The organism is Desulfosediminicola ganghwensis (genome assembly GCF_005116675.2).
Taxonomy (GTDB): domain Bacteria; phylum Desulfobacterota; class Desulfobulbia; order Desulfobulbales; family Desulfocapsaceae; genus Desulfopila; species Desulfopila ganghwensis.
Window position 1 is genome coordinate 4,854,045 of record NZ_CP050699.1, and the last position, 115,343, is coordinate 4,969,387.

Here is a 115,343-nt window from a genome sequence, read left to right on the forward strand (position 1 = left end):
TTCTGGACCGTAGTGTGGCACAATTTGTATTGCCTGAGGTCCACCAACACTCAGGCTATTGATTTTGGCTAGGAATGTTATGGAAAATACAGATTTTCTCCAGATCCGGAAGCGCTTAGGCAAAACCCAGAAAGAGCTTGCAGCTTTGCTGGGTACTTCACTCAAAGCCGTCAGCAGTTACGAGCAAGGTTGGCGCGGTATACCTGCCCATGTGGAAAGGCAGTTATTCTTTTTACTGTCGCAGAAAAGTGGCAAGCGCCACAACATGAAAAACTGCTGGGAAACAAAGCGTTGCCCCGAGAAAAAGCGTCGCCAGTGTCCCGCATGGGAGTTCGATGCAGGTCAGATTTGCTGGTTTATCAACGGCACTATCTGCAACTCAACGAACAGATCCAGTTGGGAAGAAAAGATTGAAGTCTGCAAGGAATGTCAGATAATGAAACGAGCCTGCTGCTAGACAGGTTCGTTTTCGGACTCATCAGAGAGCTTGAAGGTTTGCGTTCAGAGGGTGAACTTGAGGCCTGACACCTAACCGACAAAAGGACTCCACCAGGTCTCCATTCGACATAACAGGAATTGCGATCAGATATCCACAGACTGCAATTCCTGTGGCGTGTTTATATTGCTCCAGGCAAACTGCAGTTCCTCAGGCACAGGCAACAATTTCGTCTTTGCAAAATCAGCCACTCTGCCTATGCGCCTCTCCCCCATTGCACAAAGCTTCTCAAAATAGTGTTTGCTCTGAGGTTCATACCTGGCAAAAAGCGGTTCAGCCGTTCTGCCATCGGTAAGAGTGGGCAAGCCCGCCCAGCCTCCCAAAACCGGGCTATCCAGAACCCAGCGAACAGCCTCCTCCGAGATATGCGGCATATCACAAGCAAGAAGCAGCCAGGATACATCGGGTTGCCATCGCATGGCAGATAATATACCTGTCAATGGCCCCTGCACATCCGGAATATCAGGAATCCTCGGCAAAAAGGCAAGAGATTGCGGGACACTGCCTTTGCCAGAAAGTACGACCCCATCCACATGGGGCTCAAGAAGTCGCACCACCCGCTCTAACCAGGTAGTTCCATTCTTATCTTTCAGCAGATGTTTCGGTTGGCCCATTCGTGAGCTTTTACCACCGATCAGGATACAAGCCCAGACAGGTCTCTTTTTCTGTAATCTGCCGGCGTGTGTCCAGATAGTTTCAAAACCGTCTTGCAGGGTGCCATCGCCCAATATGAGCTCACGGTTATTTTCCGCCTTTTCCTGTAAGCCCCCATGGGCAAATGTTAACTGCCAGAAATCTTTAATATCTTCTTCGCCTTCAACAAACACCAGATCGTGAGAACGGAGCAGCTCCCTGGCCTGCACCAGTAGTTGATGCTCGTCACCCACGAACGAGTAACCTGCAACAATGTCTGACAGGGATCCTTCCAGGTTCAACGACGTACATGCGCCCGACAGGGCTCCAGCAACCAGTGAGTCATAGCGGATGAGTGATATTTCAAGTCCGGCTTCGACAAAAAGCGGCAATAACGAATACACAGTTTCACGCAACTCATTGCCTTGGCCAGCTGGGATACAGTAAACAGGCAAATTCAAACAAGACGCTCCCATTACCACCCTCCGACACAGAGTCTCACGTTCATATCCTTAAACCTGAATTGCTTGGCGGCAGGGCTCCTGCCTCACGCCCACGGGCAAGAAAAAGCTCGATTGCCGCAAAACCCTCTGCGCCGAGGTCACGTGAATAATCATTGACATAAAGACCGATATGGCTCTGCACCACCTTTTCGTCCATCTCCTGGCTATACTGACGAATATAGTCCAGGCAGGCTTCCGGCTTTTTGAAAGCAAACTCCACACTCGCGCCAATCGTCCTTTCGATTTGCAGCACCTTATCCCTCCCCAAACTTCTCCTGGCCACAATCGCCCCCAGCGGGATAGGCATGCCCGACTGATCTTCCCACCATTGCCCCAGATCCTGCAGGCAGAAGAGTCCATACTGCTGGTAGGTAAAACGGCTCTCATGAATAATCACCCCGGCATCCACTTCGCCATTCTTCACCGCATCCATGATCATGTCAAAACGCATCTCCACCAGATTGCTACAGCCGGGAAGCAGCATTTGCAATAACAGCGCCGCCGTTGTGTATTTGCCCGGGATAGCTATCCGTTTATCCTTGAGATGGTCAATATCCACCTCTTTGCCTGTAACCAACAGTGGGCCACAGCCACGACCGAGAGCACTGCCTGTTGCCAGTACGCAATATTCGTCGAGGACATGACCGAGCGCATGGAAGCTCAGCTTGGTTACATCCAGTCTGGACTGGAGTGCCCAGCTATTCAGGGTTTCAACATCTTCCAGATACGGCGCACCATAGCTGAGCCCGCCGAGATCGACTTTACCATGCATCATTGCATAAAAAATAAAGGTATCGTTGGGACACGGAGAGTAGCCCAGCGATAGCTGAGAGCGCGATTCACTCATAAAAACTCCTTTAACAACAGGGCGGCGGTCTCGCCTGCCTTTTCACAGGCCCGGCTGAGTTGCCAGTTCTGCAGATTTCTATCTTCCACCATGTTTGAGATCACCCGGATCTCCAGCATGGGAATATCATACAATGCGCAAACCCTGGCCGCGGCAGCGCCCTCCATATTCTCACAGAGGCCATTGGAGTACCTGCGTAGCGACTCCCCCCGACGCCTGGTGCCACTGGCGCAATTGACCGTTACAAAATTGCCAACGACATGTTCAAGCCCTGCTGCGGAGAGTGCAGCTGTCGCCCTGTTGAGCAAGGATCGGCTGAGCGGGTAGTTACTGCATGGGACCAGATCGCTGGAAAAATATTCCAGCTCATCTCCGACCTCGACGCCGAGATCGCCGAGAAATTCCTGTTCAGCCAGACACAGGGAGAGCAGCCCGGCCCGCTGCTCGTGCTCAGCCGGATGGATATACGCGCCGCCAACACCAAACTGCAGCACACCTTTAACCTGCCGGTGATGCTGGGCCAGATACTGTCCGAGCCGGGCAGCAGTCTCCAATATACCGACCCCGGAAATCATGAGCGCCCAGCGTTCACTTTCCGCCCCCATTCGGGAACGAAGAGAAGCAGCTTCCATTTCAGTTGCAGCAACCGCAAGTATCATGGTATTGAGATCAACTCCATAGTTTGCCAGACACCTCTTTTAAAACGCACGCTAGCGGACTAGAAGAGTTGTTGGCCGTTTTCACTACTGATCATTATAGTACACAATATGCTACAAAGCAGGACTCCTGCTAAGCACCAGATGACCAGACGAATTTCAAAGCAGGGACAGTATACCCCAATGGACAAGGATTTCACCCTCGAGGCATATAATTACCACCTTCCCCAGGAAAACATTGCCCAGCGTCCCGCTGACAAGCGTGACAACTCACGGCTGCTGGTTCTGGACGCCGGTGAAGGTCACCGCAGCCATAAGCGATTTGCTGATATTGTAAACTATATTGACGACAGGGACATGTTGGTAGTCAATGACACCAGGGTTTTCCCGGCACGGCTTCATGGCAAAAAGGAATCAGGCGGAAAAGTTGAGGTTTTCCTGCTGAGCTTTCCAAGTACCAGCGACCGCCGCTCCGGTGAGGGTGAAGTTGAGGCGCTGATTAAAAGCTCCAAACGCCCCCGCCCCGGCTCTAAAATCATAATCAACGACAGCCTGTACTTTCAGGTAATTGAACTGCTGGATGGTGGCAAAGCGGCGCTCAAAATCTATTACGACCAAAACAGGGAACTCACTGAAATTCTCTCAGCTTGCGGCCAGGTTCCCCTGCCTCCTTATATAACCCGGGAAAATGGTACCACAGGTGAGGACGTCAACCGCTACCAGACAGTATACGCGAATCAACCTGGTGCTGTTGCCGCACCCACTGCTGGGCTTCATTTCACAGACGACCTCATAGACACCCTGAAACAGCGGGGTGTACTTTTCGGTTCTATCACTCTGCACGTCGGTTACGGGACTTTTGCTCCCGTAAGGGCAGAAAAAATCAAAGACCACTCAATCCACCAGGAATATGTCATTGTCCCGGAAGAGACCGTAGCAAAAATCGAAGCAACCAGAAAACGCGGAGGCCGTATCTGGGCTGTTGGAACCACCACGGTACGAACCCTTGAGTTTGCGGCACGCGATGGTGAGCTGAAAGCGATGGAAGGTTTTTGCGATCTTTATATCTATCCCGGTTACGAATTCAGGGTTATCGACAACATGATCACCAATTTTCACCTGCCCGAATCATCGTTGATGTTTCTGGTTTCCGCTCTTTGCGGAAGGGAATCCCTGCTGGAGTGTTACAATGAGGCGATAGAACTCGGATACCGGTTCTATTCATATGGCGACGCCATGGCGGTGATAACCACAGCCGGGGCAGTGGGCAATGATAAACACTGAAAACCGCAAAGCGGCTAACACCTGTTGATAAACAAGCGTTAGCCGCGCAAACAGTGATACAGAGATCCGGGCAACTATACGTCTACGATTTGGTATGAATGTGCCCGAAGATGCTGCAAATTATTAATTCGCGTATCAGGATGCAGAAGATGCCGGACAGCCGGAACAACCACCGCCGGTCGAGCAGGCGGGAGCACTGCTTGAGGAACTGGTTTCCGATTTTGCTGAGGTAGATGTATAACCGTCGGCATACCAGCCACCGCCCTTGAGCTGAAAGGAACTTCTGGACATGAGTTTTTTCAACCCACCCTCACATTCCGGACAGGTGGTCAATGGATCATCTGCCATTTTCTGCTGAACTTCAAACACTTTATGACACGCATCACATTCGTACTCGTAAACTGGCATCTCTGCTCCAATCTCTAATTACTGAAATTTTTTCTATGATAGTTCCTTGAAAAAGCCTTGCGACCTGATCAAACACTGACATTGTGTCTAAAACAGGCGTTAGAATAATTCTCCTGCATCATCATGTCAACAGTACGACCACTACTATCATATTTTTTCCATATCACACAACCCCTCCAGCTAACGTCGGAATCCTTGCGCCGCTTGTTGTTCCTATCTGTTTCTGGTATAGAAGATCAAACACCAGTCAATTGCGGAACTTCCAGCTCCGCCAATTATTTAGCGATTACGACTTTTCTCTTTATCACTTTTTTTTGACAAAACTTTATGATAGGTATTTTTGATTCAGGAGTCGGCGGCATGACCGTCATGCGGGAAATCACCAATCTGCTGCCCGATCTGCCAACCTGCTATCTTGGTGATCTTGCCAGGATGCCCTATGGTTCTAAAAGCGACTCGGCCATAATCGACTACTCCGTCGAAAACACCAATTTCCTGATAGATCAGGGGGCAAAGCTGATTATTGTTGCCTGTAACTCTGCTTCAGCGGTTGCCACAGGGAAACTGCGAGAGCAATTCAAGGTGCCCATCCTTGAGGTTATCACCCCGGCGGTGCATGAGGCACTGGCCAGAAGTGAAAAAGGCAGAATTGGTGTCATTGGAACCAGGGCGACTATCCGTAGCGGCAGTTATGAGCAGCAGATTACAGCTCTTAAACCCGGGTTCAAGACCTATTCCGCTGCCTGCCCCCTGCTGGTGCCGCTGGTGGAGGAGGGATTTACCAATGCCAGAGAGACGAAAATGATATTACGCAGGTATCTCTCAACGCTCAGGCACAAGCAGATAGATGCACTGATACTCGGATGCACCCACTATCCACTGTTGAAAAAACTCATCCAACCACGGATAGGTAAGCGCGTTCACCTTGTCGACCCGGCGGAAGCAATGGCCCGATACCTGCAGACCTTTCTTCACGATCATCCGAATTTGTGGGATTCAATTGAAAAAACAGCTGAGCACAGGTATTGTGTAACTGATCTTACAGATTCTACTCAAAGAATAGCTGATACCATCTTCCAGAGACCAATCGAGTTTACCCGCTTATGATATATATTACCGTTCAAGAGTTACCCTGCATTGTCCGCAAGCTCTCTTTCATCCTGATCACCCTGTTATTTTTACTCACTGTTTCTCCGGCTTATGCTGTGTCAACCACTGAATATCCGGAACAGATCGCCGAAAGACTGCAAAAACGTTTCGATGCCATGTCCAGCCTTTCGTTTACCTTCAATCAACGCAGCCAGGGGCAGATGGGCGGCAGAGCCAAAACAGGCAGCGGTACCGCCTACTTTTCCAAATTGGACAAGACTCCCAAGATGCGCTGGAACTATAGTGCGCCTGAGCAACAGGTACTGATCAGCGATGGTACTACTTTTTCCATGTATTTTGCCGAGCTCAAACAGCTGATTGTTACCCCGGCCGAAGCTCTGGATAACGATGTCACCTACGCATTTTTCAGTGGTAAATCGAGGATCGCCGAAAGTTTCCACATACTGCCGCCTGACGAACATTATATGAGCGACCAGGCTTCCGGACAGAAGGATGTACCCAAAATCATCAAACTTGTTCCCAAGGAGCAGCAGTCCCAGCTCCAATCTGTCCATCTCTGGGTGGATGACGAATCACTGATACGTAGGATTGAACTGCTCGACCTTTTCGATACCGTAACCGTTATAAATATCAGCAAGATTGACGTTGATTTTCTGGATAACAAACGCCAGGAAGCTCGCAAACTGTTCTCATTTACTCCCCCTGCCGGCACCGAGATAATCCGTCAGTAATACCTCGACTATATGACTTTTTCTTCGGATAACGGGCGAACTTCACCAACACCAGACAAGCAGTCACATCTGGCAATGATTTCAATGCCCTGGGCTATTTACAATCGTCCTTCGATTCAGCTCGGCTCTCTCAAGGCATATGTTGAGACAAACAGCGAATTCAGCGCACACTGTTTTCATCCCTATCTCGACATCGCGGCTGCGCTCGGCACTGACCTGTACACCACCATTTCAGACAGCAGCTGGGCCGGGGAGGCAGTGTTCTCCGCCCTGCTGTTTGAGGAAAAATACCCTGAGGCTGAAAAGCTCTTCAATAAGAGCCTGAAGAAATCTGCCGCATCTGCCAGTGATCGGCCCGTCTTTGAAAAGACAGTCAAGGCCGTCGAAGAAGTATGCAATAGCTGGCTGGCAGAAACCGACTGGAGCAGTTTTCAGCTTGTCGGTGTATCCGTCTGTTTTAACCAGCTACTAGCATCTCTGTATATCTCTCGCAAAATTTCCAATCTCGCAGGATCACCGCCAATCGTCTTCGGTGGCTCATCCTGTGCCGGTGAACTGGGAAAATCCCTGCTCGCCACTTTTCCCTGGATAGATTTCGTGGTCGACGGTGAAGGCGAGGCTTCACTCGTTGATCTGCTCGAATACCTCACGAACCAAACGGGAAAACTGCCGGATTGCATTTATAGCAAGGCCCCGGTGGCCACATCCCCCCTCAGCCAGGAAATAACGGATTTAAACGCACTGCCCACACCCGACTTCGATCACTACTTCAAGCAGCTCAGGATAACCTTTCCGGATTCTCCTTTCTCCCCGATATTACCCGTCGAGTTTTCCAGGGGATGTTGGTGGAACAAGTGCACCTTCTGTAATCTGAATCTGCAATGGCATAACTACAGGGCAAAAAACGCTGAAAAGATGCTCAGCGAGTTAAGCACCCTCTGCAAACGCTTTCAGTGCCTTGATTTCACTTTCTGTGACAATGCCTTGCCAGTCGGGGAAAGCAAACGTTTCTTTGACACCATGGCCCAGGTTGAGCCTGATATACGTTTTTTTGCCGAAATCCGTGGTACAACCTCTTATGAGTCTCTGCTGGCATTTAGAAAAGGAGGGCTCGATACCATCCAGGTTGGTATAGAATCTCTCTCAACATCTCTTCTTACCAGGATGAAAAAAGGGGTTACGACCATAGAAAACCTGGCAATTATGAAACATGCCATGGCCGCAGGTATTCGTCTCGAGGGCAATCTGATAGTAGAATTTCCCGGCTCCACAGAGCAAGAAGTTGCCGAGACCGCCGAAAACATTGCGTATGTTCTGCCATTTCATCCTCTTTCAGCTGCTGCCTTTTTTCTCGGCCACGGTTCTCCAGTTGCCTGCAACCCACAGGAATTTGGAATCAGTGCTCAGCTCACCCACAGTAAGAACAAGAGTCTCTTCCCTGATAGTGTGCTTCACACAATGACTCTGCTCTCTTCGGAATACAGAGGGGATCGCAGTAAACAGAAAATCCTGTGGCAACCGGTCAGGAAGAAAATCGAAAAATGGCAGGAATTCCACAAGTTGCGTGAGGACGGGCAGCCACCTGCTCTCAGATACCGTGATGGAGGCAACTTCATAATTATCCGGCAGGAGCTTGCCGACGCCCCACCCCTTCGCCACAAACTCACGGGCCTATCACGCCAGATCTATATTTTTTGCAGCGAAATTCGCACCCTGGATGAGATCAAAAAACAATTTAATTCAAGTAAAGATTCCGCAATACTTGCATTTATCGATCAACTCTGTCAAAAACGACTGATGTTCCGTGAACACAGTCGCGTCCTCTCCCTGGCAATCAGACAGCGAAAATGATGCAGAATCAGTTGAGAAAAGACTGGTTCGGTACAGCAGCCAAGCAAAGGATAGCAGCCAGGCTCAATCAAAATAACATAATTTATTGGGTTTCAATACATTGAAAGGCCTTGCACGCCGGTACGTTTAGACCCACATTATAATAGAATCGTAGAAACCAACCGTTTTTTTTGAGGTCGTAAAGAGCAACCTCATCAACCCATAACCATTACTTAAGTACATCGGATTTACGGAAAACCACATGGACTCAAACAACGACAGCTTTGAAGCCCTGTTCAACCAGGAAGCCACGAAGAAGCTTCGCCATTTCAAGCCAGGCCAGAAAGTATCAGCCACCATCATCGATATCAGTGGTGAATCCATCTTCCTGGATGTCGGCGGCAAAAGTGAAGGAATCGTAAACAGCGCCGAATTACGAAACGAAGAGGGAGAACTTCAGGTCGCCGTTGGCGATGTCATTGAAGTCTACTTTTTGAAATCCAGCGGTTCAGAGTTGGTCTTTGCTGCCAGGCTCGGCGGCGGCTCAGGCGCTGAACAGCTCGAAGATGCCTTTCATAGCGGTATCCCTATTGAAGGATTGGTTAAAGCTGAAATAAAAGGTGGTTTTGAGATCACCCTCGGCGGCAACATCCGCGCCTTCTGCCCGTATTCACAGATGGGCCTCAGACGCGTTGAAGATGCCGCCGCCACCTATCTCGACACCCGTATGACCTTTCGCATAACAAAGTTTGAACCAGGCGGCAGGAACATCGTGGTGTCTGCCCGTGCCATTCTGGAAGAAGAGCAAGAGGCCAGGCGCGAAGAACTCCGCCAGACCTTATCTGAAGGTGACACGGTTGAAGGTGAAATCACCTCACTCAGGGACTTTGGCGCTTTTGCCGATATCGGCGGCATTGATGGCCTGATCCCTATTTCCGAGGTTGGCTGGAGTCGGGTGGAAAATATTGCCGACGTCTTCACCGTTGGTCAAAAGGTCAATGTTATCATCAAGAAACTTGATTGGGACAACAACCGAATCTCACTGAGTTTCAAAGAGACACTCACCGACCCTTGGGAGGAAGCTGTCACCAATTTCCCTGAAGGCTCAACTGTAACTGGCAAAGTCGTTCGCCTCGCCCAATTCGGCGCCTTTGTCAATCTGGCTCCCGGTGTCGATGGCCTGGTGCATATTTCCAAACTTGGCAGCGGCAGAAGAATCAACCACCCCCGTGAGGTGGTCGAAGAAGGTCAGGAGCTTGAGGTAATCGTTGAATCCATTGACCTGGACGAACGACGCATCAGCCTTGCACCTACCGATTACGTCTCCGAGGAATCCAAGGAGAATATTGAAAAAGCCGACTACACCAGCTATGTGAAGAAATCTCAGAAGAAAGAAAAAGCCGACAGCAATACAGGCAGCTTCGGAGCCTTGCTGAGAGCCAAGATGGACCAGAAGAAGAAGTAGGTTTCAGCTCGTCATCAGACATCATTTACAGCTAAAAAGCCTGCAGATACTGACAGTATCTGCAGGCTTTTTTATTTTTGGGCGGGCTAAACGCCCTGCCTAAAAATTCTTAGAGCGTGCCTGTATATAGCGATTGAGCTTTATTCCCCTTTTTTGACACAGGCCGCCTGCCGCATTGCCTCGAACATGATCACTGCCGCGGCGACGGAACTGTTTAACGAGTCAAGGGTCCCCTCCATCGGGATGGAAATGAGCATATCACATTCCTTGCGCACCAGCGGCCTGATACCTTTCCCCTCGCTCCCCACTACAATACAGGCAGGCAGATTGAGGTCGGTCTCATAGAGTGATACGGCAGTCTCATCCTTGATGGCACCGAAAACCCAGGCTCCGGCCTCTTTGAGCTTTTTGAGCGCGGTGGCAAGATTGGTCACCTGACAGATATCAATGTGTGACATTGCACCAGCTGACGATTTTGCGGCAGTTCCGCCAAGAGGAGCCGAACGCTCACGGGTCAACACAACTCCTGTTACCCCTGAAGCAAGAGCAGAGCGAATAATTGCGCCGAGATTATGTGGATCCTGCAAACTGTCGCAAACTATCAGGCGTGGCTTTTCACCGGCCTCGATTCTTTGCCTGAAGCGCTCGACAATCGTATCAAAATCAATCAGCGAAGAGGCGCTGGTTTTTGCCAGAACGCCCTGATGACGGACCTGTGAAGCCCCCTCACCAATCAGCCTGAATGATTGCAGAAAGCTCACTTTGACCTTTGCCTTTCTGGCCAGTTCAACGATCTCATCCTGCTTTTTCCCTCTGCGCTCTTTCAGCAGAATGACCTCTGTAACCCGCTCAGGCTCCCTGGTGAGTGCCTCGACCACCGGATGAGTACCAAACAATAAATCGTCACTCAGTTTGATCCGTTTTTCTGCGGCAGGCCTCGTATCTTTATAATCTTTTCTCATGAATCCACTTCTACTCTTACCAACTCACCCGTTGGTCGTCTGCGAACCTTTGCCCTCTCGGCAATTATTATCGAGGAAAGAACTTCACATGCTTCTTCAAGGTTATCGTTAACCACCAGATAGGCATAATTGTCGACAGCCCTCATTTCGGTTCTGGCATTTTGCAGGCGGAGCTGCAATACATCCTCGTCTTCCGTGTTTCTCTTTCTTAGTCTGGTTTCCAGCACCGCAATGCTCGGTGGTGCAATGAAAATCTGCACGCTCTCAAATGCAACAGAGTTTCTTATTATTTCAGCTCCCTGTACATCAATATCGAGAATGACATCCTCACCACTGTCGAGCTGATCACGTACAGCTGATACGCTGGTACCATAGAGATTGTCGTGGACCCTCGCCCACTCAATAAACTGCTGCTTCGAGATCATTTCCTCGAAAGAATCCTTGTCCACAAAATAGTAATCCTTGCCGTCATGCTCACCTTTTCGTGGTGGCCGTGTGGTGTGTGATACCGAAAAGTTCAGACCCGGAATGCGTGCCATCACTTTTTTCAACAAGGTGGTCTTTCCCGTCCCGGACGGGGCCGAAATAACAAACAGTAAACCTTTATTCATTGGTTCCAGTGCAATTTAAACTTTTTCTTTAGGTTGTCTCTGCTCCAACTCAGCCAGGTGGTACTCGGGATATAATGCCTGCATTCTCTGGGTAATGGTATCTGATTGTACTGATGAGAGAACTACATGGCTTGAATCCATGACGAGAATCGACCTGGTACGGCGCCCCTCGGTAACGTCAATGAGTTTGCCATCTTTCTTGGCAATATCTTTCAATTTCCTGGCCGGAGAAGAACCTGTATTCACCACGGCAATGACCCTCTCAACCATTACCGTATTTCCAAACCCTACATTCAGAAGTTTCATTGTTTTTCCGCTGGACGCCGGAAAGAGTACACACATCAGCATCAATGCCGAAACATTGCGCCGCAGCTCTCTAGCCAGCATCATGAAAGTAAAGTTCCACAGGGTAACAAAAAGTTGGAAGATAAAATCTTTTCCCCTGTATCGATTATTCTATATTCTGAACCTGTTCACGCATCTTCTCAAGCTCACTCTTCAAATCGACGGTATGATGCGCAACAGCCGCGTCGTTGATTTTTGAAGCGATGGTGTTCACCTCGCGCAGAAACTCCTGGATAAGAAAGTCAAGCTTTCTGCCAACAGCCCCACCGTCTCCGATAAAGGCTGAAAATTGCTGAATATGACTTCTCAAACGAACAATTTCCTCTGTCACATCTGTCTTATCAGCAAGCATGGCAACCTCCTGAGCGAGCCGCATCGGTTCCATCTCAGTATTGTCCAGAAGCTTTTCAAGTCGCTCTTTCAGGTTATTCTCACGCTGCTGAACCAGTTGCGGCACAGACTGATCAATGGTGCTGATCGTGACGCCAAAGTTGGTGAGCCGTCCCTGCAGATCAGCTGCGAGCGCCTGACCCTCCTGGCTTCTCATCAAGGTACAATTCTCAAGCCCATCGACTAATGCCTGTTCGATATATGGCCAGATCGTCTCGAGATCTTCTTCCTTTTGTTCGCGAACGATAACATCCGGATACGAAGAAAGCTGAACGAGTGTAATGTCGCTATCAAGTCCGAACTCGTCGGCAAGCTGAACCAGTACCTGATGGTAATTTCGAGCAATCTCAAGGTTGGCTGACACGTGCTGCAGATCAGAAAAATCACCACTGACGGACAGTACCAGATCAACCCGACCACGCTGGTGATATTCAGAGACTTTTTTCCTGATGCGCTCTTCAATGCCTGCATAACCCCGGGGGAGTTTGGTCTTCAGATCGAGAAATCTATTATTTACGCAACGAATCTCAACAGTCCAGATCCTGCCCCCGTGCTCACTCTCGCCCCGGCCAAAACCGGTCATGCTCCGAACAGCCATACTTTACCTTTTTTGAAATTTACCTGATTTTATTCAGGGAGCGCCAAAAGTGGCACTGTTATAATTGTACCCTATCGGCACCCTGGACCTTGTTACCTATGAACACTAAGCACTGAATAAAAAAGTAGTTCCCTGCTAACCACATACATCAAAGCTGACTTAGGTGGTTTTCACAAAATGTTCAACAAACATCAGCCTATGCATGTGCAATTTTCCTCAGAGTATTGCCTGCAGGCTCAAGTCATTATTTCTTACGGACTACTAAATCATCTGGATCGTCCCGCCTGAACAGATGATAGGATTAGACTCATTTTCCTGAACCTTATCAGGGTTATTGTTTATACAATAAAATAAAAAACGATGCATGGGGGTACCCCGTGCATCGTTTTTCATAATTGGCGGCAACCCTTGTGCCATGAAATAACTGATAGTGTTACTTCGCCATGGCCTTATTCAATTCTTTAACAAGTGCGCCAGTTACATCTGCACTTTCGGCAAAGTAAATAGCACCCATTTTGGTGTCAAGAATTATAGTGTAACCATTTTTCTTGCCAAAATCATTCACAACACCTTCGAGCGCCTTAAGAATTGGCTCAAACTCTCTTTCCTGCAGTTGTTTCAGCTCGAAGTTGGCGTCGTCGTTCTTTTCCTGCAACTCGCGCTGCATTTTCTGGAAATCACGAGATTTTGAAGCCTTTTTTTCTTCGCTCCAGGCAGAACCTTTTTTAGCTATTTCCTGACGAAGAGCGACGAGTTCCTGCTGTTCAACATCGAACTTGGATTTCAGATCGCCCATTTTGGCTTCGAACTTCTTCTTGGCTGCTTTACCGGCATCAGAGAGAGCAATAATCTTCTGAATGTTCATTACTCCTACTTTTACCTCGGCAAACGCCTGGCCGGTTCCTGCAAAGGCAAAAGCACAGAGAAGAGAGACGGTTACGACAAACTTTTTAAGATTCATTACCTTCCCCGGGTAGACCGGGAAGCCCTGGCACTGGCTTCCCGATTAATTTATCAATAGTTACTCTACAATAACAAAGTCATCACGACGATTCTGGGCCCAAGAGAGCTCATCCTGACCCTGAAGGAGAATACGCTCCTCACCATAACTGATGGTGGACATACGCTGCTCTTCAATACCGAGGTTCATGAGGTATTTCTTTGCACCCAGAGCACGACGCTCACCAAGAGCCATGTTATATTCTTTGGTGCCGCGTGGATCGGTGTTACCCTCGATACGAATGGTGGTATCGGCACTTTCTTTCAAGAAATCAGCGTTTACCTGAATACGCGAAACCTGATCCCCACGGATATCAGAAGAATCGAACTCAAAATACACAGGCAGCATTGGTGCGCTGGTGCGCCCCTCACTGATTGTGATTGCTGGCTTTTCGGTTACCAGAGGCTCCTCGACGCCCATCGCATCGCCGGCATCTGCCTTCATTTCAGTATCTGTGGCTGATTTGGAACCACAACCTGCAAGCGTAAGTACAGATACACACAATAATGCAGGCAATACCGCCCGAACATTTCCTATCATAACCAGAACCTCCTAGAATTTCTGTATGGTTTGTTTACATGCTGGCAGACACCTGGGATAATGTCCTAACAATGAGTTACACTTATAACCCACGGTCAACTATCAACCAAGAGAATATATAAAGGAAAGGCTACTAAATTCAAGGAATATTTTTCATCTCAAGGCTTTTAGCACCTTTTTCAAGATCTGAATTTCCCGCAATATTTGACAGCCGCTGCTTCACTGCATCATTATTAAAAAAACGTTACATTCCATGTCAATAACTGTCTCCAGGAGATTTTTTACTGAATAGCTCCATTTCAACTCATTTTTTTCACACCAAGACGATGTCAAACATTAGAGATTCTTTAAATACTTTTTTGGTCCATCACAAATTCGGTAACTTTGTGGGGATGAGCCAGAGACATTTTGAGAAAGTGTGGAATAGGCTCACCGATAAAAAAAATGATGTCATCGTATATATAACCATGGAGATTGGTGCAGATCCGGACGTTTATGACCCGGTTAGAGCATTGCTCGAATCGAGACAACTCCTGCCGCATACACCTGACACTGATCCCCTGAAAGATCCACTATTCCAACGCTACGCCAGAGATACCAGCAAAATACCAACCTATAGCGGTGGTCTTGGTGTACTCGCAGGCGATACTTTAAAAAGTTTTGCTGATTGCCACCTTCCCGCTGTTGCCATCAGCCTGTTGTACAAACAAGGATATTTCAACCAGGTCGTCGACTCCCAACTCGGCCAGATTTCCTGCGGTGTTAAATGGTCGCCCGAAACCACTCCCGGTCTTTACCTACTTCATGACCCAATGGAAAAGGATCAACCTCTTACCATTGAGTTACCTTTTTTTTCGAGAGATCTTAATGATCACAACAAGGAACATCTGATCTTTGCCCAGATCTGGGTCAAACTCGAATTCAGTCAGAATTGTGATTATTTTGTGCCGGAATTCCTGCTCGATTTTGCAGTCGATGCCAATCCGCCAATCATCCGGAATGCTGCTGCACAGCTCTACAACGCAGAGTCATCTCTCACCAAAGCTATTCAACGGAGAATCCTCGGAATGGGCATCCTGCCGACCCTCAGGAAAATTGGAATCAGCCCAGCAACGTTTCATCTGAACGAACAGCATGGAGTAGTAGTGGCCATGCAGCTGATTGCTGAGGAGCTACACAATACCCAGTTACGAAACGGAAAATCAGCTGTAACCAGAAAAGAAATCATGATGGCTGCAGAAAAAGTGGCCAGCAGGCTTGTTTACACTATCCACACTCCTGTGGTTGCCGGACATGACCGATTCGATAAAATGCTCTACAAGGGTATATGCAGTACTACCTGCAGCGAAATCCTCGATGTCCTTGCTCACGACAAAGATCACCCTGGTCAATATAACTTTACCGCCATGGCCATGCGTGTTAACCGCTCTGCGAACAGTGTCAGCAGGCTACACCGCGATGTAACGCACAAACAGTTCCCTGATTTCACACAAAAAATATCTGCTATTACCAATGGTGTCCACCACCTCACCTGGATCAGCGCAGCCAGGGCTGACGTCTTTGACAAGTTCGAAGTATTAAAAGGATGGCGCGAAAACCCTGGCGTCTTTACTGAAGTAGCTCAACTTGACCAGGATGTATCTTTTCAGCAATCGCTGCTTGAGGCCTGGCGTCAGGATAACCGGTCTCTGATAAAGCACGTTAATGAGATGCTCCAATTGCATCGCAGACAAACAGTGGAAACCTGGATCGATCCGCCTAACTATTTATCAACCATACTTCACAGAGAGGTTCTTCTTGAGCCGGATATGTTAACATTCGGTTTTGCGCGCCGATTTTCAACATATAAGCGGGCAGATCTGATTTTTTATGACATAGATCGTCTCTGCAACATTATCGCCAAATACGGTAAACCTGTTTACTTTCTCTTTGCAGGAAAGGCCCACCCTGCAGACGAACCAGGCAAGCACGTGCTTATCGACCTGCTCAAGCGCCAGCAGGAGTTGCTGGAAAAAAGCGGCAACCTCGCCAAGCTGATTTTTATTCCGGGCTATGACATGTCCATTGCCAAAATCCTTGTTTCCGGTGTGCATTGTTGGCTCAACTGCCCTAAACGCCCACTGGAAGCTTCCGGCACCAGCGGCATGAAAGCAGCCATGAATGGTGTGCCAAACGTTTCAATCATGGACGGATGGTGGGTTGAAGGTTACCATAATGGTCTGACAGGTTGGAAATTCGGACGTGAAGGTGAGATTAATCTGGATAGTCTGAGCGAAAAGAGGGAAACTCTTTTGTATCAGGAAGACTCCAACTCCTTTTACAAATTGCTTCCTTCTCTGATCAACGATTTTTACAAATCAGAAAATTCTGAGGTCTTTTTACGGAAAGGGATCGAAAACCTAAAGAGAAATATACCAATTTTCAATACCCATCGGATGGCTGCAGAGTATCTGCAGCGGTACCATCTCAATCTGCCTGATGAACAAATTGCGAAAATGGATGGGTATGCCAAACTTTACAGTAGTGATATTTAAAATTTCGGTTTATATAGCGGGTTGTAGTGAACAGACAATCCAAAATCTACGATAAAACCCGCCTGGCGGGCCGACATCCTCCGGGAGGTATAGATGGCTAAAGTAAGTGTTAGTGCTAACAGATCTACAGACAAAACTATTCGTGCAATTGACCGCAAACGCGAGCGTGAGCGGAGAAAGATGTTCCGGACTGCGAAAGAGCATGCCGAACCCTTAACTGTCAGGCTGGTTCAACGCCTCATTGATCGCGAGGTTATCGAGTGCAGTGCCGTCGCCAATATTCAGAAATCGATAGAAGACCAGTTGCAGAAGCTGCCTCACCTCGATGATTTTGACCTGCAGATGAAAATTGCACCTTTGCGCACCCTGGTTCAGGACCCCAATATCGTCAGCCTCTATTTGACCCAGTATGTTGTTGAAGACCTCATCAATCATCCTGATATTTTAGATGTATTTGGAGATGATCTTGATATTTATCGCGCTATAGATTCAGTCATGCGAGTACTCAGACCACAGTGATTCATCCAACTGAAATACCTTCTCTGGTCATCGCGGATGATCAGGGAACTATCACAGATTTTCCGGACCTGCAGATGTGCGGCAGCGCCGCTGGAGAATTTGTGCGTCCAGAACTGGATGACCTCATTCCCCTGCCTGAAGGCAGCGAACTTTTCGCTCTGCCAATGAGGCTTCCGGTTGGCTGCGACCCTGACAGTGGTGAACCGCTGCTCCTTGAGGAAGACCCCTTCGAACCCGGCCGTGATATTCAGGCTGTTGCCGCATTCATGTCACCGGCTCACACCAGTGCGCTGAGCAGCGCTTTTCAGACGAAGAAAGGTGCTCCCACTCTCCCGCTCTTTGCCTACACTGCCGTTGGTTGGTTTAACAACCAGTTCTGGGTGCCTGCTTTTCGCAGCGACTCCGATATCCGGCAGGACTGCGATCAGTACAAGCAGGAAACAGTCAACCGCAAAACCAAAGCAGTTCTTAAAGCGAATGCAAATAACAGATTGATCCAGCATCTGGGCAAATGCTGTCTCACCTATGGTTGCCCTGCAGCAAGAAATTATTTTCTCGGGCGCTGGGAAGCACCTCTACCTACATCGCCTGAATGTAATGCCCGTTGTGTAGGTTGTATATCGTTGCAGGAATCGGGTTGCTGCCCTTCAACCCAGGATCGAATAGCTTTTGTTCCGACTCCGCATGAAATTTGCCAGATGGCAGTCGCTCATCTTAATACAGCAGAAAGGGCTATTGTCAGTTTCGGCCAGGGATGTGAGGGAGAGCCACTGCTGCAGGCCAGTACCATCGAAAAGGCAATAGGCCTTATCCGCCAAAAAACATCCAAGGGTACAGTCAACCTAAACTCCAATGCCAGCTTGCCCGATAAAGTAGAAAACCTCGCTCGAGCGGGTCTTGACTCGCTCCGGGTCAGCTTGAATTCAGTTCAGGAAGACCGTTATCTCAGATACTATCGCCCCAAAGGATATTGCTTCGATGACGTGAAAAAATCGATAGCAGTAATGAAATCTCACGGTAAATTCGTCTCACTGAATTACTTCATCCTGCCGGGATTTACCGACTCTCCTCAGGAGTTTGATAGTTTATGTAGCTTTGTTGAAGAGTTGTCCCCTGACTTTATTCAACTGAGAAACCTCAACATGGATCCCGAGTGGTACCTGAAAACAATTGATTTTCAGCCGACCGAAAAAGCACTGGGTGTTCGCAATTGGCTCAGCTTGCTTAAAGAGGAATGTCCCACATTGAAATTTGGCTATTTTAACCCTCCTTTAGCCAACGGCTTCACAATTAAACCCTGAATTTCATTCCCCACGCCGGCCAAAAGTACCACAACGTGTAACTTATTATCCCTGTGGACTTTTTCATTGATATTTTTTCATTTTGATATACAATGTCAGCTAATAACATTTATTAATACTTAGAATTTAGCGGGATAATGATATGGAATCTCTACCGAATATGCGACTGACCACTCAGCGCCAGGTTATTCTCGAAGAACTCGGCAAGGTTACTTCCCACCCGACTGCCAACGAAGTTTATGATATGGTTCGCAAGAGGTTGCCGAGGATTGGCCTTGGCACCGTTTACAGAAACCTTGAATTGCTTGCTGACAGCGGAGTAATCCTCAAATTAGAGGTCGGTGGTACCCAGAAGCGTTTCGACGCAACTGTAGATCCTCATTACCACATACGCTGCGCCAGCTGTGGCAAAGTTGACGATATAGACATCCCCGTCCAGGAACACATCAATGTAGCTGCCATGGAAGCCAGCCAATATGAGGTGATTGGTCACCACATCGAATTTTCCGGAGTTTGTGGTACCTGCCGTAAAAATGGCATGTAACACAGGTTGATAAGCTAAAATCGATTGATGTTACCCTTGTAAGTTCCTGAAAGGTTCTTCATTTTTCTGAATACGGCAAGTCAGACGCACAAAATAAAAAAGGCCGGTTCGCGACAGAGCGAACCGGCCTTTTTTTATTTCACTTTACAGTCGGGATTAGACGAACTTCACCATACTGAATCTACGCTTGCCAACCTTCAGCAACACCTCGCCACTTGGTTCAATTGTGCCCTTCATATCGGTGACCTTCTCGCCATCGATTGATACGGCGTTCTGCTTTATCATCCTGCGGCCGTCTGAAGTTGAGGCAACCAGTTCGGCATCAAGCAGTAACTGAGGGATCCACACCGGCTCACTGGCTGAAACTTCAACAACTGGAATGTCATCCGGCAGACCACCCTGCTTGAATACCTGCTCAAAGTTCTCTTCCGCAGCAACGGCAGCCTCTTCACCGTGGTAACGGGCAGTCAGTTCACGGGCAAGCTTCTTCTTCACCTCTTTAGGGTGCAGCTCGCCTTTCTCTATGCCCGCTTGCAAATCTGCAATCTCAGCTTTTGAAAGATCACTGAGCAACTCATAATAACGGAACATCAACTCGTCGGATATGGAAAGCACCTTGCCGTAGATATCGTTGGCGGGCTCAGTAATGCCAATGTAATTGCCGAGCGATTTGCTCATCTTGTTTACACCGTCCAGACCTTCCAGCAACGGCATGGTCAATACCACCTGAGGCGCCTGACCACGTGACCGCTGGAGATCCCGCCCCATAAGTACATTGAACAACTGGTCGGTGCCGCCAAGCTCAACATCCGCTTCCATGGCCACAGAATCATACCCCTGAATCAGGGGGTACATGAACTCATGAATGGAAATTGGTTTGCCACTATCAAAGCGGGTTCGAAAATCCTCCCGCTCCAACATTCTGGCCACAGTCAACTCAGAAGCGAGCTTTATCATGTCGTAAGAGCTCAGGCCGCCGAGCCAGGTAGAATTGAATACGACCTCGGTCTTTTCAGGATCAAGAATTTTAAATACCTGCTCCTTGTAAGACTCTGCATTATTGGCAACATCTTCAGGGGTAAGCGCCTTACGGGTTTCGGACTTACCTGTCGGGTCACCGATCATACCGGTAAAGTCACCGATCAAAAAGTATACCTGATGGCCAAGGTCCTGAAAGTGCTTCAGCTTCTGCAACAGCACGGTATGGCCAAGATGCAGATCCGGTGCGGTGGGGTCAAAGCCCGCTTTCACTTTCAGCGGCACACCTGTTTCAGCTGATTTCGTGAGCTTTTTTTTCAGCTCCTCCCGGGAGATGAAATCAACGACACCTCGCTCGATAAGTTCTAACTGTTCCTCAATAGATTGCATTACTGTATTGCCCTATCCTTTCTTATTTACTGACCATTTATTAACTTTACTTAGCGTACTCAACGGCACGAGTTTCCCTGATTACTGTCACCCGTATCTGGCCTGGGTAGGTCAATTTCTCTTCAACGGACCGGGCAATGTCCTGGCTCATCAAGATAGCCGCATCATCGTTGATCTTGCTGGCATCAACTATTATCCGCAAATCACGTCCGGCTTGAATGGCATAGGACTTTTCAACGCCCTGACAGGCGTTGGCAATATTTTCGAGATCTTCGAGTCGCTTTACGTAACTCTGGAGCATTTCTTTTCTCGCCCCCGGCCTTGCACCGGAGAGCGCATCGGCAGACTGAACCAGCACATCAAGTACTGATTGTGGAGGCTGATCTTCGTGATGAGCGCCTATAGCGTAAACAACGTCTTCGGTCTCACCGTATTTTTTGGCAAGGTCACGACCAATAATGGCATGGGACCCTTCCACCTCATGATCAACAGCTTTACCAATATCATGCAGGAGGCCCGCCCGTTTGGCGACTTTAACATCCAACCCAAGCTCAGCAGCCATAATACCGCAGAGAAAAGCAACTTCAAGCGAGTGCTGCAATACATTCTGACCGTAACTGGTACGATACTTGAGTCTACCCAGCAGTTTAATAAGCTCTACGTGAACTCCGTGCGCCCCCACATCAAATGTTGCCTGCTCACCAGCTTCCAGGATGGTGACCTCCAGCTCCTTGGTAACCTTGGTAACCACCTCTTCAATGCGACCAGGATGAATCCTGCCATCATTTATGAGCTGCAGAAGGGCAAGACGGGCAACCTCACGACGTACCGGGTTGAACCCGGACAGGATAACAGCCTCGGGGGTGTCATCTATAATGATATCAATGCCGGTGGCAGCCTCAATTGCCCTGATATTCCGTCCCTCACGCCCGATAATCCGCCCTTTCATCTCATCGTTGGGCAGTGGCACCATGGAGACTGTCTTGTCTGCGACATAATCGCCAGCGTAACGGGAGATCGCCAATGCCAGAATATTCTTGGCCTTGCGATCCGCCTCCATTTTCATTTCGTTTTCAATTCGGGCAAGCCTTTTCGCTGCTTCCATACGGGCTTCGCTTTCCAGCGAGTCCATGAGCATCTTCTTGGCCTCTTCCTGACTGATGCCGGCGATACGGGCCATTTCATAGCGTTGTTTACCGATGAGATTATCAACCTCTTTATATTTCTCGGCAATACCCGTCTCTTTGCTGCGCAAGGTGTCCTCAAAGGACTTAAGTTCTCTCCCCTTACGGTCCAGATTGTCCCATTCTTTCTTCAGGGTCTCTCGCTTACGATTCAGCTGACGCTCTTCAGACTTGATCTCGTCTTTTTCTGCTTTCAGTTCTCTTTCGTGAGCCTGCTTGATCTGATACGCTTCTTCCTTACTCTGGAGAAGTGCTTCTTTCTTGAGTTGTTCAGCCTCGATTATGGCAGTTTCTATTATCTGCTTGCTCTGGGCCTGAATATTTCGCTGGTGGCCTTCAATAAACTGCTTGCGCAAGAGATATCCAACAACTGCGCCAAGCGTCAAGCCTAGTATGATGAAAAGCGATGGGTGGTTCAATACGCTCATGACGTTATTCCTGTGTATGCTGTAACTGATCGCGCAGAAAGGAATAACAGGCGTATGAAAAGTGGGATTACAAGACGGGGATAATAAACGGGAAGATTCTTTAAGTCGGGGAAAAACCCCAACTTTTTCAGATAACGAGCGATCATACAACTGTCAGAAGTTGGTAAACCGGTTGATTACACCCACCAACTCTCAAACATAATGTATTTCACCCCAAATAGCGGGGAACTTGCCCGGTAAGCTACACCAAAACTGTCAATTGCTCTTAAGCTTGAAGTAAGCGGATGAAAGGGCTGGCCAATGCCACAGAAACATCGTACATCCTACCGTCGTACCAGCCTATATGGTCTTGTGTTCATTCATAAAAACCATCCTTCTCTATTCATCGTACCGATACACAATGCATATTATTGTCATGTATCAAACCGATGCCCCTCCCTCGAACTCTATATACCACTTCGGGCAATTGTCTCTTTGCTCCGTGCAAATCTGACACTCAAAACAGATATCTGAAAAGCTACCCTGCTTCTTTAATGTCCGTAATCTCTTTCAAACAGCATCCCTGCTGCACTCAGTCGTGTTAAATTAAAATTCGGCCGTAATACCGATATCCTGCCAGCCAGCCGCATATATAAACAGAACGAATTTCAGCGAATTCGCTCTGAGCTAGTAACTTCCCCGCACTGCCGTGTCGACAGGTCAGTTAAACCTAATGAATTAGGTGGGCAGCCTCATAACTACTTCAGGAAATTCCGTATGGATTTTCCTTAATCAGTAAGGGGAGGTACCCTTTTTTTGAGAGTTGGCTCAACACACACAGCAGATCACCAACAGCGCAGGGAAATCTCTAAAATTCTACTTCCTGAAAGGTAGAATCACTCTATTTTCTACCAGATCAAACAATCTTCAAATCAGACTTCAGTATAGCAAACTTTCAACTAAACGAAAACAAAATATAGTTGCAGCATCAGCCTTGAGGAAGACTGTTTCGTATCTTTTCGCTCAAGTCGTAAAAACGGCTTTCATTGTCCGTTTTATAACTCTCAAAATCCTGTTTTAACTGAACATATTTAGATGCAATATTCAAACATGCCATCACTGCTATTTTACTTGCCGGTAATGTTCCAGTTCGCGTGCTGAGATTTCCTTCAACCTGCTCGCGAACCAGTTCCAGAATCGCATCCATCTCTGCCTCGGTGGCAGCAGTATAAAATTTAAATTCCTGCCCGAACAGCTCAAACCGGACCAAACGTTCAGTTTCAGACATTATGACTGTATTTCACCCCAATACGATTCTGCCTGCTTCGTTTAATATCAGCTGGTACGGCCACTCTCTTGCTGATCTGCCTGGGCACCATCAACAGCAGTTTCTGTCTCACTTGAATTAAACAGATTACGCTGTTCAGTGTGATCGTCAAGAGTCAAAGTATCAAATACTTCTTCTCCCAGGTTGATTTCCCACTCTTCGATCTGTTCAATCAAGCCATTTACCCGGGTGCTGATCTCGCTGCGTTCGTTCTCATGAACCGCAAGCCTGTCTTTCATCTGGGCAACACTCTCATACTGCTCCTGCAGTTCCAGGGTCAGCTTGTCGTTCTCCAACTTCAGTTCCTGGTAACTCACCAGCAATTTGCTGACGAAGCTCTCAAGACGTCGTAATTCGCTCTCCTGAGACATATCTCTACTCCTTCTCTTGGGATAAGGATTGATTAAATCTGTTTCAGCCAGACTATACCATGCAAACGATCTTCCGCAAGCTGAAAGAGCTGTCCCCAGGCCGCATATTTTCTACATTCTCGTATACTCCCAACTTAACGGCCTATCGTTTTCATAGGGCATGTAACCGTGAAATATCCGCGGATCATCGTCAAAAACCAGAGGCAGAAAATGACGATCCCCCTCCCACATTGGCAGTTCCATAATTCTCTCAACCTCAACCCATTCCAGATCGCCCTCTTCATTTGTTTTTCCAGGCTCTCCTTCAAAGCTTTCCACTCGAAAGATGAATCCGAACCAATTTTCCCCATTGGGGCCAAAACCGGTCCAGTTAATTGTGCCCCGAAGGGTTGTTTCCACGATTTTTATACCTGCCTCTTCACGTATTTCCCTCGCCAGACAACCAAAAACGTCCTCATTGGGCTCCATCTTGCCGCCAAGACCATTATATTTTCCCAGGTGTTGATCGTCGTGTCGCTTGTTTCGATGTACCATGAGTGTTTTCTTCTTATCGGGTGACAAAATGTAACCGAGTGTTCCTATTATTGGTGTATACACTTATAACTCCTTATTTCACTCCAGCTGGAGTAATTACCTCAACGTACCAGTTCCAGAAAACTATTCCGATGGTATGTCATGTGTGCTATAGGTTTGGAAATTGCTTAACTCATATTCAATACTATTTAATATTTTCATATGATAGATTTTCGTCATCACCCGCCGGGCCGCTCATCTTCTGTTCTCTTCCACCCCATGCTATGCTGGCAACTCCCTCTGTTTGTTCTGTTACTGACTATCAGCATCTGTCTACCCAGAACCAGTGGGGCTGCATCCAATAAGATCTTTCCTGAATACCCTGAAATCAAAGCGGCTGTAAAATTCTGGGAAGACATTTATTCAACCCATTCAATACATTCCTCGGTCATTCATGACCATGAGGATCTGTCCAGGATTTATGAGGTCATTCAGCTCCTGGACAGAAATCTGCCGGCCGCCGAAAAAATCAACAGGACAGCAATCCAACAGGCCGTTGAGAAATATAAGAACATACTCGAAGGACTTGGCAAAGGAAACCCACCTGTAACCGTGGAAGAAATACGGATTGCAGCCATGTTTTCAGGACCAGAACGTCTCAAACAGATGACGGAAGCTGCCGGCCGGATTCGCAGTCAGACCGGACTGAAAGAACGTTTCATAGAAGGCGTGACCCGCTCAGGAGCCTATATAGGTGCCATCAAAGCGATCCTGACCGACTACGGCCTACCGGTCGAACTTGCCTACCTGCCGCACGTCGAATCATCCTTCAACCCAAAGGCATACAGTAAATTCGGCGCTGCTGGAGTCTGGCAGTTCACCAAAGCCACCGGTGAACAATATATGCAGATTAACGATACTGTCGACGAACGTAGGGACCCTCTAATCGCCGCCGAGGCCGCAGCCAAGTACCTGAAAAACAGTTATATGCTTCTTGGCGAATGGCCCGAGGCAATCACTGCCTACAATTATGGTACCGCCGGCATGTTACGCGCCCAGAATTCCCATGGCAGCTACCCTGCCATCTATACCAGCTATAGTGAAGGTCATTTTGGCTTTGCGTCAAGAAACTTTTATTCGGAGTTCCTGGCAGCGCTCAAGGTTGCAACCCACCTTGAACAAGATTCCTCAATCCCTAAAGACCAGGCTCTGATATTTGCCACCTACCCCCTGCCCGGCTTTATACATCTCTATGATGTGAAGAAACATTTTGCCCTGAGTGAGAAGGAACTAAAAATCCTTAACCCGGCCTTGCGGGATCCCGTTTTCCAGGGAAAGCGTCTTATCCCCCGCAGGTATCAACTCCGACTGCCAGCCGGAGCCAGGACTGAGAAGCTGATAACAACAATCCCTCTCAGAATGCTCTCAAATTCCCAGATGACGGAATCGCTCTACCGGGTCAAGCGTGGCGATACAGCCGGAGCGATAGCCTCAAACAACGATATCCCGCTCAAGGTGCTGCTGCGTGCCAATGCCCTCGATTCCGACGCACGAATATACGTGGGCCAGAAACTCCGCATCCCTTCTCATCCGAGACTCAGTTCTGCTGAACCACTACTGCCCCATCTCGCTTCAGAACGAGAAAGTTTCAAGCGCTTTTCTTCACCAGATGAAAAAAAAACTGCTCAGGTCCCTGTAATAAGAGCACGGAAAAAACTGTATCCCGAGCAGACCCCTGTTGCCCGCGAAGCTCTCAAGAGAGATACGATCTCTGTTCACCCGGATGAAACCCTGCCGCTTTTTGCCCATTGGTTAAAAATGGATGAAGCTGAATTACGAAAAGCCAACAAGCTTGCAATCACTGATACTATCCAGCCGGGCCAAAAACTGATCGTGCTCTACGATGAGATTTCTGCCGCTGAATTTGCAGATCTCCGTGCTGATTTTGCCAGAGAAAATCAAGAAGATTTCTTTGCAGCGTTTCAGGTTGCGGACCAGATAACCTACACGGTTCAGCCGGGAGATACCATTTGGAATCTGTGCAACCGCAAATTTCATATCCCCCTCTGGCTGTTAAAAAAGTATAATGATAGCATAGATTACAGTACCATCCAGCAATCCCAGACTCTGGTAATACCAATAGTCGTGGAGCGCTGACAACAACGACAAGCCAGTCTACAGCCCTTGAAACATCAATATCACCCGAAAGGAAGTACGCATGGATATCACTGAAGCAATTGCCCAACTCAAGCAAAAACCAGGATTTAAGGATAACGTCGGTATGATTTTGATCCATAACGGTGTGGTCCGAAACTGGTCCCGCAAGGACAGATCAGATGTTTCCGCCCTGGAAGTACGTCCGGACTTTGACAAAATCGAACAACTTCGCCAGGAGTATCTGAAAAAAGAGGGCATTTTCGATATAGTCATCAAAGCGTACGAAGGTACCTTTTCACCCGGTGACGATCTGCTCTTTATCATCGTAGCCGGAGATATACGGGAAAACATCAAACCGGTCCTGGCCGATCTGCTCGACCGCGTTAAAGCAGAGGCTGTGACCAAACGGGAAATAGCCTGAAGTACCACGGCCTCTTCACCATCAATACCAGGATACCATGCCCCCATCACTCTCCTTCTTCAGCCAATTCAGTGATGCTCAGACCCTGCCGTTCACCGTGACGCGCCTTTCAAGCCTTATGGCAGACGAGAGCACTACCATGAAGCAGTTCGACGAGGTGATTACCATGAATCCTGTGTTGATGGTTCGCCTCCTCAAACTCGTCAACAGTCCATATTGCGGACTGCTGTATAAAGTTGACTCAGTGAGTCGCGCCATAACGTTGCTTGGCAAAAAGAATCTGCACAACATTGCCCTGACTGAGGCCTTGAAGATGTTTTTCATCGACTTGACCAACACCTCAGTTTTGACCGGCAAAGGAACGGCCTTCAATTTCACCACAAGGGTGGCGAAGTCGGGAAAAGTTCCGCGAAGACCAGCACCATCTGCAGACTTGAGAGGAAATTCTGGTGGTCGACGACAATGGTGCCAATAATGATGTCCTCAGTACCCTGCTTGGTCGGGCAGGCATCGAGGTCGAAATCGAAACTGATTCCGCCAGGGCTCTCCCCCTTCTGATGCAGAACCAGGAAGCCGGCATAAGGTATGAAAGGTGATCACGAGCAATGCCTGGAAGCCGGAATGACAGATTATATATCCAAACCAATCAAGCGTGAGGTGGTCTTTCAGATTCTTGATAAGTGGCTCCACACCTATTGACCCTCAAGATATTCACCATGACCAAAAACGGCAAAAACTCAGACGAAACATGCGGTAAAAATCATTTTTTCAAAAATGGTGCAGCCGATTCGATCAGTGCTCTCAACCGATGGGTACATTCGCCTTCCGACTCTTCGGGAACTCTGACCGGCCTGTTGCGTAACGTTGTGCGAGTGCTGATGATAATGTTCTCTGAACTCAAGAGAAACGATATCGCTCTACGCTCAGGCGCCCTGACATATACGGTGCTCCTGTCCCTGGTGCCTCTTCTGGCGATGTCCACCGCTGTCGTTAAAGGCCTCGGTGGCGGCGATCAATTGCGCGATGTCGCCTACGGCTATATCGATAGCATCACGCCCAGCCCTACAAGTGCAAAAGATCTTACCCTTGAGCAGGTTACTTTTCAGCAGCAATCCCCCACAGGGGACCGGAGTTCGGTGCCATCCACGCCGCCCGCCACCCCTGCAGGGGAAGAGAGTGCAGCAGTAGCCAAAGCTGATGACAGCGGTACCGCAGGCATGGCTACCCATATGCGATCGGCCGTGGATAAGCTGTTCAATTATGTGGACAAGACCAATTTCGCCACCCTGGGAACCTTTGGTGTGGTCGGTATCCTGCTCAGCGTTATTCTGGTACTCGGTAATATTGAAATGGCTATGAATGCCATCTGGCATGTTGAAAGCAGCAGGTCGATAATCAGGAAAGTTTCCGATTATCTGACACTTTTAATTTTGATGCCCATTTCCATCAATGTTGCCTTCGCGGCCAGTGCGTTTCTGAAAAACCCCACCCTGGCCTCCAAATTTGAAATGCTGTTTCCTTTTCAGTGGCTGGAGACCCTGATATTGAAACTGATACCTGTTTTCTTCATCTCTTTAACTCTTTACATAATCTACATTTTCTTTCCAAATACCAAAGTGCGCTCCCTGCCTGCGGCCATCGGGGCAGTGCTAGCCGCCATTGCCTGGTTTGTTGTCCAGAATGCGTATATTACGCTGCAGGTCGGTGTCTCGAAATACAATGCGATCTATGGTTCTTTTGCCACCCTGCCCCTCTTTCTGGTCTGGATGTATCTCGGCTGGCTTTTCATCCTCGGTGGAGCCCAGATAGCCTATGCCTGTCAGCATATCAACAGTTACTCATTACGCAGCAGCTCTTCATCTCCTGCAAGAAAACTTGGCGCTGCACTGGATATAATGAGCGAAGTTACAGCAGGGTATCAAACACACCAGAGCGTGACGGTGAACAGCCTGGCTGACAAACTCTCGGCGTATAGCGCACGCCTTATAGAGGAAGCCGTCGCCGATTTACAAAAAGCGGAGCTCCTTTACCTTACTGCTATTCAGGAACAGTTATTGCCGGCTGGAAACTACAGTAAACAGATGATAGTGGATGCGATCCTCGGCACAGATGCCGCAGATACTCCCGGCGGCCAATCAAGCCTCAGGATGGTGAGTGGAGTTGGAGCCCTTACCGGGCAGGATGTCGTAAATCAGCTATCGGGGTCATCCTCCTCAGGTAAACGGCAGGAAGGGGAAAGCTCCACATAAAAGCTGGCTCCGGCGCCCTCGATAGATTTCAGGCAGATGCTGCCGCCGTGAGCTTTCATTATCTGCTGACAGAATATCAATCCCAGCCCAGAACCACTTTCTCCTGAAGTCCCTACCTGGGTAGTATTCACATCCGGTCGGAAAATATCGTTTATCAACTTATCTGCAATGCCCTTTCCCTCATCTTTCACCACCAGCACTACACGGTCATCGTTGTCGTCAACAAAGACGTCCACCCTACCACCCTCAAAACTGAATTTTACCGCATTGGAAATCAGGTTGTTGAGTACCACTGAATAGAGATTTTTATCCGCAAAAATCTCTATATCTTTTGGTACCCTATTCACCATAACCAGCTTCTTCTGCATGGAAGGATGCGTATAATTATCAAATACTTCCGTTATCGCATCGTGCAGATTAAAAAAGGTCTGGTCAAGTCGTATCTCTCCTTTATCCATTCGGTGAATATCGAGCAGACTGTCGATCATCCTCAGCATACGTTCACCGTTTTTGATGATATTTTCCAGAAACTGCTGGTGAATCTTATGGTCAAATTTTTCCTTTTTGAGTATGCGCTGGAGCATGCTGATGATTGAATGAAAAGGTGACTTCAAGTCATGGGCAACCAACGCCACATACTTGCTATTGGCTGAAATACTGCTATTGGCCTGCTTGCGGGCTTCGCTCAAAAAACTCTCTAACTGCTTTTGCTCTGTTATATCGTAGGCGATAACGAGCCTGAACAACTGCCCCTCATTCAATTCCAGTTCCTCTACCTTTTCCCGGTACCACTTTTTGGTTAATGGATATTGATATTCGCGAAATTGATCTCCCGGCAGCATTTTTCCGGAAACACTGCGCGTTTCGCAGCCGGTATCGTCTGCTTCATCTGCCGAATATTTTTTCATCAGATCATCACTTTTCCGGCCTATGAGATCATGACCAAAGACCTTTTTAAAGGCCTTGTTGACAAACATAATTCGATCCGATTTCGGCTCGACAATATAAATCAGGCTGTCAAGGCTATCAAAAATCCTGCCAAGCAGATCGCCGGGAAAAGTTACAGAAGATGACAAAAATCCCTTGCCACCATGCAGATTTTGTTTCCTTTTACTCATAAAAAGTCCGCTGTTATCTGCCAGAGTCCAAACCATAAGAACACAGCTGAAAAACAAATAGTAATCAGCTGGAGGCTGCGGTTCTACAGTGCAAATCAATACTATTTCACGATAGCATAATTTTTTTTTCCCTGTCCAACTGCAGGGGAAGGAAGTTGGTCGACTCTCCTGTGAATCCGTCATAAAAATAAATAGGGGCTTTCTACCATTGGAAGAAAGCCCCTTTTTACAGACATGTACCAGCTATAATGCTATGCCATTCGACCATCCAGAGTCAGGATAAATTCCGAACCTTTGCCAAGTTCGCTTTTCACCTCGACACTTCCTCCGTGAGCCTGAATGATATGTTTAACTATGGCAAGGCCAAGACCTGTTCCACCGAGATCCCTGCTGCGAGCTTTATCACTTCGATAAAAGCGCTCAAAAAGCCTTGGCAAATGCTCTGGTGAAATACCACAGCCGGTGTCTTTCACAGAAATACAAACCTTACTACTATCGCCCATTTTCAACAAATTGCTGCGCACAGTTATGGTATCGCCGGTTTTGCTATACTTAATGGCGTTGACCAGCAGATTCACAACCGCCTGCTCAATCAATGTACCATTCATGTTGGCCAGGATACCCTCCACACACTGCAAATCGACCTGAACCCCACGCTGCTGAGCGTTTACCTGGCAGGTCTGAACTGCCGATTCCACAACACAGCATAGTGGGCTTTCTTCCATGTGGACTTCACCATCGCTCGATTCCTGTTCAATTCTGGACAGCGAGAGCAAGTCGTCAATAATTGCATTCAGGCGCTGGGATTGACGGAGTACAACCTCGAGAAACCGAACCGAGTCCTCACGGTCATCGAGGGCCCCATCAAGCAATGTTTCGACATAACCGCGAATCGAGGTAATAGGTGTTCTCAACTCATGGCTGACATTGGCCACAAAATCACGCCGTATATGTTCGAGCTTGCGCAGCCTGGTCACATCATTCATGACAATAAGCACACCGACACTATCGCCTCTGCCGTCATTCAGAGTAACTACACTGGTCTGGAGAAATTTTTCTTCAGAACCGTCACGAAGAACTATCTCATCCTCCATCGACTCCTTGGTACTTATAATCTGATGGATCTGCTCCTGGAGTTGAGTGTGACGGATAACTTCCTGAACAATTTTACCATGCGCTGCCACCCGGCTGATACCGAGAAGGTCGGCTGCCGCCTTGTTAATGCTGATTACCCGTTCGTCTCTGTCGATGGCAATAACCGACTCAACCATGCTGGAAAACACGGTCTCCAACTGGTTCCTGTGGGTGACGATAGCCTTGATTTTTTCATCGAGCATCTCAGCCATCTTGTCCATGGACAGCGCCAGTGCGGCAACTTCCTGGGAGGAGGCCCTGTTGAGACGGGGACTCATGCGCTGCGTAAAATCACCACGTGCGAATTTTTCAGCGGTTTTGGTCATCTCTTCCAGCGGGCGGCTTATGTTGCGGGAAATGAATAGACTGACCACTGCACCACCGATACTGATCAGGATACATCCGAAAACAACTTTGAAAATGAGACTCTTCAGGGTTTCAAAAAGTGAAGTAACGGGAACCGACATCCTGATTACGGCAATCACTTCGGCCGGTGTGCTCACATAACTCGCCGGCCGGTTGTCGCTGAAGAGTGGCACGGCAATGTAGAGCATCGACTGTCCCAGAGTATTGCTTAATCGCAGGGACCTGCCTAGGATACCGGAATAAGCGGTTGCTATTTCCGGGCGTTCATGATGGTTGTCCATGTACTCAGGATCGGAGTCCGAATCTGCAAGAACCCGGCCCTGAAGGTCGATTATCGTTATGCGTGTACGGGATTCACGTCCGGCTATTTTACTGAAATCCCGCAGTTCATTTAACTCGCCGGTGGTAAGATAGTCATGAACACGTGACTTTATAAGACTGGCCCGTGCCTCAAGATCCTTCTCCGCCTCAGCGAGATGAAACTCCTGGAAAACTATTGAACTATACCATGTTACGGCGGCAATCGTAGCAATAACGGCTATTAAGGTTGCAGGGAATATCTGCCAGACAAGCTTTTGAGGTTTCATATTTCCAGGGCTTCTTCCTGCTGATTTACATTCTTAAACCTGTAGCCGATTCCACGTACAGTCTCAATCATCTTACCAGATTCACCAAGCTTCTTTCTCAAACCAAAAATCTGCACATCAATAGCTCGCGGCGTAATAAGAAAATCATAACCTCGCACCGCATCTATAATTTGCTGACGAGTGAATACCCACCCCGCTTTACCGGCAAGAAGAGCGAGAATGCCGAACTCTGTAGCCGTAAGCTGAATTTCAATATCATTTAAACGAACTTCATGCTTACCCTGATTTATAACGAGGTTTCCGCAAACTATTGTTGAAGGCACACCATCGCTTTTATTATCAAGCCTGGCCGCACTTCGCCTGAGTACAGTCTTGATCCTGGCGATCAGTACTTTTGGAGAAAATGGCTTGGTAATATAGTCGTCTGCGCCGCAATCCAGACCGGCAACCACATCCTCCTCTTCACCCTTGGCGGTAAGCATGATAATCGGCACGTCAGCGTACTCTTTTGCCCTGCCTTTCTTTACTTCTGAGCAAACTTCAATACCGGACAGTCCGGGAAGCATTAAATCAAGCAACATGCAGTCAATATTCTCCTCGCGTAAACACTCCAAAGCCTCTTCGCCGGAGTCGGCACAAGTGACATTGAACCCTGCTCTGATCAGGTTATAACTCACGAGTTGTTGAATATCAGCTTCATCCTCAACAATCAGTATATGTACTTTTCCCATGGTAATTTTTCCCTTGTGAGTTCAGAATTCGGTGGATTTCCCACACCATTCATAGGGTCGTAGTTGACCTGAGACGCTCACATCATCTTCTGGAATGACCTGTTTCGGACAGGATGCAGCACCTTCACTCTCCCTTTTCGAGGATTGTAAAGACCTGTTCCCCCGGTGCCCACCTTAAACAGGCATATGGATTAGCTCTTCTTTGACCCAATTACAAACAGTTATCAGTCTCCAATAGTGATACGCACCTTTGGAATAATCAATACCATTCAGTATTTTCAGCACCGCCGCAACCCATTTCCCTAACTTTAATGCGATTCTAACATTCTCCTAATTGATGAAAAACATACCTCGCGTACTGTGTTGCAAACAATTGATAGATTCCAACATATGTTGGTTTTTTCGCATAATTTAACAGGAACACTCATGGAACCTTATTACACATTTCACCACGAACTGCTCAGCCTGAAAAAAAAGCTTATGCAGGTCAGCACGATGGTGGAAGAACGAGTCCGCACCGCAGCAGCCTGCCTCTCTGAGCGAAATGACGAAGCACTGCAGAAACTGATCCTCACCGACTATGAAGTCGATGAAATGGAAGTGGAGATAGAAGAAGACTGCCTCAAGATTCTCGCCCTTCACCAGCCTGTGGCCAGCGACCTGCGATTTATTATTGCCGTCATTAAGATCAATAACGAAATTGAGCGAATCGCCGATATGGCTGTCAGCATTGCCATGCGTATTCAGTCTATTTACAAGAAATACGACGAGAGCGGCAATGGTCAAAACCCCTGGATTTATGATTATTCCCAGATGTCAGATAAAGTCATCGTGATGCTGAAGATGAGCCTTGACGCCCTTGTCAACAGAGACCCGGCCATGGCCCGTCAGGTATTCATCTTAGACGACGATGTCGATCAGATGATGATAGACGCCTACGACCAGGTTCGCGAAGAGATCAAGCGTAAACCGGACCAGCCCGGACAACTGATTAATATCTATCTGGTTGCCAGGCATCTTGAAAGGATTGCCGACCGCTCCACCAACATTTCAGAGGAAGTCATTCACCTTGTCGAGGGAACCATCGTCCGCTCCCAATAGCCAGGAAGAAGCAACCGATATCTCACTAAAATCATGAGTCAATATTAGCCAGAGCATACCAAATCTGATGCCATATACATACACCTTACCATACATTCTCCTGCTCTCTGTGGGTGCTTTTCTGCTCGGCAGACACAGGGCTTTCTCGGTATCCCGTGATGTTGGGGGAGTACGTGCACTGCATTCATTGCCAAACCACTACGGGGTTTTGATGGCATTGGCCTGCGGCATACCTGCACTGCTGGTGTTTTGCTTCTGGCAAATGGCAGAGACTACAGTGATCACCCAGATGATCGTTAAAACCCTGCCGGCAGAGGTCCAGAAGCTGAGTTCCAATGAACTGACCCTGGTTCTCAATGACATCCGCAATATCGTCACGGGCAATATTGTATCAGACGCTTCCAATCCTGCCATTTTATCCGCTGCGGAACAATATCTCCAGATCCAGACATCCGCCAGGAATCTCATCTTCACGACGGTCACCTCTTCAATGGTGCTCGCCACCGGAGTCGTCTACTACTGGATAAAAGCGGAACTGCGCGCCAGGAACCTCGTTGAGGGCCTGACCATGGTATTTCTTTTTGCCTGTTCCGCCGTTGCGATTCTTACCACTGTCGGTATCGTGCTCTCTGTTCTTTTCGAGGCAATCAGATTCTTTAAGGCTATACCCATCAACGAGTTCCTGTTCGGCCTCAACTGGAGCCCACAGATCGCCATCCGCGCCGACCAGGCAGGTTCGTCCGGTGCCTTCGGCGCTGTGCCGATCTTTGCCGGCACCCTGCTCATTGCCTCCATAGCCATGTGCGTGGCTATTCCGATCGGCCTGTTCTCAGCTATCTACCTCTCAGAATATGCCAGCAACACAGTTCGAACCATAGCCAAGCCGCTGCTGGAGATCCTGGCCGGCATACCAACTGTGGTCTACGGCTTTTTCGCCGCGCTGACTGTCGCCCCGCTCATTCGGGATACAGGTGGGCTTTTTGGTCTTTCAGTTGCCTCTGAGAGTGCTCTCGCCGCCGGCCTGGTTATGGGTATCATGATTATCCCGTTCATCTCTTCACTCTCCGATGATGTTATTCATGCCGTTCCCCAGACTTTGCGAGATGGCTCTCTGGGCCTTGGCGCCACCCAGTTTGAAACTATCCGCTATGTTGTTGTCCCTGCGGCCCTACCCGGTATTGTCGGCGGAGTCCTGCTTGCTGTTTCCCGTGCAATTGGAGAGACCATGATTGTTGTTATGGCTGCCGGTCTCGCGGCCAACCTCACAGCCAACCCGTTACAGGCGGTTACCACAGTAACTGTACAGATTGTCACGTTACTGGTGGGAGACCAGGAGTTTGACAGCCCGAAAACTCTTGCAGCATTTGCACTTGGTCTCTTCCTGTTCATCTTTACCCTGATCCTGAACTTCATTGCCTTGAGAGTTGTCCGCAAATTCAGGGAACAGTACGAGTAGCAGGCAGGGCAGGACACATTACATCACGCGCCAGGCCTTACGGCAAAACACATTACGGGTAGCGTTATACGCTCCCACTGAAATAGTGAAAAGAATGCAGACTACAGAGCAGCAAGCAAAAATGAATCTCAAATTCAATGAAGGGCTTAATCGCCGCTACCGTGCTGAGAGAAACTTTCAACGCATGGGTATCGCTGCTATCCTCATTGCCCTGACATTTCTGGCATTTCTTTTCATTTCTATCGTTTCTAAAGGCTATACCGCCTTTCAGCAGACCTATATCCAACTGGACGTGGAGTTTGACCCAGGTTATTTCCAAAATGAAAACCTTGCTGCCGCCGACTACCCCGGGCTTGTAAAGGCTTCCCTCCGAAATATGTTCCCGGAAGTGAATGACCGCAAGGAGAAAAGACGACTTTATGGTCTTGCCAGCAACTCAGCCGCCTTCACCCTCTTTGACATGGTAAAAGAGAATCCGAACATCATAGGCACCAGACAACAGGTATGGGTATTGGCCGATGATGATGTGGATATGCTGGTCAAAGGCCATTACGATCGCGATCTGCCTGAATCTGATCGCCGGGTAAAAGATAACCAGGTCGGCTGGATCGATAGTCTTGAAGAAAACGGCAGGTTGAAGAAAAAATTCAACACCACCTTCTTCACTTCAGGTGATTCACGTGAACCTGAACAAGCCGGCATCTGGGGAGCGGCACGTGGTTCCTTTTACACCCTCCTGCTGACACTCGCCCTCTCTTTCCCCATTGGCGTTGCCGCAGCTATTTATCTCGAGGAGTTTGCGCCCAATAATGTCTGGACGGACCTTATTGAAATCAACATCAATAACCTCGCCGCAGTACCATCCATTATCTTCGGTCTACTCGGCCTTGCTATTTTTATAAATTTCTGGGGTATGCCCCGTTCGACCCCAATCGTCGGTGGTCTGGTTCTCACCCTGATGACCCTGCCCACCATCATCATCGCTGCCAGAGCTTCACTTAAATCAGTACCTCCTTCAATTCGTGAGGCAGCTCTCGGCATCGGGGCGTCAAAAATCCAGATGGTCACACATCACGTTCTCCCTCTGGCTCTACCAGGAATGTTGACCGGAACCATCATCGGCATGGCGCAGGCACTAGGCGAAACCGCCCCGCTGCTGATGATAGGAATGGTCGCGTTCATCGTAGATGTACCTGGTAGCTTCACCGATCCTTCAACCGTCCTCCCAGTTCAGATTTTTCTCTGGGCGGATAGTCCTGAGCGTGCCTTCACCGAAAAAACCTCGGCAGCGATCATGATCCTGCTTGGCTTTTTGATTCTCATGAATGGTGCAGCGGTTTATCTCAGGAAAAAATTCGAAATCAAGTGGTAGTTATTTTACAACTGGCTGAATCAACAGCTGAATTCCAGAAGTACAAAGACCTTTTCAAGGAGAAAAGAACGATGAAAACCAAAGGCTTCCTGCTTGCAAGCGCACTTACCATGACCGTGATCAGCACTGCACCTGCAATGGCTGCCCGCGACTACATTTCCATAGTGGGTTCTTCTACCGTTTACCCGTTCGCTACCGTAGTAGCTGAGCAGTTCGGTAAAACCTCAGGCTTCAAAACCCCTAAAATCGAATCTACCGGTTCAGGCGGCGGATTTAAACTGTTCTGCGGTGGCGTTGGCGTTGAGTACCCGGATATCACCAACGCTTCCCGCGCTATCAAGTCTTCTGAGATTGAAAAGTGTGCTGCCAACGGCGTTAAAGATATCGTTGAAGTTAAGATCGGATACGATGGCATCGTACTTGCCAACTCCAAGAAATCAGCCCCTTTAAAGCTCACCAGAAAAGATATCTTCCTGGCGCTTGCTAAAGATGTACCTGATCCCAAAAATCCAGGGAAACTCATTCCGAACCCTTACAAGACCTGGAAGGAAGTTAATCCAGAACTGCCAGATACCAAAATTGAAGTTCTCGGACCTCCTCCGACCTCCGGTACCCGCGATGCATTTGTTGAGCTTGCCATGGAAGGTGGTGCCAAGAAATTCGATTTCATCGCGGCGATGAAGAAGGCAGACAAAAAAGCGTACAAGAAAGTATGCCACACCGTACGTGAAGATGGTGCGTACGTAGAAGCTGGTGAGAACGACAACCTGATCGTACAGAAGCTTCAGGCCAACCCTGTTTCTGTCGGTATCTTTGGTTACTCTTTCCTCGATCAGAATTCAGACGTAATTCAGGGCTCTTTCGTAGAGTCTGAGGCTCCTACCTTCGAGAATATCGCAGAGGGTAAATACCCGGTTTCCCGTCCGCTTTTCTTCTACGTAAAGAAAGCCCATGTAGACGTTATACCGGGCATAAAAGGATACCTGGCTGAGTTCACCGCGGAGAAAGCCTGGGGCAACGAGGGATACCTTGCAGACAAAGGTATGATCCCAATGCCTGATGCAGAGCGTAAAGAGTATGCAGCAAACGTGAAGAACCTCAAAGCCATTGGAATGTAATTATTCCTTGCTCTGACTGAAAACTGTGCCATAGCAGCCTATTGAGGGTTGCTATGGCTGTTGCCGCCTTTATGTTTTTAACCTTTATGATCTTATTCTTGACCAGATATGGAACTCACAGCAGACATGCACAACCCAGCTTTTCCCACGCTCGTAAATGAAAAGGTAGTCATTGATGAGGCGGCTGTAGATACGTCTTCATCCAATTCGACAATCGGCGAACCCTTTGTTGAGAATCCCCGGATGACCTGTAGAGATGTAGACGTATATTATGGGGAAAAGTGTGCCATCAACAAGGTGAGTATCGATGTCGGACGCAACGAAGTACTTGCCATGATCGGCCCTTCCGGCTGCGGTAAATCCACCTTCCTTCGCTGTCTCAATCGTATGAACGATACCGTTTCCTCATGTCGGGTTGAAGGCGATATTCGCCTTGACGATATTGATATATACGATCCCGGCGTCGATGTGGTGCCACTCAGGGCCCGGGTTGGTATGGTTTTCCAGAAACCAAACCCATTCCCAAAATCAATCTTTGACAACGTAGCCTATGGCCCTAAGATCCATGGCCTTGCAACAGACAAAAATGAACTGGCCGATATTGTTGAAACATCATTAACCAAGGCTGGTTTGTGGAACGAGGTCAAAGACAGACTCCATGAACCCGGAACCGGTCTTTCCGGTGGCCAGCAGCAACGTCTCTGCATCGCCCGGGCGATCGCCGTAAGTCCTGAGGTCATCCTGATGGATGAGCCATGTTCCGCACTCGACCCGATTGCCACAGCAAAAGTTGAAGAGTTGATCGCGGAGCTGCGGGAGCAGTTCTCCATTGTAATCGTCACCCACGCTATGCAACAGGCCTCTCGCGTTTCACAACGCACCGCCTATTTTCATCTCGGTGATCTGGTAGAAGTTGGCCCTACAGAGAGAATATTTACCAATCCCCGCCATCGGCTCACCGAAGATTACATTACCGGCCGTTTTGGTTGATATCATCCTGGTCTGGTTTTCCCTGGGCCTGCAGCCTTTCGAAATTCAGGAAACGCAAAGCCCCTCAAAGAGTGTTTCAGCTCTTTGAGGGGCTTAGTTATTACAGTCTTATCCAGTTCAAATACTGCCTTTCACTTTTATCAGAATCAATCAGGATAATCGTGGCACAGTTCACAATCCTGTTCAATATAATCACCATCTTCTGTTTCATGGCTATCATTATGACATCTGAAACAGCCATACCCATCATCCTCATATTGATGACCGTTGTGTGCCTTATATGTGCCCCAGGTCACTTTCATTTTGGGCCAGACGTTGCCCATGTATGAAGCCAGCAGATAATCAGCTGCCGCACTGAGTTGAGTGCCATTTTCAGAAATAAACTCTGCTCCGTTACGCTTGGCCTGAAGTTCAAAAAGGTGCCTTTTGATGCCTTCCTGGGCCTTGGCACGATCCTCATAGCTCTTAGTCAGAACCGTCATTGAATCTTCCCTGATGCCTGGAATCTCCCCATCCAGCTTTTTGGCGTATATGCCGTTATCAACTGTTACCTCCAGATCCCCATAGAGATGTGAGGTAAGATTGTGGCAATCCAGACAATCCATCACCCTCCAATGCTCCCCCTCTTCCTCTTCGCCATCACTTCCGTCATAATCATAGACCCGCTCCTCTCCATCAGCGTCAGTTACCCGTATTTTACCGATCAGCGTTCTTTCCCTGTTAAGGGAGTGATACTCAATCTGGACATTATTACTCACATGCCAGTGAATACCTTCAAACTCATCGGTAAATGGATTAGGTCCCCCGATATTGAGGGCAAGTTCGGTAACATCCGGGTTCAACTGGTCAGTATTGCTGTACTCGATAAACTTTTTCACTTTCTGACCATAAAATTTTTCTGGCCAGTGGCATTCTTCGCAAATGTCCCTGGCAGGACGAAGATCCTGGATGGGTGTTGCTATGGGCACATGGTAACTGTTGGTCATAACAGCCCATACCTGTCTCAAACCTGATAATTTAGCCTTGACATACCATTTCGCACCTGAACCGATATGGCACTCTACGCATTTCACCCTGGCATGCCCGGAACGCTGGTACACTGTATAGGAGTTGTCCATTACCGTATGACAAACCGTTCCGCAGAAGTAATTTGAGTCGGTAAAGTGATAGGCTTCATAGGCAAATACTCCAAAAACAGCCACGTTGACTACGGTTAAAACTATAAAGAGGGAGACCGCCCGGCGATGATATTTGTTACCAAAGTCGAGAATGAGTTTATCACTTGCCAGGCTACCTCGAAACCATCTCTTTCTCCGCATGTAATAGGCAACCGGGATGAGAATCAGCCCGAGCAACACCCCTGCCGGAAATACCATGAAGGTAATTATCGAAGCATATTGATTCTCAATCAGGCCTGCCACGTGTCCAAACAACCCAAGGATGAGCAACGTAAAACTCACAGTAGTAAGGCCCACACCAAACAGACCCAATGGAGTTTTCCAGGAAACCCCAAACTGTTCCTGCCAGGTCAGTTCCTCAAATTTTTTGCGATGTTCCTTAATTACTTCGTTATCCGGTACGTTCTCAGCCATCTGGTTACTCCCTCTCAATAATTATTTCAAGATATCGAAATTACAGCCAGTATCGAAGCCGGTTCCTGAAATTACCCGGTGCACGTTGAATGTAATTCACACTCTGAAATGAACACAAACCGTAGAAGATAGAGTTTTCAATGTCACTTGAGAATACGTTTGATTACAGCAAATATCTGAATGCTACTTGAATGGTTATGATCTCTTTTTCCCATTATACACTTTTTGTCCCCCCGTATTGTCAAGGAAATAGCGTACAAATTCACTGCTCCTGTCATCTCTGAAGCCACCGGGATGAAAATGATAGCTCAATACAAGACCCTTGCCAAAGCGGCACATGGTGTACGCAACCTGAGCCTGCCGTAAGAACTCTATTTACCACCCGGCAACAGCCTGAATTCGATTGTAAAGAAAATGCTGAAATTCAGTGTAACCATTTCCGCTCTATGCTAATATTCAATAACTTCGATGGAGTACCTTATCACCACAAATTGAATGAGGTAGTACTTTGCAGGGTGTAAAGTTGACTGAGTCACCATAAGGACACGCCTGATGAGCGATCTATTTGAGAGTTATGACACCCCCTTTGACAACGGATTTATAACAGTCAATCATAACTGGCTGATTACGTCCTGTAATCAAGCCACTGAGCGAATTCTCTCGATTCCGGAACGGTACCTGCTTGGCAAGGATCTGCGTGACGTATTCTGCTTTGATGACAGGTTTCACAATATTTGCGACCACCTCGGCCCTCTTGGTGATCCTGGTGTCCGCAACTCATTGCATCTGAATTTCACCGCCACCACCGCCGGCAACCAGGCAATCATCAACCTCCAGGTAATTACCATACCCGGCGAAGAGGGAGAGGTGCTTGGTGCGCTCATTACCTTCTCCGACGTCAGTACCCCCCTAGCCGCCAGCAGGCTCGCCCTGAATTCCATTGCAGAGGGTGTTTTCACTGTTGATCATGATTTCAAAATCACTTCTTTTAACGCAGCAGCCGAGCGCATAACCGGCTGGAACGAAAAAGAAGTACTGGGTCGACCATGCAAATCTATATTTCACACCTCGATCTGCAAGCAGAACTGTGCCCTGGCAAAATCAATACAGGCATGTTCCCATATTTCCCAGGAAGGAGTCTATATTACCACCAAATCCGGTGATCTCATTCCGGTGCAAATCCGGTCGGCGCCACTTGTCGATTTAAATAACCACATTATCGGTGGGGTAGAGACCTTTCTGGACCTCACGCCTTCATTACAAAGTGATATTATTTTCAATGCTGTGGCCGATGGGGTCTTCACCGTTGACGAATTTGGGCAGATCACTTCATTTAACAAGGCCGCTGAAACAATTACCGGATATTCCGAAGAAGAAGTGCTCGGAAAACGATGTGCAAAAATCCTCTTGCCAGTAAAAGATGACGACGACAGCACCAAGTGCATTCTTTTTCAAGCCATGCAGGAAAAACGCACCTACATAGACGAACAACAGTTTATCATTGGTAAAAACGGGTATTCAATACCGGTCAGTATATCTGCTGCACCATTTCTCGACCCCAAAAATAAAGTCATTGGCGGTGTGGAAACCTTCCGTGACAACACCAATAAGCTGCAGACTGCACTTATTCTCGACTCCATTGCCGACGGAGTGTTCACCGTAGACCGCAGCTGGCGAATCACCTCATTTAATCACGCTGCCGAAATCATCACCGGCTGGAGCAGGGATGAGGCGATAGGCCAGTTCTGCAGCGATGTCTTCCACTCATCAATCTGCGGCAAAAATTGTGCCATTGCCGAAAGCCTCTATACTGGTAAACAAGTCGCAAGCCGATCAATTACCATCCAGAACATTAAAGAAAAGTGTGTGTCGGTGAGTATCAGCGCCTCGCCCCTCATAGACTACGAGGGTAATGTCGTTGGTGGTGTAGAGACGTTCCGCGACCTGAGTGTGGAAATGAGTCTCAGGCAACAATTGATGAAAAACTATACCTTCGATGCCATTATCAGCAAAAGCCCATCCATGCAGAGGCTCTTTCAAATATTACCTGAAATTTCCCGAAGCGAATCGAATGTGCTGATCCTGGGCGAGAGTGGCACAGGCAAAGAACTCATTGCCAGGGCGATTTTCAACGCCTCTTCCCGAAACAATAAGCCCTTCGTGGTCGTCAATTGCGGTGCGCTGCCGGAGACGTTGCTTGAATCTGAACTCTTCGGCTATAAAGCCGGTGCTTTTACAGATGCCCGAAAAGACCGCAAAGGTCGCTTTGCCGCAGCCGAAGGTGGCACATTATTCCTCGACGAAATTGGTGATATCCCACAATCAGTTCAGGTTAAACTGCTCAGAGTGCTTCAGCATAAGGTGTATGAACCTCTTGGCAGCGACACACCGGTCGCTGCAGATGTCCGCATACTTGCCGCCACCAACAGGGAACTCAATCAGATGGTGATTGACGGCCAGTTTCGTGATGACCTCTTTTACCGACTCAACGTGGTCAATATTCTCTTACCGCCACTTCGCCAGCGGATAGAAGATATTCCGCTGCTAATCGACCACTTCGTAGACAAATTCCGGGCAGAAAAACAAAAAGATATTGCCGGAGTCAGCGACGAGGTAATGAGTACCCTCATGCACTATGATTACCCGGGGAACATCCGAGAGCTTGAAAACATCATAGAGTACGGCTTCATTCTCTGTCCCGGAGGCTATATCCAGGAGGCTCATCTACCCGATGGGGTCATAGGAAACAATGATCTCAAACCAGGCAGCCTTGCCCATGACAACCGAGGCAAGACCTTGGCTGAAATGGAAAAGCAGGCAATACTGCTCACCCTTGAACAGAATAAAGGCAAGCGCATGCAAACCTGCAGGGAACTTGGTATTTCCAAGGACACTCTTCGCAGGAAGTTGAAGAGTTATGGAGTTGACACAGTCTAGTGGGAATTTCTCATACAATTTATGATAAAACTCTCTTACTCCAATCGATCAAGCTGCCAGTGAAGATCGCTTTTTGCAAAGGTGGTGATGCAACTAACTTTCGACCCGGCGATGCGAGTCATCCAGTTCACGGTAAAGGGCAAGCACGCCTGAGCGGGTTAGTTTTTTAATCCCGAATGGAGCCAGTCGATCGATCAGCCCATTTACCTCTTCCTCAGTTCCAGTCACTTCTATAATGTAAGAATCTGCACTTTCGTTAATAATTTTAGCCCCACAGCTCGCCACCATTTCCGTCAGCTCAATCTGGGTCCGTGAGACAATCTCCATGCTTATCAGAGCCATCTCACGCTGGACGGTTTTTTCCTCAACAGTCATATCACGCAACTTGATTACATCTATGAGACGGTTAATCTGTTTACGAATCTCTTCAAATTTTTCCGGAGTTGCCTTTGTTTTGATGGTAATTCGAGATACATCAGGGTCGTGGGTTGGAGCACCGCAGATTGACTCCATATTATAACCTCTACCGGAAAAAAGGCCGGTAACTCTAGAAGTTACACCCGGTCTGTTTGTTACCAGCATGCTGATTGTATATGCGCGTTCCTCCATGACTATCTCCCCGATAATGTATGGCTCGTATTTTGTTATGTTCCATATGGTGTGACAGAACTTCAGGATTCTGGTTTCCGGTTTCCCGCAAGGCAAGCCTGAAGGAATACGACAGCGCTACATCAGTGATACAGGAGACCTCAGGCCTTGCCTGCCGGAAGACAAAATTCTGCACGCAACGAAGCGTTTGGCTACAACCCTCGTCTGCGAATGAAAATAACGTAAGCATTCCACTCTTTTTTCAACCAAAAATCTACCAGAGACGTAACATATGGTCGAGGTATCTTTTCGTGCTGACTCGTCATCCATTCTGATCTTTTTACAAAGCAATACTTGCCAGGCAAACGTATTCTCTTTAGATTGTTGCTGGCAACGCAACCGATATATCAAAAAAGTAAATCTTTTAAAGGTGTCTTGATGGCAGGGATAGCCCGCTCAGAAATAGTACAGGGGCAGTGTGTGAAAATTGTCCTGAAACAGGATCAGCGATCTGGAAAATTAACTGAGGGTATCGTCAAGGATATACTCACCAGATCCGCCACTCACCCGCACGGTATCAAAGTGCGACTGACCAGTGGCTTAGTAGGCCGGGTAAAGGAAATCTGCTGACAAGCTTGAAATAATCTCAATACAAAAACTATGAAAATTCGACCACTCACTGCTGAAAACAGTGACAAAGTTAGCGCCTTGCTCAGCCAGGCCTTTCCAAACAGCAGATACGAAGATCGTCTCGTTCATAACCTACGGAAAAATTGCCGTAAAACGTATGAATGGGTCTGTATCCATAAAAATATGTTCATCGCCTATATAGCTTTCTCTACGGCTTATAATGGTGATACCCCTTGCGGATTTCACCTGGCGCCGGTAGCGGTTAATCCGCAATATCAGAATCAGGGAGTTGGATCAGAACTGATCCGTTTTGCCCTACGCCAGAAAGAGTTGCGAGACACGACAATTTATGTGCTTGGGGACCCTGCGTATTACCAGCGTTTCGGTTTTGCACCGGTAGATCAGCCTGTCTGTCCGTTCGCCAGGAAAAAAGACCACTTTATGGCCAAAGGTGAAAAAGTGACCGAAGAGTTCACCATCGGCTATGAGCCGGAATTTCTGAACAGCTGAGGTCTGCCCGGCATACTTCTTATTCTATTTTACTGCTCTTGCGGCTTCCCTTTTCCTTCCGCAATTTATCACGCTCTTCCCGCTCTTTGGCACCTATCTCCGTCTCAGTCAGACGATTCCCCACAAGTCGCAACTTGCGGGGAATAACGCGGTCTACCACAGCATCGCAATTACAGGCAATATGATCAGCGCACTCCACGATCTCGTAACATGTCGCAAACCTTAACAATTTCTTCACGCCGGGGATGGATATTCCCTGATCGTGAATAGCAGAACGCAGGCAGGTAATCCATTGCAGGTCGTTGGCCGAGAAGATCCGCCGCTGGCCCTGTCGATGGGGCTGAATGAGCCCTTCATCCTCATAAATTCTCAAAGTCCGTGGATGAACCCCGAGCAGCTTCGAGGCCACCCCTATCGGGTAGATCGGCTCATCGTTTCTTATTGGCTCCGGTTCGTTCTTTACAGCCCGGTTTCGTTTCTTTTCGGCAACCATAGTACCATCAGGTAGAATTTAAAATTCTCGCCCCTGTGAATCATATACCCGTCACCCCTGACTTCGCACCAGAATTGAACAGACCTTACAAAGTTTTAATTCATAATTCCGATTCATTTCTTTAGCTGGGATCGGGAATTTCACAATGCCCAACAGGTATGCCCTGGGGTCAAGCCCCACAAGGTATACCCTGCACAAAAATTACTCCAATAACATAGTCCATGGAATATCATCTTGTAAGTTTTTTTACAGTATGCATCGACCACTATAAGCTACTTCAATCAATCTGGAAGCCATCGCCATCTGGACTGCCATGTAGTTTAAGCAGGAGGCACAACTCCTTACAACCTCTTTTCACGCCCTTAACAACTCTTGCCCCCGTAATTATGACAGTTCAACTTGAATCTTATGAACGTTGCACACATATCCTTCATCCCCCATTATGAGGAATGCCCGTTAATGCCCGGAAGTGAGGTGGCCACGAAACAAACGCTCGCCGGAAAAAAAGAGAAAACCACAAAATCCCACTCCACCAATAACCACCATGATTTCATGCAGACTCGGGAAATAGTGTGCCATCTCCTGATAGTTTACCAGCCCCAGGCCATGATAATGCCCAACCAGCTGGCCAACGATGACCAGATCGTAACGCATGATGAAAATGCCTATCATCCCTGCCAGGGATGCTGCAAACAAAACTTTCAGGTTTTTTCCTCTTGAAATCATAATGAGCAGAAATGGGATAAGCATCCCCAGCGCAAGTTCCCCCAGCCAGAAATTAACTGCATATTCACCGGCGAGAAGACTTTCCATTGCCGCAAATTTTCCAGGAGGATGTCCAGTGATACCAGAAATCATTTTCCAACAGGTAAAAAAGATAATAACAGCCATCATCAGTGCGCCAAACTTAGCGACATTTTCCATGGATCTCTTCAGTTCGTCGCTCATCTTCCAGCCATTTACCCAATATGCAAGAATGGTAAAAAAGATAATGGCCACAGCACCGGACATGGCTGCAGAAATTATGAAATATATCGGCATATATGGACCATGCCAGAATTCACGGCCATTCAAGAGTCCAAACACAGCACCAAGATTCGAGTGCGCCACTATTCCCGTGATCAGTCCCGCCAGGCCGAACGACATGGCTGCTTTGTGGTTCTCACGTTGCAGCATCACAAATTCCACCACCATAAAGAACAGATAGGCACCATAGAGTGTCCCCATCCACCAGATATTCGAGGTGAAATTGGCACCGATAATATTGCCCACAGGCATTCGCCAACTGTTTTCTATTTCAAAGGCAATAACCATAAATCCGGCAACAATAGTGGCAATCGACAGAAACACAGCACGCTTGGCGATGGGATTGAAATTCTTAAAACCAAAGACGTGGCCAATGGATGAAACAATACATAAACCTGTTGAAGTAACTACAAAGAAAACATAGGCTGCAATCAACAGCCCCCAGGGGACTTCCCTTGAGACACCAAAAGTGTGCTCATGCCCCACATAGAGCGAGTGAACACCGGCCGCCACTCCGGTAAGGCTCAGTAATGCCATAAAAGCAATTATGACATTTAAACGACTTACTTGATGAACTTCCAGCCCTCCCTCCTGAGGCAGTACCCCAGCAAATGTCTTAATCATATCCACCATCCTCTCTATTTGTTCATAGTTACGCTGTGATCTTTACTTTTTATCTTCCCATTCAGTAAAAGTGAATTATCTCTGTCTCTTATCTTTCACGCGAAGATTGCGGATGAGCGGCAGTGCTTTCATCCCGGAAGATCTCCGTGCACTGAGATGCAGCTCAAGTACAGTGTGAATAGTTGCGCCTCCCATCCAGAACAATAAAAACAGTATTGCTTCCATATTTTCCTCCATATCATAGCCACTTCACATCGTCAGGAACCAACTGCTACAACACGACCATTCCTGTTAGGAATTATGCTATACTTAACAATGATGATTGTCAAATAAATAGAACATAATCATTTACGCTAAACTTCTGTCCACCTTGACTCTAGGTTCTCAACAACCTGTTTTCACATTTATTTAGTTAAATTAATCAACATTCTCACAAGACGCATTTTTCCGATCTTTCTGCTTAGCTCTATTCAACCCCATGGAATATGGAAGCATTATGCGCCCATATGAATCGATATTTCCACCCTGGTTTAAGAGAGGTCTTTCCGGCTACTCTTTCTCACCTCAAGATATCGCTCCAACCTTTATTTGCTGATACCACCCATTGCCGCATTCATAAAACTAAAAAGGGAAGTTCCGTTCGCAACGGAACTTCCCCGGCCTGTCATGAAACAGATTTGGGTTCTTTAGGTTTTAAGTTGTAGGACTGGTGAGGTGAGATTTTACAAATGTGAAGCCAGTTCGCCCCCCAAGCGATCATTCCCCACACACAAGTAAGTACTGAAAGGAATTCAAATGGTTACGCGAAGCTGTATTGGAATGGAAGGTATAAGAACAACGAAGCCGGGCTCGCATTGATCGTACTATTGCGAGCCCGGTTAGTATACTTCTGAACTTCACCTGAAACATTGCAGAACCAAATGGTTACAGGTATGAATCAGATAACCGGGTATTACCTGATTTATAACAGAATGAGAGATCTCTATCTCACTGCACAACTTTCCTGTCATACCCCGCTTTCTTTTCGGCTACAACATCCTCCTGGCCCAGGTCTGTCCTGATTCTGGTTATCTTCTTGGGCACCAGACTGTTTGAGAAAAACGCCGAACATCGCTGCCTTTTGTCAAAAGGACAATCGATAATATTCCAACATGGTGTGTACTTGAGTAACTTTTTCACTGCATTTATACTCAAACCATGAGTGTGAATCATCTCGCGCAAACACTCGATCCACTGCACATCACGCATTGTGTAGTACCGCCACGCCCCTTTTCGGATCGGTGACACCAAACCTTTTCCCTCATAACTCCTGATGGTTCTCGGATGCACATGCAGCATCTCCGCCACCATGCCTATAGTAAAAACGGCTTTGTCATCCGGTAACATGGCTACCACCTCTTAGTCATGGTCAGCTTGAAATTTCGAACCGAAAAACTTTTCCCCAAGTAAAAATCCCACACCAATTACGCCTATTCCTCCAATCACCAGCAGGTATTCGGATACCGTTGGTGCGTAGCTCTGATATTGCGGCAAATCACTGTACCCCGCATAGAGCGGTACGATTACTCCTGCCACCACCAGGTTGTAGCGGGAGAAGAACTGTCCCACCAGTACCATGAGTGATGCGAGCACCATCGCCTGAAGTGATTTCATTTTGGACACCGCAAGCAGAATAAACGGAAGCAGCAGACCGATTGCCACCTCAAACAACCAGAAAGTCGTTGCCAGCGGCCCTGTCACGAGGGCATCTGCAGACACCCGCAATTCTTCAGTGCCACAGTAGGCATTGGCAAACTTCCAGGCTGTAGCAAGAGATATCATAAAGAGCATCACCATCATGATTTTGCCAGCAACCTGCAAGCCATGAAAGGTATCGGCTGATACGGCTTTTCTCCCCAGAACATGGGCAAAATGGGTAAAGAGTATCACTGCCGCAGCACCGGAAAGTAGCGCGCTGGCCAGGAAAAATATCGGAAGCTGTGATCCGTACCAGAATGGTCTGGCGGCAAGAGAAGCAAAAACTGACCCCAGGTTGCTGTTTGCGAGCATTTCTGCCACGGCACCAATCAATCCCAGAATAACCGCCAGCTTCAATCTGCCGGTTACGATAAGATAAAATTCAACGATCAAAAAACAGACCGCCAGGCCATAAAGGGTACCCATCCACCAGATGTTTGATGTGATGTTTGGATGTAACACCATATTAAGCGGCATTCTCCATGGATTTTCAATCTCAAGGCCGATCACTGTAAAAGCCCCGAGCAAAACTACTATTGAAAGCCACACCATTCTGTTGGCAAGAGGCAAAAGTCTCTGCACATGAAAAACATGGCTAATCGCTGCCATCAGGCATAACCCCGTCGAGATAATAGCAAAATATGCATATACTCCGATCAGCATGCCCCATGGCATTCCACGGGTATTGGCAAACGCGTGATGATGACCGATCAACTGCGCGTAAATCCCTCCGGCGATACCGGCTATTATTAAAAATAGAAACAATAAGAGCCACCCATTTATCCGAGGTCCCGCAAATTCAATCGTTTGCACTTCAGATATTGTTCCATTTCCACCCATCGTGTCTGCCTCCAAAAAATTCCTCTAAAATAGAAATACACTTCCCATCTCTTCTTTCGTGCCAGAACAATGACCTCACTTTTCAGGTTCCTTGTAATTCCGGCTCCTTGGTACCGCGCTCCTCACCCCGCAGACTGAACACAGCAATAAGAGCCACCGGTGCTGAAAATGGTCCAAGTATCATAAAGAGCATGAGGCATATCACTCCCCAAAACAGTTCCGAAAGCAGAGGAAGGATTCTGTATACCTTCTGTATAAAACGCTCTCTCTGCGGAACCAGTAACTCTCTACTCTCAATAGCCAGTGCCATAGCTAACCTCCTCGGCTGACCTCTTTGGTCCTGCTGGGAATGGCACCGGTGCCGAAGCACCGGTCCATCCTCTCTACTGCACGTTTACTGCATTGGTGATGCTGGTGTAGTGGTGGCTACACTGATGATTGTCATAATGAAGGTAGCAATGGGCATGCCAACTACGAATAACCATGGGTAAATAATGACGACCAAACTCAAATACCCTGAAAATATTGGGTTTTCGACCAGATAAACAACAGGGGACGAAGTGATATCAACACGAATGCCCTCCCCTTTGGCAGCATTATGCGCCCATATTATATTTGGAACCGGACGCATTTTGCGTTTTTAAGAGAAGAGAACAACTTACTGTTTTACCTATGAAAACATCACAAAGTATCCTGACCGCACTGTAATCAGGGAAATTTGATCTATGATAGAGGGAGATGAAATACTGAAACTGCAAACTGATTCAGTATTAACGTACACTTGAAGTGGCCCCTTGAGGAGTGGGCGTAAAATGCGTCTTTATGGGGAGAAAATACTTCTAAAAATGTGCGATAGGTCGTGCGGATAGTACAAAATGCAAACGGCCCGCCCCTTTTGGGGAGCGAGCCGTTTAAAAACTGCGGGGTGTTGAAACTGATCAGTGATTCGCTTTTGCCTGCCCTGAATCACCACCAACAACTCTTGCCTGCCCACGAACACCTATGTGGCAGGTGGTACAACGCGTGTTTGAGGCAAATGCAGTACTGCCGTCATGACATGCACCGCAGTAACTCCCCTCTTCGAGGGAAGCCATGGAGAAGTCTTCAGCCTCCTGGGCTGCCCCGGCCTCCATCTCAAACAGATCGTCATGGCAAGAATCACAATCCAGCCCGCCTTCCATGGTGTGAACTTTGTGATCGAAAGATACACCCTTTACTGGCTTTTCCCAGATAATGTGCTCATATGGGCCGTACTCATCCTCATCGTAATCCTCAAGAGCGATCCCGGCTCCGGCAGGCTGCTGGACATCCGTGGCATTTAACAGTGCACCGGTCAGCAGGAACCCGCCCAGGACAATAAAAAGCAGAATATGTTTCATATCGTTCTCCTAAAAAAACTCGTGTTTACTTCCCATGTTGAGATACTCATCATGGGCAATGTCCTTTTCAGGCGTTGGTGTAATATACGTTTGGAAGGGCGCCTGTCTCAGGTCGCAGTACCCAAACCATGGTCTCCGGCTTATGCACCAGCTGATATACTCTGCTTTCCTGATCTGCCAGATTACCGAATACCCGGACATCTGCCGGACAAGCTTCAACACAGGCTGTATCCTTCATTCCTTTCGACAGTCTGGTGTCAAAACAGAAATTACACTTATCTACCGACCGAGTCTCTTCCTTGAAATAGCGTGCATTGTATGGGCAAGCGGTCATACAGGTTTTACATCCGATGCAACGAGCAGGATTCATAACAACAATTCCCGTTTTTTCGTCCTTCCAGGTCGCTGTGGTCGGGCAGACCCGCACACAAGGCGGACGGTTGCAGTGATTACACAGTACCGGCATAAACGTGGTCTCGTAGTCCCCATCAGTCAGATTACGTCTGCGCTCAAGGATATTTGTGCGATATCCGTATGCAGGTACGTCGTTGGTCTCCTGACATGCTTGTTTGCACTGCTCACAATCGATACAAAACCTTTCCCGAATCACCATGGAATAGTGCGGGTTATAAGGATATTCTCCCGGCTCGGCAACGACACTGGAATCCGCCCTGGCACTTGTTGCCGAAGTAAGCGACAATACAGTCCCGCCCAGATATACACCTGTAATTGTAAGCCCCAGCCTTAAAAACTTACGCCGTTCCTGAGAGGTTATGGTAGATAAGTCCTCGCTCTCGAGTTTTTCCAATTCGTCAATTTTCATTCCCATGCTCCGTTATATGCAATCAGCACCAGCTTAAGCTGATAATCCCATTAGAAGCCGGCCACTCTTATACAATGGAAATCCGGCTACTCATTCCTTTTATGCAGTAGTTCAGTGACTTCCTTCAGAGAGATGTCCCCTGAACATTTTTTCGCCGATGAGAAAAAGCAGCCCGCAGAAGCCTATACCGCCAAGTACCACCAGATTCTCATGCAGGCTTGGAGCATAGGTTGCCAGCTCCGGATAGTCGACAAGGCCCATGCCGTGAAAATGATTCACAACCTGACCGACTATAACCAGGTCATAGCGCATGAAGAAGATGCCGATCATGCCGGCAAGAGAGGCGACAAACAGGGCATTCATATTTTTGCCTTTTACCGCCATGATAATGCAGAACGGGATGATCATACCAAGCGCCACTTCACCAATCCAGAAGTTGAGGGCAAAATCACCACTGATGAGAGCTTCCATTGCCGCAAATTTTCCAGGAGGATGGCCTGTAATTCCGGCTATCAGCTTCCAGCTGGTAAAAAAGACGATTATCGACATCATCAGAGCACCGAGTTTAGCTACACTCTCCATTGATTTCTTGAGAGATTCGCTCATTTCCCAGCCATTGAAACGGTACGCGAGGTAGGTAAAGAAAATAATCGCAACACAGCCAGACATCGCTGCACTGGTGATAAAGTAAATCGGCATGTATGGTCCATGCCAGAATTCGCGTCCATTGAGCAGTCCGAATACCGCACCCAGATTCGAGTGGGCGACAACACCTGTAAGCAGGCCGGCCAAACCGAATGCTGTGGCAACCTTATGATTGTTCTTCTGCAACATGACAAACTCAATTATCATAAAGAACAGATAGGCACCATAGAGGGTACCCATCCACCAGATATTGGAGGTGAGGTTTGCACCGATGACATTGCCCACAGGCATACGCCACGAGTTCTCTATCTCAAAGGCAATCACCAGAAATCCAGCCACAATTGTGGCAATCGACATAAATACTGCCCGTTTGGCGATGGGGTTGAAATTTTCAAAGCCAAAAACATGGCCAACGGAAGATACGATACATAAACCAGTTGATGTCACGACAAAAAACACATACGCAGCAATCAGGATACCCCACGGCACCTCCCGGCTGACACCGAAAGTATGCTCATGTCCAACCCAAATCGAGTGAACCCCTGCCGCAACCCCCACCAGAGTCAGTACACCCATCAATCCTAGTGCCAGGTTGAATTTCCCTGAAACCGGTACCTGCAAGCCACCTTCCTGAGGAAGAACCCCTGCCAGCAAATTATTCATCGTTTTCTACTCCTTGATCCAAAACTGACTCGACAATCACCTTAATAAAGAGCTGCACTATCAGAAAAACAGATTTTCCCCACCAGGAATCACTGCCTTCCTACTCTCTGACAATACAGCCACCAACCATACTTGAAGTCCGATTTCTCTCATGTGAGACTACTCTCAGCTTTTCAAAGTCAGAAATTCTCATTAAATTCTTATGATATCGTACAAATGGAATCTACATGTTGGGCACAACCAGCCCATTGGAGCCATAGATAAATTGCCCCTAAGTTACAATGTCGTTAAGTGAAAATCATGCATTTTCTTCAAATCTATTTCATTACAAACAGTCATAATTACTAGTGATGTATACATTGTAGTATTTTAGAATACTCTTTAATTCTCAAGTATCAAGCAGATTTTTTCCATTTTTCAGCCGGAGCGTCAAGCTTTATTTTGTGCATTAACCAATAACCATTGCCTGCTAAAATTATTACCATCACATTTCAGACACTTAGACGGAATAACAAATTTGCTGTATTATTGGTCAAATTAAAAGAGACATTATTCGCATACCAAAAGAACACAATAGTAGAGGGAGACAGCTCTAACAACACGTATTTTTGATATATAATGTTTGCAAAACGACGACAAACACCGGGTTACTACGACGTAGGACCCGGTGCTATTATGTGACAGGCACCAAGCTATTGAACGGGAGTTTCGTTCATCTGAAATCTTTAATGGCAGGGGCTGTAGCAATGTTTTCATCGGTCAGCCACTCACGGCCATCACTCTTGAGCAACTTCATCGCCTCAGCCGGACCATCGCAGCCGGCAGCATACATTTTCGGCTTTTGAGCTACCTCGTAAAGTCGGTCTATATATTCCCAACTGGCCTCGATCCAGTCACGACGGGGGAAAAGGCTATGATCCCCTTCCAGCACATTCCTGAGTATCGATTCGTAGGCTTCCGGCGTATTGGGACCAAAATGGCAATGGTGACAAAAATCCATCATTACCGATTCTGTCTTGTAATCATCGTGCGGAGTCTGCACATTAAACGCCAATGCAATTCCAGTATCCGGCTGGATACGAATAATAATCATATTAGGGTCACCATTGCTGCCTATCAAATATCTCCGTCTCTGCTGAAATACTATGCGAATCTCGGCGTACCGCTTTGCCATACGCTTACCTGTTCTCAGATAAAAAGGCACGCCCTGCCAACGATCATTCTCAATATAGACACGGATTGCCGCAAACGTTTCTGTGACAGAGTCGTCAGCCACACCATCTTCACTTTGATAAGCGGCAACCTTCTCTCCGTTCAGCGTACCTTCTCCATACTGACCAAGGACAACGTCGTCACTGTTCAATGGCTGCAACCTCTGCAGCACACGCACCGCTTCATCTCGTAAAGCATCGGGAGTATCGTCTTTGGGTGGTTCCATGGCCAGAAAAGAGAGTAACTGCAACAGGTGATTTTGCACCATATCACGTACGGCACCGCTCTTATCGTAATAGCCTGCACGCTTTTCCACCCCCAATGTCTCTGAAACCGTTATCTGTACATGATCAATTGCACGTTTCTGCCAGGCACCTGAAAAAATCTCATTGCCAAACCTGAGAGTCAAAATATTCTGCACCAGCTGCTTACCGAGATAATGGTCAACCCGGTAAATTTCACTTTCATTAAGGACCGCGCGAATGTTTTCATTCAACTCCTTCGCGCTTTTCAGATCTTCGCCAAACGGCTTTTCAAAAACCATCCTGCGCCAGCCCTGTCCCTTGCCTAGAGACGAGATGAGTTCTGCTGTGCGTTGAAAAGCGCTCGTTGGCAGGGCCAGATAAATCAGCTTATTGTCCGCGCAGCTATAACGCTCCTGAATGTTTGCTATGGAGGCGGTAAAATCTTCAGGGGTGTCGCTCGTAACGTTGAATCTCATATATTCGATTCGTGCCAGCAGACGTTCCAACACCTCCGGATCGGCTGCTTCAATAAATTTTTCAATATTCAGGCGATCTATAAACTCCTGCCGGCTCAGGTCTTTTCGGCCGACACAGATTATCGGTGTACAGTTGGTGAGGAGATCTTTTCGCACAAGATGGTAAAGCGAGGGGATAAGTTTTCTTCTGGTTAAATCACCGGTCGCCCCGAAAATAAGGATCATAATCGACTCTTTCTTCATATCTCTTCGGTCTCCTGGTCAGTCAAAACATAGTGTGTCGGTAAGGTACTGATTATCTTTGCAGGACAATCCTGATAGTCTTTATACTGATCAAAGTAACTTTTCAGCGCATCACGTTTCTCCTCACCTAAAAACAGTAAGACACCTACCTGTGCCCTTGCAATACATCGGGCTGAGGCCGAAATTCTCTCAGACGGTGGTTTGGGAGAATTGTGCACAGCAACAAACAATTCTCCCTGATCAAGAACCGATGGATGGGATGGAAAAAGTGAGGCTATGTGCCCATCCTCACCGCTGCTTGCCAAAACGATATCGATTGTACCACCGCAATCTTTAAAACGTCGATTATACTCTTCAAGAGCGGTTACCGGGTTGTCTGATTCCAAAACAAACGGATGCAACCGTTCCTTTTCAATGACCGCATCTAAAATCTCACTGGCTTGTCTGAAATTGCTTTCGCTGTGATCGATAGGCACAAGCCTTTCATCCAACATAAAAATGTCCAATTTGTCCCAGGGAACATCCAATTCCCGTAATTGCAAAAATATCTCTGCCACATTTCTGCCACCGGGAACCGCCAGGACGACGCGTTCCTGTTTCAACGACAACTCATGGATAGTATCTCTGAGCAACCGTGTGGCCCTGACTATCATCTCGTGTCGTGTTCCTCTTAAAAACATTGCTTTACCTCCGAAGTTAGCTCATTTTCTCAAGTCAACCAGTATTTCTCACGAACCTTGAGCCAAAACCTGTAAAACACAATTCGCCGCAGCCTTTGAACACCTAAGCTGGAGTGAAATTGGGGATAATTAAAAATCAGCACTCCCGATGGCGTCAATCATCATATTCTACCCGAAGTCCCTTGCCGTAAATCCTTTACCTCAACAATTCTTTTTTTATAGAATCAGACGAACACCAAAAAAATAGATTACAGAACAGTATCATATACATAACTGAAAAATCAGCAGACATTAACCCGTCATTGCATGCTTTTAACTTGTCACACGCAAACATCAAACACACTTTTTTAAGGCATCTAAAGACTATTCTGGGTTAGTATGGGTGGTTAATGTGAAGCACGTTTCAATGATAAAGTAACTACGAATTAACAGTACGCCCACATCACAACTCCATGAGAAGAAAATCTTTTTTTGTCCTGCTGCCTCTGTCTGCGCTGCTTGCCTGTATGGTAATTGGCGCTATTTTTTCCATAGATTACCTCAAGGACCAGAATCGGATAATTCGAGCCAAATTCGAAGGTAACCGCTGGGCGGTGCCAGCTGTGGTCTATGCCCGGCCGCTAGAATTATATACAGGCCTGCAATTAACTGCCGATGTACTGGAGAGAGAATTACTGCTTGCCGGATATCGAAATGAAAACCCCGTGCAGAGTGCTGGTGGTTATTTCAGGGATAACAACAGTTTTGATATAATCACCAGGGATTTCGTTTACCCAACAGGCCCAGAGCCATCAACCCGGATCAAAGCCAGCATCAAGGCTAACCGTGTCAGTACACTTACCACTGCCGACCATACTGAAAATTTACCATTCATCCGGATTGATCCAGCACAGATTGGCAGCTTTCACCCTCTGGTGCATGAAGACAGGTTAATTCTCACCCCTGAAGACGTACCGGAAATACTTAAACTGGGCCTCATTGCTGTTGAAGACAAAAGTTACTTCAAACACCAAGGTGTCGATCCAATTGGTATCGCCCGGGCGCTGGTCGCCAATATCAAGGCGGGCAGAACCGTTCAAGGTGGCTCCACCCTGACCCAACAGCTGGTCAAGAATTTCTTCCTCAACCACGAGCGGACCCTTGAGCGGAAAATTCAGGAAGCGGTGATGGCGCTTTTGCTCGACTATAATTACTCAAAAGAAGAGATTCTCACCGCCTACCTGAACGAGGTTTTTCTTGGCCAGGACGGCTCACGAGCTATCCATGGCTTTGGCCTCGCCAGCCATTTCTATTTCCAGCGTGATCTTGACAATCTCTCGGTTGCCCAAATTGCCACCCTGATAGGCATGATAAAAGGGCCTTCCTACTATGATCCAAGGCGAAACCCTAAACGGTGCATAAATCGCAGGAACACCGTATTATCGGTCATGCATAGTGACAACCTTATCACTCAACAGCAATACGAAGAGGCGCTGGACGCTCCCATCTCCGATATAACCCACAGAGAAAGCGGTCTTAACCGGTTTCCTGCCTTTCTCGATCTTGTTCAGCAGCAGCTAAAAGATGATTATGATGAGAATGACCTGAAAAGTAATGGGCTGAAAATCCTCACCACCCTCAACCCCCAGACACAGTGGACAGTTGAGGAACAGTTACAGAACTCATATGAATCTCTGAGTAAAAGCAGTGGCAATGACTCGTTACAGGGAGCTGCAATAGTTACGGGTCGTGACAGCGGGGAGGTTCTTGCTCTGGCAGGCAGCGTCCAGCCAATTGATACAGGTTTCAATAGAGCCCTTCGAGCTAAACGTTTAGTCGGCTCGGTACTCAAACCAGCCATATACCTTTCTGCCATTGATGCTGGATATACCCTCGCTTCTCCCGTCATGGACCACACTGTGGAGATTGAAATTGATGGTAAAACCTGGAAGCCGAGAAACTTCAGCCATCGTGAGTATGGAGTGGTTCCTCTGTACAAGGCTCTCGCAAAATCTTATAATCTTGCAACAGTCAACCTTGGCATGAATATTGGGTTGCCGAGTGTCATTGAGACACTTCACGAGCTTGGCTATGATGGCCCCATCAATGAGTACCCATCCTTACTGCTGGGTGCCATTAACATGACACCGTTTGAAATGAGCCAGATCTACCAGACAATCGGTTCAGGAGGGTTTTATCAACCGCTCAGGGCTATCGAAAGTGTCATGGATTCAAACAATGAACTGTTGACTCGATATGGACTTGAGGTTGAGCAGAGGTTTTCGCCAGAACAGATCTTTCTGATCACCCATGCCATGGAGTTGGTGATGACTGAAGGCACCGGTGCCGGGTACGGACCTGCCCGTAAATATCGGTTTGCCGGCAAAACCGGTACCACCAACGATTTGCGTGACAGCTGGTTTGCAGGCTTTTCAGATAACCATATTGGTGTGGTCTGGCTTGGCAATGATGATAATTCTTCTGTCAAACTGACCGGTTCTTCCGGAGCATTACGGGTATGGGTCGATTTATTTACCCAGCTTGATCCAAACATGAACAAACCAGTTCAACCCGCAGATATTATATGGAAACGTATTGATAACGACACGCTTGAGCCCACATATTATCAAGATGACGGCACCATGCTCCCATTTATCAAAGGAACTGAACCTCAATCTTTCTGGCAAACACCAGGTCACCAACTTAAGAAATTTGAAAATGGCGCCCGCCGGTTTTTTGACCAGATGGGAAATATGATCAAATAAATCACATTCGAGACAATGAAAAAAGATACCTGCAAAGCCCGTCGCGCACACATCTGCCAGATCGCCCTGATCGTTCTGACTGCGTTATTGCTCCACGGATGTTCCGGTAAAAGGGTCGTTCCGCCCTACCCCGGTACGCCTGAACAGCCGCAATACCCGACAAGCCCGACCTATCCCGGCTATCCTACCGAGTTCCCCGGTGAGCCTACCCAATTACCGGAAGATCTCCCAATGGAGCAACCCATAACAGTGGCGCCCATTGCCCCGGAACCTACCCTCGAGGCCCCACCCTCAGAGACCGGAGCTGCAGCCGCTCTTTACCAGACTGCACGCGAATCATTAAAAAAATCGGAATACAAGCAAGCCGAGATGACAATGGAACGTGCCTTGAGAATCGAGCCGAGAAACGGCTACTACTGGTACACTATGGCCCAGATAAAATACCGCCAGCAGGACTACTCCCAGGCCATAAACCTTTGTCTTAAATCGAAAAGTTTTGCCGGTCAGGACCTGAACCTGATTGAAATCAATGATTCACTGATAGAGAATTCGCGACGAAAACTGGTTCAGTAATTCCAATTATGCCGGTTTGTTTGAGCTTATACAGACAAAAGCCCTGTGTCTTCGTTGACATAGGGCTTTTGTTTTCCTGATAAGCAGAAAGAATGGGGTGAGCAACCTTTTGATTAGATGTATTGGTGGGTTAACCAGCGCCTGGTCACAATCTTACCTGACCGTCAGCCCTGTATTCTCATCTGTAACCTCAGCTACCCGCACCGCTGTGCTGATCCCTGCCTCGCGCATATCTTTCACGAGTTGGTCAGCCTGATCGCTCGGCACAGCTATCAATAAGCCGCCGGAAGTTTGCGGGTCATACATCAACTCTTCCTCTGCTTTGCTCAATTTCTTTCCGACCATGAGATTGTATCGCGCCACCATGGCCCTGTTGGCACCATTACTGCCGGTGGTTTCACCCTTTTTGTACATCTCCGGTGCACCCTCATAAAAGGGTAGCCTGGAATAATCGAGGGTAATATGCGTATTGCTGGCTAATGCCATCTCCAGCGAATGCCCAAGGATACCAAACCCGGTAACATCTGTGGCTGCATGAACGTCATACTGCAACGCCAGGTCCATTGCTTTGTCATTTAATGCGGCAATCAGGGGAAGAGTCTCACGGGCAAGATCATTAAAATCAAATTTACCGGCCCGTACCGCGTTAAAGAGTACACCTGAGCCGAGAGGCTTGGTGAGAATGAGAGCGTCTCCCGGTTGTGCACCGGCATTGGTGATGATACGGTCAGGATGTACCGACCCATTCACACAAAGCCCATACTTTGGCTCGTTATCATCCACCGAATGTCCTCCGACAAGACAGGCACCGGCCTCCATTACCTTGTCATGGCCACCTTTCAGAATTTCCCTCAACACCCCCATGTCGAGATGTTTTGTTGGAAACATAACAACATTGAGCGCTGTAAGCGGCTTTCCTCCCATGGAGTAAACGTCTGAAATGGAATTCGCCGCTGAGATCTGGCCAAACCAATATGGATCATCAACCGGTGGAGTAATAAAATCCACAGTATTGATCATCGCAACATCATCAGAAATCCTATATACCGCGGCATCGTCTGAAGTCTCAAAGCCAACAAGCAGGTCTGGATCAATCGGTGAATTGAATCCTTTGAGTGCGTCCGACAAGTCCGCCGGACCAATTTTTGCCGCTCAACCGCACGTTCGAGCAAGCCGTGTTAAAGTCTTTTTCCTGAATATATTCACGTAAATCACCTTCTAATACAAATTATCCGATATCAAATACATTATTTTCCGATCGATAGCATAACCACGTATGTCCCAAAATGTAAGTGGATACCAATAAGAAAATGAACTCAATCCCAATTAATTACAGACAAATTATTCCAAGGTTCAAGCCTTGGCAATACATATCGGCTCAGAGGGTAGTTGAACGGATTGGAGATGAGGTCGTTCCGGGGAAGTCCTTCGCGAACATATTGGCAGGCCGAATTGAGGTAATTCCTGCAATCACGTCTTTCATGTTTATTTCGACATACTGCCCGTGACAAATTCAGGCTGAAAGACAAAAAAATTCCCTGCCACACAGCAAAGGAGGAAAGAGTGCGACAGGGAACTATGGTAAAACTCAAGGAGAAATGAGTGAACCATGAAACAACTGCGGTTTATGCTGGATACTTGCCTTCAATATAGTCTTTAAGATATCTGTTTTCCACTGTCTTTTCAGTCATCTGGGCTTTGACCACATCGCCGATAGAAACAAGTCCCATTAACTTTCCCAGATCAAGAACGGGGATGTGACGGACCCTGTTTTCAGTCATGATATTCTGAAGATATGCTATATCATCATCAGGGGTTGCCACGATCAGGTCGGTGACCATAACCTCTCGCACTGTCATCTTCGGCACAAGATCAAGCCTGTTGTGTACAGCTCGTAAAATATCATTTGGGGCAACTATCCCTTTGATTACGTCATTCTTGTCAACTACAAGCAATGAGCCAACTTTATTGGCAAAAAAGAGCGACATCACGTCGGTGAGCAGTGCGTCTTCATGGATTGAGATGACTCGAGATCCTTTCTGCTGCAATATATCACGAACTTTCATGGCTATCACTCCCTGGAATTGTGAGAAGTCCCTAACGGTATAGTCTCCAGTGCCTACAAACTGCGTTCTTTACCATTTTCTCTTTCAAGAAAAAAATATACTACACACGACTTGCGGTGGGGTGAACCCCACACTCAGAGCGCAGACCTTCGGAAGCCTGCCAGACCCTTAAAGCAGAACCGGGTAAAAGCCGATGGCAAAAACACATACCGCCAGGAGTGCGGTGCCAATCGGTGCCAGAGACATTCCCGTAGTTTCAAATTCTTCCTCCGGTTCCTTGAAGTACATCATCACTACCAGGCGCAGATAGTACCACATGGAAAGTACACTGGAGACTATTGCCAGCACTGCCAGTAGCATGTAACCGGCCCGGATCGCGTCGGCAATTATGTAGAATTTACCCATGAACCCGGCCGTGGGTGGAATACCTGCCATTGACAGCATGAAGATGGTTATCGCCGCCGCCGAATATGGCCGAACCTTGGCAAGGCCTTTGAAATGCTCGAAAGTATCACGGCGCTCATTTTCTCCGCCGAGATAGGAAAGAGCAGCAAAAACACCCAGAGTGGCAACTGCATACGCAGCGAGATAGTAGAGGATGACCCCACCGGTGAAGTTTTCTGTGCCAACCGCAACCAGTGCAACCAGCAGATAACCGGTGTGAACGATGCCCGATGCAGCCAGCATGCGTTTAAGGCTATTCTGCCCGATGGCGATTAAGTTGCCGGCAAACATGGTCAGTACCGCGATATAGAAGAGATACTCGACCCAGACACCCTTTAAGCCATCATCAATGATAAGGAAATTTGCAAATACAGCAAAGACTGCGGTTTTCACCGCAGTCGCCATAAAACCTGTCACCGGCAGCGGTGCACCATCATACACATCCACAACCCAGGCATGAAATGGAAATGCGGCTACTTTAAAGAGAAAGGCAACAATTACCAGAAAAGCACCGGCCGCCATGGCCGGACTCTCCAGAAAACTGGTGGTACTCAGATGACCGGCTATATCAACGAACCGTGTGGAATTGACCGCAGCATAAACAAAGGCTGTGCCCATAGTGAAAAAAGCACCGGCAAAGGCACCAAGCATCAGATATTTCAGTACAGCTTCCGACCGTTTTATATTGGTCCGGTCATAGCCTACCAGCACATAGATAGCCAGCGACATAATCTCCAGCGAGATAAACAGCGTAATTAATTCGGCTGACATTGTCAGCAGCAGCATGCCACAGGCAGCGAACATAATGAGACTGTAAAATTCGGCTGAATAGAATTTATTCTGGGTAAAATAGGATTGCGCAGTCAGGCAACTGACAAAACCACTGGCAATGATTATGAGCCCGGCCACTTTGGTGAAACCGTTGGCCACAAGCATCCCGTTAAAAATCCCGCCATATGGCGTAACGCTTTCAGTGGCACTCACCATGAGCTGAACAGCAAAGGCCAAGGCAAATATGCCCAGGGCGGCTAAAGCCGTGTTACCTTCACCGAGGCTCTTCATTGATGCCATCAGCATCAGGATGATTGCTCCGGCACCTACTACTATCAGTGGAAATAGTACAATAAAATCCATCATAGTCTGTCTGGCCTCAATTCTTTTGCTCTATTTGTTCCATCAGGGGATCAGCGGAATCCGCGACCTGATGCTGCTCCGTAAGCACCTGGGCAAGTTGCTGCTTTGCCGCCGGCGCCACCTTATCGAGGAAAGGCTGCGGGTAAATACCCATAACAATGATCAGCACCACTATCGGCAAAATGGTCAGTGTCTCTATTGGGGAGAGATCGGTAAACTTTTCGGTCTTCTCAGTGAGCTTTTCAAAGAAGACCCGCTGGAACATCCAGAGCATATAGCAGACACCGATAATCAGTGTTGTGCCCGCCAATACGCCGATGGTGATATTAAACTTCACCGCTCCCAGAATGATCAGAAATTCTCCGATAAAGCCACTCGTACCCGGCAAACCGACAGATGCGAGCATAGCCACTGCAAAAAAGGTGGCAAAGATCGGAGCCTTGTAGGCAATTCCGCCCAGATCGCCAATGGTTCTTGTATCCATCCGCTCTTCTATGATGCCAAGTAAAAGAAAGAGCACTCCTGTGCTGGTGGCATGGGCTACAATCTGGTACAGGGTTCCGGTCAGGGCCTGCAGGTTCATACAGAAAATACCGAGTGCGATAATTCCCATATGTGAAGCTGAAGAAAAAGCCAGCATACGCTTGAAATCTTTCTGGGCAATTGCAGCGATACCGCAGTACATCATGCCGATCACGCCGGAATAGGCCAACAGCAAGGCAAAGCGCGCGAACTCTTCCGCAAAAATCGGCAGCACAAAGCGAATTACAGCGTAGACGCCAATTTTTGCCATAATTGCTGACAACAGGAACGTTGCAGCAGTAGGAGCCTCGGTGTACGCGTCTGGTAACCAGGTATGGAATGGAAAGAGCGGTATCTTGATGGCAAAAGCGAACATGAAGAAGATAAACGCTGCTGTAGCAGGGCCACCTGCAAGATTGAGCGCCATCAGATCTGTGATGTTAAAACTCCAGCTCCCGGTCTGATAGTGATAGACGACCCCGATATAAATGATCGCTGCCAGCATAAAGAGCGAACCGGCAATGGTGTAAAGGGTAATCTTCAGAGTTGCATGCAGCCTGCTCGGGCCGCCATAAAGTCCTATCATAAAGAAAATCGGCAGCAGCATCACTTCCCAGAACACATAGAACAGGATCATGTCAGTCGCAGCAATGGCTCCGATCATGGCACCCTGAGCTATAAGCATATTGGCATAATACCCCTTGTTCTTAGTCGTAAGCAGCAGGTATGCCATTGGAAATAAACACGCTCCAGCCATCAGCACCAGAAACGAGATGCCATCAACACCCAGGCTGTAGCTGATTCCCACCGATTCAAACAACTCCACCCTCTCGGTAAACTCAAAGCCACCGGTACCGGCAAAGTTGAAAAAGATCCTCAATCCCAGAATAACAACCAGAATCGCCGCCACCAGGCCGACGGCCCGTGCCGCCTCATTCTTCATGGGCAGCACCAGCACACCAAAACCGGCAAGGATAGGCAGAAAGATCATTACTGTCAGGATATTCTCATACATTATTCCACCTTTACAGATTCAGTGAGTGGGAGATCACCACACTCAGCACGCTGAGCCCGATAACCATGTAGATTGCATACACCCGTACATACCCTGCCTGTACGACTTTGAACGCATTGGCCAGTGCACCGTAAAGCCATACCGCAAATTTTACTGGGCCATCAGTCACAAAAGGCTCAATTCCCTTCCAGATTGTGCGGCCGAATTGCTTGTATGGGGCGACCAGCAGAGAGTGATACAGCTCGTCCACAAAGAACTTGTTGTATGCGAAGTCCTTGAAACCTCTATAGAAAGGTTCTTCCGCTGTCTCGACACCAAATTTCTTCCAGGCAATATAGATACCTAATGCAAAGGCCACGATACTGCTGGCCACAGCTATAACCTCTACCCAGGCGCTGACGTGCGGATGGTGCTCGGCAAGACTTGGAGCCAACCAGTGACTTACCTGGAGATGACCTCCAAAGATCGACGGTATATTCAGATAACCGGCAAATGCGGCACCGACGGCCAGAATAATCAGAGGTACGGTCATTACTTTCGGAGACTCATGGGCTGCATCGTATGCGTGCTGGTCCCGCGGTGTACCGTGAAAGACCACGAAAAACATCCTGAAGGTGTAATACGCCGTCATCACTGCCACCAACAGCCCAACCAGCCAGACGCCTTCATGACCGGTGGCCAGCGCCATAAAGAGAATTTCATCCTTACTAAAAAATCCTGATAACAGCGGGCAACCTGCCAGAGCCAGGGCACCGATCAGCATGGTCGCGTACGTAATCGGCATCTTCTCTTTCAAGCCACCCATTTTCCATATGTCCTGTTCATGATGGAGGGCATGAATTACCGAACCGGCACCGAGAAAGAGCAACGCCTTGAAAAAGGCATGGGTGAAAACGTGAAAAATGCCGGCTGAATAGGCCGCGACCCCGACACCGGCAAACATGTAGCCCAGCTGGCTCACTGTTGAGTAGGCCAGGATCTTTTTGATATCTCTTTGGAAGCAGCCGAAGATTGCCGCAAGCAGCGCTGTCAGAATACCGGTCCAGGCGATTATGGTTCCGGCAAGCGGTACCTCGACATAGAGGAAGCTGAACCGGGCTACCATATAGACACCCGCGGTAACCATTGTTGCCGCATGAATCAGCGCAGAAACAGGAGTTGGACCGGCCATGGCATCCGGTAACCAGACATAGAGAGGAATCTGCGCAGATTTACCGGTTGCGCCAACAAAAAGCAGCAGACAGGCTGCCATGGCAACAGCCGGTGTGAGCTGATGAACATTTTCTCTTAAAGACAGATAATCGAAACCGCCTGAGCCGATCCCCCAAAAGAGGAATGCCATACCCAACACAAAGCCCAGGTCGCCAATACGATTTACGATAAATGCCTTATTCCCAGCCAGTACATTATCGGTATCGGTGGAGTAGTAACTGATCAACAGATAGGAACAAAGCCCAACCCCCTCCCAACCGACAAACATAACGACCGGACCGTTACCAAGTACCAGGATCAACATCGAACCGAGGAACAGGTTCAGGTAAGAAAAGAATTTCGGGAAATTCTCATCTTCAGCCATATAACCGACTGAGTATACATGAATCAGGGTGCCGATGAAGGTCACAAAGAGGAGCATCAACGAACTCAACGGGTCTGCAAGAAACCCCATGGTTATGTTCATTTCTCCCACCTGAATCCAGGTATACGCTTCCTGGACCATGAAGCGTGCCTCTTCCGGAAATAACCTCAGGTTGAAATAGACCTTTATAGCCATCAAGGTCGCAAGTGCCGGACCTATGCAGGCTAAAATCCCGTATACTTTTTCAGAAAAGCGTATCCCTTTGCAGTACAGCAGATGGAGTATCCCCAGAACCAGGGCCCCAACAAGCGGCATCATCGGGATTGCTGCAAGAAAATTCACATTATGTTCCATCTTGTCACCCTCTGAGCAGGCTGAATACGTTGGTATCCAGGTTGCCTTTATGCTTATGCAGAAGAATTACGACTGCCAGCGCCAACGCGGCCTCCGCAGCGGCAACAGCCATGACCATAAGGGCCAGTACATGCCCGTCCATACTCTCATGCAATCGCGCTACCGCGACAAACATGAGATTGGCGGCATTGAGCATAAGCTCAATGGACATAAACACCGTGAATACGTTACGCCGGGAAATGACACCGAGCAGCCCGAGACAAAAGAGTATGACGCTTAACGATAGATAATTGACAATCACGCCCTATCCTCCCTTTTACCAGCCAACACAACCGCACCAACCAGTGCCACCAGCAGTAGAATTGAAACCACCTCGAACGGCAGCAGCCATTCCTGAAACAGGACAGAGCCAACGCCCTTCACGCTGCCAAAGCCGTTACCAACGATTTGGGCATCACCGCCAGGCACTCTGCCAATGACTTTCAGCAGGAACATGGCCAGTGGGGTGATAACCACCGCTCCACCGATAAAATAGAGCCAACGACCCGACTCATCGGGGAGGTCCTTCTCGCCAATATTCAGAAACATGATAATGAACAGGATCAGCGACATGATAGCGCCGGCATAGACAATAAGCTGAATGGCAAAAATCAGCTTAGCGGAGAGCAGCGCGTAAAGTCCAGCCAGTGAAATAAGGGTAATGATGAAACTCATCGCCCCGTTCATGGGATGGCGCAAGAGCACTAAGCCAAGAGCGCCCGCAACGGCAAGGATAGAAAATCCGAAAAAGAGCAACGTTGAAATCATGATATCAGCATCCTCCTTTCTTGTATTCGTCTTCTGTAAAACCAGCAGGCGTTTCAAGCAGGTCATTCAGGCGGAGCATCATTGATTCCCTCGTATAGCTGGTTACTGAAAAGATTCCAGTGTCCATGCGAATGGCATCAAGCGGACATGCCTCCACACAATATCCGCAGTAAATGCACTCAAGCAGGTCGATGTCGAATTTGACCGGCATTTTCTCCGTAACACCATCTGTCCGTTCCCCTGCCTCAATCATGATGCATTTTGAAGGGCAGTTTGTCTGGCACATGAAACAGGCTACGCATTTCACCGTACCGTCTTCCCTCTTGGTCAACCGGTGCCTTCCCCGCCAGCGAGAAGTAATTTCCGGTTGTACCTCCGGGTAATGGCGTACATAAAGTCGCGAGTTATCCATCAGGTTTCTGAAGAAGTGACCAAACGTTACAACCATCCCCTTGACCACTTCGACCAGATAGAGCTGCTCGAGAAATGTTCCACCTTTTCGTTCAATGGTTTTTACTTTTGCAGTCATAAACGTCCCTCAGCCCAGTGATACGACTACTGCACTGGTAATGAAGATGTTGAGCAGAGCCAGTGGCAAAAGTTTCTGCCAACCAAGTCTCTGCAGCTGATCGTAGCGGAACCGGGGGAGGGTCCACCGCACCCAGACATAGACGAAGCACATCAGAAAGGTCTTGAACAGGAAACATCCCATCTGCAGTAATGCCACCAATACCCTGCTGCCGGACTCACCTGAAGAAAAGATCAGAAAGCTTATGAAGATCACTTCAAGAATTACCACCAGGCTCCAGAGCACCGCAGCATATGCCTTGGCTTCACGTACCCGGGGATCGTCCGGACGATCGTAGTGGCTCCTGTTGTTTTTCTTCATCCAGTTTGCGAAGTAATAGGCGGCAACCGGTATTGCCACCATTAGTACCAACGCCACCGGTTTGATATGATTGACAAGAGTCTCGGTGCTGAACCACGGGATCTGGTAACTGCCGAAATAAAGGGTGACAATCAGTGCCGAAGAAACAAACATGGCCACATACTCACCCATGAAAAACAGGGCAAACTTCATGGAGGAGTATTCCACATGAAAGCCTGCAACTATCTCGCTTTCGCCTTCCGCCAGGTCAAACGGCGTACGGTTGGTCTCGGCAAAGGCGGCAACGATGAAGATGATTACGCCAATTGGCTGTAAAAAAACACCCCACATCGGAATAAAGCCGAACAGCAACTGGCCTTGAAATTGCGCCATTTCGCTCAGGTTCACCGTGCTGTACACCGTAAGGAGAGCCACAAGGGCAAGTCCCATCGGAATTTCATAACTGATCACCTGGGCTGCTGCCCGCAATCCACCAAGCACACCATATTTGTTATGTGATGACCAACCAGCCAGAATTATCCCGTAGACACCAAAGCCGACCACCGCGAGAAACCAGAGAATGCCGACATCAGTCGGAATTGCCTGCATCACGTATGAATTTTCTCCAAGCACCAGAGTATCGGCGAAAGGAACAACCGCAAAAGAGAGGATGGCGGTTATGAAAACCAGTGATGGCGCCAGGATGAAATAAAACTTGTGTTTGATATGGCCCGGAACGATGTCCTCTTTGAATATCAACTTTACTGCATCGGCGATATTCTGAATGAGACCGGCGGCTCTGTAACCCATCACATTACAACGGTTTGGGCCGGCACGATCCTGAAAGAAACCTGCACCACGCCGCTCCATCCATACCAACACAGCCACAAAGCTGAGAGGGACAAAGGCACCGAAGGCTATACGAACAACGATTAGAAGAATATCAAGCGCTGACATGGGCCTCCTCACTCACTGAAAGTTGCAATCCCTCTGCCGGGATCAGATCCGGTTGAACCTCGGCCAGCTCAGGTACAGCACTTCGTATCCCTGACCAGGCCTGACCACTATCGCTAACATCGCCACCCAGCATACGGGTAACTTCCAGAACATCGATCAGTTCTTCGTTTTTTCGAACCACCGGTGAGAAGGCTTGCAGAATCCCATCCTCATTGACGACGCAGCCGCCATATTCGCTGTATGATGCCACCGGCAAAACTACAGTCCCGTTATCCGTCAGATAGTTGGCATGAGTTGAGATGGCGATCACCTTCTTGCCTGCAACCACCGCCTTCATCTCTTCATTGGCATCAAATCTGAACAGATCGTTATCAAAATTTACCAGCAGGTCACACTCGGCCAGGGCCTCCTCAAAACGTTGTTTGCTGGTTTCTATTTCAATGAGTTCCAACCCTTTGCGGTTGGCTGACTTGTCATCCCGGATCAGGTAGTCGTCTCCGTCACCCTCTTTGATGTACGCATCGCTGTAGCCAAAACATTCTACCCCCGACAAGGTTGCCAACCGTTTTACTGCCCACTGTTGCTCCAGGCTTGAGTTGGGTGAAACCAATATCAGCGGTTTTTTTGCCTCGCTAAGCTCCTGCCTGATGGTATGCACCGCTTCACTGACTGCTACCAGATCACCCTTTACCGTGGCCTCAGTCAGACGGTTCTCATTTTCACTCTTATAGCTCATCCGCCCCTCATCACAGATGAAGTAGCCATTGACCAGATCGTTATGACGGGCGCGGTAGCGGTAAATCACGTCATCTTTATATTTTTCGCGATTATGATCGATATGGATGTTGCATCCCTTCGCGCAGCCATGACAGATCCCTTCATCCTTTTTCAGGAACCAGACCCGCTGACTGAAACGAAAATCTCTGCTGGTCATGGCACCAACCGGGCAAAGATCGACCACATTGAGGGCGTATCGATTGTTCAAGGGTCTACCAGGGAAGATGTTTACTCTGGCAGTATCCGTTCGATTGACGATTCCCAGTTCACCAGTCCCGGTTATCTGCCTGGTAAACCGTACACAGCGCCCGCAGAGTACACAGCGTTCCTGATCGTGAACTACGCCGCAGCCAAAATCCAGATTCTTGGACTTTTTCACCTGGGCAACCCGCATCCTGCTCTCCTGCAGGTCATGCTCCATGTAATAATCCTGCAGCTTGCATTCACCCGCCTGATCACAAATCGGACAATCCACCGGGTGGTTGATGAGCTCCAGCTCCATAACATCGCGCTGGATCTTTTTAATTTTTTCAGTATCAAGCTGGACCCGCATCCCCTCCATCGCCGGAGTCTTGCAGGCCGGCACCAGCGGTGGCCTGCCATCCTCGATACCAACCAGGCACATCCTGCAGTTGCCATCGGCACCCAAAGCAGGATGATAACAGAGATGAGGAATCTCAATTCCGACCGCACCGATTGCATCAATCAGGTTCTTGCCGGATTCGACCTCTACCTCCTCGCCGTTTACAAATAATTTCAGCATATCAGCCATGATCACCCCTAATTCCGTTGCAGCTCGACATTTGCAGGTGCACTATTCACTCTGTCTTTCGCGTATGCCTCAAACTCATGCCGGAACTTATCCAGATAACTGCGCACCGGCATGGTACAGGCAGCCGAAAGTACACAGACGGTTTTCATCTCAATGTTGTCGCAGAGTTCCCTGAGCAGCTCTATATCCGCCATGGTACCCTCGCCTTCCAGCAACTTCCCGATGATCTTCTTCATCCAGCCGAGCCCCTCACGACAGGGTGTACACTGACCGCAGGACTCATGGTGATAGAAGTGGATGAGATTCTGCACCAGTTTGACCACATCCACAGTCTCATCGAGGACCACGATACCGCCGGAACCGAACATGGTGCCATGTTCCGCCATGGACTCGTAATCAAGCGTTACTGTTTTGGCTTCTTCAGCGGTCAACACCGGTGTTGAGCTTCCACCAGGGATAACACCCTTCAGCTTGCGTCCCTTCCAGACACCACCGGCAACCTTTTCGAGGACCTCCAGCAATGGCAGCCCAAGCGGCAACTCGTACATCCCGGGCTTTTCAACGTGTCCCGATATGCCGAACAGGTGTGTTCCCGCGCTTTTCTCGGTACCGTAGACGCTATATGCCTCCGCACCATTGGTCATGATGAAAGGCAGGCTGGCGATGGTCTGCACATTATTGATGATAGTCGGGCAACCATAGAGTCCTTCCACCGCCGGAAAAGGCGGTTTTGACCTGGGTTGTCCTTTCTTGCCCTCGATTGACTCCAGCAGCGCAGTCTCTTCACCACAAACATAGGCGCCTGCACCACGATGAACCGTAACGTCGATTCTGAAATCCTGACCAGCGACTTTTTCTCCCAGATAGCCAGCCGCATACGCCTCATCGATTGCAGCCTGCAACACCTTGACCTGGGTGGTATATTCACCGCGGATGTAGATATAAACGTCGTGACAACCAATGGCCCAGCAGCAGATGATGATCCCCTCGATCAGCATATGCGGATCACGAACGAGGATGTACCTGTCCTTAAAGGTCGCTGGTTCAGACTCATCGGAGTTGACAGCTAAATAGGTCGGTTTGCCAGTATCTTTGGGGAGAAATCCCCACTTGACGCCAGCGGGAAAACCTGCTCCACCCCGACCACGCAAACCCGCTTTTTTCACCTCTTCCGTGACATCGACAGGTTCCATTGAAAACAGCTTATCCAGTGTCGAGTAGGCACCATGCTCCTTGGCCACTTTCAGGAGATTCGCATTTTCAATTTCAAACTTTTCGCTGAGAATTTTCACTTCCATTTCATGCATGGTCGCACCTCCTATTCCAGCGTGGCCAGTAGAGCTTTGATCTTGTCCACATCCATCTCCTCGTAAAACTCTCCGTTTACCTGGACAACAGGCGCTGTACCGCAATGACCAAGACATTCGACCTCTTCAAGACTGAATCGACCATCCTCACTCACCTTGCCCGGCTGCACCCCAACTTCCTGACCCAAATAGTCGACAATCTCCTGTTTTTCCCGCAGCCAGCAGGAAAGTGTACGGCAAACGCAGATATGATATTTGCCCAGGGGCTTGAGGTTGAACATGGTGTAAAAGGTCGCAGCCTCATAGACTTTGGCAGCGAAGGTACCGATCCTGTCGGCGATATAGGCCATGGCCTCCACACTGATCCAGCCCGCCTGTTCCTGTACCAGCCAGAGCGCCGGCAGGATCATCGATTCGCGGGTAGGATAGCGCTTGACCAACCGCTCAAACTCGGCGTCACGCACCTCGTCGAAAGTGAACTCCTTTCCTGTGGTAATCAGCTCTGATCTGTCGCTCATCTGTCTAACTCCCCGCCAATAATGTTGATACTCCCAAGATTGATTACGGCGTCTGCGATCATCTCGCCTTCGACCATCTCATGGAATCCACCCATTATGTAAAAACATGGCGGACGCACCTTGAGTTTGTAGGGTTTGCCAGATCCGTCGGAAACAAAGTGAAAGCCCAATTCCCCGTTAGCAGCCTCAAAGCTGTCATACCACTCACCTTTAGGTACTTTGATTCCTTCAATGACCAGTTTGAAGTGGTTGGCAAGGCCTTCAATATTGCCGTACACCTGCTCTTTTGGCGGAAGCACTGCTGAATGATCGTCAATGAAGACAGGCCCTTCAGGAATATATTTCATGGCCTGACGGATAATTTTTATCGACTCGAAAATCTCCTCGAATCTGACCATAATACGATCGTAGATATCACCGCTGGAGCCCACCGGAATATTGAAGTCGAAAGATTCGTAGTTGTAATACGGGTTATCTTTTCTGAGATCGAATGGCACACCGCTCGCTCTCAGGCATGGCCCGGTGAAGCCATAGGAGAGTGCCGTATCTTTCGGCAGGACACAGACGCCCTGGGTACGGTCATGGACGATCCGGTTCTTGAGTACCAGCGCCAGCGAATCTGAAACACCTTTTTCAATGGTCTTCAGTTGCGCTTCCATGTCATGCTCCCAACCCTCATAAAAATCGCGATACATCCCACCGATCCTTGTGAAAGAGCTGGTCAGACGGGCACCGGTCAAACGTGAAATAAGATCATATGAGGACTCTTTTTCGTTGTAGAGGTACCAGTAGTTGGTAAGGCCTCCCATATCAACCAGATTCGCCGCTATACAGACCAGGTGATCCTGTACCCTGTAGAACTCCGAGAGGACTACCCGCATGAACTTGGCCCGCTCGGTAATCTCTATCCCCATCCATGACTCTACCGCCTTCACGTAAGCGATATTGTTCATCATGGATGAGCAATAATTCAACCGGTCGGTCAGCGGCACTATCTGATTGTACGTTCTGTCTTCTGCTGTCTTTTCGAAGCCACGGTGGAGATAACCGATCTCGTTAACGTTAGCCAGGATACTCTCACCATCGAGAGCGGTGAAGATGCGGATCGCACCGTGGGTCGCGGGGTGAGATGGTCCGAGATTCAGAAACATGATCTCGGTATTGATATCCTTCATGGTGGTCTCATCGACCCCCTTCGATTGCAACCTCGCCTTGATCTCGTCTTCCATGGAGTAGGTCTCATGGCAGACCTGCCTTTTGACGATGTCGTAATCCTTACGTAATGGATGTCCTTCGAATTGCCAGTGGTTCAGGATTCTGCGCAGATCAGGATGACCGATGAAATGAATGCCATACTGATCATACACCTCCCGTTCCCCCCAGTTTGCTGAACTCCAGATATTTGAGCAAGTGGGCACCCCTATCTCAGGATCCTCAACCGGAGTCCTAACCTGAACCAGCAAGCTATCATGCCAGTTCCTCAGGGTATACACGACATAGAAGCGACTATCCTTTTTATCAGGAAAATCCCGATAATCGATCGCTGTGATATCCACCAGCAGCCCGAAATCAAGATCAGGATAGTTCTTCAGTTTAGTAAGTGTTTCCTCAAGCTTTTCCGGAAGAACGGTGATCTCTACATAGTCAAGCACTTGCCTGCATTCTACATCCGGAAAAAAACTGCAGATTTTTTCAGTCACGTTCGCATTCATGATCAGTCTAGGATCCCTATGTAATCTTTATGACGATCTTCCAGTACGCTCTCTGTCTGGATCTGCTCCTGGATCTTTATCAACGCATCCAACACGGCCTCTGGCCGTGGCGGACAACCGGAAATATACACATCTACCGGAATTACGTTATGAATCCCCTGTACTGTCGAGTAGTTGTCATATATTCCACCGGAACTTGCACATGCCCCCATTGCCACTACCCATTTAGGTTCCGGCATCTGATCATAAATTCGCTTGAGGATAGGTGCCTGCTTGTAGCTGATAGTTCCACAGACCAGCATGAGATCCGCCTGACGAGGAGAAAAACGAACAACTTCAGCGCCAAAACGTGAGATATCATGCTGACTGGCAGCGGCACTCATAAACTCGATAGCGCAGCATGCGGTACCAAATACCATTGGCCACAGTGAATACTGTCGGCCCCAATTGACAACCTGATCCAGCCTGGTGGTAATAACCGTTTCGCCTAGAGCGGCTTCCAATCCTAACGCCAATTGAGCACCCCTTTCTGTAAAATGTAAATAAGTCCGGTAAGTAACAGTACGATGAACACAGCCATCTCGAGAAACCCGAACATTCCGAGATCACGGAGACTTACCGCCCACGGATACATAAAAACTGCTTCGATATCGAAGATGAGAAAGAGAATGGCCAACAGATAAAACTTCACACTGAACTTCTGATCGGCCAGGCCAACGACATTCTTGATTCCGCTTTCGTACGGATCATTTTTGGCGACACCACCAGCTCTTGGCCCAAAAATTGCCGTAACAAGCATGAATGCTGGGATAATTATCGCCAACCCAAAGAATACTGCTGTAGATAAAACGAGTTCTGTCGACATACGCGCACTTCCCTCCGACGTTCAACTGCACTTTGAGGTTTATGTGATAAACACACACATTTACGAGTTGAATACGCATCAATTACCAAGGAGATCAAGCCATTGTCAAGCACTACAAATACGTTTAATCGGGAACTTAATAAGCCTTCTAGCCATTAGGTTGTGCAAACATTTTCCTGAAGTTGTGCCCAATGTGCAATCGATACTACTGCGCTGAGGTATTACCAGCTCATTTAAGATCGGGTAATTCTGTGACTAAATGGTTCCCGCACACGTCTACATGCGGATAACGCAGAAGATAGCAGAAAAGGAACGGCCCTCACAGTCTTTTAATAGGTTAGGCGCCACACGAGCCTCACGGCACATCACCAGCAGGATCGCACAAAATGACTACCTTCAGCTATCACGGACGCCCACATATCAATAATACAGATGACATATTGCAACTCACCTTATGCTCATCCTTTTGTCTTTCCGCACAAATCGGTTGCACATTACGCCCTCAATGCGAATCCATGAATGACGTTTACGTAATAGTAATTTTTTTGTTGAACCAGTGATTATCGACAGGAAAACAGGTGTACACCACTTATTTACGTAAAAGTGACCAACGTGTTGAAGAGATAAAATTACGGCCAGGTGGAAATAAACGATTCAGATCGCCGCCTATTCCTGATTTTGGCTTTTTGAGGTGGGGAGTTGGCAGTGTCACTCCATCAGGTCGTGTTTTATTTGAGTTTTCTCCTACTCAGCACCATCATCCACATAATCTATTAAACAGATTAATTCCAAGTACACCGCTTATCCCCCGTCCAGTCCTGCAGAGTTGCGGGAGCAATCAGATTAAAGATTTATCAAATCGTATATTTTAAGGCTGCCGAAAAACTGCTTGCATTGAATTCGATATCCATGATAAAAAGATCATTCTCTGTTAAATGTACGGATGATTCCGTATCAAAATCTTGGTTGCACATCCGTTTTTCAGGAACTCCTGTCCTGGATATCCCAAAACACCTGATGCTCATGCCGCAGCTCTCAGTTTTCAGGTCTTTTAGAACCTCCTCCAGCATTAAAAATTATGAGAACGTATAATCTTCGTGTCGAGAAAATTGGTGGAACATCAATGGCTCGCTTTCCTGAGATCATTGATAATGTCATTCTATGTAAAGAGCAGGAAATTTACGGGCGTATTTACACTGTTTCAGCTTACGCCGGCATAACCAACGAGCTTCTCGAGCACAAGAAAAGCGGAAAACCAGGGATATACAAACTCTTCGTTGAACAGGAAAATTACCCGATCAAACTGCTCGCCCTGCGAGACGCCCTCTTCGCCTTAAACGAGCAGTTCGTTGAAGCTGGCCTGGACCTCAAAGAGGCCAACGACTTCATTGGAGATCGCATAGATCTGGCTATCAATATCCTTCGTTCTATGGAAAATGTTCTCGGTTCCGGATATGTCAGCCGCCAGGAGGTGTTACTCGCTGCACGTGAACTTCTTGCCTCACTCGGCGAGATGCACAGCGCCTTCAACTCAGCAAATATCCTGAAAAACAGAGGTTACAATACTACTTTCGTGGATTTGAGCGGCTGGGAAGATGGCAGACAGATGACCATCGATGACCGCATCAAGGACAGCTTTGATAAAATCGATCCTTTCTCCACCATTTGTTTCGCCACCGGTTACACCAAAGGCACCGAAGGCATTATGCGGGAATTTGATCGGGGTTACTCTGAGGTTACGTTCTCCAAGGTGGCAGTACTTCTTGGAGCCTCAGAGGCGATCATTCATAAAGAATACCATCTCTGTTCCGGCGATCCGCTCATTGTCGGTGAAGAGGAAGTTCACCCGGTCTGCAACACGAACTATGATGTTGCCGACCAGCTGGCCGATGTCGGTATGGAGGCAATTCACCCCAAAGCCTCCAAGCCACTTGAGATCAATTCCATCCCGATCCGGGTAAAAAATGCATTTGACCCGGACCATCCTGGAACAACTATCACCAAAGAGTTCATTGCCCCGACCTCTAAAGTCGAGATAGTTACCGGCTCGGCTTCAGTCGCATGCCTTGAGATTCATGATACCAGAATGGTGGGTGAGGTAGGATTTGATCTCCGCATCATGAATGTTTTCGTCAAACATGGTGTCTCCTATATCAGTAAAGTGACCAATGCCAACACCATTGATCTGATAATTGAGGAAAAAGACTGTACTCCAAGACTCGTTGCCGAACTCAGCGATACCTTTGAAACTGTATCCACCACACTGGTGGCAATAGTATGTGCAATCGGCTCCAATATTGCCCAGCCCGGCATCATGGCCAAAGCATCCCAGGCCCTTGCCACCGATGGTATCAATATACTTGCTGTCTCCCAGACCTCGCGCCAGACCAACATGCAGTTTATCGTGCACCGTGATCAATTCGCGCAGGCACAGCGAGCCCTTCACAATGCTCTCTGCAAGTAAGCACTTTGTATAATTGCTATTTTCCGGGCCTGAGATCGTGGCAACAGCCCCCGCTCTCAGACCCGGTTATTTTCATGGAACAGGAGATACCGGTTTCCGCGTCAACGACCTCAACAATCCGCAGTTCTCCTTAATCAATCCATAACCATCTGATACCCCGTCAATTATTCCCTTTCACTCCTCCTTCCAGCCACAATCAGATACAGCTAAAGCCTACAGTTACAACCAGATACGCAGATATCCTTCACATTATTCGTTTTCATTGCCGGTTGGCAATTTTATCTTGCATCGCAAGGTGAATGTGGTATCAAAGTTGATAGCGTTTTAGGCTCTTAAAAACGAATCATTCGTTAATTTAACCTTTTTCGAGACCAAACGCCCCCCCCCCAGGTGTCTAAAGAACCATAAGTAAGGAGATATTCGTATGAAGAAATACTGGGCCCATTTTTCCAAAGTACTCGTTGTAGTACTCGCTCTTACCCTTGCCGGGTGTGCCGGCCAGAACAAACAAACCCAGGGTACAGCAGTCGGTGCCGGCGTTGGCGCCGGGCTTGGTGCCATCGTAGGCCAGGCCATCGGTGGCAGCACTGAAGCTACGCTGCTTGGAGCCGGTATCGGTGCAGCCCTTGGTGGTGTTACCGGAAACCAGGTAGGTCGCTACATGGATCGTCAGGAGCAGGATCTGCGTCAGGCCATCGCGGCTTCTGATGCTGCCAGCATCAGAAGAGAGCAGGACATACTCAGAGCAACCTTCAAGTCTGAGGCCTTCTTCGACTACGATTCGGCCACTGTCAAATCTGGTGGAATTAGCGAACTTGCCAGAGTGGCCACCGTATTGAACAATTATCCACAGACCCACATTCAGGTTGCCGGTCACACTGACTCCCGTGGTGCAGAAGAGTACAACAAGCGCCTCTCTGAAAGACGTGCGACTGCAGTTAAAAATGTCCTCGTTCAGCAGGGTGTTGATGGCAGAAGAATTGCAACCATCGGTTATGGCGAATCACAGCCGATCTCTTCCGATCACGCTATGAACAGGCGCGTTGAAGTCATCATTATTCCCGATGCAAACGGTGTCGCCCAGTACTAGAATCTGACAGTACTAAAATCTGATTTTAGAGGGTGATGATTTTCACCCACCGAATTTCAGAAAAAAAAAGCCCGATGTGAAACACATCGGGCTTTTTTTGCTTCATGCCTGCTGGGCATCCGACTACCTGCTCAGCAAAATATTCCAGGCCTCTTTATACGTACCAGCAAAACACCTCAGCCGCTTTAGGCGCCCCTCCAGTTCCGGGCTTCCCATGCCGGTAAGTCATTTTTCTCTCTTCAGCCCCAGTGGACATCCTTTTGAGAACCATACATATCCACTTTCGTTTAGAAAGGGTTGCGGCAAACTCTGTTTTTCGGATTTCAACTCGAAACCGTCAAGAAATTAGCATTAGCGCCGTAATGCCTCCAGGACATTACGACTCGGCAAACCATTGACCTGGAGCCCCGTCTGGATTTCGAATTGGCGAATTGCAGATCTGGAACCACGACCGAGAAAACCATCCAGTTCTCCCTCATACAGCCCTTTCTCACGTAACAGGCGCTGAATCTCAAGCCGCTCTTCAGCAGTGAGATCATTCTTCATACGGGGCCATTCCTTCGACATCCCACCATAGCCTGCAATATTGTCTGCCAGGAGTCCCACCGCCAGCGCGTAACTGTCTGAGTTGTTATACCGTTTAATTACATAAAAGTTTTTGATCATGAGAAAACCTGGACCATTTTCTCCGGCAAATATTTTTAAAACTCCACTATCTCCCGGCCGGGGGAACTGTTTTCCAGCCGGTCGAACTACTCCAAGTTCAGCCCATTCGGCCAAAGTTTTTGTCTGATCGGCATACTGGCCTATACCTTTTGGTAAGATGACCTCATACCCCCAGGTCTTTCCTGCACGCCAGCCATTTTTGGCAAGCAGATTGGCTGCTGTTCCTAATGCGTCCGGCACAGAATTCCAAATATCTCTTTTTCCATTGCCGTCGATATCGACCGCATAGGACTCATAGCTGGTCGGAATAAATTGGGTATGTCCCATGGCCCCGGCCCATGATCCGAGCATACCATCACGATCAATATCCCCGGCTTGCAGTATTTTCAAGGCTGTAATCAATTGAGACTGAGCGAACCCGCTCCTTCTCTCATCCCCCCAGGCCAGCGTTGCCAATGCCTGAGGAATATAGTGAAGAATTTCTTTCCGTTGTAGTACAGCCCCGTAGTTCGACTCCATAGACCAGATAGCCAGCAGCACATAACGGCTAATGCCAAATTGCCGCTCTAAAAGAGCAAAGGTGGCCATATGCTCTTCAGCCAGACTGCGACCTCGTTCAATCACGGCTGGAGTTATCCTCCTGTCGAGATACTGCCAGACTTCCTGGACAAACTCCGGCTGATACGCCGCTCTCTCGAGAACCTTCATGTCGGGTTCATCGATACTCTCAAAGGCCAGGTTCCAGGTTGCTTCATCCACACCCTGGCCAATGGCTTCTGTTTTAAAGCCGGCAAGCCAGGACTGGAAGTTTTCCATAGTCTGGTTGTTGTCGTCGGCAGCAACCGCATTAACAGTCAAGCCAACAGTATATAGCAGTGCTAAAAGCACATATCGAAGTCGTTGCATATTCATTTTCCCCTTAACTACGTCTTCTGGTCAGTATCCAACCGCTTCCCTGACAGGCAACACAGTCTATAGATACAGACTCCTTGCCAGTCCCGTCGCAAGCGGTACACTCTTTCCAGTTAATCGGGTCCGAAGTATCGACAAATATTCCCTTGCAGACATTTTGCCCACGGATTCGTCCACAGGACGTTCCTACATCTTCTGAATTGAAAGAATAACGAATACAATCTGTACAAACTGCGGAAGGTCGTTTGTCGAATCCTGTCATTTTTATCTCATTAATATCTGCATACAGGGCGCCGGGCTACAATGGCCACGAGGAAAACTCCGTCTTTTCCGACGCGACTGATTCGTTCCGGCATTTGCCAACCTCTGCCTAAAGGAACGTTACGATATTACTCCAATCCCTTTTTTCCTGGTTGAGAAAACTCAACAGCAGTTCTTCACTGGCCAGACAATCAACCAATCTGTTTTCGGCACCCTCATCCTGGAGGAGAAGTACCAGATCATAAAAAAGTTGCGACCTGTCCAGGCAACGTTCAGCCAGCGCACGACGCTGCGGATCGCTGTCATTAATCCCCTGTTCGAGTGTCCGCTGCATTTGTTGAATGACCTCAATCGGCCGCTCCGCTGTTTTCAGGAGCTCAGCCGCCACCAGCGGAGAGTCGGCCAAAGCCTCACGTTCCGCCAGGGCCACCGATTCAACAGCAGCACCTGCGCTCAGGTCCTCACCGCCGGCCAGGAGCCGTACCAGATAGCACCTGCCTTTGGTATCCCGGGCTCCAAAAGATATGATTTTTCTGATGACCCCCGCGGGGATATCCTCCACGTTCGCCAGCAGCCTCAGCAAACCATAATCTTTATCGTCTGCCAGATAATCCGGTAACATGGAGCTACTGATTGCTGTTGTGGCCAGCCAACGGTTTTTCTCAACCAAGGTGCACAAATCTTGCCAGGCTTTGGTGTCAGCCAGGGCAAAGACCTGTTTCCAGTATTTATTTTTCATCCCGCTCTGGGATACTTTTTTCTTACCCGATGTCTTTCTTGTATTACTCATATTTGTATCACTTCATGACGTATCTGAAAGTGCCCGAACAGGCACGATTTGCTTTTTGACTCGACTTCAAAAAGAACCCGGGTGGAACCTCTGTGCTCCTTTGTTGCAGCGCCTGAAGCTCAACCCATTACACCCATACGTATTACCATTGGTCGGTAAAAATAACCACCAATCATCATCTTACTTCTGTATTTAAACCCACCAGCAACCGCTTAGAGGATCGATGCAACAATGAGTTATTTATTGTTTATGCACACTATATTATTGCCTTTACACAGCTAAAGGAGTACCTCTACTCATATGATTTTATGCATCATTCATCCAACACTAACGCATACATCAAGGAGGGTAAACAATGGCTAATTTTCTGTTTGTTCTGCGCCACAATGACAATGAAAAAGCGACCCGTTGCTTTCAATTCGCAAAGATCGCTCACTCCAAGGGGCATCTGGTAAATCTGTTTTTTATCGATAGCGGTGTCGACTGGGCGGTAAAAACCAGAGACGGAAATGAAAGAACCATCACTGGTGACTGCGTCAACGATTACCTTCCCTATCTTGTCGAAAACGAAGTCCAGGTCGGGGTATGTACCCCATGCGCCAAAAACCGTAACCTGGACGAAGCACAATTTCACTCCAATATGGCACTTGACGGCGGCCCTCACCTCATTGATATGGCAGCCGAATCTCAGGTATTCAACTTTTAACATTCCCTGTTTTCCTGCGCTCTGTCTGCATTATGAGCGCAGGAACCTGTTTTCCCTAGCACTTTCCTTCATTTTCCATCTTGCACAATCTGAGAGCCCACAATATAGTGGCGCGTGGACAAGACCCTATACCCACATACATTTATACCCATAAACGTATGTACGTTTTTGCGCACCAGTGCTGCATTAACATCACTCATCAATTCTGACCCAAAACTATAGTATGGCAATTTTTTCTTTCGTGCAGACCAAGGGTGGAACAGGTAAAACCACACTCTCTCTGGGTGTAGCCTGTTCCAGGGCTTTCAAAAAAGAGTTCGGCCAGGTTGCCCTCGTAGAACTCGACACTCAGGGGACTCTGGCAGACTGGATAGGCGAACGCATCGCGAATAAGCGTAAGATGAAAAACCTCTCCTACTTCCAGCTGGCCGGGCTTGATCTTGATGCCCTGACAAACAAGCTGCAGAAAATTATCGAAGAGCATGAAGCGGTTATTCTCGATGTACCTGGTGAATCAATCGGCGGGTTTGCCACCAAGCTCGCACTCAACCTCTCTGATCTGGTGCTGGTGCCAATGCGAACCTCCACCAACGATGAAGCAAGCTTCGGTAGAAATCTCTGGCCTGTGATCCAGGAAGGGTTGCAGATCAACAGAGCTGACTTTGCAATAATACCAACATTTGTGCACCCCCAATCTAACGTTGATAATGTGCGGAGCTATTTTGTCAGTATCATGCCAGACCAGGTTTCATGTCTGAAATCAGTTCTCCCAAGCAGGTCGACCTTTGAGAATTTCAACAGGGACGGCATGACACTTGAAGAGTATTGCAGCAGCGTCAGGAAAAACAATCGGCAGTTCAAACAGGCCCAAAACGCAGCCAAAGACATAGAAAAAATTGCCCTAGAAATCATAGCCCACAACCAGGGAGCATAGTACATGGCGTTACCTAAAAGTGCCAAAAGGATCGTTCCGGATATCAGCAGTGCCGTGCAACGCGCGGCAGGCTCGGGGAACAGTCCCCAAAAGGGTGTGAAACAAGACAATACGGATACTCCAAACCGGGGCGGCCGCCCCAGTCCCCGGGCCGGCAACTCTGTACGCCAAACACTTCTGTTAACTGAAGATACAGCAGAAAGGCTAACCATGGCCTACGCCGGTGAGCAGAACAAGCGTAGAAAACTTGGTCAGAAGCTGGACAAATCGTTTTTCATTGAAGAGATGGTTGTAGCCTGGCTTGATAAAAACAATTATTAACGCCATTCTGTTATCTCAAGTGCTACAATTCATACCAGCCATTCAGCCGATATCCGTTTTATGCATATATTGGCTGGATGGTTCTCTGACCATGCTTCATGCAATTTCTCTTGGCTATAGCTCGCCGCCTTATAGTATGCTATCTGGAGTTGATGCGGTCAGCCTGATTTGACCGTGATCATTCCGTGATTCAACCGGCTAACACCCGGCAGGGCATAAATCCGCACACCGTAAACAGCCATATCGCTCAACCGAAAGTTTGGGACCCGAAACTGCCAGACCTGATGATACATTCAGGTTAGTATCGAGTTCTCCTTTCACTCGCCCCCTACCGAGGCCCACAGCTTCACATTGCCCAGCCTCGGTTCAAGCACAATGTTGTTGTCAACCGGAGGTATTCCAATGACAGTTATCCAGCACGATTTTCGTAAAAAAACTGAACAGGATGTCTCCAGTGACACTCCCAAAGTCATCCCGGGTTACAGACTCAAACTGGAGTTAGGCTTTTCGTCTCCACCTGTCTGGCGGGAATTGGATCTCTGCGGCTCATTATCTCTCGGTGACTTGAGCAAAATAATACAGATCTGTTTCGGCTGGAACAATGAACCGGGCCATCTTTTTCTTGTTGGGAAAATATTTTACGGGCCCCGAACTGCCAATGGCAGGCAAGATATTGGTGACGAAGCCAAGACCAAACTCTATCAACTTGAAGATGTGATGCCTTTCATTTTCACCTATCTGCACGATCACGGCGGGGGCTGGGAATGCGAGATCACCCTGCAGGAAATATTTACCGAAGGTGTTAACTCACGCCAACCGGTGCTGCATGATAGCGATCGTGCCAACCCACCTCTGGGCATAGATGATATTCATGAGTATATTGAACTACTCAGACAAATTGAACTCGAACCTGCTAACCGTAGACCCTTGTTAGCCCGGCACGATATACAGCCCGATTTTGATCCGGCTCATTGCGACAATGACGCGATAAATACGCTGCTGGCGTCATTCAACCCATGAGCGGTACCTATGCTCATGGCAAACCAGCGACACCGAAAACTTTAACTTTTGAGAATCGAATGCACTACCTGAATCCGATCCAGATCGAAACAACTCCCACGCCTGACAGCGCTGTCATCCTGCTGCATGGTCTTGGGGCTGATGGCAATGATTTCGCACCCATTATTCCCGAATTGCAATTACCTGACGACATCGGAATCCGCTTCATCTTCCCTCACGCTCCAAGTATGCCGGTGACTATAAATGGCGGATTTGTCATGCCTGCCTGGTACGACATTCTGGAAATGAACATTGACCGCAAGGTGGATCATAAACAATTAATGGCCTCTGCCGGTTATATCGACGACCTTATTGAAGAACAGGTTAAGACAGGTATCCAGAGTGAAAGAATCATCCTTGCCGGTTTTTCCCAGGGAGGGGCTGTAGCATACCAATGCTGCCTTTCATCCAAACGCTCTCTTGGCGGACTGCTTGCGATGTCCACGTACTTCGCCACCAGTGATGACATTCAACTGAGTGAGGCGAATAGAAACATCCCAATAGAAATACATCACGGCACACATGACCCGGTAGTCCCCGAGGCCCTGGGTAAAAAGGCACATACCCTGCTCCAACAAAAAGGGTATGCTGCAAACTATCGCAGCTATCCCATGGAACACAGCCTGTGCCTCGAACAAATACAGGACATTTCTGCCTGGCTGCAGCAAACTCTGAAGAAATAATCCACCACAGGGATTACCTGTTAGCTTGCCGCCTCCGGCAATTATGATATCTTTAAAAACAGTACAGGAACCAGCCCGGAACTCTCATCAGGACAGGGGGACATTATGGCAAAATCGGGCTGGGACCAGTCGGGAGTTCGACGAACGGATTGATACTACTTTAATTTTCGATCTTCCAACTGGCAAAATTGTATAGGGCTCTTCCCATTCCCGTTATGATGACTGCCAAATTTGCCCCTATTCCTCACCAGTTCTTGCTGAGTTTCAAGGGTAATGAACATTTTAAACAGCATAACTACCGCAACCTGTAAGCGGCTATTCTGCTTATTTTGTGACGTTATAGCGGCAGGTAATTAATTCCAGCATAGACCAAAACAGCTATGAGCAAAGCTATCAGATAGACCTGATACGTGAAGAGACTTGTAAAGAATGAACGGATCAATAAATCCATCTTGTTTTCAATAGTGGCAGTCCCCTGTTTAACTTTCAATTCATTGCGGGTTAGCTGCCCCCATGCCTTTTTTTTATAAAAAATTGGTGTAAAGCCGGCAAGCAAAGCATAACCAACCGCAACACCAAAAAATGAGTACAGAAACACCTCTAGAAAATTCAACTCCATAGAGTAGCTCCTCCTTTTTTATAGAACATAAAAAGACATCTTTGAGATTGGTTAAAAGTTCTGAAATGACCAATCATATTGAGAATAGGTTCTAAAACGCGAAATCAACCGCTACACACTTTTCTCTAACTTACAATTCCATTCATACCATGTATTTGAGTTGTTGAAAATTGAATTCAATCAAGGCAGAAACAGTTCATCCGAAACGTAAAACAGAGACAAAGAAGCCTATATGAAGTATAGGATTTTAGTAGAATTATTAAAATAGCGCAGCTTCCATTCCGCATCCGTCCACGAGGAGGCATTTCTTATGATTACACCAAACTGCCGACCACTTCTTATTGGCAGCCTACCAATTACCAATCATCAGCAAGCCGCTGACATTATACTTCGTTACACACCGGAAATACCTCTTTGGCCACAACTGCCGAAGAATCCTCGCGAGGGTATGGTCCGACAATTTCTCACAGGATTTCCAGGACTGATAGACAGCAATAAAGGCTTCTGGATAGACACCGAGGCAGAGGACTTCGCTGTTTCCATGACAGCCTTTTATGAAGAATATATGGCTGTGGAAGCAAACCACGATCTGCTGAAAGATTCTCGTTTTAGACTGGCAGCAGATAGCGCATCGGGATTTTCTGTCTTACTGGATACCCTTCACTTGCGCAAGCACGATTCGTACACGGTTAAAGGACAGGTTACCGGGCCGATAACCACTGGCATTGGCGCTAAAACCGGACAAGGAGAATCTATTTTTTATGATGACAACCTCAGGGACATGCTGGTCAAACATCTCACGATGAAAGGATGCTGGCAGGCCAGGCAAATCCAACAGCGAGCCAAGATAAAAACTCCGATCATTTTTATTGATGAACCTGCAATGGTGAGTTTCGGCTCGAGCGCCTTTGTTGGTATTACCAGAGAATTGGTTACCGAATCTATGTCAGAAATTATTTCCGGCATAAGGGCAACTGGCGCCCTGGTTGGTGTCCACATCTGTGCTAATGGTGACTGGGCTCCTGTTCTGCAATCAAAGGCAGATATTATTAGTTTCGATGCGTATAGTTATTTTGAAAATTTGCTTCTCTTTAAAGAGGAGCTTACCAGTTTCCTCCAAAGAGGCGGTATTCTTGCCTGGGGAATTGTTCCGACCGGCGATCCTGAAATCATATCCAAAGAAACTGTTACATCACTGCTCGACAAATTTAAAACCCAACTCAACCAACTTACCGCCTTAGGATTTGTAAAGGAGAGTCTCCTTCAACGGGTCTTCATAACTCCTTCTTGTGGAACCGGCTCACTGCCTTTGAATACAGCTCTGGATGTTCTTGAAATGAACAGCACACTCTCTTATGAGATACAGAAGAAGTTCATGACTCCATGAATGAGAATTGCTGTATTCTCTCAAATCGAACCTTTCGGGTGGGAATCAGGGATAACCTCACGTCATATATAAAAGTCGTATTTCATTCACTTAGCTGCCAAGCATTATTTTCGATATCCATGAGATAACCCGGCATGCGAACCAGCGTGGACTGCGCAGAAGGACCTTGCCCGCTCAGCTTTCTGACCTTTAAGACTATTATGTATTTCATTTTCACTGCTGCCCTCTGCCTAAAGGTTATATTCCCCGTCAGTGATGTGAATTCACTAGTGTAACTCCATAAATTGCCCTACTCAGGATATCATATTGAATAAGAATCTATACATCAGGAATATTTTCAAGCAGACCAGGTAATCCTATTCGTGGTCCTTCCCCTAAAAACACTCATTTTTATATAGTATCGACCGACATAAGTTGTAATCCAGCGCTTCGTTGCATGGAGAATTCCAAGCACAAAAGCCCAAAACCAGCAAATCTTATATACTGTTTTATTACAGATTTTTAAGAAACATATATGAATCACTAGCCTTCCTTTTGCCTGCCAACGCACTTGGCCCGGCAGCCCCTATATCGCGCAACTACCTCTAAATATGAAAAAAATATATTTCCTGTCTTTAATAAAGGTTCAAAAGTACATTGTAATTGTAATCTTTTCGAATCACTTTTTTAAAATATAGACCCGTTTACAGTAATATTTTCCTTGAAAATTTCTTGCATAGTTGAAAAACTATATTATCATTAAGAAATATTTCAGGCCCGATTCATACACAACATTTTATAAGGATATATCATGGAAGAATTCATCAAAGTTATAACCCACGCACGTCGTTTCAAAAGTGCAACCAAAGAAATGACAATCGAGCAACTTGAAGAAATTAAAGCCAAGCTTGATAAGATCATCGAAGACAGATTGGAGCAGGAAGAAGAGTTTAAACGTGCCGATGCAGAGCGTCTTGAAAAAATTGCGAAATATCGGGAGATGATGGCAGCCGATGGCATTAAATTAGATGATCTGGTAACCGACGCACCAGTCAAGAAAGGTAAAAGAGCACCAAGACCACCTAAATACGAGATCATGAATGAAGCAGGTGAGCGTATTACCTGGACAGGTCAAGGTCGCATGCCAAATGTCTTTAAAGCACGCGTAGACGCAGGTGAGTCCCTGGAGAACTTCCTGATCAAATAAGGATGTTCCTGACCTAGGTACTGTTGGTCACAGACACAAAGCCGTTCCCTCTATCGTCTGAGTCATTCGTGATAGAGGCTGAATGGCTTTATTTTTTTGAAGCAACACCGTATTTCATAAAAAGCACCAGCAGTTACGTCAGCAAAAGACGCGGAAAAAAGCACCTTCAAATAATAAGATTGATAACAACTCATCTCAATTACGCACCTGCATATCTCCACGAAAACAGTTTCACATTGCGACTTCCCATTCCCGTAATTTTTTACGACTCTCCCTCCAATCTGGCAAAAACGCTTCAACCAATCCCCAGAATCGGGCATTGTGTTTCCGCTCATGTAGATGCACAAGTTCATGGACCACTACATATTCAAGACATTCAGGCGGCAACTTGGCAAGATCCAGATTTAGCCAGATCCTTCGCTTGACGATGTTACAACTCCCCCACCGCGTCTTCATACGGCGTATTCTCCACTCATTGAGTTCAACCCCAATAACCGGCAACCAACTCTTAAGCAATTCAGGTATTTTCAACTTAAGATGATACCGATACCAGCCATTGACGAGATTCTCCAACTCACTAACCGATAACACATTCTTTGATTGAACAATGATTTTGCCATCATCATGGAAATTCAGACTATCTTTTCCTGCGTTATAGCGTACTTCGACAGGATATTTACATCCCTTAAAGAATATTTCGGCATCGGTATTCTTTTTTGTTTTATTTTCGGCTACTTCACGTTGTAACAAGGACTGTTTTTCACATATCCATTGATATTTCGCTCGAATGAGTTCAATTATTGTGTAATCAGATACCCCCACTGGTGCGGACACAACAACATTGCCCGCTGGTGATTTGATCCGAAGATTAATGTTTTTAATCTTTTTCCAGAAAACCTCCACCTGGATATTATCGACTTTAATAGTCTTGCTTTTCACAACTCGAGGCCTTCTCACGTATCTCACTTTAAAAAAATTATTGGATTTTCACTGTTATGCGGCAAAGACATTGTAGGTGCAATCCAATTAAAACCAATAATCTGTACCACATCCTTTTGACGCCCTTCAACAATTGCCGGACCCCTTCAACGAACTACACGAAAATCGACACAATACCCCTTTAGTTTCCCACACAGTGCTCATACCCAAGCCATTGTCTTCAAGCTTTTCAAACCATATTGAACACTGGTTTCACATCTTTTCAAGCAATGTTCGACGGAATAATTCTTACAACTTTACAGGAAACGACACTCCCAAAACACAAAAAAGCCCAGCTTGAAAACAAACCGGGCAAAGTCAACTCAGACGAAGATACCCTCCTCATGGGTGAAAGAACCACAATACTCAACAATTTTGATCCGATCTACCTCGTATTAAATTAAACCTTTCCAACTATAAAATTGTATCTAATTACCACAAAACTTCAGTTTAAGATTTGTGAGGGGATAGGAGAAAGGGGGGAGGAGGGAACTACATCATAAACGGCTCTAATTTATTACATTGCATTTTTTGATTTAATATCAGGTAAATAAGTTAACGAGAGTATTGGTTCAGCATACACCGCTTATACGCCTGACTCCTGGTCACTCCCTGCTTGAGCCTCGGCGGTCATCAAAATGAATCTTAACCAGGCAGATTACGAAGGCTTATAACCACAAAGGTCGAAGCTGAGATCGCTTGAACTGATGAGACGCTGGGGAGGGGCAGATAGCCTGTGTATTATGCCATAGAAGAACTGTGTGGCAATTTTACCAGTATACCATCGTTCTCAGTCTGCACCTTCGCACTGACTTCCGCGATAATCAAGGCCAGGGATCTATCTTCAGGCAGCTTTGAAAAGTTTGCCCCCTGTTGTGCAGTTACCTGGAATCGTAAAACCGCAACTTCTTCTTCATCCTCAGAGCGATACACCTCGCACTTCACGACACTACCAGCACCAGCTTCCTGGTATAGATGCCTTAAACAGAGATAGATGAGAGTATACACCATCTGCGGTTTTGTGGTTATAATCACCGGGTCCACGCTTTCCAGGCCCACAGAAATCTCCGAGGAGTCCGCCTTACGGCCCGTCAGGGTTATCATTACCTGCAGAGATTCAACGAGGTCTATCGCTGCCACAGGCTCATCACCGCTATGGGCGAACCTGTTCAGCTTTTTCATCAGGTTATTGGTTCTTCGCACTTGAGAAGCTATTGAAGTTACAGATCGTTTAACCCGCTCGGCAGGTAATTCACCGTCCTCTCCGACCATCAATACCAGATCATCCAGATAGCCTGCATTCTCGTTGATCACAGCTAATGAATTATTCACCTCGTGAGTAACCATTGCCGATACCTCAGCAACCACATCAAGGCAGACTTTCTCTGCAGTATATATTCCACTCATGCTTTCTACACCCATGTTATTGAACCAGCATTTGATCGATATCCAATCTGCCAGGAAGCTGTAATTGCCAGATCATCCCTGCCGGTGAGCATCCCGAACCACTTCAATCAACTTATTCAGGTCAACCGGTTTCATAAGATAATCAAAAGCACCCAGCTCCATCCCTTCTCTTCCAGCTTCGAAAGAACCATGCCCTGTAAGAATTATCACCTTGAGGTCAGAATATTTTTTGCGTAGTTGAGCCAGTACTTCCAATCCATCCAGATCCGGCATTTTCAAGTCGAGCACCATCACATCCGGCATTGCCTCCTCAACTGCTGCAATGGCCTCTGTCCCACTCGCAACGGTAGTAACGTCGAAGTTCCTTAGCTCCAGTCGAGCTAACAGAGTTGCAGCAAACTCTTGTTCATCATCAGCAATAAGAAGTTTGATTTTAGGGGGCTCAGCCTCATTCAATCCTGATTCAGACATTTTGTGTTTATCATCACTTGTAGAGTTCATCCGCACCTTCATACTGATTCATTATTAATTGGTAAAGTAATTGTGAATGCTGTCCCTTTTCCAACCTGGGATCTTACGGTGATATCGCCACCTAGCTTCTTCACCAGACCATAGGTGATTGAGAGACCGAGGCCAGTACCTTTGCCTTGTTCTTTCGTGGTAAAAAACGGCTCGAAGATATGTGCAGCAACCTCCTCCGACATGCCCGCCCCATCATCCTGTATAACTACCCGAATATCTCCGGCTACCACATAACTGTTAATGGAGACAAGGCCATCTTCACCGATGGCATCAATGGCATTGTTAATGATATTCAGGAAAATCTGCTGTAACTGAAACTTGTCACTCCTGAGCAAGGGAAGATCTTCATTTTTTTGCAGATCGACAGTTATTCTCTTTTTCACCATTGAGTTCTCAAGAAATTGCAGAACCTCGGTCAGCACGTCACAGACCTGAAGAGTCTCCAGCCTGTTATCACCCCGGCGAGCGAAACCAAGCAAGCGATGGGTAATAGTTTTACAGCGCCCTACACTGGTATTGATACCTTCAAGATTTTTCAGGATCACACCCTTATACTGAAAATCTTCCCCCATAAGCAGCAGGTCTTCAATCAGCCCGGACTTTTGATCGATTATAGCAAGCGGGTTATTTATCTCATGGCCGACACCGGCAGCCAGACGACCGATTGAGGCAAGCTTATTGGTGTGTTCGGCCTCTTTCAGCATCGTCAGCTGTAACTCATCTGTTTTCTTTATCATATCAGTCAGTTTTTCAACCAACACAACGACCACCAGAATACCGGCCAGCATACAACTGAAAACAATGAGAAACAGTTTCTTTCTGAAATCCTGCCACTCTTCCTGCTGCAAATAGTGCTTTTTGAGAATGACCACAGACCAAGGCGTATCTTCAATGATGCCGATAGCCTCAAAGACATTTGCACCATCATCTAAAATGCCGGAGCGAATTCCCGCAGGTATTTCCTGACTGAAACGGGACAGGGTTTCACCATAGAACCTGGAAGAGGTCTGGAGAATTCCTTCATCGTCCACCAGAAACACGTCATCGGTAGCTGCGGTCTTTATAGTGTCTATGAATTTTTGCAGAGTCGATGAGTCGATGGTCGCTCGCAACACCCAGACCTGTCTGGTAACCGGGTCGATGGCACTTACTGCCACTGCAAAATGAGCGGCTTTGCGAAAACCTGTGGTTACCCGACTAATATGAACACCGCCATCAGCGATATCCCTGAACCACTTTTCATTGTGATAATCAGTGCCAGTCAATCCGTACGGACCGCTATAGGCTTGCTGGATTCCGTTGGCGTCGATTACCCCCAGATCTGCAAAAAAGCCGTAGTGGTACTGCATCCTCGATAGCAGTTCCTCCAGGTTTTGCTGATCGAGCAGCTCACCATAGCGATCCCCCTTTGTTGTAAACTGGATAGCGGACTTAAGACTATCCACCATATGCTCTATAGAGTTCGTCGCACCGTCAAGTTGCCACTCAAGTTGTTCACGCTCCGATTTCTGTAGCAGGTCTTTATAGTAATAATAACTGAGGCCTGCCACCATCAATAACGGTACCATGGCAATGCCCAGCATCGCTGCCATAAGGAGCGATTTCAGCTGCCGGTAATTTCTCTCTTTGGTCCCGAGATCCACCGGGCCCCGCATTGAATCTGGAATGAAGGCATCCAGCTTGCCTAAAATCTTCCGTATGCTCATAGGATTCCAAGAGCATCACTTTCATCGAGCACAATGTCACCTTGGCCAAGTGTCCCATCAAGCAGAAGTTGAAATGCATCCTCCCATCTTGCGATGACACCATCTTTTACCACAATTTTTTTCCAGACAAGGAAATTATAATGAATCTCCTCTATTCCTCCGCAGATGACATCGCTGATATGCTCTTCGATTATCATGTGGCAAAGTTCCTCATCTGAAGGCTTTTCCATAATAATCGTCTTGGGCTCACCAATAACTTTTCCATCTTCAAATCTTGCCACATACACCTCAGTGGCAAGATCAAACCGCGGGGCAACATAATCGCCCTGGATCGGCATTAATAGTTTTCGCATACCAGTTCAACCCGAAATTTTAATTACTGTGCTCCGGGAGGCTGTCAAAATGAACATTTTTCCCAACCCGGTATTATCGAGAGATAGGTTACTGATCACAACAAGAAGCATATGACTTCAATCTTTTTCTCTCGACACCTTGATTTGTAAAAACTCGTAGTACTCCGGCAACCCCTAAAGCAAACCGTATTTTTTCATCTTTCTCCACAGCTTCATACGGCCCCACCCCAGTTGCTCAGATGTCGTCGTGCGATTTCCACCATTGGTAAGCAGAGCGTCAACAATCATCTGCCTTTCGATATCGCCCCAGCTCTCATTGCCATTGCCACTGCTGCCATCCGTTATGCCGATCGCGGGTTCCAGCGCAACTGCGGCCTTAACCTGGGCCTTGGAATCGGGCACACTTTCCGGCTCTGTTGTAACCATTTCAGACACAATCAGCTGTTTATCGAAAATGTAGGGCGGGAGATTCTGGTCACTAATCTTTTTGCGCTTACAAACATTTACTGCATATTCTACTATATTTCTTAACTCCCTGACATTGCCGGGGAAAGCATAGGCAGAGAGGATCTGGCTTGCCAATGGCGTAAAACCAACAATGTTTTTACCAAGGGCTTTATTGAATTTCTGCAGAAAGTGATCCAGAAGATAACGGATATCAGATTGACGCTCCCGGAGTGAAGGCAAATGGACGTGGAGAACATTAAGCCGGTAAAACAGGTCTTCTCTGAATTCATTTCGTTTCACCTGTTCCCTCAGCGGTCGATGAGTAGCCGCAATTATACGGACGTCAACCTCCACACTCTGCTCACCACCTACCGGTATAAACTTGCTATCATCCAGTACAGACAGCAGTTTCACCTGCAACGGCAGTGGCATATCACCAATTTCGGTCAGAAACAGAGTACCACGGTCAGCAAGCTTGAACATTCCCTGCTTATTCCTGGTCGCACCAGTAAAAGCGCCCTTCACGTGACCAAAGAGTTCGGACTCGAGCAAATCGGTCGGTAGCGCACCGCAATTCACTTTAATGAATGGATACCTTGCCCTGCTCGATTCTGCATGGATAAGCTCTGCTATCTTATCCTTGCCGGTTCCTGTCTCACCGGTAATCAAAACAGAAGCATCTGTCTGCGACATGAGTGGAATCATGTCGAATACTTTCTGCATCTGAGGACTGTGCCCTATCAATTCCTGAGATGCGTAATTGTTTTCGACAGCATCGCCCTCACTGGCTCTGCCGGTGGTATCCTCGACAATTACCAGCAGACCGAGACTCTGCTGTGCATCTTTTATACGGGAAATATGATAAAGCGTGGGAATCTTTCGCCGAAAGCGATTGAGGATGTCACCGGTCACCGACATCGGTTCACCGGTTTGCAGGACTTTGTTGTAATTCTGGCCCCTGGTATTACCGGCATTGCTGCGCACCACCAGCTCGCCATGTACCCCGCGTACGTTTTCAATGGCGTACCCTGTTATGGCCTGCATAAGCCGGTTCATGGCCTGAATACGCGACCTGTCATTCAGGATCATTGCAGGATACGGGATACCTTCCAGCATTGTCAGGTAGTCAGGAGTAAAGAGCACAGCCATTTATACAGCTCCTTAATTATACAAAAGCCGGATGCACCTCTGACAGGAAGTGCATCCGGCTCTATTTACCAGGATTTGCTCTTGAGGATCTTTTCTATTTCCTCTTGAGATTTTTTTTGCAGGATGAGTACCCGCTTTTCTTTCGCGTCTTGGATTTTCTCCATCAGCTCACGAATATCAACTGGTTTTTCAAGAAAATCCTCTGCTCCGAGCTTCATAGCCTCCACGCCAGCCTTGATGCTGCCGTGTCCGGTGAGGATGATTATCTCGGCATCGGGATGTTTTTCCTTTATTTTTTGTAATGTTTCAAGACCATCCATACCAGGCATAGCCATGTCGAGTATTATTGCGTCAAAATCTTTCTGGTCGACAATTGCAACTGCCTCTTCACCTCTTGTCGCCGTGCTTACTTTAAGATCCCGCGCTTCAAGTCTATTGGCAAGAACTGAGAGAAATTCCTCTTCATCATCCACCAGCAGCACTCGTGTATTCAGTGTATGCTCCATTTGGTTCTCCTCTTCAAACTCATCACGCTATGCCACAGCCTGCATCCTCTCTGCCATGACTTTCTCGTTTGCAGCCTTTATATTAGCTGACAACTCCCCTATATCAACCGGCTTATTCATGTAAGCGAACGCGCCAAGTTGCATGCAATCCATCATATCCTGGTGGGTTCCGTGACCTGTAAGGATAATAACCTCTACTTCAGGGGCCATCTCTTTGGCGCGACGCAGCACTTCAATTCCATAGATACCAGGCATTTTCAGATCCAGCACCATAACATCCGGACGATCTTCGGCGATAACATTCAAGGCCTCTTCGCCATTGAATACGCCATACGTACCTACATCCCTGCTGATCAATCGTTCGGAAACAGTCTGAACAAACTCTTTTTCATCATCGACAAACAATACTTTTGATGGCAAATCGAATTTCTGCCGTCTGTAAATAGAATCATTGTACTCAGGAGACTTCTCAACCACTACCTCTTTAACCGCATCAACCTGATTTGTAACGATTGTTTTCAACTCATTAACCAGCTTGGTGAAATTGAGAACCGATTTTTCAACCTTCAGCTTCACCAATCCGTCTTTAACAAAGACCTTCACCTTGTGACCACTATTTAAAAGCGCGAAGTTCACCCTGCATTCGTGCAACAGATCCTCTGCTTCGAGTTGCGACTCGCTGGTCCGTAACACTGAGGTTTTGTGGAAGTACTGGGATACTACAGAGACAATTTCTTCTCTCGACTTTCCTTCAAGAGGCACAACCAGATCATACAGTGAAGCATCATACGCCTCTTTCTTGAAAAGGAAATCCGTAAGGTAGTACACTTTGAGATCGTCGTTGCGAATAATTTTTTGAGCCTCTTTCTCAGAAACCTTACCCTCAACTATCGCATTATCAATTCTCGACTGCTTGGTGTCGGCCAGAAGTACCTTGAGCACATGGGAGATTTGATCGGATATCAAGAAAGAAATTGAACCTGAAAAAAGAAATTCTTCTTTACTAACCAGTTTTTCTCCGAGAACTGACTTAAGCTGATTGACCAACTTCTCCCTTTCAAGAGTAAACTGATTAAACACTGAAGTCTTGCCATAGAGCGCCTGCTCAAGTTTATCAATACTGGTTCCGTACCTTCTGGACGTATCGGCAAAAAGATCATTATCTTTGTAAAGCGTTAGATCGAGTGATTCGGCAATATCTTTGACGACATCACTCGCCGGTATAGATGTGCATGGGTAAATAGCTATTGATGACATAGAGAACCTCTCTTTTGTTTTATAATACGTCTAGTGGACAGATACATTGTTTAACCATAGCTAATTCACCATATGCATTCTCCGTGCCAGATACACCAAACCACATCAACCGCTCTTTAAGAGCTTGAACTAACCCATGATTCTACAACACTTAACTTCTGCAAACACCCGGCTGCAAAACGCTATCTCTCGTCCCCACCACCTTCAGATACAACCTTAATCATCTGGAAAGATATTAATTATCTTTTTATTACACACTCCCACGAACTCGTCTGCCTCTTCAACAGTTCCTCTCTCAAAAAATACAGAACTCTTCTTTGGCTTACCCAGGGTACAACCAGGTTTGATTCCCCTGACGCACTCCTCACACAACAAAATAATACACTTTGTAACGACATGCTATATTGTGTATTAAAATGTTTCAATTTGCCACTTTTCTTTTCCAGAGAAGCACGCCTACCAGAAATCCAGCCACCCGGCTAGTGGCCACATCAGCTTGTTTTCATTATTTTTATTTGATTTGTTAGTGACATGGCATGCTGGTTGCTACAAGTGAGCAGTATCCGGTAAAGAGCAACACAGCGATACCGTATAGATATAAATATTGGATTACTCCTTTTTCAAATAAAAGCGATTGAGGGAAGGTATGACGGACAAAACTACAGCACGTGTTCTTTTGGTTGATGACGAAGTGAACTTCGTAAAAGCGCTCTCTGCACGATTAAAGATGAGGGATCTGCGTGTCAATACTTCTACAACAAGAGAAGACGCTTTCAGCAAGGTTGAAAGACAGGAATACGATGCCATAGTAATGGACATCTCTTCTCCGGATAGCCTTACCAGTCTTGAGACCACGAGAAGATTAAAAAAAATCGATCCAACCATACCTATAATCGCTCTCACTCCCTATGGTTGCATCGAGATTTCTGCGAAAGCTCTCAAGGTTGGCGTCTCCGATTTTCTCCAGAAACCTGTTCAGGTCGGTAAACTCGTGCAGAAAATTGCTGCAGCGACACTTCACCGAAGAAAAACAGGCAAAAGGAAGAGTTCGAGTCCAGTTCTTCCTCAGATTATGCCAAGTTTTAGTTAAAGCTTTATAGAACTATTCAAACAGGGAGCTGCATTTTGAAGATAGATATCTCAATTGTCAGGGAAATATCAATCCCCTTAGGGACCTACCCATATATAGAAAAAGGGGAGTCGTTGAGCAAAGGTATCGATCTGCTCACTGGGAATCGATCTGAAACAGGCTGTCGCATACATTTCGACAGCCTGTTAGTAGTAAACGAAGCGGGTGAATATATTGGCCAGTTTGAACTTCGGTCAATATTAAAGAATTTTTTTGGCCCTGCTATAGAACCCCTCGCTTCACATTTTCCACTCAAAGACAGAGACTCCTACGCAGACACCATTGTAGCCATAGATGATTGGTTCAAATGTGAATGTCAGCGTAAATCAACCACCACCATTGGAGAATATCTGTCTGTCCCGCAAACCCTGCCATCCGTGACGCCTTCATGCCACGTGCTTGAAGCGCTGGATCACCTGCTTAGAACGGAGAGCAGCGTATTGCCAGTAATAGAAAACAACGTATTGCTCGGAGCTGTAAGGCTCGAGGATGTCTTTACAGCCCTCGCTGCCGGCTTCCAGCCTGAGTTCAATGCGAACTATACATTTACTACTGAAGGATAGTCTTATGAGTGAAACAACAACACAAATCAAAAATCAAGCTGTCTCTTTCGATGTGCGGCGCCTGTTCTTTATGTTCCTTGGAATCGGCCTTTTTGCGCTCATCTACTGGTGTCCGCCATGGCCTGATGCCCTCGACCCATTAGGTGAAAGTTATACTCTGAGCCGTGAGGCAAAAGGTGCGCTTGCCCTTTTCGTTCTTGCAGCAACATGGTGGGTTTTTGAAGTTGTACCCATCGGTGTTACGAGTCTTACTATCGGTGCAGTACAGGCCCTTTTCCTCATCAGGCCTGCCGGAGTAGCCTTTCGTGATTTCATGGCTCCTTCCGTTCTCTTCATCTTTGGCTCAATTGTCATTGGTATGGTCTTCACAAAAACTGGCCTTACCAAAAGAATTGCCTACAAAATGCTGTCGATTATAGGCAACAAAACCAGCCTGATCTACCTTGGATGCTTTGTCATGACCGCCTTGATGACGCATCTTATGGCTCATACAGCTGTTGCGGCGACAATGTTTCCGCTCCTGATGACCATTTACGCACTGTACACAGACAGTGACGAACCGACCAAATTTGGCAAAGGACTCTTCATAGGCATGGCCTTCGTTGCCGGCGCAGGCAGTATTGTCACCCTGCTCGGTGCCGCACGAGGCGTTGTCGCTCTCGATTTTTACAAAGATATTATGGGAGTTGAGATTTCTTTCTTTGAACTCACCATGTACATGGCCCCCGTAGGCTGGCTGATGGTTTTTCTGCTCTGGGGCTTCACCATGATCTTTTTCAAACCAGAAAAAGCTGAGATTGAAGGCCTCAAAGAGCGCTCCAAACAGATGTATAAAGACCTTGGCAGCTGGACCAAAAATGAACTCATAGCACTTGCAGTTATCCTGGGCACCATTTGCCTTATCGCATTGCAGAACTTCATACCAGCGCTGTCCAGCCTTGACAAGACCGGGCTTATGCTGATGTCAACCATTGCCTTCTTCCTGCTCAGGATCCTTGATATTGACGATCTCGAGATGATTCCCTGGAACATTATCCTGCTCTTTGCAGGTGCCATGTCGATCGGATACTGCCTGTGGGAGACAGGAGCAGCAAAATGGCTGGCGGTCAACTGGCTGCAGCTTTTCGCCGAAGCACCCGCAATCGTTTTTATCATGGGTATGGCCTTCTTCGTCATGATGATGACCAACTTCATCATGAACGTTGCTGCAATCGCAATTTCACTGCCTGTGGCTCTGGTTATCGCTCCATACCTCGGAGTATCCGGAGAAGTAATTCTCTTCTCCTCCCTGGTTGTAGCAGGTATGCCATTCCTGCTACTGGTAGGAGCCGCACCTAATGCAATTGCCTACAACTCGAAACAATTTACCACCGGCGAATTTTTCTTGTACGGCATACCTGCCTCAGGCCTGCTCCTCGCGGTCACCTGGCTTGCCGTCACAGTTATCTGGCCCCTGATGGGCATGACCGTCAAGGTACCAGTATAAAGTGAGCTTCACGCATCTGCCGATGTATCAACCGTTGGCAGGTGCGCGAACCCAAAACAGAGACTCATAAGACTATGAATATCCCAATTTTAGATTTTGCCCTTATCTGCTTACTGCTGCCAATTATCCCGGTCATCGGCATAATGGTTGGGCAATATATACATAAGCTGTTCGGATTACATCAAGATGCACAAGGCAATAGGCCTCCCACCTGGCAGGAGGAAGAACTGGTTCGTGTCCCTGCTGATTCTTCTTCCTGTCGGGTTTTTCGTCGCAGAAAACCGAACATGTACAATTAATTAACTTATTTGAGGCACTTATGTTACGTATCGGTCTATTTTTAGCCACTAACCTCGCAATTCTCGTTCTCCTGGGAATTGTAATGACCATCTTTGGGCTGGACAGCCGCAGCACTTCCGGTTTGCTGGTAATGGCCCTGATGTTTGGTATGGGTGGTTCCTTTATCTCACTCGCCATGTCCAAATGGATTGCCAAAAAATCCACCGGCGCCCAGGTTATAACCAACCCACAGAACCCTACCGAGAAGTGGCTTTATGATACCGTAGCCAGAATGGCTAAGGAAGCTGAGATCAATATGCCGGAAGTGGCAATTTACGATTCTCCAGACATGAATGCTTTTGCCACTGGTATGAAAAAGAATGATGCCCTGGTTGCCGTTTCCACCGGGCTTCTCTCCAATATGTCACGCGATGAGGTCGAAGCAGTACTCGCCCATGAGATAACTCACGTCGCCTGCGGTGACATGGTGACAATGGCATTGATCCAGGGTGTACTCAACACCTTTGTTATCTTCATCTCACGTATGATTGCCAATGCAATCAACACTTTCATGAGCGATGAGGAAGGAGGAGGCCTCGGCTTCTTCGGTTATATTGCTGTAACCATCGTCTTAGAACTCGTTTTCGGACTCTTTGCTTCCATGATCTCCATGTGGTTCTCAAGAAGACGTGAATTCGTCGCTGATAAAGGTGCTGCATATCTTACCAGCAAAGAGAAAATGATTGCTGCACTGCAAAGGCTGCAGACCCACCAGTTACCTTCGAACCTTCCTGAGCAGGTTGCCGCGTTCGGCATCAGGCCTCGTGAGGGTGGAATTGCAAGCCTTTTACGGAGCCATCCGAATCTCGATGACCGCATTGCGGCATTGCAGAAGCTCTAATCCTACCCTTCTGTGGGGTCCCCCACAGATCCCCTTTCTTTAAAGCCAAAACACGATAGCCAACATACCCCTCCAGTCGCCTCTTCGGAGGCGGCTGCCTACCCTGGCCCGTCAGTAAAACTGATAACACAAACCTCTGGCGGGCCAGCCTTCTCCTATAGCATTTCTACGTAGGTTGATGCTTCCTGAATGAGCCCTGATGAGCCGTTTAACTCTATCCCAACCCAGGCTCATTAACTGAATTGGTCATCAATCGATACAATTGTAACTTTTACCCGGCATACATGAGAACTGCGCGCTATTCCCATTCTCCAACAGGCAGCCAGGCGATCCCCATAGCCCCCGGCCCGATATGACTACCCACTGTCGGCCCGAATGAAGTTTTAAGGATGTCAAGGTCAGGAAAGGTCTTCAAAATCATGTCGCGCAAGGCAATAAGTTCCTTATCAGTATCTGCCCCACTTACTCCTATGCGAACCCTGCCTCTGACTCCGGCAAGCTCTTGGGTCATGTAATCAACCAGCTTTCGTTTCGCTCTGTTGCCGCCGAAGCTTTTTGTTTTTGCGCTCACAACGCCATCTTCCATGCCCAATATCGGTTTAAAGCCGAAAAAGGAGCCAAGCTTTGCAGAACCATGACCAATCCTTCCACCACGTGCAAGATAATCAAGGCTGTCCACCATGAAAAATGCCCGGACTTTGTCAGCCAGCAACTCTATTCGCTCCTTCACAACATCGATCGGCTTGCCAAGCCGTATTCCCTCAGCCGCCTCCAGAACCAAAAGCCCGCTCCCAATTGAGACGTTTTTGCTGTCCACCAGTTCGATACGGAACTGTTTATCGAGATTCGTATTCCCCTTTCTCTGCTTCAGGTACAGATTGTAGTTATTCACCACCGCCTGTCGTGCCATCTCAAAAGTGCTGCTCATTTTTTTGGACATAAAAATCCCGAGGATATCATATTCAGCGATATGACTGCTGAAAAGACGGTGGAAATCCTCAATTGACGGTGGTGTGGTCGAAGGGAAAACGTTCACTGTTCTCAGTTGACCATAAAATTGCTCAGGAGTTATATCGAACCGATCAAGGTACTTCTTGCCATTAATAATCACCGACATTGGTACCATTACAATATTTTTTTCCCGGATAAGATCGACCGGCAAATCAGCACCACTATCAGTTATCAGCAGGATCGGAGCTTTTCTGTCACCCATGAGCTCTGCTCTGATTATTTTTTCTGCTACCAGTCCATCCAATAACTTCTGGATCTCATCAGATGAGGCCAGGCCACTGCTTACTACTTCCGCTTCCGTTCGTCCTGCACCTATAAAATCGAGTAATTGCCTGACTCTTTCATCGTTCATCCCCTGAACAACTTCTCCCATCTCCACCGACGATCCTGCAACAACACTGAAAATTCGACCCATTTTTTGACTCCTTTCAGCGAAACAGCTTTACATCCCAGACAGGGATATTCCATCGAACAGTTGAAACTTCGAAAGAGTTGGTTCGCACCAACCTGACACAAACCACAACATAAAAACCCGCACCTAGTTCCAGTTTACGTTAAGAACAGCTTACAAGATTTTTGATTTAATTCAAATATTTCATTGATATATCTGGTAACAATTTCCTGACACTTCATAAAATTGCAGATTTGATGATCATGTGATCGCCCGCAAACCAGAAATCAGGTTCGATGAGTATGCCGCAGCCACTGCACAACTTCATCAGGATCATTGGTTCGGGCACCTTGCTCACGTCCACAGAGAAGCCGAAGCAGCATGAACCGACACAGCCTCAGCCCAGCACTGAATATTTCGGCATATCGGCTCCAAAAAGTTCCAGCCAGGACGCCCGACTATTAATGACCTTCGCTCAGCCCTTCTTTTTAGTAGCCCCAAAGGTGCCCGCATAATACTCTGGCTCATCCTCGCCTGCATATTGAGCATGTTCATCTGGGCGTGGGTTGTCGAAATTGATGAAGTGATAAAGAGCCAGTGTAAAGCAATTCCCTCTTCCCCGCCCTTTCCATAAAGCACTATCAGCTGGCCACCTTTCAACGCACGCCAATTGCCTATATATACTACATTACAGCCAAGCCCTGCTTGTTTATGCGTTAAAACGTATATATGTACCCACGCCTATACGCCTTTGCTTTTTTTGGTATTTATGTATTTAAGCATTATGAAATATCGGTAAGTACCATGCACATCCCGATATAAAATGGTTCTGAAGCGTATCCAGACAAAAGCTCTCTATCTAATTGCTATCGAAACTTCTGTCACCTGCCTAGGATCAGCCATTATGCAAAAGTCATTATCATTTAGCATCAGCCGCTCGTTACCACCTGGCCTATCTAAACATCGAAATGGTGTTCACTCTCCCCTGCCGAAATCATATCCAGATGATCTTCAATACCCTGTAACCATTGGCTGGCTTTCAACATATGCAACAGCAAAGATAGGTGAAAATAATCCAACGGTTCATTCTAACTTACTTTTGCTGGTGGACATGCCCCCCTCCATCATTGCATAATGTTTTCCAAAGAGGTATTGAACGTCAATTTCGAACAGATTTCGATTACATATCTGTGCTTATAGATAGTAACTTCAGAAAGGCTGACAACATACTCCTTACGTTTATACGTATCGCCACCAATACGCTCATACCATTATACCTTTTTACCTTTTTACCTTTTTACCTTTATCCTTTTTTACACTCTTACCCACATACGTGTTATCTGATCTTTTGGGTATCTATTTTCACACCGTCTGGTGCGCATTTACCCCCTCTATCATGAGAGATCTTCTTCGACCATTACAGACCAGATTTTCCGAAACTTGCTTTGAATTCTAAAATTAAACAGCTTGATGCTGCTCCATCTTAAAGTTATGATTATTGAGTGATTTTATTTCCCTTCCGAAACCCAGCGGGTAACGGTCAGGAAAAAGGCGTGAGATAACCGGGGCAGAGGGACTCTACGTTGGCTGCTAAGGCTCAACAACTCACGACGCAAGATGTTTGAATGACAACCGGCACAGACGGGGTGTCCCCCTCAACCCTTTCTGGTACCCCTTACATATTTTTGAGCGAAGGATTGGTGGTAACCAAAAGCAATAATTTCTGAATATATTTTCTACCAACACCCTGAGGAGAGAAAAGATGACACACAAATGTTTTTCCTTGTGGTTGGCACTCACCCTGCTTTCTTTCACCTATAATGCGCAAGGGGTTGAGCCAATTCCTGATGAGTCGGGACTTAGCGGTTTTGTACGGTTAGGTGGTGGGGTAATGAACTACTCAAACAACACCATCGCAGGAAATTCATTAATGGATGTTGGCACAGACACCATATTCAATCTGGACGAAACACCAGATTCAGAAACTACAGGAATAGGGGTTTTCAACTTTGAACTTGGTTGGACATTTGCACCACAACGTACTCAGATTGTACTAGGATCAAACATCGAAGATGTGGCCCGCCTGGATTTTTCACAGCAGTTGGCGGTAAAGAAAGAGTTTGCAGACAAGAGTCTGGTCTCAGTTGGTATTCTCTTTACAGGATTTCCGACTGAGGTATATGAAGACCCCTTCCTCACCGGATCTCCCCGTCGGGAAACAGACCGCACTTCATATGGGGCACGAATCGCTTACGACAGCTTTCTGGATTCAAACTTTGAAGTTCGCTACTCATTAAGAAATATCGATATAGATGATGAGAGAAGCGGCGATTCTCTCGATCTTACTCCTCAGGAAAGATCTCTTTTACAACGTGACGGACTCAGGCACGTGTTTGACCTCAGTTACCGCTACAGGTACGACGGTAAAAATTTGTTTGTTCCTACCATATCATTTTTCTACAGTGACAGAGATGGTGATGCCATAACTCACTGGGGGACTGATTTTCAGCTTACATACATCTTCAAGGACGACCCTTTTACAGCGGTTATCAATGGCCTGATAGGTTTTGCAGATTACGACGAAACGAACCCTGTCTTCAGCAAAAGCCAGGATGATGACCGCTACGGGATCTCCGGCCAATTTTATTATCGGCAGCCGTTTGGCCTTACACCTTTCGGCAATCAGGATTTCAGTCTGTTTTGCAACCTCTCCTATTTTCTTGTGGAGAGCAATATAGACTTTTATGAAACAGAGGTTATCCTCGCCACAGCAGGAGTCATGTTTCAATTCTAAAGAAAACTGGCTGTATGGCTGCCAATGAGCTGTACAGCCTGTTTTTCTATGTGCTATGCCCCCCCCCTTATACCCCATAGCCTTCCGGATTAAGACTGCAATATCCGCTGATTTCTTTCTGCACCCCTTTCAATTGATAATACTCCGTTCCAAACAGGTCGAACCGACACAGATCAATGGGAGTGACTTCAGAGCAATTGATGTTACCGATCGCCCCTGCGTATTCCAGGGCGGCCGTTGCAAGTTCAGAACAGAAGAATGCAGCAAAATCCTCTCTGTTGTGGGTAACATTTCCTATTATCGGGGTTGAATCAAGAACATCCAATGCTGATTTTACAGCTTGAGGCATATCGTATTCTTTCTGCTCCTGGTGCAGGAGAAAATCAATAAGTTTCTTGGTATCAAGTCGTTCGCGAATTTTCTCACTGAGTGGCAACCACCACATGTCACCTTCGTAATACTTGAGACGGACACTCATTCTGTTTTTCTGTACACCCCGAACTTTCTTGTCGGTTACAGGGTCTTCATACAACGTTGTGGATTCGAAAATATCGACTATCTTGCCACGTTGAGCTTCGTTGTGCATGAGAACCTTTGATTCGAAAACAATACCTATGTGCGATACTTCCGACCGTGTCACCCACTTGATGATTTCAGAAAAATTCCCTTTTCCGGAGAAGGCAATAATATCTCCAGGCTGCATCTTATCGCGAACACTCAGATACTCTGCAATTACATGTGCCATGCTTCACCCCCAATCAATGTAAACCGCGTTTTTCAGTAAACCATCATGACCAGACCAGCACTTGGAGCGCGAAGCTCCTCTTAAGCAGGTGAGTAGAGTTTAGCTTGCTATTATGACAATAATCACTGCAATTAGACCTCATGGCAATAGTATTCAATCAGAAAAAGGTGATCGACTTCCCATCTTTAAGCTTCTGGTGGTATCCTGTCAGCAACGTATTCCACAAGACATTCCAAACAAACACCATGGTAAAGGATACAAAATTACCTTTTACAAGGGACTTGGAGTAAATATTCAACAAATGAACTTCTAATAGTTTTTTCAACAGCTTGGATGTAAAATCTGATACTTTTAAAGTCGATAAATTGTCAAAGTTAAAAAAAGTACTGCTTCATGCCCATGCAACACAGCAAAGCATCTTCCCTTTTACCTGATCGACGAGGTCCAGGCGTTGCTACTCCAATTAGAAAACCCGGTTGCAGGTATTGCGTACCAACGTGGAATTAAAGAGTCGCACCATTTCTTTCGGAGCTTCAGGAAGAACGTCGGACCCAGGCCCAAAGCCTATCGACAACACAACGGGCAACAGTTAGCCCCATGAATGACGAGTCTTATAAATGCCAGCAAAAGAAGCATGCCAGACTGGCGAAACATACGAATAGCACCTTGAATATCAGGTAAAATTTCTATCACCTACGATATATCAACAACAGATCTATTCAAAGGAGAACACAATGCTTTACAGAACAATGCCCCAAAACGGTGACAAACTCTCTGCCCTTGGCTTCGGAGCGATGAGACTCCAACTCCTCGAAGACGGCTCGGTTGATGAGCCGCGTGCCATCGCCCAGATCCGCTCTGCCATTGATAATGGCGTCAACTATATAGACACAGCCTACCCGTATCTTGGCGGCCAGAGCGAAACCATTGTTGGCAAGGCCATCAAGGACGGCTACCGGGAGAAGGTGAAAATCGCGACCAAGCTGCCACGCTGGCTGGTGGAAAAGCGCGAGGACATGGACCGCTTGCTTGATGAGCAGTTGAAAAAACTCGATATCGATCATATCGACTATTATCTGGTCCACGCCCTTGACGGCAACTCCTGGGACCACATGGTCGAAGTCGGCATTATCGACTTCCTCGATACAGCTGTTGCCGATGGACGTATCGGCAATGCTGGTTTTTCCTTCCACGGGGTTGGTGATGACTTTATCCGCATTGTCGATGCGTACCCCTGGGTATTTTGCCAGATACAGTACAATTTTCTCGATACCCAGAATCAGGCCGGAACCCGTGGTCTGAAATACGCCGCTGAAAAAGGACTCGGCGTAATAATTATGGAGCCATTACGTGGCGGCAACATCAGCCTGCCAGTCGCCCCGCCTGAAGTTCAGAAAATCTGGGATACAGCGACTATAAAGCGCAGTCCGGTTGAATGGGCACTTCGCTGGGTATGGGATGCTCCAGAAGTTACCGTGGTGTTATCCGGCATGAATGAAGAGGCACATATCAAACAGAATCTGGCCATCGCCTCAGAAGCCGCAGCTCATACACTCACCAAAGAAGAACTGGCATTGATAGAAAAAGCCGCTGCCAAATACGGGGATCTCATGGCAGTCCCCTGCACCGGCTGTGGCTACTGTGTACCCTGCCCTGTCGGGGTTCGCATCCCGCTCTGCTTTGAAAAACTCAATCATCTCCACATGTTCAAAGATGAGATGACTGCCAAATACCAGTACGCGGTACTTCTCAGCGACACCATGGGCACCAATCCCGGCTATGCATCACAGTGTGTGGAGTGCGGTGAATGTCTGGAAAAATGCCCCCAGCATATTAACATTCCAGAAGTTCTGAAACAGGTTGTCGATGAGTTGGAAAGTGACAACATGGAAGATATGGCCAAAGGCGTGCTCAAGCCCCAAAAATAGTACCTTACCAACCAAACTTCAGCAGTTTGCACATCAGGCATGTATTACGCCTGATGTGCAACTCTCCAAAAAGAAACACCTTATTATGAAAATCCTCTATTATGATTGCTTCGCTGGTATAAGCGGCGATATGAACCTGGCCGCGATGGTAGGTCTCGGTGTTGAGCCAGCATTTCTGGCAGCCGAACTCACAAAACTCGGCCTTGATGATGAATTCGAGTTACAGGTCGGTTCAGACATGAGAAACGGCATCTCAGGGACCCGGGTGGATGTACTGCTGAAACATCACCACCATCACACCGATGGAGACCACCACCATGGTCATCACCGTCACCGTAACCTCGCTGACATTGAGGCAATCATAAATAACAGTACTCTTGATGAACGGATAAAAGAGACATCTCTGGCGATTTTCAACAGGGTTGCCCGGGCAGAAGCCAAAGTTCACGATAAACCTCTTGATGAGGTTCACTTTCATGAGGTCGGCGCCACAGACTCCATTGTCGACATCGTAGGGGCAGCAATCTGTATCCACGCCCTGGAAATAGATGGTGTATGGAGTAGCCCCATTGAGCTGGGTGGAGGATTTGTACAGTGCGCTCACGGTTTGATTCCGGTACCGGCCCCAGCCACCATGGAGATACTTACCGGCCTGCCCACCACCCGTGGCGCGGGTGAACATGAGAGCACGACTCCGACCGGTGCCGCAATCCTGGCGGAATTGGTCGACCAGTTCATTGCGACGGTTGAAATGACTGTCACCGATACCGCCTATGGTATCGGCCATCGGCAAACCACATTACCCAATGTGCTCCGGGTTCATATCGCCGAAGTTGACACCATAGCTCCACAGGGCAAGCTCCCCACCAGCAAGGCCCGGCTGCTGCAATGTAATATCGATGACATGACTGGTGAAATGCTCGGGGTGACAATGGAAATACTTATGGAGGCCGGGGCGATGGATGTACACTTCACCCCTATCATCATGAAGAAAAGCAGGCCTGCCACCAGCCTCTCACTGCTCTGCTCTGAAGAAGACGAAGAGAATTTCAAGCGGCTGATCTTCGAAAACACCACCACCTTAGGGATAAAGAGTTACCCTCTTGATAAGACTGCTCTGGAAATCCGCTTCGAACAGGTCGACACCCCCTGGGGAACTGTGCAGATGAAAAAAGGCATCCTGGACGGTCAGGTCATCAATACCAAACCCGAGTTAGAAGATTGCAAGAGAATCGCCAGCGACAACAATCTCACACTGGCCGAAGTGTACGCCCAGATAGGCAAATCGGTCAAGTAAGCCCGATAGCAAACCCAAACTGATCGTGATCGTATTCGACCGATCAGTTTGGACCAATCCCTGCCTGCCTCCCATCCGCATTTGCCGTCAGACCTGCGCAACCACGAAAGTACTCCATTGCTCCGATGCCCACCCGAAAGCCCCCCCCCCTCGTACCCATAACATTGCTAACAGACACTGGTAGATTATGAAGTTATATCCATCTGAATTATCCCATCAAGCCAATCAGGGTATGGATTCAAGAAGACGCTGCAAGGCGGTGTTCAGTTTTGGCTGTAAGAGCTGGCAAAAGGCGCGGGGAAACGTATGCCTCCAAGATCGGACACCATGCCAGCCAGCAAAATCTTCCAACCATTTTGCCCTGATAAATGTGTCGCCTGTTTCTGTAATTCCACGACCTTTGAATCAGATCTCTTCCTGTTTTACACATGATATGCAAAAATCAGAACCCAGTGGGTCAAGATGATGCTCGACAATGCGGTGTAGTCGGTTACGACTTTTTGCTAAAATGCACACTGTCTCTCGCAAAGAACAAGGAAACCAACAAATTGTATTCGGAAACATCTGCAATGAGAACAGTAGATCTATTCACTACAATGGATGATGAAAAGATTGCATCTTCGATCGGGCAATCTCAACATGCAACTTATCTTTGGAGGCAGTTTAATCGTTTCCGTTACCTTCTTGTCCCTGCATTTCCAATCTTCCACAAACAACACTTGTCGCTCATCGTTAGCTATATAGCACCCAGATAAATTTCTTAGTCTCAAAGCATTATTCCTGCCTGAGGTTGTCAGAAACAATAATTTTATCGCTGTGAAAACTACCTCGAAAAGAAACAGTTGACAATGTCACTTCACGGTGATAAGAGAATGTCACCACATAGTGACATTGGAGGGTATTATGGCAAAAAAGAGCAATAGCCTGGCCGATCCGCCGGTAAGAAACAGGGAAGCAACCCGGGGGCAGCTTATCAAAGCGGTTGGTGAGATTCTGGCAGAGAAAGGTTTTGGAGCTTTAGGAGTAAATGCTGTGGCTCGTCAGGCGAATGTGGATAAAGTTCTTATCTATCGATATTTTAATGATCTTGAAGGGCTTACCAAGGCATTCGCGCAGGAGGGTGATTTCTGGCCAAGCATTGAGGAACTGGCCGGAGGCGATATTGCTGCATATCAATTCTTGCCGCTTGAGGAAAAACTTATCAACCTAGGGCGAAATTTTATACGAGGTATAAGAGCCAGACCTTTGACCCAGGAAATAATGGCCTGGGAAATGGTTGAGCGAAATAAGCTAACTGAAGAGCTTGAGAAGGCGCGCGAATTGCAAATGCTGAGATTTTTCGAGCAATTTTTAAGTAAAGAAAACGATAATATCGATCTGGTAGCCATAATGTCGATCATCGGAGGCGGACTTAGCTTTCTCATATGCCGGTCTCGGCATATTCAATGGTACAACGGTATCGATTTAAGAAGTGATGAGGGTTGGGCCAGGATTGAGGGAGGTATTGAGCAGGTCGTCCGAAAGCTTCTGCAATAAACCGGTATAGCGGATTTCGCACGAGGAAGATTTACGCCATGGACTGAAGATCCTGACCGAGAACTTGAGCATTCCTTTTTTTTGTTCAAAATGTCACCAATCGGTGACTAACATAAAGTCGAGGTTGTCATGAAAAGAGAGGAAAAGAAAATGAAAAGGGCCCAAATGTTTGCTGTTTCTGCTGTTGTTATTTTTGGATTGATCTCACTTCAAGGGTGTGCAAAACCGGCAGGCAGAACCAATTTTCTTCCCAGTCAGACAGAATTGCTTCCATGCCAGGGAAACAAGGAGAAACTTTGGTGGGAGCGACCTGGTTTTGACTGGCATTCCTATAAGAAAGTTATAATTGATCCGGTCGTAGTCGCGGGTGATGCCGCTAGTGGTCGCTCCGCCCATGACCGCACAGAAGTCATCGAACTGGAGAGGCGGTTTCGCGAGATCGTGACTGAGAAGCTTACTCCTGAATTCTCGGTTGTTACGGAACCCGGGCCGGATGTGCTCAGAATCAAACCTGCCATCACCAGGGTGGACCGAGCGAATCCGTTGCTCAATCTGGTAACGACCGCGGCAGTTTTCATGCCATTGGATATGGGTGGAATATCCATTGAAGTAGAGTTTCTTGACTCCCTGACTGGCGATCTTCTCGCGGCAATGGTTGAAACCAAATCAGGGACCCCTTTGCAGGTCGTTGCTTCCTTCAGCCAATATGGGCATGCTGAAAATGCAATGGAGGATTGGGCGAGCGAACTGAAAAGAGCCCTCGTCGACAATCCCTGATAAAACCCCAGCTAAACACGGTATTCTTGCCTGCAATCCAACATGATTTGAATAGGAATTGACATGAAAACTCGCCGAAAGTTTCTTACCGAATTGCTTTTTGCTGGAGTCATTCTGGGTGGCTGCTCCCTTGGTAGCAGCTATTCATTTTTGGGTCGAAATGGCTCACCCGCCCCTGTACAGCAAGGGCAGATCGAGTGCCAACCCCTTGACATGGCCAGTCAGACGATCCTCCACCATGCCAGTCTTGCCCCCAGTGGTCACAACTGCCAACCCTGGCGGGTTCGGCTCTGCCAGCACCACAAATGGATCATTGAGGCAGACCCGACTCGACGCCTGCCTTACGTTGATTCCAATAACCGCGAACTGTTACTTTCTCTTGGAGCTTTTCTCGAAAACCTCTCCATAGCTGCCGCCACGCTTGGCCTGCATGCCGAGATCGAGATACTCGGCAGTGACAGCATGGACCGGGAAATTGCACGGGTATTTTTTGAGGAAGGACCCGCTGCCGATTATAATCTTCAGCTTCTGGAAAGAAGACGAACCGTCAGGAAGGGACTAAGCCCTCGCGTTATCAGTCCATCCGACCTTGCCCGCCTCACAGCCACGACTGAAGGACAAACCATTTATGTCGCTCGTGGCTCTAAGCAATCCACTTATCTTGAGGATTCCGTCGTGGAAGCCTTTCGTCTGCAGGCACGCAGGGATGATGCGCAGGAGGAATTTGTTCGTTGGCTGCGTTTGAACAAGAATGAGATAATGCGTCACCGGGACGGTATCACAACACAAAGCATGGGGCTGGGAGGTATTGCAGAGTGGTATGTGAGTACTTTTATGTCCCCAGCCGATTTTCTCTCAGATAAAATGCGTCAGAAGGGTGTCGATGCCACCGCTGCCCAGGCTAGGGAAGGTGGCGGCTGGCTCCTCTTGACCAACCGGAGCCAGGCTGTTGCCGATCTGCTTACCTGCGGCAGGCGTTTTCAACGACTTGCACTGGCGGCCTGTGAACTCGGGATAGCCATTCATCCCATGAGCCAGATCCTTGAGGAAGAGGGCGCGCCATCTCTTGATGGAATACTCAGGGGTGACTCGAGTATTCCACAATTCGTGTTGCGGGTCGGTTATATTGACAGATATCCAACCTCTGTCCGTCTGCGCAGGCCGGCAGACTGGTTCGTCTATTCATAGAGGATGATTTACAGCAAGAAGTTTCATAGAGACAGGATGTCGGTGCGGTCTGGTCATCGGGTTAATTTTCAAGGAGATGCAATACAAAAAGGATTGATTATGGCATCGCGATTATGGGAGCTGATTATAGTTTGGGGTATTATGCTGCTGTTGTCGGTGGCAAATGGTGCCTGTCGTGATTTCACCTACGGCAGGCACATAGGGGAGTTGGCTGCCCATCAGCTGTCGACGGTCACGAGCATTATTGTACTGGGGCTGGTCATATTCACATATATTCGGTTGTATCCGCCGCATTCATCCCTGCAGGCCCTTGGTATTGGCCTTTTCTGGATGGTGCTGACCATTGCCTTTGAGTTTTTGTTTTTTCATTATGTCGGTGGGCATTCGTGGTCGAGTCTCCTCGAAAATTATAATGTGCTCGAAGGCAGAGTCTGGGTGCTGGTTCTCTTGTGGATTGCCATCGCTCCTTATCTGGCCTTGCGCATCTTTCCTCTGACAAAGTAAGACAAGAGATAGAGGTGGTTCAGTCCGTTAGAACAGACCCAAACCTTCCGTAATTGAAAAGGTACATCCTTCTCGATAACAGTTCCACATCTAGTCGTATCGGAGATTTCTGCCGTCCATCTAAAACTTACTGAATATTAGACATTTCGAGATGTTTCCTGAGCCGGTAGTGTCTGCCGCAGGCCTATCCGCATCATGACGCATACTCAAGTGTGGGCATGTCGCTCATGCAACCCCAACCACAGGAGGTGCACCATGAAAGTTTCCCAAGCGGTAGATTTCCATCTGCAGTACCACAGAACCAACTCGAAAAAAAAATACCATAAAGACATGTGAATTCGTTCTCCACAGATTTTCTTCGCAATTTGGTCAACGTGATCTCGCCAGCATCTCCCAGGAAGAGGTTCTTGATTTTCTCCTTTCACTTACCAAGAACAACCGCCAAGCAACCAAGCGAAACCGGTACTCCGTTTTAGCATCCTTTTATAACTTCAGTATTAATACCGGATTTCCTGCCCTCACTAACCTCTGCAATAGTTCAGTCATCAGGAAAATCTTCAGACGCCCGCAGGCGATACAGTGGAATATCATAGACAAGGAGACTGTTGATGAGATCATCTTCAGGACTACAAACGTTCGGAATAGACTCATACTTGAATTGATGGCCAGGGGAGGGATGAGAGTTGGCGAAGTTTTGAATCTCACACCAGCAGACATTCAAGAGAGAAATCTGACTATCCAAAATCCCAAAAGCGGTCGAGTTGGCGAGACTGTTTATGTTCCACAGAAAATTTTGGTAAGGTTAACAGCCTATGCAAATGCCAAGGATATAGACAGCAATGACCGTATATTTCCCATTTCCTATGTCGCCGCCTGGTCGATGGTTAAAAAGGCTGGCAAGATGGTCAACATAGAACTGCGACCACATGATCTTCGACGCCATGCAGCAACGTATGCCTCAAGATCGGGAACTCCTATAGAAATTGTCAGCAAGGTAATCCTGCGGCATGCTGATCTTTCAACTACTCAACGATATCTTGGGAAAGTGAACGATACAGAGGCCATCCGGTGGATAGAAACGCTTTACGGATAGGCGTATCTCAGCGGGTGAGGATTGATCCTCTCCCGTTGAAAGCAACAGTAGGAAGGCGAAATGCTCTTATCATGTCAATATCTTAAGACTTAACTTGGCAACATTAAGCTGACGGTAGTTTTGAGATATTCTGCATTTTGAATCAATCTTGCTCTGTTTGAATGTATAAGTAGGGCAACCTTGTAGGAAACCTCCAAGTGGTTCAAAATGTTTGTATCCGGCAAACATTCTGGTCAATTCCTCTGAAAGGATAGGCCAAAACAACCCACAAGGAGGCCTCCATGGGAATACTTTACTTTATTGGTTTGGACATTCACAAGAAAGTGATTGCATATTGCATAAAGACAGAGGATGGCCATTTGGTTGAAACAGGGAAGATCGATGCCAGCAGAAACTCTTTGGATGAATGGGTAGACAGATTGCCGGGCCCATGGATTGGTGCCATGGAGGCAACCATTTTCACTGGCTGGATCTACGATTACCTTGCACCACATGCCGTGGGACTGAAAGTAGCACATCCAGAAATGCTGAAAGCTATCACTGCTGCCAAAAAGAAGAATGATCGCGACGACGCCGAAAAAATAACTGATCTCCTGAGGGTAAAGCTCCTTTCTGAATGTTATATGTTGCCTACTGAAATCCGCGAACTACGGCGCGTTCTTCGATATCGCACTCATGTCGTTCAAA

108 protein-coding genes and 1 other RNA gene (1 of these 109 only partly in view) are annotated in these 115,343 nt (G+C 47.5%); 49 read left to right on the forward strand and 60 right to left on the reverse strand.

The genetic code is table 11. The features are described 5' to 3' along the window. Positions 1 to 79: 79 nt before the first annotated feature. On the forward strand, positions 80 to 457 hold the full coding sequence (locus FCL45_RS20805; protein ID WP_136796948.1) for a helix-turn-helix domain-containing protein: 378 nt from the start codon (positions 80 to 82) through the stop codon (positions 455 to 457). Positions 458 to 582: 125 nt separating this feature from the next. Here the strand turns inward: FCL45_RS20805 and FCL45_RS20810 are convergent, their stop codons facing one another. The 3 genes from FCL45_RS20810 to mqnB are packed head-to-tail and all read right to left on the reverse strand — an operon-like array spanning position 583 to position 3,138. Then, complete coding sequence (locus tag FCL45_RS20810) at positions 583 to 1,605, reverse strand: molybdenum cofactor guanylyltransferase (RefSeq protein WP_136796949.1); 1,023 nt, start codon at positions 1,603 to 1,605, stop codon at positions 583 to 585. A 28-nt stretch (positions 1,606 to 1,633) separates the two neighbouring features. Then, on the reverse strand, positions 1,634 to 2,479 hold the full coding sequence (locus FCL45_RS20815) for a 1,4-dihydroxy-6-naphtoate synthase (protein WP_136796950.1): 846 nt from the start codon (positions 2,477 to 2,479) through the stop codon (positions 1,634 to 1,636). Continuing rightward, positions 2,476 to 3,138, reverse strand: a complete 663-nt coding sequence (gene mqnB / locus FCL45_RS20820) for a futalosine hydrolase (RefSeq protein ID WP_136796951.1) — start codon at positions 3,136 to 3,138, stop codon at positions 2,476 to 2,478. The genes FCL45_RS20815 and mqnB overlap by 4 nt, the downstream gene beginning before the upstream one ends. 141 nt (positions 3,139 to 3,279) lie before the next feature. Between mqnB and queA the strand changes: the two genes are divergently transcribed. Then, positions 3,280 to 4,419 (forward strand): tRNA preQ1(34) S-adenosylmethionine ribosyltransferase-isomerase QueA, encoded by a 1,140-nt coding sequence (gene queA, locus FCL45_RS20825; RefSeq protein WP_275942943.1) that lies wholly within the window; start codon positions 3,280 to 3,282, stop codon positions 4,417 to 4,419. Positions 4,420 to 4,554: 135 nt separating this feature from the next. On the opposite strand, the gene FCL45_RS20830 is transcribed toward queA, so the two are convergent. Next, positions 4,555 to 4,827, reverse strand: coding sequence for an FmdB family zinc ribbon protein (locus FCL45_RS20830; RefSeq protein WP_136796952.1), 273 nt, complete (start codon positions 4,825 to 4,827; stop codon positions 4,555 to 4,557). A gap of 327 nt (positions 4,828 to 5,154) precedes the next feature. On the opposite strand from FCL45_RS20830, the gene murI reads away from it, so the two are divergent. The 4 genes from murI (at position 5,155) to rpsA (ending at position 9,963) form a co-directional block, all read left to right on the forward strand. Beyond that, on the forward strand, positions 5,155 to 5,934 hold the full coding sequence (gene murI / locus FCL45_RS20835; protein ID WP_136796953.1) for a glutamate racemase: 780 nt from the start codon (positions 5,155 to 5,157) through the stop codon (positions 5,932 to 5,934). Next, the gene (locus FCL45_RS20840) at positions 5,931 to 6,668 is read left to right on the forward strand and encodes a LolA family protein (protein ID WP_136796954.1); all 738 of its coding nucleotides are present in this window, start codon (positions 5,931 to 5,933) and stop codon (positions 6,666 to 6,668) included. The genes murI and FCL45_RS20840 overlap by 4 nt, the downstream gene beginning before the upstream one ends. A 75-nt stretch (positions 6,669 to 6,743) precedes the next feature. After that, positions 6,744 to 8,519, forward strand: coding sequence for a RiPP maturation radical SAM C-methyltransferase (locus tag FCL45_RS20845; protein WP_167495737.1), 1,776 nt, complete (start codon positions 6,744 to 6,746; stop codon positions 8,517 to 8,519). Between the two features lie 241 nt (positions 8,520 to 8,760). Continuing rightward, on the forward strand, positions 8,761 to 9,963 hold the full coding sequence (gene rpsA / locus FCL45_RS20850) for a 30S ribosomal protein S1 (RefSeq protein ID WP_136796956.1): 1,203 nt from the start codon (positions 8,761 to 8,763) through the stop codon (positions 9,961 to 9,963). Between the two features lie 140 nt (positions 9,964 to 10,103). On the opposite strand, the gene rlmB is transcribed toward rpsA, so the two are convergent. The 6 genes from rlmB to FCL45_RS20880 form a co-directional block, all read right to left on the reverse strand. Next, positions 10,104 to 10,925, reverse strand: coding sequence for a 23S rRNA (guanosine(2251)-2'-O)-methyltransferase RlmB (rlmB, locus tag FCL45_RS20855; RefSeq protein WP_136796957.1), 822 nt, complete (start codon positions 10,923 to 10,925; stop codon positions 10,104 to 10,106). Next, positions 10,922 to 11,536 carry a guanylate kinase gene (gene gmk / locus FCL45_RS20860; protein WP_136796958.1) on the reverse strand — a complete coding sequence of 205 codons (615 nt, stop codon included), beginning with the start codon at positions 11,534 to 11,536 and terminating at the stop codon, positions 10,922 to 10,924. The genes rlmB and gmk overlap by 4 nt, the downstream gene beginning before the upstream one ends. Before the next feature lie 15 nt (positions 11,537 to 11,551). Next, a complete protein-coding gene (locus FCL45_RS20865; protein ID WP_136796959.1) occupies positions 11,552 to 11,842 on the reverse strand; it encodes a DUF370 domain-containing protein in 291 nt (96 codons plus the stop codon). Positions 11,843 to 11,987: 145 nt separating this feature from the next. After that, a complete protein-coding gene (locus FCL45_RS20870) occupies positions 11,988 to 12,869 on the reverse strand; it encodes a YicC/YloC family endoribonuclease (protein WP_136796960.1) in 882 nt (293 codons plus the stop codon). 433 nt (positions 12,870 to 13,302) lie between these two features. After that, positions 13,303 to 13,830, reverse strand: coding sequence for an OmpH/Skp family outer membrane protein (locus FCL45_RS20875; RefSeq protein ID WP_136796961.1), 528 nt, complete (start codon positions 13,828 to 13,830; stop codon positions 13,303 to 13,305). Positions 13,831 to 13,890: 60 nt separating this feature from the next. Further along, positions 13,891 to 14,409 (reverse strand): OmpA family protein, encoded by a 519-nt coding sequence (locus FCL45_RS20880; protein ID WP_136796962.1) that lies wholly within the window; start codon positions 14,407 to 14,409, stop codon positions 13,891 to 13,893. Positions 14,410 to 14,801: 392 nt separating this feature from the next. Between FCL45_RS20880 and glgP the strand changes: the two genes are divergently transcribed. The 4 genes from glgP to FCL45_RS20900 all read left to right on the forward strand — a co-directional run bounded on the left by glgP (position 14,802) and on the right by FCL45_RS20900 (position 19,307). Then, positions 14,802 to 16,943 carry an alpha-glucan family phosphorylase gene (gene glgP / locus FCL45_RS20885; RefSeq protein ID WP_228721387.1) on the forward strand — a complete coding sequence of 714 codons (2,142 nt, stop codon included), beginning with the start codon at positions 14,802 to 14,804 and terminating at the stop codon, positions 16,941 to 16,943. A 93-nt stretch (positions 16,944 to 17,036) separates the two neighbouring features. Further along, positions 17,037 to 17,462: a hypothetical protein gene (locus FCL45_RS20890; protein ID WP_136796964.1), complete on the forward strand. Its 426-nt coding sequence runs from the start codon at positions 17,037 to 17,039 to the stop codon at positions 17,460 to 17,462. Continuing rightward, positions 17,459 to 18,763: a radical SAM family protein gene (locus tag FCL45_RS20895; protein WP_136796965.1), complete on the forward strand. Its 1,305-nt coding sequence runs from the start codon at positions 17,459 to 17,461 to the stop codon at positions 18,761 to 18,763. Before FCL45_RS20890 ends, FCL45_RS20895 begins: the two co-directional genes overlap by 4 nt. A 142-nt stretch (positions 18,764 to 18,905) precedes the next feature. After that, positions 18,906 to 19,307 carry a Fur family transcriptional regulator gene (locus FCL45_RS20900; RefSeq protein ID WP_136796966.1) on the forward strand — a complete coding sequence of 134 codons (402 nt, stop codon included), beginning with the start codon at positions 18,906 to 18,908 and terminating at the stop codon, positions 19,305 to 19,307. Between the two features lie 156 nt (positions 19,308 to 19,463). Here FCL45_RS20900 and tyrS read toward each other — a convergent pair whose 3' ends face one another. From tyrS to FCL45_RS20930, 6 genes are all read right to left on the reverse strand, one after another. Beyond that, entirely contained in the window at positions 19,464 to 20,675 is a 1,212-nt protein-coding gene (gene tyrS / locus FCL45_RS20905) for a tyrosine--tRNA ligase (protein WP_136796967.1), read from the reverse strand. Positions 20,676 to 20,721: 46 nt separating this feature from the next. After that, entirely contained in the window at positions 20,722 to 22,287 is a 1,566-nt protein-coding gene (rny, locus tag FCL45_RS20910) for a ribonuclease Y (protein WP_136796968.1), read from the reverse strand. A gap of 671 nt (positions 22,288 to 22,958) precedes the next feature. Beyond that, a non-coding RNA gene (gene ssrS, locus FCL45_RS20915) (6S RNA) lies at positions 22,959 to 23,132 on the reverse strand. Positions 23,133 to 23,254: 122 nt separating this feature from the next. Next, positions 23,255 to 23,554, reverse strand: a complete 300-nt coding sequence (locus tag FCL45_RS20920; RefSeq protein ID WP_136796969.1) for a cell division protein ZapA — start codon at positions 23,552 to 23,554, stop codon at positions 23,255 to 23,257. A gap of 47 nt (positions 23,555 to 23,601) precedes the next feature. Then, the gene (locus FCL45_RS20925; RefSeq protein WP_136796970.1) at positions 23,602 to 23,964 is read right to left on the reverse strand and encodes a hypothetical protein; all 363 of its coding nucleotides are present in this window, start codon (positions 23,962 to 23,964) and stop codon (positions 23,602 to 23,604) included. Between the two features lie 111 nt (positions 23,965 to 24,075). Continuing rightward, positions 24,076 to 24,561 carry an NUDIX hydrolase gene (locus FCL45_RS20930; protein WP_136796971.1) on the reverse strand — a complete coding sequence of 162 codons (486 nt, stop codon included), beginning with the start codon at positions 24,559 to 24,561 and terminating at the stop codon, positions 24,076 to 24,078. 138 nt (positions 24,562 to 24,699) lie between these two features. Between FCL45_RS20930 and FCL45_RS20935 the strand changes: the two genes are divergently transcribed. The 5 genes from FCL45_RS20935 (at position 24,700) to FCL45_RS20960 (ending at position 29,304) form a co-directional block, all read left to right on the forward strand. Further along, on the forward strand, positions 24,700 to 26,634 hold the full coding sequence (locus FCL45_RS20935) for a LysM peptidoglycan-binding domain-containing protein (protein ID WP_136796972.1): 1,935 nt from the start codon (positions 24,700 to 24,702) through the stop codon (positions 26,632 to 26,634). A 61-nt stretch (positions 26,635 to 26,695) separates the two neighbouring features. Next, positions 26,696 to 27,055, forward strand: coding sequence for a molybdenum cofactor biosynthesis protein MoaE (locus tag FCL45_RS20940; RefSeq protein ID WP_136796973.1), 360 nt, complete (start codon positions 26,696 to 26,698; stop codon positions 27,053 to 27,055). Positions 27,056 to 27,092: 37 nt separating this feature from the next. After that, positions 27,093 to 27,530 carry an HDOD domain-containing protein gene (locus FCL45_RS20945; RefSeq protein WP_136796974.1) on the forward strand — a complete coding sequence of 146 codons (438 nt, stop codon included), beginning with the start codon at positions 27,093 to 27,095 and terminating at the stop codon, positions 27,528 to 27,530. Next, entirely contained in the window at positions 27,505 to 27,651 is a 147-nt protein-coding gene (locus tag FCL45_RS20950; RefSeq protein ID WP_136796975.1) for a response regulator, read from the forward strand. Before FCL45_RS20945 ends, FCL45_RS20950 begins: the two co-directional genes overlap by 26 nt. A gap of 120 nt (positions 27,652 to 27,771) precedes the next feature. Then, positions 27,772 to 29,304 carry a YihY/virulence factor BrkB family protein gene (locus FCL45_RS20960; RefSeq protein WP_228721388.1) on the forward strand — a complete coding sequence of 511 codons (1,533 nt, stop codon included), beginning with the start codon at positions 27,772 to 27,774 and terminating at the stop codon, positions 29,302 to 29,304. On the opposite strand, the gene FCL45_RS20965 is transcribed toward FCL45_RS20960, so the two are convergent. The 3 genes from FCL45_RS20965 to FCL45_RS20975 all read right to left on the reverse strand — a co-directional run bounded on the left by FCL45_RS20965 (position 29,247) and on the right by FCL45_RS20975 (position 33,240). Next, the gene (locus tag FCL45_RS20965) at positions 29,247 to 30,422 is read right to left on the reverse strand and encodes a PAS domain-containing sensor histidine kinase (protein WP_167495738.1); all 1,176 of its coding nucleotides are present in this window, start codon (positions 30,420 to 30,422) and stop codon (positions 29,247 to 29,249) included. The genes FCL45_RS20960 and FCL45_RS20965 overlap by 58 nt on opposite strands. A gap of 251 nt (positions 30,423 to 30,673) precedes the next feature. Further along, entirely contained in the window at positions 30,674 to 32,509 is a 1,836-nt protein-coding gene (locus FCL45_RS20970; protein ID WP_136796977.1) for an ATP-binding protein, read from the reverse strand. Beyond that, on the reverse strand, positions 32,506 to 33,240 hold the full coding sequence (locus FCL45_RS20975) for a response regulator transcription factor (protein ID WP_136796978.1): 735 nt from the start codon (positions 33,238 to 33,240) through the stop codon (positions 32,506 to 32,508). Before FCL45_RS20975 ends, FCL45_RS20970 begins: the two co-directional genes overlap by 4 nt. Positions 33,241 to 33,666: 426 nt before the next feature. Here FCL45_RS20975 and phoU point away from each other — a divergent pair, with 426 nt between their 5' ends. The 5 genes from phoU (at position 33,667) to pstB (ending at position 39,277) form a co-directional block, all read left to right on the forward strand. Beyond that, positions 33,667 to 34,341, forward strand: coding sequence for a phosphate signaling complex protein PhoU (gene phoU / locus FCL45_RS20980; protein ID WP_136796979.1), 675 nt, complete (start codon positions 33,667 to 33,669; stop codon positions 34,339 to 34,341). Between the two features lie 67 nt (positions 34,342 to 34,408). Next, the gene (pstC, locus tag FCL45_RS20985; protein WP_136796980.1) at positions 34,409 to 35,797 is read left to right on the forward strand and encodes a phosphate ABC transporter permease subunit PstC; all 1,389 of its coding nucleotides are present in this window, start codon (positions 34,409 to 34,411) and stop codon (positions 35,795 to 35,797) included. 121 nt (positions 35,798 to 35,918) lie between these two features. Further along, the gene (pstA, locus tag FCL45_RS20990) at positions 35,919 to 37,169 is read left to right on the forward strand and encodes a phosphate ABC transporter permease PstA (RefSeq protein ID WP_136796981.1); all 1,251 of its coding nucleotides are present in this window, start codon (positions 35,919 to 35,921) and stop codon (positions 37,167 to 37,169) included. A 71-nt stretch (positions 37,170 to 37,240) separates the two neighbouring features. Further along, positions 37,241 to 38,287: a substrate-binding domain-containing protein gene (locus FCL45_RS20995; RefSeq protein ID WP_136796982.1), complete on the forward strand. Its 1,047-nt coding sequence runs from the start codon at positions 37,241 to 37,243 to the stop codon at positions 38,285 to 38,287. A 108-nt stretch (positions 38,288 to 38,395) separates the two neighbouring features. Then, a complete protein-coding gene (pstB, locus tag FCL45_RS21000; RefSeq protein WP_176360078.1) occupies positions 38,396 to 39,277 on the forward strand; it encodes a phosphate ABC transporter ATP-binding protein PstB in 882 nt (293 codons plus the stop codon). Between the two features lie 146 nt (positions 39,278 to 39,423). On the opposite strand, the gene FCL45_RS21005 is transcribed toward pstB, so the two are convergent. Further along, positions 39,424 to 40,869: a NapC/NirT family cytochrome c gene (locus FCL45_RS21005; protein WP_136796983.1), complete on the reverse strand. Its 1,446-nt coding sequence runs from the start codon at positions 40,867 to 40,869 to the stop codon at positions 39,424 to 39,426. Positions 40,870 to 41,421: 552 nt separating this feature from the next. On the opposite strand from FCL45_RS21005, the gene FCL45_RS25045 reads away from it, so the two are divergent. Next, the gene (locus FCL45_RS25045) at positions 41,422 to 43,806 is read left to right on the forward strand and encodes a sigma 54-interacting transcriptional regulator (protein ID WP_136796984.1); all 2,385 of its coding nucleotides are present in this window, start codon (positions 41,422 to 41,424) and stop codon (positions 43,804 to 43,806) included. A gap of 93 nt (positions 43,807 to 43,899) precedes the next feature. On the opposite strand, the gene ilvN is transcribed toward FCL45_RS25045, so the two are convergent. Next, positions 43,900 to 44,415, reverse strand: a complete 516-nt coding sequence (gene ilvN / locus FCL45_RS21015; RefSeq protein WP_136796985.1) for an acetolactate synthase small subunit — start codon at positions 44,413 to 44,415, stop codon at positions 43,900 to 43,902. Between the two features lie 417 nt (positions 44,416 to 44,832). Here ilvN and FCL45_RS21020 point away from each other — a divergent pair, with 417 nt between their 5' ends. Together FCL45_RS21020 and FCL45_RS21025 are read left to right on the forward strand one after the other, a co-directional pair. Then, positions 44,833 to 45,024, forward strand: a complete 192-nt coding sequence (locus FCL45_RS21020; RefSeq protein ID WP_176360079.1) for a YwbE family protein — start codon at positions 44,833 to 44,835, stop codon at positions 45,022 to 45,024. A gap of 30 nt (positions 45,025 to 45,054) precedes the next feature. Further along, the gene (locus tag FCL45_RS21025; protein ID WP_136796986.1) at positions 45,055 to 45,534 is read left to right on the forward strand and encodes a GNAT family N-acetyltransferase; all 480 of its coding nucleotides are present in this window, start codon (positions 45,055 to 45,057) and stop codon (positions 45,532 to 45,534) included. A 19-nt stretch (positions 45,535 to 45,553) separates the two neighbouring features. On the opposite strand, the gene FCL45_RS21030 is transcribed toward FCL45_RS21025, so the two are convergent. The 11 genes from FCL45_RS21030 to pgl all read right to left on the reverse strand — a co-directional run bounded on the left by FCL45_RS21030 (position 45,554) and on the right by pgl (position 56,620). Then, complete coding sequence (locus FCL45_RS21030) at positions 45,554 to 46,027, reverse strand: MerR family transcriptional regulator (RefSeq protein WP_136796987.1); 474 nt, start codon at positions 46,025 to 46,027, stop codon at positions 45,554 to 45,556. A gap of 456 nt (positions 46,028 to 46,483) precedes the next feature. After that, the gene (gene nrfD, locus FCL45_RS21035; RefSeq protein ID WP_136796988.1) at positions 46,484 to 47,677 is read right to left on the reverse strand and encodes an NrfD/PsrC family molybdoenzyme membrane anchor subunit; all 1,194 of its coding nucleotides are present in this window, start codon (positions 47,675 to 47,677) and stop codon (positions 46,484 to 46,486) included. A 75-nt stretch (positions 47,678 to 47,752) separates the two neighbouring features. Beyond that, complete coding sequence (locus FCL45_RS21040) at positions 47,753 to 47,902, reverse strand: hypothetical protein (RefSeq protein WP_153305544.1); 150 nt, start codon at positions 47,900 to 47,902, stop codon at positions 47,753 to 47,755. A gap of 762 nt (positions 47,903 to 48,664) precedes the next feature. Next, positions 48,665 to 49,063 (reverse strand): MerR family transcriptional regulator, encoded by a 399-nt coding sequence (locus tag FCL45_RS21045; protein WP_136796989.1) that lies wholly within the window; start codon positions 49,061 to 49,063, stop codon positions 48,665 to 48,667. Between the two features lie 12 nt (positions 49,064 to 49,075). After that, a complete protein-coding gene (gene nrfD / locus FCL45_RS21050; protein WP_167495739.1) occupies positions 49,076 to 50,179 on the reverse strand; it encodes an NrfD/PsrC family molybdoenzyme membrane anchor subunit in 1,104 nt (367 codons plus the stop codon). Positions 50,180 to 50,336: 157 nt separating this feature from the next. Beyond that, positions 50,337 to 50,564 (reverse strand): hypothetical protein, encoded by a 228-nt coding sequence (locus tag FCL45_RS21055; RefSeq protein WP_136796991.1) that lies wholly within the window; start codon positions 50,562 to 50,564, stop codon positions 50,337 to 50,339. Positions 50,565 to 51,192: 628 nt separating this feature from the next. Further along, positions 51,193 to 51,633, reverse strand: a complete 441-nt coding sequence (locus FCL45_RS21060) for a cytochrome c3 family protein (protein ID WP_136796992.1) — start codon at positions 51,631 to 51,633, stop codon at positions 51,193 to 51,195. A 67-nt stretch (positions 51,634 to 51,700) separates the two neighbouring features. Further along, on the reverse strand, positions 51,701 to 52,456 hold the full coding sequence (locus FCL45_RS21065; protein ID WP_136796993.1) for a 4Fe-4S dicluster domain-containing protein: 756 nt from the start codon (positions 52,454 to 52,456) through the stop codon (positions 51,701 to 51,703). A 111-nt stretch (positions 52,457 to 52,567) separates the two neighbouring features. Beyond that, a complete protein-coding gene (gene nrfD, locus FCL45_RS21070; RefSeq protein WP_136796994.1) occupies positions 52,568 to 53,764 on the reverse strand; it encodes an NrfD/PsrC family molybdoenzyme membrane anchor subunit in 1,197 nt (398 codons plus the stop codon). A gap of 712 nt (positions 53,765 to 54,476) precedes the next feature. Further along, a complete protein-coding gene (zwf, locus tag FCL45_RS21075; RefSeq protein ID WP_136796995.1) occupies positions 54,477 to 55,940 on the reverse strand; it encodes a glucose-6-phosphate dehydrogenase in 1,464 nt (487 codons plus the stop codon). Further along, entirely contained in the window at positions 55,937 to 56,620 is a 684-nt protein-coding gene (gene pgl, locus FCL45_RS21080; protein ID WP_136796996.1) for a 6-phosphogluconolactonase, read from the reverse strand. Before pgl ends, zwf begins: the two co-directional genes overlap by 4 nt. Positions 56,621 to 57,072: 452 nt before the next feature. Between pgl and mrcB the strand changes: the two genes are divergently transcribed. After that, positions 57,073 to 59,364, forward strand: a complete 2,292-nt coding sequence (mrcB, locus tag FCL45_RS21085; RefSeq protein WP_136796997.1) for a penicillin-binding protein 1B — start codon at positions 57,073 to 57,075, stop codon at positions 59,362 to 59,364. A gap of 15 nt (positions 59,365 to 59,379) precedes the next feature. Beyond that, the gene (locus tag FCL45_RS21090; RefSeq protein ID WP_136796998.1) at positions 59,380 to 59,937 is read left to right on the forward strand and encodes a tetratricopeptide repeat protein; all 558 of its coding nucleotides are present in this window, start codon (positions 59,380 to 59,382) and stop codon (positions 59,935 to 59,937) included. A gap of 153 nt (positions 59,938 to 60,090) precedes the next feature. Here FCL45_RS21090 and selD read toward each other — a convergent pair whose 3' ends face one another. From selD to ndhC, 15 genes are all read right to left on the reverse strand, one after another. Beyond that, positions 60,091 to 61,080 carry a selenide, water dikinase SelD gene (selD, locus tag FCL45_RS21095; protein ID WP_136796999.1) on the reverse strand — a complete coding sequence of 330 codons (990 nt, stop codon included), beginning with the start codon at positions 61,078 to 61,080 and terminating at the stop codon, positions 60,091 to 60,093. A gap of 482 nt (positions 61,081 to 61,562) precedes the next feature. Further along, positions 61,563 to 62,003, reverse strand: coding sequence for a CBS domain-containing protein (locus tag FCL45_RS21100; protein WP_136797000.1), 441 nt, complete (start codon positions 62,001 to 62,003; stop codon positions 61,563 to 61,565). 168 nt (positions 62,004 to 62,171) lie between these two features. Then, complete coding sequence (locus FCL45_RS21105; protein WP_136797001.1) at positions 62,172 to 63,584, reverse strand: NADH-quinone oxidoreductase subunit N; 1,413 nt, start codon at positions 63,582 to 63,584, stop codon at positions 62,172 to 62,174. Between the two features lie 13 nt (positions 63,585 to 63,597). Then, complete coding sequence (locus FCL45_RS21110; RefSeq protein WP_136797002.1) at positions 63,598 to 65,118, reverse strand: complex I subunit 4 family protein; 1,521 nt, start codon at positions 65,116 to 65,118, stop codon at positions 63,598 to 63,600. Positions 65,119 to 65,128: 10 nt separating this feature from the next. After that, positions 65,129 to 67,048 (reverse strand): NADH-quinone oxidoreductase subunit L, encoded by a 1,920-nt coding sequence (gene nuoL, locus FCL45_RS21115; RefSeq protein WP_136797003.1) that lies wholly within the window; start codon positions 67,046 to 67,048, stop codon positions 65,129 to 65,131. Positions 67,049 to 67,052: 4 nt separating this feature from the next. Further along, a complete protein-coding gene (gene nuoK, locus FCL45_RS21120; RefSeq protein WP_136797004.1) occupies positions 67,053 to 67,349 on the reverse strand; it encodes an NADH-quinone oxidoreductase subunit NuoK in 297 nt (98 codons plus the stop codon). Continuing rightward, positions 67,346 to 67,855, reverse strand: a complete 510-nt coding sequence (locus FCL45_RS21125; protein ID WP_228721389.1) for an NADH-quinone oxidoreductase subunit J family protein — start codon at positions 67,853 to 67,855, stop codon at positions 67,346 to 67,348. The genes nuoK and FCL45_RS21125 overlap by 4 nt, the downstream gene beginning before the upstream one ends. Before the next feature lie 4 nt (positions 67,856 to 67,859). Next, positions 67,860 to 68,384 (reverse strand): NuoI/complex I 23 kDa subunit family protein, encoded by a 525-nt coding sequence (locus FCL45_RS21130; protein WP_136797005.1) that lies wholly within the window; start codon positions 68,382 to 68,384, stop codon positions 67,860 to 67,862. A 9-nt stretch (positions 68,385 to 68,393) separates the two neighbouring features. Beyond that, positions 68,394 to 69,680: a complex I subunit 1/NuoH family protein gene (locus tag FCL45_RS21135; RefSeq protein ID WP_136797006.1), complete on the reverse strand. Its 1,287-nt coding sequence runs from the start codon at positions 69,678 to 69,680 to the stop codon at positions 68,394 to 68,396. Beyond that, entirely contained in the window at positions 69,667 to 71,229 is a 1,563-nt protein-coding gene (locus FCL45_RS21140) for an NADH-quinone oxidoreductase subunit G (RefSeq protein ID WP_136797007.1), read from the reverse strand. The genes FCL45_RS21135 and FCL45_RS21140 overlap by 14 nt, the downstream gene beginning before the upstream one ends. An 8-nt stretch (positions 71,230 to 71,237) precedes the next feature. Then, the gene (gene nuoF / locus FCL45_RS21145; protein WP_136797057.1) at positions 71,238 to 72,527 is read right to left on the reverse strand and encodes an NADH-quinone oxidoreductase subunit NuoF; all 1,290 of its coding nucleotides are present in this window, start codon (positions 72,525 to 72,527) and stop codon (positions 71,238 to 71,240) included. A gap of 20 nt (positions 72,528 to 72,547) precedes the next feature. Continuing rightward, complete coding sequence (locus FCL45_RS21150; protein ID WP_136797008.1) at positions 72,548 to 73,054, reverse strand: NADH-quinone oxidoreductase subunit NuoE family protein; 507 nt, start codon at positions 73,052 to 73,054, stop codon at positions 72,548 to 72,550. Next, positions 73,051 to 74,754: an NADH-quinone oxidoreductase subunit D gene (locus FCL45_RS21155; protein WP_419175556.1), complete on the reverse strand. Its 1,704-nt coding sequence runs from the start codon at positions 74,752 to 74,754 to the stop codon at positions 73,051 to 73,053. Before FCL45_RS21155 ends, FCL45_RS21150 begins: the two co-directional genes overlap by 4 nt. A gap of 14 nt (positions 74,755 to 74,768) precedes the next feature. Then, positions 74,769 to 75,281, reverse strand: a complete 513-nt coding sequence (locus FCL45_RS21160) for an NADH-quinone oxidoreductase subunit B (protein WP_136797010.1) — start codon at positions 75,279 to 75,281, stop codon at positions 74,769 to 74,771. Further along, entirely contained in the window at positions 75,272 to 75,631 is a 360-nt protein-coding gene (ndhC, locus tag FCL45_RS21165; protein ID WP_136797011.1) for an NADH-quinone oxidoreductase subunit A, read from the reverse strand. The genes FCL45_RS21160 and ndhC overlap by 10 nt, the downstream gene beginning before the upstream one ends. 1,078 nt (positions 75,632 to 76,709) lie before the next feature. Here ndhC and FCL45_RS21170 point away from each other — a divergent pair. Continuing rightward, the gene (locus tag FCL45_RS21170; protein ID WP_136797012.1) at positions 76,710 to 78,095 is read left to right on the forward strand and encodes an aspartate kinase; all 1,386 of its coding nucleotides are present in this window, start codon (positions 76,710 to 76,712) and stop codon (positions 78,093 to 78,095) included. 424 nt (positions 78,096 to 78,519) lie between these two features. Continuing rightward, positions 78,520 to 79,185, forward strand: coding sequence for a YiaD family glycine zipper/OmpA-like lipoprotein (locus FCL45_RS21175; protein ID WP_136797013.1), 666 nt, complete (start codon positions 78,520 to 78,522; stop codon positions 79,183 to 79,185). Positions 79,186 to 79,536: 351 nt separating this feature from the next. On the opposite strand, the gene FCL45_RS21180 is transcribed toward FCL45_RS21175, so the two are convergent. Both FCL45_RS21180 and FCL45_RS21185 read right to left on the reverse strand, forming a co-directional pair. Further along, positions 79,537 to 80,757: a lytic murein transglycosylase gene (locus tag FCL45_RS21180; RefSeq protein WP_217907614.1), complete on the reverse strand. Its 1,221-nt coding sequence runs from the start codon at positions 80,755 to 80,757 to the stop codon at positions 79,537 to 79,539. Between the two features lie 376 nt (positions 80,758 to 81,133). Beyond that, positions 81,134 to 81,814 (reverse strand): hypothetical protein, encoded by a 681-nt coding sequence (locus FCL45_RS21185; protein ID WP_136797015.1) that lies wholly within the window; start codon positions 81,812 to 81,814, stop codon positions 81,134 to 81,136. A 355-nt stretch (positions 81,815 to 82,169) separates the two neighbouring features. Between FCL45_RS21185 and FCL45_RS21190 the strand changes: the two genes are divergently transcribed. The 5 genes from FCL45_RS21190 (at position 82,170) to FCL45_RS21210 (ending at position 85,517) form a co-directional block, all read left to right on the forward strand. Continuing rightward, positions 82,170 to 82,520 (forward strand): DsrE family protein, encoded by a 351-nt coding sequence (locus FCL45_RS21190; protein WP_136797016.1) that lies wholly within the window; start codon positions 82,170 to 82,172, stop codon positions 82,518 to 82,520. 223 nt (positions 82,521 to 82,743) lie between these two features. Continuing rightward, the gene (locus FCL45_RS21195) at positions 82,744 to 83,454 is read left to right on the forward strand and encodes a ParA family protein (RefSeq protein WP_136797017.1); all 711 of its coding nucleotides are present in this window, start codon (positions 82,744 to 82,746) and stop codon (positions 83,452 to 83,454) included. Positions 83,455 to 83,457: 3 nt separating this feature from the next. Beyond that, positions 83,458 to 83,775, forward strand: a complete 318-nt coding sequence (locus tag FCL45_RS21200; RefSeq protein ID WP_136797018.1) for a hypothetical protein — start codon at positions 83,458 to 83,460, stop codon at positions 83,773 to 83,775. A gap of 402 nt (positions 83,776 to 84,177) precedes the next feature. Further along, on the forward strand, positions 84,178 to 84,795 hold the full coding sequence (locus tag FCL45_RS21205; protein WP_167495740.1) for a plasmid pRiA4b ORF-3 family protein: 618 nt from the start codon (positions 84,178 to 84,180) through the stop codon (positions 84,793 to 84,795). 59 nt (positions 84,796 to 84,854) lie between these two features. After that, positions 84,855 to 85,517, forward strand: coding sequence for an alpha/beta hydrolase (locus tag FCL45_RS21210; protein ID WP_136797020.1), 663 nt, complete (start codon positions 84,855 to 84,857; stop codon positions 85,515 to 85,517). A 337-nt stretch (positions 85,518 to 85,854) separates the two neighbouring features. Here the strand turns inward: FCL45_RS21210 and FCL45_RS21215 are convergent, their stop codons facing one another. Next, positions 85,855 to 86,136 carry a hypothetical protein gene (locus FCL45_RS21215; RefSeq protein WP_136797021.1) on the reverse strand — a complete coding sequence of 94 codons (282 nt, stop codon included), beginning with the start codon at positions 86,134 to 86,136 and terminating at the stop codon, positions 85,855 to 85,857. A 310-nt stretch (positions 86,137 to 86,446) separates the two neighbouring features. Here FCL45_RS21215 and FCL45_RS21220 point away from each other — a divergent pair, with 310 nt between their 5' ends. Together FCL45_RS21220 and FCL45_RS21225 are read left to right on the forward strand one after the other, a co-directional pair. Continuing rightward, on the forward strand, positions 86,447 to 87,523 hold the full coding sequence (locus FCL45_RS21220) for a uroporphyrinogen decarboxylase/cobalamine-independent methonine synthase family protein (RefSeq protein WP_136797022.1): 1,077 nt from the start codon (positions 86,447 to 86,449) through the stop codon (positions 87,521 to 87,523). A gap of 790 nt (positions 87,524 to 88,313) precedes the next feature. After that, on the forward strand, positions 88,314 to 88,709 hold the full coding sequence (locus FCL45_RS21225) for an H-NS histone family protein (protein WP_136797023.1): 396 nt from the start codon (positions 88,314 to 88,316) through the stop codon (positions 88,707 to 88,709). A 231-nt stretch (positions 88,710 to 88,940) separates the two neighbouring features. On the opposite strand, the gene FCL45_RS21230 is transcribed toward FCL45_RS21225, so the two are convergent. The 8 genes from FCL45_RS21230 to FCL45_RS21265 form a co-directional block, all read right to left on the reverse strand. Beyond that, on the reverse strand, positions 88,941 to 89,648 hold the full coding sequence (locus FCL45_RS21230) for a M48 family metallopeptidase (RefSeq protein ID WP_167495741.1): 708 nt from the start codon (positions 89,646 to 89,648) through the stop codon (positions 88,941 to 88,943). 780 nt (positions 89,649 to 90,428) lie between these two features. After that, a complete protein-coding gene (locus FCL45_RS21235; protein ID WP_136797025.1) occupies positions 90,429 to 91,094 on the reverse strand; it encodes a sensor histidine kinase in 666 nt (221 codons plus the stop codon). A 72-nt stretch (positions 91,095 to 91,166) separates the two neighbouring features. Continuing rightward, positions 91,167 to 91,595, reverse strand: coding sequence for a response regulator (locus tag FCL45_RS21240; RefSeq protein WP_228721392.1), 429 nt, complete (start codon positions 91,593 to 91,595; stop codon positions 91,167 to 91,169). An 8-nt stretch (positions 91,596 to 91,603) separates the two neighbouring features. After that, positions 91,604 to 93,322 carry a sensor histidine kinase gene (locus FCL45_RS21245; protein ID WP_136797026.1) on the reverse strand — a complete coding sequence of 573 codons (1,719 nt, stop codon included), beginning with the start codon at positions 93,320 to 93,322 and terminating at the stop codon, positions 91,604 to 91,606. Further along, on the reverse strand, positions 93,319 to 93,675 hold the full coding sequence (locus FCL45_RS21250; RefSeq protein ID WP_136797027.1) for a hypothetical protein: 357 nt from the start codon (positions 93,673 to 93,675) through the stop codon (positions 93,319 to 93,321). Before FCL45_RS21250 ends, FCL45_RS21245 begins: the two co-directional genes overlap by 4 nt. A 174-nt stretch (positions 93,676 to 93,849) precedes the next feature. Then, complete coding sequence (locus FCL45_RS21255) at positions 93,850 to 95,271, reverse strand: sigma-54 interaction domain-containing protein (protein WP_136797028.1); 1,422 nt, start codon at positions 95,269 to 95,271, stop codon at positions 93,850 to 93,852. Between the two features lie 65 nt (positions 95,272 to 95,336). Next, the gene (locus tag FCL45_RS21260; protein WP_136797029.1) at positions 95,337 to 95,777 is read right to left on the reverse strand and encodes a response regulator; all 441 of its coding nucleotides are present in this window, start codon (positions 95,775 to 95,777) and stop codon (positions 95,337 to 95,339) included. Between the two features lie 27 nt (positions 95,778 to 95,804). Continuing rightward, positions 95,805 to 97,034, reverse strand: a complete 1,230-nt coding sequence (locus FCL45_RS21265) for a response regulator (RefSeq protein ID WP_136797030.1) — start codon at positions 97,032 to 97,034, stop codon at positions 95,805 to 95,807. Positions 97,035 to 97,680: 646 nt separating this feature from the next. Between FCL45_RS21265 and FCL45_RS21270 the strand changes: the two genes are divergently transcribed. The 5 genes from FCL45_RS21270 to htpX all read left to right on the forward strand — a co-directional run bounded on the left by FCL45_RS21270 (position 97,681) and on the right by htpX (position 101,392). Then, the gene (locus tag FCL45_RS21270) at positions 97,681 to 98,124 is read left to right on the forward strand and encodes a response regulator (protein ID WP_136797031.1); all 444 of its coding nucleotides are present in this window, start codon (positions 97,681 to 97,683) and stop codon (positions 98,122 to 98,124) included. Between the two features lie 35 nt (positions 98,125 to 98,159). Continuing rightward, positions 98,160 to 98,726, forward strand: coding sequence for a CBS domain-containing protein (locus FCL45_RS21275; RefSeq protein WP_167495742.1), 567 nt, complete (start codon positions 98,160 to 98,162; stop codon positions 98,724 to 98,726). A 4-nt stretch (positions 98,727 to 98,730) separates the two neighbouring features. Next, positions 98,731 to 100,212, forward strand: coding sequence for an SLC13 family permease (locus FCL45_RS21280; protein ID WP_136797033.1), 1,482 nt, complete (start codon positions 98,731 to 98,733; stop codon positions 100,210 to 100,212). A gap of 74 nt (positions 100,213 to 100,286) precedes the next feature. Further along, positions 100,287 to 100,511: a hypothetical protein gene (locus tag FCL45_RS21285; RefSeq protein ID WP_176360080.1), complete on the forward strand. Its 225-nt coding sequence runs from the start codon at positions 100,287 to 100,289 to the stop codon at positions 100,509 to 100,511. A gap of 20 nt (positions 100,512 to 100,531) precedes the next feature. Next, positions 100,532 to 101,392: a protease HtpX gene (gene htpX / locus FCL45_RS21290; protein ID WP_136797034.1), complete on the forward strand. Its 861-nt coding sequence runs from the start codon at positions 100,532 to 100,534 to the stop codon at positions 101,390 to 101,392. A 298-nt stretch (positions 101,393 to 101,690) separates the two neighbouring features. On the opposite strand, the gene FCL45_RS21295 is transcribed toward htpX, so the two are convergent. Then, a complete protein-coding gene (locus tag FCL45_RS21295) occupies positions 101,691 to 102,818 on the reverse strand; it encodes a DegV family protein (RefSeq protein WP_136797035.1) in 1,128 nt (375 codons plus the stop codon). Between the two features lie 880 nt (positions 102,819 to 103,698). Here FCL45_RS21295 and FCL45_RS21300 point away from each other — a divergent pair. Both FCL45_RS21300 and FCL45_RS21305 read left to right on the forward strand, forming a co-directional pair. Further along, entirely contained in the window at positions 103,699 to 103,929 is a 231-nt protein-coding gene (locus FCL45_RS21300; protein ID WP_167495743.1) for a hypothetical protein, read from the forward strand. Between the two features lie 627 nt (positions 103,930 to 104,556). After that, positions 104,557 to 105,588: a DUF2860 family protein gene (locus FCL45_RS21305; protein WP_136797037.1), complete on the forward strand. Its 1,032-nt coding sequence runs from the start codon at positions 104,557 to 104,559 to the stop codon at positions 105,586 to 105,588. Between the two features lie 67 nt (positions 105,589 to 105,655). On the opposite strand, the gene FCL45_RS21310 is transcribed toward FCL45_RS21305, so the two are convergent. Next, positions 105,656 to 106,333 carry a hypothetical protein gene (locus FCL45_RS21310; RefSeq protein WP_136797038.1) on the reverse strand — a complete coding sequence of 226 codons (678 nt, stop codon included), beginning with the start codon at positions 106,331 to 106,333 and terminating at the stop codon, positions 105,656 to 105,658. Positions 106,334 to 107,067: 734 nt separating this feature from the next. On the opposite strand from FCL45_RS21310, the gene FCL45_RS21315 reads away from it, so the two are divergent. The 8 genes from FCL45_RS21315 to FCL45_RS21350 form a co-directional block, all read left to right on the forward strand. After that, positions 107,068 to 108,261: an aldo/keto reductase gene (locus FCL45_RS21315; protein WP_136797039.1), complete on the forward strand. Its 1,194-nt coding sequence runs from the start codon at positions 107,068 to 107,070 to the stop codon at positions 108,259 to 108,261. Positions 108,262 to 108,346: 85 nt separating this feature from the next. Then, positions 108,347 to 109,558, forward strand: a complete 1,212-nt coding sequence (gene larC / locus FCL45_RS21320; protein ID WP_136797040.1) for a nickel pincer cofactor biosynthesis protein LarC — start codon at positions 108,347 to 108,349, stop codon at positions 109,556 to 109,558. A gap of 903 nt (positions 109,559 to 110,461) precedes the next feature. Further along, positions 110,462 to 111,094, forward strand: a complete 633-nt coding sequence (locus FCL45_RS21325) for a TetR/AcrR family transcriptional regulator (RefSeq protein ID WP_136797041.1) — start codon at positions 110,462 to 110,464, stop codon at positions 111,092 to 111,094. Positions 111,095 to 111,244: 150 nt separating this feature from the next. Beyond that, positions 111,245 to 111,871, forward strand: coding sequence for a DUF3313 domain-containing protein (locus FCL45_RS21330; RefSeq protein ID WP_167495744.1), 627 nt, complete (start codon positions 111,245 to 111,247; stop codon positions 111,869 to 111,871). A 63-nt stretch (positions 111,872 to 111,934) separates the two neighbouring features. Continuing rightward, the gene (locus FCL45_RS21335) at positions 111,935 to 113,059 is read left to right on the forward strand and encodes an Acg family FMN-binding oxidoreductase (RefSeq protein ID WP_136797043.1); all 1,125 of its coding nucleotides are present in this window, start codon (positions 111,935 to 111,937) and stop codon (positions 113,057 to 113,059) included. A gap of 99 nt (positions 113,060 to 113,158) precedes the next feature. Further along, positions 113,159 to 113,563, forward strand: coding sequence for a hypothetical protein (locus tag FCL45_RS21340; RefSeq protein WP_136797044.1), 405 nt, complete (start codon positions 113,159 to 113,161; stop codon positions 113,561 to 113,563). Between the two features lie 661 nt (positions 113,564 to 114,224). Next, positions 114,225 to 114,656: a tyrosine-type recombinase/integrase gene (locus tag FCL45_RS21345; RefSeq protein ID WP_420811220.1), complete on the forward strand. Its 432-nt coding sequence runs from the start codon at positions 114,225 to 114,227 to the stop codon at positions 114,654 to 114,656. A 281-nt stretch (positions 114,657 to 114,937) separates the two neighbouring features. Continuing rightward, positions 114,938 to 115,343, forward strand: the start of a protein-coding gene (locus FCL45_RS21350; protein ID WP_136797046.1) for an IS110 family RNA-guided transposase. It continues 626 nt past the right edge of the window; the window shows 406 of its 1,032 coding nt (coding positions 1-406); its start codon is at positions 114,938 to 114,940; the stop codon falls past the right edge of the window.

Coding starts and splice junctions, on each gene's coding strand:
- FCL45_RS20805 (WP_136796948.1), top strand. CDS start 80: ATGGAAAATACAGATTTTCTCCAGATCCGGAAGCGCTTAGGCAAAACC.
- FCL45_RS20810 (WP_136796949.1), bottom strand. CDS start 1,605: ATGGGAGCGTCTTGTTTGAATTTGCCTGTTTACTGTATCCCAGCTGGC.
- FCL45_RS20815 (WP_136796950.1), bottom strand. CDS start 2,479: ATGAGTGAATCGCGCTCTCAGCTATCGCTGGGCTACTCTCCGTGTCCC.
- mqnB (WP_136796951.1), bottom strand. CDS start 3,138: ATGATACTTGCGGTTGCTGCAACTGAAATGGAAGCTGCTTCTCTTCGT.
- queA (WP_275942943.1), top strand. CDS start 3,280: ATGACCAGACGAATTTCAAAGCAGGGACAGTATACCCCAATGGACAAG.
- FCL45_RS20830 (WP_136796952.1), bottom strand. CDS start 4,827: ATGCCAGTTTACGAGTACGAATGTGATGCGTGTCATAAAGTGTTTGAA.
- murI (WP_136796953.1), top strand. CDS start 5,155: ATGATAGGTATTTTTGATTCAGGAGTCGGCGGCATGACCGTCATGCGG.
- FCL45_RS20840 (WP_136796954.1), top strand. CDS start 5,931: ATGATATATATTACCGTTCAAGAGTTACCCTGCATTGTCCGCAAGCTC.
- FCL45_RS20845 (WP_167495737.1), top strand. CDS start 6,744: ATGATTTCAATGCCCTGGGCTATTTACAATCGTCCTTCGATTCAGCTC.
- rpsA (WP_136796956.1), top strand. CDS start 8,761: ATGGACTCAAACAACGACAGCTTTGAAGCCCTGTTCAACCAGGAAGCC.
- rlmB (WP_136796957.1), bottom strand. CDS start 10,925: ATGAGAAAAGATTATAAAGATACGAGGCCTGCCGCAGAAAAACGGATC.
- gmk (WP_136796958.1), bottom strand. CDS start 11,536: ATGAATAAAGGTTTACTGTTTGTTATTTCGGCCCCGTCCGGGACGGGA.
- FCL45_RS20865 (WP_136796959.1), bottom strand. CDS start 11,842: ATGAAACTTCTGAATGTAGGGTTTGGAAATACGGTAATGGTTGAGAGG.
- FCL45_RS20870 (WP_136796960.1), bottom strand. CDS start 12,869: ATGGCTGTTCGGAGCATGACCGGTTTTGGCCGGGGCGAGAGTGAGCAC.
- FCL45_RS20875 (WP_136796961.1), bottom strand. CDS start 13,830: ATGAATCTTAAAAAGTTTGTCGTAACCGTCTCTCTTCTCTGTGCTTTT.
- FCL45_RS20880 (WP_136796962.1), bottom strand. CDS start 14,409: ATGATAGGAAATGTTCGGGCGGTATTGCCTGCATTATTGTGTGTATCT.
- glgP (WP_228721387.1), top strand. CDS start 14,802: ATGAGCCAGAGACATTTTGAGAAAGTGTGGAATAGGCTCACCGATAAA.
- FCL45_RS20890 (WP_136796964.1), top strand. CDS start 17,037: ATGGCTAAAGTAAGTGTTAGTGCTAACAGATCTACAGACAAAACTATT.
- FCL45_RS20900 (WP_136796966.1), top strand. CDS start 18,906: ATGGAATCTCTACCGAATATGCGACTGACCACTCAGCGCCAGGTTATT.
- tyrS (WP_136796967.1), bottom strand. CDS start 20,675: ATGCAATCTATTGAGGAACAGTTAGAACTTATCGAGCGAGGTGTCGTT.
- rny (WP_136796968.1), bottom strand. CDS start 22,287: ATGAGCGTATTGAACCACCCATCGCTTTTCATCATACTAGGCTTGACG.
- FCL45_RS20920 (WP_136796969.1), bottom strand. CDS start 23,554: ATGTCTGAAACTGAACGTTTGGTCCGGTTTGAGCTGTTCGGGCAGGAA.
- FCL45_RS20925 (WP_136796970.1), bottom strand. CDS start 23,964: ATGTCTCAGGAGAGCGAATTACGACGTCTTGAGAGCTTCGTCAGCAAA.
- FCL45_RS20935 (WP_136796972.1), top strand. CDS start 24,700: ATGATAGATTTTCGTCATCACCCGCCGGGCCGCTCATCTTCTGTTCTC.
- FCL45_RS20940 (WP_136796973.1), top strand. CDS start 26,696: ATGGATATCACTGAAGCAATTGCCCAACTCAAGCAAAAACCAGGATTT.
- FCL45_RS20945 (WP_136796974.1), top strand. CDS start 27,093: ATGCCCCCATCACTCTCCTTCTTCAGCCAATTCAGTGATGCTCAGACC.
- FCL45_RS20960 (WP_228721388.1), top strand. CDS start 27,772: ATGACCAAAAACGGCAAAAACTCAGACGAAACATGCGGTAAAAATCAT.
- FCL45_RS20965 (WP_167495738.1), bottom strand. CDS start 30,422: ATGAGTAAAAGGAAACAAAATCTGCATGGTGGCAAGGGATTTTTGTCA.
- FCL45_RS20970 (WP_136796977.1), bottom strand. CDS start 32,509: ATGAAACCTCAAAAGCTTGTCTGGCAGATATTCCCTGCAACCTTAATA.
- FCL45_RS20975 (WP_136796978.1), bottom strand. CDS start 33,240: ATGGGAAAAGTACATATACTGATTGTTGAGGATGAAGCTGATATTCAA.
- phoU (WP_136796979.1), top strand. CDS start 33,667: ATGGAACCTTATTACACATTTCACCACGAACTGCTCAGCCTGAAAAAA.
- pstC (WP_136796980.1), top strand. CDS start 34,409: ATGCCATATACATACACCTTACCATACATTCTCCTGCTCTCTGTGGGT.
- pstA (WP_136796981.1), top strand. CDS start 35,919: ATGAATCTCAAATTCAATGAAGGGCTTAATCGCCGCTACCGTGCTGAG.
- FCL45_RS20995 (WP_136796982.1), top strand. CDS start 37,241: ATGAAAACCAAAGGCTTCCTGCTTGCAAGCGCACTTACCATGACCGTG.
- pstB (WP_176360078.1), top strand. CDS start 38,396: ATGGAACTCACAGCAGACATGCACAACCCAGCTTTTCCCACGCTCGTA.
- FCL45_RS21005 (WP_136796983.1), bottom strand. CDS start 40,869: ATGGCTGAGAACGTACCGGATAACGAAGTAATTAAGGAACATCGCAAA.
- FCL45_RS25045 (WP_136796984.1), top strand. CDS start 41,422: ATGAGCGATCTATTTGAGAGTTATGACACCCCCTTTGACAACGGATTT.
- ilvN (WP_136796985.1), bottom strand. CDS start 44,415: ATGGAGGAACGCGCATATACAATCAGCATGCTGGTAACAAACAGACCG.
- FCL45_RS21020 (WP_176360079.1), top strand. CDS start 44,833: ATGGCAGGGATAGCCCGCTCAGAAATAGTACAGGGGCAGTGTGTGAAA.
- FCL45_RS21025 (WP_136796986.1), top strand. CDS start 45,055: ATGAAAATTCGACCACTCACTGCTGAAAACAGTGACAAAGTTAGCGCC.
- FCL45_RS21030 (WP_136796987.1), bottom strand. CDS start 46,027: ATGGTTGCCGAAAAGAAACGAAACCGGGCTGTAAAGAACGAACCGGAG.
- nrfD (WP_136796988.1), bottom strand. CDS start 47,677: ATGATTAAGACATTTGCTGGGGTACTGCCTCAGGAGGGAGGGCTGGAA.
- FCL45_RS21040 (WP_153305544.1), bottom strand. CDS start 47,902: ATGGAAGCAATACTGTTTTTATTGTTCTGGATGGGAGGCGCAACTATT.
- FCL45_RS21045 (WP_136796989.1), bottom strand. CDS start 49,063: ATGTTACCGGATGACAAAGCCGTTTTTACTATAGGCATGGTGGCGGAG.
- FCL45_RS21055 (WP_136796991.1), bottom strand. CDS start 50,564: ATGGCACTGGCTATTGAGAGTAGAGAGTTACTGGTTCCGCAGAGAGAG.
- FCL45_RS21060 (WP_136796992.1), bottom strand. CDS start 51,633: ATGAAACATATTCTGCTTTTTATTGTCCTGGGCGGGTTCCTGCTGACC.
- FCL45_RS21065 (WP_136796993.1), bottom strand. CDS start 52,456: ATGAAAATTGACGAATTGGAAAAACTCGAGAGCGAGGACTTATCTACC.
- nrfD (WP_136796994.1), bottom strand. CDS start 53,764: ATGAATAATTTGCTGGCAGGGGTTCTTCCTCAGGAAGGTGGCTTGCAG.
- zwf (WP_136796995.1), bottom strand. CDS start 55,940: ATGAAGAAAGAGTCGATTATGATCCTTATTTTCGGGGCGACCGGTGAT.
- pgl (WP_136796996.1), bottom strand. CDS start 56,620: ATGTTTTTAAGAGGAACACGACACGAGATGATAGTCAGGGCCACACGG.
- mrcB (WP_136796997.1), top strand. CDS start 57,073: ATGAGAAGAAAATCTTTTTTTGTCCTGCTGCCTCTGTCTGCGCTGCTT.
- FCL45_RS21090 (WP_136796998.1), top strand. CDS start 59,380: ATGAAAAAAGATACCTGCAAAGCCCGTCGCGCACACATCTGCCAGATC.
- FCL45_RS21100 (WP_136797000.1), bottom strand. CDS start 62,003: ATGAAAGTTCGTGATATATTGCAGCAGAAAGGATCTCGAGTCATCTCA.
- FCL45_RS21105 (WP_136797001.1), bottom strand. CDS start 63,584: ATGATGGATTTTATTGTACTATTTCCACTGATAGTAGTAGGTGCCGGA.
- FCL45_RS21110 (WP_136797002.1), bottom strand. CDS start 65,118: ATGTATGAGAATATCCTGACAGTAATGATCTTTCTGCCTATCCTTGCC.
- nuoL (WP_136797003.1), bottom strand. CDS start 67,048: ATGGAACATAATGTGAATTTTCTTGCAGCAATCCCGATGATGCCGCTT.
- FCL45_RS21125 (WP_228721389.1), bottom strand. CDS start 67,855: ATGATTTCAACGTTGCTCTTTTTCGGATTTTCTATCCTTGCCGTTGCG.
- FCL45_RS21130 (WP_136797005.1), bottom strand. CDS start 68,384: ATGACTGCAAAAGTAAAAACCATTGAACGAAAAGGTGGAACATTTCTC.
- FCL45_RS21135 (WP_136797006.1), bottom strand. CDS start 69,680: ATGTCAGCGCTTGATATTCTTCTAATCGTTGTTCGTATAGCCTTCGGT.
- FCL45_RS21140 (WP_136797007.1), bottom strand. CDS start 71,229: ATGGCTGATATGCTGAAATTATTTGTAAACGGCGAGGAGGTAGAGGTC.
- nuoF (WP_136797057.1), bottom strand. CDS start 72,527: ATGGAAGTGAAAATTCTCAGCGAAAAGTTTGAAATTGAAAATGCGAAT.
- FCL45_RS21150 (WP_136797008.1), bottom strand. CDS start 73,054: ATGAGCGACAGATCAGAGCTGATTACCACAGGAAAGGAGTTCACTTTC.
- ndhC (WP_136797011.1), bottom strand. CDS start 75,631: ATGTCGACAGAACTCGTTTTATCTACAGCAGTATTCTTTGGGTTGGCG.
- FCL45_RS21170 (WP_136797012.1), top strand. CDS start 76,710: ATGAGAACGTATAATCTTCGTGTCGAGAAAATTGGTGGAACATCAATG.
- FCL45_RS21175 (WP_136797013.1), top strand. CDS start 78,520: ATGAAGAAATACTGGGCCCATTTTTCCAAAGTACTCGTTGTAGTACTC.
- FCL45_RS21180 (WP_217907614.1), bottom strand. CDS start 80,757: ATGCAACGACTTCGATATGTGCTTTTAGCACTGCTATATACTGTTGGC.
- FCL45_RS21185 (WP_136797015.1), bottom strand. CDS start 81,814: ATGAGTAATACAAGAAAGACATCGGGTAAGAAAAAAGTATCCCAGAGC.
- FCL45_RS21190 (WP_136797016.1), top strand. CDS start 82,170: ATGGCTAATTTTCTGTTTGTTCTGCGCCACAATGACAATGAAAAAGCG.
- FCL45_RS21195 (WP_136797017.1), top strand. CDS start 82,744: ATGGCAATTTTTTCTTTCGTGCAGACCAAGGGTGGAACAGGTAAAACC.
- FCL45_RS21200 (WP_136797018.1), top strand. CDS start 83,458: ATGGCGTTACCTAAAAGTGCCAAAAGGATCGTTCCGGATATCAGCAGT.
- FCL45_RS21205 (WP_167495740.1), top strand. CDS start 84,178: ATGACAGTTATCCAGCACGATTTTCGTAAAAAAACTGAACAGGATGTC.
- FCL45_RS21210 (WP_136797020.1), top strand. CDS start 84,855: ATGCACTACCTGAATCCGATCCAGATCGAAACAACTCCCACGCCTGAC.
- FCL45_RS21215 (WP_136797021.1), bottom strand. CDS start 86,136: ATGGAGTTGAATTTTCTAGAGGTGTTTCTGTACTCATTTTTTGGTGTT.
- FCL45_RS21220 (WP_136797022.1), top strand. CDS start 86,447: ATGATTACACCAAACTGCCGACCACTTCTTATTGGCAGCCTACCAATT.
- FCL45_RS21225 (WP_136797023.1), top strand. CDS start 88,314: ATGGAAGAATTCATCAAAGTTATAACCCACGCACGTCGTTTCAAAAGT.
- FCL45_RS21235 (WP_136797025.1), bottom strand. CDS start 91,094: ATGAGTGGAATATATACTGCAGAGAAAGTCTGCCTTGATGTGGTTGCT.
- FCL45_RS21240 (WP_228721392.1), bottom strand. CDS start 91,595: ATGAACTCTACAAGTGATGATAAACACAAAATGTCTGAATCAGGATTG.
- FCL45_RS21245 (WP_136797026.1), bottom strand. CDS start 93,322: ATGAGCATACGGAAGATTTTAGGCAAGCTGGATGCCTTCATTCCAGAT.
- FCL45_RS21250 (WP_136797027.1), bottom strand. CDS start 93,675: ATGCGAAAACTATTAATGCCGATCCAGGGCGATTATGTTGCCCCGCGG.
- FCL45_RS21255 (WP_136797028.1), bottom strand. CDS start 95,271: ATGGCTGTGCTCTTTACTCCTGACTACCTGACAATGCTGGAAGGTATC.
- FCL45_RS21260 (WP_136797029.1), bottom strand. CDS start 95,777: ATGGAGCATACACTGAATACACGAGTGCTGCTGGTGGATGATGAAGAG.
- FCL45_RS21265 (WP_136797030.1), bottom strand. CDS start 97,034: ATGTCATCAATAGCTATTTACCCATGCACATCTATACCGGCGAGTGAT.
- FCL45_RS21270 (WP_136797031.1), top strand. CDS start 97,681: ATGACGGACAAAACTACAGCACGTGTTCTTTTGGTTGATGACGAAGTG.
- FCL45_RS21280 (WP_136797033.1), top strand. CDS start 98,731: ATGAGTGAAACAACAACACAAATCAAAAATCAAGCTGTCTCTTTCGAT.
- FCL45_RS21285 (WP_176360080.1), top strand. CDS start 100,287: ATGAATATCCCAATTTTAGATTTTGCCCTTATCTGCTTACTGCTGCCA.
- htpX (WP_136797034.1), top strand. CDS start 100,532: ATGTTACGTATCGGTCTATTTTTAGCCACTAACCTCGCAATTCTCGTT.
- FCL45_RS21295 (WP_136797035.1), bottom strand. CDS start 102,818: ATGGGTCGAATTTTCAGTGTTGTTGCAGGATCGTCGGTGGAGATGGGA.
- FCL45_RS21300 (WP_167495743.1), top strand. CDS start 103,699: ATGCAAAAGTCATTATCATTTAGCATCAGCCGCTCGTTACCACCTGGC.
- FCL45_RS21305 (WP_136797037.1), top strand. CDS start 104,557: ATGACACACAAATGTTTTTCCTTGTGGTTGGCACTCACCCTGCTTTCT.
- FCL45_RS21310 (WP_136797038.1), bottom strand. CDS start 106,333: ATGGCACATGTAATTGCAGAGTATCTGAGTGTTCGCGATAAGATGCAG.
- FCL45_RS21315 (WP_136797039.1), top strand. CDS start 107,068: ATGCTTTACAGAACAATGCCCCAAAACGGTGACAAACTCTCTGCCCTT.
- larC (WP_136797040.1), top strand. CDS start 108,347: ATGAAAATCCTCTATTATGATTGCTTCGCTGGTATAAGCGGCGATATG.
- FCL45_RS21325 (WP_136797041.1), top strand. CDS start 110,462: ATGGCAAAAAAGAGCAATAGCCTGGCCGATCCGCCGGTAAGAAACAGG.
- FCL45_RS21330 (WP_167495744.1), top strand. CDS start 111,245: ATGAAAAGGGCCCAAATGTTTGCTGTTTCTGCTGTTGTTATTTTTGGA.
- FCL45_RS21335 (WP_136797043.1), top strand. CDS start 111,935: ATGAAAACTCGCCGAAAGTTTCTTACCGAATTGCTTTTTGCTGGAGTC.
- FCL45_RS21340 (WP_136797044.1), top strand. CDS start 113,159: ATGGCATCGCGATTATGGGAGCTGATTATAGTTTGGGGTATTATGCTG.
- FCL45_RS21345 (WP_420811220.1), top strand. CDS start 114,225: ATGGCCAGGGGAGGGATGAGAGTTGGCGAAGTTTTGAATCTCACACCA.